Origin of the sequence: Qipengyuania sp. ASV99 (genome assembly GCF_047872805.1) — a bacterium.
Taxonomy (GTDB): domain Bacteria; phylum Pseudomonadota; class Alphaproteobacteria; order Sphingomonadales; family Sphingomonadaceae; genus Erythrobacter.
This window is the reverse complement of record NZ_JBLQUK010000002.1, coordinates 57,552-169,729: the sequence shown is the minus strand read 5'-3', so window position 1 is coordinate 169,729 and position 112,178 is coordinate 57,552. Positions and strand designations below refer to the sequence as shown.

Here is a 112,178-nt window from a genome sequence, read left to right as displayed (position 1 = left end):
CTGGGCGATCTGTTCGATCAGCTTACCCTTTTGCACCTGATAGGGGATCTGGCTGATGACGAGCTGCCATTGCCCGCCGCCCAGCCGCTCAATCCCGGCGGCCTGATCGTCGGGCTTCTCCGCCTCGGGCGCGTGGAACAGTCCGCGCAGCCGGAACGACCCGCGCCCGGTGCGATAGGCTTCGGAAATCACTTCGGCGCTGTCGATGACCTGACCGCCAGTGGCGAAATCGGGGCCGTGCATCAATTCCATCAGCCGTTCGTGGCTGGCGTGGGGGTTGTCGATCAATTCCAGCGTCGCGTCGATCACTTCGGCGACATTGTGTGAAGGGATATTGGTCGCCATGCCCACCGCGATCCCGCTCGACCCATTGGCCAGCAAATTGGGGAACAGACCGGGCATCAACTCCGGCTCTTCCTCCTCGCCATTATAGGTCGGGATGAAATCAACCGTGCCTGCGTCCAGCCCCTCCATCAAAGCCATCGCGGTCCGCGTCAGGCGCGCTTCGGTGTAGCGGTAGGCGGCGGCGTTATCGCCGTCGATATTGCCGAAATTCCCCTGCCCCTCGACCAAAGGATAGCGCAGCGAGAAATCCTGAGCGAGGCGCACCATTGCATCATAGGCGGCGGTGTCGCCATGCGGGTGATATTTACCGATCACCTCACCAACGACGCGCGCCGATTTCTTGAAAGTGTTGGTCGGGTCCAGCTTCAATTGCCGCATGGTCCACAGCAGCCGCCGATGCACCGGCTTCAACCCGTCGCGCAGATCCGGCAGCGACCGCGCGGTGATCGTGGACAGCGCATAGACAAGGTAACGCTCTGACAGCGCGGCATCGAACGGCGCATCGATGATGGCGTCGAAGGGATTGGAATCATGGTCGGTGGCGGAATCGGACATGGCCTCCGCTTAGCAACGCGCGTGGGTAGGCGGGAGAGGCGTATCCACAGAGTTGGAGAAAGACCGAGGGCCAGTTCTCCCCTATTCTTCCGGGTCTTCCCAATGGAATGGGTCGGACTTGCTCGGCTCAGTCGGGAGGGGCAGGCGCGGCAGTTCCTCGTCGCTGTTGGCCGCCTGCCACAGCATCGCGGCCATAATCGTCGCCGCCTGCCGAATGTCGTCTGGCGGCACATGGTCGAGCGTGTCGATGCTCGTGTGGTGTGTGCGGCTGTTGTAATCGAGCGGATCCTGAATGAACTGGAACGCAGGCAGACCGATTGCCGCCATCATCTGGTGGTCGGTGCCGCTGGTTCGGCCAGTCACCACCGTGCTCGCGCCCATGCTGGAAAATGGCGATAGCCACCGCCGCAACAGCGGCGCGGCGTCGATATTGTTTTCCGCATAGACACCGCGAATACGCCCTGCTCCGTTGTCGAGATTGAAATAGGCTTTCATCTCGGAATAGCCGGGCAGCGGCGTGATCGGATAATAATCGTCCCAATTGACGAACTGTTCCAGCGGGCTGAGGCCGCTGTCCACCGGACGTGAGACGATGTAACGATCAACATAGGCTTTGGAGCCGATCAGTCCCTGCTCCTCGCCCGACCACAGGGCAAACCGGATAGTCCGTTTGGGCCGCACGCCCAGTCCTGCAAGGATGCGCGCCGCTTCCATCACGACAATGCTGCCCGCGCCATCATCGGTTGCGCCATCGGCTGCATGCCAGCTATCGAAATGCCCGCCTGCCAGAACATAGCCTGCGCGCGGATCGGTTCCAGCAATGTCGCCAAACAGGTTTTCTGTAGTCAGATCGGTTTCGTTGATCCGGGCAACAACCGCAATCGAAACGCTGGGGGTTGTTCCGGCGATCTCCAGCCGGGCGAGCCGGTTGTAATCTTCCTTTGCCAGCTCGACAAACGGCAGTGCAAAGCGCTTGTCCGGCGAAAAGGCATAGCCTTCACCGTGCACCAGCCCATTGCCGCGTATCGAAGTGCGAACCATGGCCAGCGCGCCTTCGGCGGCCAGAAATTCCGATAGCTGCTGAGGGAAAGCCAGCCGTTTTACAAAACTGCCGAATGGCGTCCGGTCGTCGGCGGGAAATTCATAGCGATCAAACTCCGCCAGTTCGCCGCCATCGAAGCGCCGGAAACCGGGCGCGGTCGATTCGCTGGCTCGGTCAGGTTCGCTGATGAGCACGATCTTGCCCGCCAGTTTGCCGCGCCAGCGTTCGAAATCCTCTTCCTCATCCATTGGTGCAAGGATCACCGGTGCTGAAACCGTGCCCTGTGTCGGCGGCGACCACGCGACCGGTATCATCCGCATGTCGAGCGCGCGCGGCGCGACCATCCGCGCGGACCAGCTATCAAGGTTCCAGCCGAGCCCGAAATCAACGCTCTCGGTGCGCACATTGGTCAGGCCATATTCGCGCAACCGTGCCAGCGCCCAAACAGCCGCGCGGTCGTATCCTTCCGAATTGGTCAGACGCGGACCGATGCCGTCCATCAACTCCGAAGCGGTGGCCATTGCCTCGCTGTGGTTCATCCCGCTGTCAATAATCTGGGGGATTTGTTCCTCTCCGCCGTCAGCGCTGAGCGATGCGATCGGAACGATGGCAAGCGCGACAGCGGCGCTCGCCAACAACGAGGTGAGTGTTTTCATCAATCAGTTCCCCAAATTGAAAGAGGCCGGCGCCACGTTCTGGTGCCATGCATTCTCTATATCTGCCGCAAAGTCCAGTCGCCTGCTGGAGTATTGAAGCCGTCCTTCAACGCTCGCTCTTCAACGCCGCAACCTCTTCGCGCAGCAGCTTTAACTGGTGGATGATCTCCTCGCGTTCGCCATGCGCTTCGTCTTCGGTTGCCTCGGCCATGGCGTTGACGATCACACCGATGAACAGGTTCAGCACGATAAAGCTGGTGAGCAGGATGAACGGCACGAAAAACGCCCAAGCATAGGGGAATTCCTCCATCACCGGGCGCACGATGCCCATGCTCCAGCTTTCCAGCGTCATGACCTGAAACAGCGTGTATAATGTCAGCCCAAGATCGCCGAACCATTCGGGAAACGCCGAACCAAACAGCTTTCTCGCCATCACCGCGCTGATATAGAACAACAGCAGCAACATGATGATCACCGTGCCGATACTTGGGATCGCCTTGAACAATCCGACTATCACCTTGCGCATGCTGGGCACGACCGAGACCAGCCGCAGCGCCCGCAGGATGCGCAGCGCCCGCAGGACCGAAAACTGATCGCCCGCGGGCATCAATGCCGCGCTTACAATTGCAAGGTCAAAGATGTTCCAGCCGCTTTTGAAGAAGGCAAGCCGGTAGGCGAACAGCTTCAGAGCCAGTTCGATCACGAAAATCGCCAGCGCGGCCCGGTCAAACAACACCACCGCTCCGCCCACTGACGCCATGATTGCGGGCGAGGTTTCCAGCCCCAAACCAACCGCATTGAGCACGATCACCGCGATGATAAAACGTTCAAACGCATTCGCTTGAACAAGGGCCAGCGCCCGCTCGCGCAGTGTCATCGCCGCTTCACATCCGCCGCGCGTCGTTGCTGGTTCCGGGCACGCTGACACTCAAACCGTTCAGCGCTTCGGTCAGGTCGATCTGGCACGACAGGCGGCTTGTCCGGCGCGCTCCGGCGGCGAAATCGAGCATGTCTTCTTCTTCCTCGGACGGATCGGCCAGCCGGTCAAACCATTCCGGCGCAACGATGACGTGGCAGGTGGAACAGGCCATCTGGCCTTCGCAGGTGCCCTCTAGCGGGAGGCCCGCCGCCTGCCCGACCTTCAGCAGATTATCGCCCGCCTCGGCCTCGGTCTCGACCGCATTGCCGCGCGGGTCGATGAAGGTGACCTTTAGCCCCACAATTCCTGCTCCTTTACCGCTGCCTTGATTTCCTGCGCTGCCGTTTCCAGCTCCTCCAGCGAGGTGTAGCGCCCCCAGCCCAGCCGGACCGTGCTTTTCGCCTCGGCGTCGGAAAGCCCGATGGCTTTGAGCACATGGCTCGGCTTGCCCGATCCGCTGGCGCAGGCGCTTCCGGCGGAGAACATGACATTGCGGCAGGTGCTCATCAAGCGGGCCACATCCAGCCCTTCGCGCCTGATGCTGAGATTGGCGTGGTTGCGATTGTCCAGACTGCCGTTGATCTGCCAGTCACCGAACAGGTCGAGCGCGCGGTCCCAGAGCCTACGGGCATGGGCGGCATCTTCTTCCATCCGGTCCTGCGCCAGCGTCGCCGCCGCGCCGAACCCGGCGACCAAAGCGGGGCTGAGCGTGCCCGAACGCAGCCCTTCCTGCAGGCCGCCGGTGATCTGCGGGGTCAGTTCCACCCCGTCGCGCACCCACAAAGCGCCGATGCCCTTGGGGCCGTAGATCTTGTGCGCGCTCACCGCGATCAGGTCGGCATCGGCAGGCGGGCCGAATTTGCCCGCGCCCTGCACCGCGTCGCACAGGAACAGCGCACCCGCCGCGCGCGCCTGCGCCGCCAGTTCAGCGACCGGCTGCACGGTGCCGATTTCATTGTTGACCTGCATCACGCAGACCATTGCCAGCCCGGACGGCAGATTGGTGCGCGGATCGGCGCAACCATCCGCTCCCACCGGAATGACAATCGGCGCGCCCACTGCGTGCGCCGTGTCCATCACCGCCGCATGCTCGATTGCCGACACCGCGATGCGCCCGCTGCGCTTCGCCCCGCGCATGGCGAGGTTGATCGCTTCGCAGGCATTGCCGGTGAAGATCACCCGCCCGCCCGCCGGAAACAGCGCCGCGACTTTCTCGCGCGCGGTCTCCACCGCCGCCGCTGCCATACGGCCCATGCGATGCGGGGAATGGGGATTGCCGAAACCGGTGCCATCCGGCCCATCAAGCTGCCGCAGCATGGCTGCGCGGGCTTCGGGGGCAAGCGGCGTGGTCGCCTGATTGTCGAGGTAGATCATGGTGCCTGCCTCTATCAAAAGGGAATTGTCATAGCGAGCGCCAAGCTTGGGCAAACTGGTCCAGTTCGTCGGGCGTCGTGCTCCAGCCGAGGCTCACCCGGATCGTGCGCGCGGCGACATCATCGGGGACGCCAAAGGCATCAAGCACCCGGCTTTTCTTCAGCGTGCCGGAGGAACAGGCACTGCCCGCCGAGACGGCAAAGCCCATGGTGTCGAGGCGGATGAGCAAGGCCTGGGCGCTGATGGTGGGGTGGGTCAGGGCAAAGATGTAGTCGACTTGGTCCCCGATGGAGAGCCGGTCCGCCGCTATGGCCTGCGCCAATTGCGCGCGCTGTGCCGGGGTCGTGGACCAATCGCCCGCCTCCAGCGCCGCCGCCATACCCATCGCGCCGGGCATATTTTCGGTGCCCTGACGATAGCCGCGTTCATGCCCGCCCATGGGGTCAAGCAAGGCGAAATCACGCACAAGCAGCGCGCCGATTGCAATTGGCCCACCGAATTTGTGCGCCGAGACAACCAGCATATCGGCATCGGGCAGATCAAGCTTGCCCGCGCCTTGCGCACAATCGGACAGCACGAGCGCACCCGTTGGGCGCACGGTCTTGGCCATTGCGGTTACCGGGTTGATCGTACCGGTTTCTGAATTGACATGCTGGACTGCAAGGATCGCATCGGGACCCAGCGACTGGCCTTCATCAAAGATTTCCGCATCCGGCGCGGCCCGGAATGCCGCATCATGCTCCACCGCGCTGACGATGCGGCGCGTGGCCTTCGAGCGGTTGAGCGCAATCCACAAGGCCTCGCTCGCCCCGCTGGTGAAAATCACCTCGCCATCCCACTCAAGGTTGCGTTTGATCCGCTCGCGCGCATCCTCCAACGCCTGTTTCGCGCGGCGGCCTTCGGCATGGGGAGACGACGGGTTCGCCCAGATCGCAAACCCTTCCTCCATCGCCGCCTTGGCCTCTGGGCGGAGCGGCGAAGTTGCGGCGTGATCGAGATAAATTCGGCGCATCGGCAAGTCAGCGCACAATAAATTGCGAAATCTGCATGCACTCCTATATAGGGCGCGCTGCAGCAGGTGCCAGCGGGCATCTCGCCATCACTTTTCGCGCCATCTTTTTCGCAAGGTTTCACCGATGCCATCAGTCATCTTCCCCGGCCCCGAAGGCCGTCTTGAAGGTCGTTTTTCCCCTCCCCCCCGCCCGCGCGCGCCCGTGGCGATGATCCTGCACCCGCATCCCGAAGGCGGCGGCACGATGAACGACCGGATCGTGCAGCGGCTCTACAAAACCTTTGCCGAGCGCGGTTTTGCCACCTTGCGATTCAACTTTCGCGGCGTGGGCCGTTCGCAAGGCTCGTTCGACAGCGGCATTGGCGAGCTTTCCGACGCGGCCAGCGCACTTGACTGGGTGCAGTCGATCCACCCGGAGGCGCAGACCACCTGGGTCGCGGGCTATTCGTTCGGCGCGTTGATCGGGATGCAATTGCTGATGCGGCGGCCCGAAGTGCGCGGCTTCATCTCGGTCGCGCCGCCCGCCAACATGTATGATTTCAGCTTCCTCGCCCCCTGCCCCGCAAGCGGCATCTTCGTGCAAGGCGCAGCCGATACGGTGGTGCAGCCCGGTGCGGTGCAGAAACTGGTCGATAAACTGCGCACGCAGAAACACATCACAATCCACCACGAAGAAATCCCGCGCGCCAATCACTTTTTCGAAAACGAGATTGAGGATTTGATGGGTTCGGTCGACAATTACCTCGATTTCCGCCTGTCGCCGGATTGTCCGATCAAATAGCCCTTTGGGCTGTTTGATCGTTTTCCTGTGTTTCGCTCACCCATCCGGGTGAGCGTCCTCGGGGCTGTTCTTCCGCTGCGCTACAGGCCCCTGCGGGCGGGCAGTCGCCCTTGCGGCAGCTGCGCGCCGGGGCGGTAAGGCGCCGCGCTTGCCTTTTTATAATTTTATTACAAGATCCTGATTGGTTTCGAAGCGCGACGGGTCGCATTGCGCAACTCGATAGTTCTTGATTGCAAAAAGTTACGTTGTAACATCATCCCCTAGCGAAAGTGAGAGGAGAGTCTGCAATGAGCTATTCTGACACCGCCAACCGCGCCAACCCCGCCGCCGCACTCGGCGCACTGGGCGTGCCCGCCGCCATGGGAGTGTTGCTGGTCACCGGCCTTGCCATCACGCAAGTGATCGTGCCGCCCATCGCCAACCCCGTCGCCACCAATTTCGAAGTTCCCAAGATAGAGCCTATCGACGATCCAGTGGATCCAAAGGCCTCCACCCGCCCGAACCCCGATCGGGTGCGCGATACGGTTATCACCCGGCCCGACAGCGATTTTGATTTCACGGTTCGCGACAGCGGCCCGATTGGCGAACTGCCCGGCCTCGACGATGGCCTGGGTGATGTGGTCGGCCCGGTCGATTTCGGTATCCCCCGGCCCACCCCCTCCCCGTCCTTCACCCCCGTCGCCGCTGCGCCGCGCGGCAATCCGGGGCGCTGGATCACCGATAGCGATTACCGCACCAGCTGGATCAATCGCGGCTATTCGGGGGTCGCGGGCTTTGAATTAAGCGTGGATGCGCGGGGCCGGGTCAGCAATTGCACGATCACGCGGTCAACCGGCCATGCGCCGCTGGATGAGGCGACCTGCCGCCTGCTTGAACGCCGCGCCAGCTTTGATCCGGCGCGCAACAGTTCGGGCGAGATTGTGGCGGGCCGGTACAGCAGCTCGGTCAGCTGGAAAATCCCGGAATAGCCATCCCCCGCGGCCGGAGCGCGTGAACGCTTCGGCCGCATATTCATGTTCAATCGGGCACTTGCTCAATCGGGGCCACACCCGATCCATCGGGCACAGTCCAGATCAGCACATTGGCCACCGCGATCAGTGCCAACAGCACCATCAGCACGGGCTGCTTTGCCTCGCCCGTGCGCCGCCACAGCACGAACGCACCGATAACCAGCGCAATGGCGGCGAGCATCACCAACGCCAGCACTCCGCCAGCATTGCCGGTGAAAAATTCGGTGATCGCTGCCCAGATACTATTCATGATTTTACAATTCGGCTCCTGCGGCCCTTGTCATAGCGCTGGAACATCGCGGCCTTACGGTCTAGGTTCAAGATCGAAGTACCAACAGGAGGGTTCAATGGGAATTTTCAGCTCAATCTCAAACGCGATTTTCGGTTCGGACGAAGACGACACGCCGGCACCAGCGCCCGCCGCAACCCCGGCAGCAGCCACCCCTACAGCCGCGCCCAAGCGCGCAGCAATCAGCGGCGTCGATGTCGAACAGCGCATCAGCAGCATTCCCGGCGCGGACGCTCTCAACTGGCGCACTTCGATCGTCGATCTGATGAAACTGGTTCAGATCGATCCAAGCTATGCCAACCGCAAGGAACTGGCGCAGGAACTGGGCAATGACGATTATTCGGGCACTGCCGAAGACAATATCGCGCTGCACAAAGCCGTGATGAACAAGATCGCAGCCGCTGGCGGGATCGTCCCCGCCGATCTCAAGGACTGATTGACTCGGCTCTTTCGGCGGGTATCACCTGCCAGGATGAACGAGACAACACACAATTTCACACGCCGTCAGGCCCTCTCTGGGCTTGGCGGCGTTTCTGCACTCGCCGTCACTGGGGCGCTGGTCCCCGGATGCGCGGGCGCGGCCTATTCGGTCGACAACGCCCCGCCGCCAGCATTTCCAAGCGCAGACGAAACGCTCGACCGGATATCCTATGCGATGCTGCGGCACGAACCGGGGCGCGCGACCGGGCTGGGCGTCGATACCGGCCAATACGCCGATTGGCGCGGCACCTTTGGCGCAGCCGGAGCCGAAGGGCGCGAGGCGTATCAGGCGACGCTGACCCAGCTGCTGGCAGAGGCGCGCGCTTTTCCCAGAGACGGCCTGACCCCGGATCAACAAACCAGTTTCGAAGTGGTCGAAAGCGCCTTTTCCAGCGCGCTTGCCGGGATGGCGCTGCCCTATGGCGATGTCGCGGTCGGATCGTGGCGCAACGCCCCTTATCTCGTCATCCAGAATGTCGGCGGCTACATTGATTTCCCCCGCCATTTCGCCGCGACCCAGCCGCTGCGCGATGCGCAGGATGTTGAATATTACCTTGGCCGTCTGAATGAAGTCAGCGCGGTGCTCGACGGGGAAACCGATCGCATTGCCGAGGCGCGCGGCATGGGCGTGGTGCCCCCCGACTTCCTGCTCGACAAGACGATTGCGCAGATGGAGGCGAACATTGCCGATGCCGCAAACAGCGGCGGGGCCTATGTTGCGCCGCTGCTGACGGCGGATCTCGAACCGGCAATCACGGCCTCGCGTCAGGCGGCGGGGATTGTCAACGACCGCCTGCTGCCCGCGCTCCAGCGGCAGCTTGCCGAGCTCAAGACCCAGCGCCGCCTTGCCAAGAGCGACGCGGGCATCTGGGCGCAGCCGCAGGGCGAGGAATATTATTCATGGTCCACCAGCGCCTCGACCACCACCTCGCTTTCCCCCGATGAAATCCACGAGATGGGGCTGGCCGAACTCGCCGAATTGCACGGGCGGATGGACCCGATCCTGCGCAGCATCGGCTACACTCAAGGGACCGTGGGCGAACGGATGCAGGCGCTGGGCAACGACCCGCGTTACCAATTCGCACCCGGCGATCCGGGGCGCGAGGAAATCTTCGCCTTCATCGATGAACGGCTCCGCTGGATCAAGGCGCAGATGCCGCGCGCCTTCAATCAGCTGGTTGATCCCAATATGGAGGTCCGCCGCATCCCTGTGAACGAAGAAGCGGGCGCGCCGGGGGCATATGGCGGCGCGGGCAGCAAGGATGGCAGCATTCCGGGCCGGTTCTGGATCAATCTGCGCACCACCGACCTGCACCGCAAATATGATCTGGCCGACCTGACCTTCCACGAAAGCATCCCCGGCCATGTGTGGGAGGGCGAATTTTCCAACCGCCTGCCGCTGATCCGATCAATCCTCGCGTTCGGCGCGTTCAGCGAAGGCTGGGCGCTGTATGGCGAACAATTGGCCGATGAACTGGGCGCTTATGACGATTTCGCGGTCGGGCGGCTCGGCTATCTGCAAAGCCTCGCGTTCCGCGCCTGCCGGCTGGTGGTGGACACCGGGCTCCATTCCAAACGCTGGACCCGCGAGGCGGGCAACCGCTTCTTTGTGGAACGCAATGGATCGAAACCCGAAGAAGTGGCGAGCGAGGTTGACCGTTATTGCAGCTGGCCGGGGCAAGCGTGTTCCTACAAGATCGGGCATAGCGAGATCGTCCGCCAACGCGCGCTGGCGCAGCAGCAGATGGGCGCGTCCTATGATTTCAAGGCGTTCAACACCGCCGTCATTCTGGGCGGCAACGCCCCGCTGGACGTGGTTGGCAAGACGGTGGCGAGGTATATTGCCTCCGCCTGACAATCGTGATCGCCGCGCTCTGGTAATGCGCCGGGCGTCCCCCATCTGACAGTCTGAACCGCTCAGGAGGCAGCAGATGGAAACGCTCGGACAAGACCTTGGAACCATGCGCCGGGTGCCGCTGGCCGATGCCCACGTCGCTGCGATCCGCGCAATCGGCGCGGAACAGCGCTATTCGGCGGGCGCAATCGTCATGGACATTGGCGAACCGATGGACCGGTTCATCTATGTCATCACGGGCGAGATCGAGGTGGCGGACCCCCGCTCTGGCGAGCGCATGCTGCCCTCCTCGCTCGGCCCCACGCAATTCCTTGGCGAAATCGGGTTTCTCAACGGCGGCACCAATATCATGCGGATGCGTGCGGCGGTGGACACAACAGTGATCGAGGCCCCGCGCCAGGCGATGCTGACGTTGATGAGCCAGGTGCCCGAACTGTCCGATCATCTCATCACCGTGTTCGCCGCGCGGAGGCGGGCGCAGTTTGACGCGCGCAACGACACGATCAAGGTCATCGGCGCTGACCGCGACCCTCAGGTGCAGGCGGTGGAGCGGTTCCTGTCGCGCAATCGCATCCCGTTCCAAAGTTATGACATGGACGCGACCGACCGCGAAACCGCGGCGATGTGCAGCCTGATCGGGCACGAACCGGCGGTGATCCTCGCCGCCGACACCCCGCTGGCTGATCCCACCCCGCGCAAGGTCGCGCAATATCTCGGGCTGGATCTCGATATCTGTTCGCAGCGGACCTACGATCTGTTGATCGTTGGCGGCGGCCCGGCGGGCGTCGCGGCGGCGGTCTATGCCGGGTCCGAGGGGATCGAGGCGCTGGTGATCGAGGATACCGCGATCGGCGGTCAGGCGGGCACATCCAGCCGGATCGAGAATTACATGGGCTTTCCCACCGGCATCAGCGGCACCGATCTGACATTTCGCGGTCAGGTGCAGGCGATGAAATTCGGCACCAGGTTTATCCTGCCGCGCCGGGTCGAGGCGCTATCCCGCCGCGAAGACGGGGCGTTTTGCGTCACGCTGGATGGCGATGGGTCAGGGGGCGAAGCGGGCGGCGACCAACTCTGCGCCCGCGCCTTGCTGGTGGCGACCGGGGTGCAATATCGCCGCCTGCCGATTGACCGGCTGGAGGAGCTGGAGGGCGCTGGCGTGTTCTATTCGGCGACCGAAATGGAGGCCCGCTTTTGCGGCAGCAGCGATGTCGTGGTGATCGGTGGCGGCAATTCGGCGGGGCAAGCGGCGATGTTCCTGTCGCGCGCGGCGGCGCATGTGCATCTGGTGGTGCGCGGCAGCAGCCTCGCCGCGTCGATGTCGAGTTACCTGTCGCAGCGGCTGGAGGCCGATCCGCGCGTCACCATCCATTATCACAGCCAGGTCACGGCGCTGCATGGCGAGAAATGGCTGGAGGCGGTCACGCTAAGAACCGGCGGCAACGCCGATGACAGCCAACAACGCATCGCCGCCCGCGCGCTGTTCATCATGATCGGCGCAGAGCCCAACACCGATTGGCTGTCGGGTCTGGCCGAGGTGGACGAAAAAGGCTTTGTCCTGACCGGCGCAGCGGCGGGCCGCGAAAGCCCCTTTGAAACGGGCACCTCCGGCATCTTTGCGGTGGGCGACGTGCGATCCGGCTCGGTCAAGCGCGTCGCCAGCGCGGTCGGCGAAGGATCGGTGGTGGTCAGCACGATCTGGACCTATCTCGACGGGCTGCGCCAGACGGCATGAAGGCGCAAGCGGGCGGCGCGGCGAAAAGGGGCTGGCCAAACGCTCCCCGATTTTTATACTCGTCCCCCAACCGTGCAATCGCAGGCGCGGTCAGGGGGGTTGCAGCCATGATTTGCCGGTTCTTTGCGATTGTTGCATTCGCTGCGGGCCTGTTCGGCCTGGCTGTCCCGGCCAACGCCGAATGGTATGAGGCGCAAAGCGATCATTTCGTCATCTACGCCGACGATAGTGAGCGTGACATTCGCCGGTTTGCCGAGAATCTCGAACGCTATCATTCCGCGCTGGCGTTCCTCACCCGCAGACAATTGGAAAAACCCAGCCCGTCGAACCGCGTGGTGATCTTTGTCGTCGGCAATCAGCGCGACTTGCGCCGGGTGCTGGACACTGACAATCGCCAGATCGGCGGGGTGTATATTCCGCGCGCAGGCAGCAGCCGCGCCTATGTTCAGGATATTCGCAATCGGAGCGGCTATCCGCATTTCTCCACGGTGATCCTGCTGCATGAATATGCACACCATTTCCTGATTTCGAGCACGCGATTTGCTATGCCGCGCTGGCTGAGCGAAGGCGCAGCCGAATTCTTTTCAGCCGCCTCTTTCAACGAAGATGGCAGCGTCATCATCGGCCGCGCCGCGCAGCACCGGGGGCCGGAACTGGCTTACGGCAATCCGGTGAGCGTTGAACAATTGCTGGACCCGGAGGTGTATGATTCGCGCCGGGCACGTCGCGGAGACAGCTTTTATGGGTGGAGCTGGCTGCTGTATCACTATCTGACCTTCAACGAAGAGCGTTCGGGTCAACTGGTCCAATATCAGCAAAACCTGATGGAAGGCATGCGGCCGCGTGCGGCTGCGGACGCGGCGTTTGGCGATCTGGGCCAGTTGGAACGCGAATTGAAAGCCTATTTTCGCGGGCGTTTCATGACCTTTGTGATCCCGCCAGAACGGCTTACGACAGGGCAGATTTCCTTGCGCCCGCTGTCAGCTGGCGAAGCTGAAATGATGACCGTGCGGATGCGATCACAGCGCGGCGTGAACAGCGAGCAGGCTGCTCAGCTGGTGATCGAGGCGCGCGAGATTGCAAGCCGCCATCCCGATGATCCGGGTGTGCAAACCGCATTGGCAGAGGCCGAATATGATGCCGGAAACGATGCAGCCGCGATTGCCGCTGCGGATGCGGCGCTGGCGCGCGATCCAGCCCGAACCAACGCCTATGTTCAAAAAGGCTATGCGCTGTTCCGCATGGCCGCCGATGCACCGGTGCCCGATGCTGCCTACGAGGCGGCGATGAAGCCGCTGACCGCACTCAATCAGCGCGAAAACGATCATCCCATACCGCTGATGTATTATTACCGCAGCTTTGCCGAGCGGGGGGTGACGCCGCCTGAAAACGCGCGCGCCGCGCTGGAGCGAGCGGCGCAATTGGCTCCGTTCGATCAGGGGCTATGGCTACAGGTTGCGGTCATGCAGGCAGGCGAAGGGAAAATCTCGCTGGCGCGGCAGAGTTTGCAACCGCTCGCCGCCGATCCGCATGGCGGAGGACTTTCTGAAATGGCTGCGATGCTGGTCAATGTTCTGGATCAGTCCAGCGAAGGAGAGCCGCTGCGGCTGGCCCTGCCAGAGCGCGAACTATCAGACGATGCCGGGACAGAAGCGGTAGCGGATGCGGGGTCCGACGAAAGTGACCGCGATGCTGGCAGTTCCGGCTCCGAGGACGCTGAAGCACAGCCCGATTAGGGTAAGACACCAAGGTCGCCAACAGCTCTGCCAAAGCAAGAAGGCGGCGGGGGATCAGAGCACTGTCTGGCCATTTTCCTACACGCTGCGGTCCTGCTAGGCTGCCAGCGGCTCTTTCCTATTGTTGGCACCCGTGCGCTATCCTTCATGCGAAATCATGTTGGACAAGTGTCAAGCGACGAAAAACTGCGTTTTCGTATTATTTCAGAGATTTAAGGGGGCCGCCCTGCTTGACACATTGGCAATGTGTCAAGCGTTCCTCGCGCCTAGCGCGTCATCATTCCGCCGATGATCGAACCAAGAATACCGCCCAGCGGGTTTGCCGCAGGGGCCGATCCACCTGCGGGGGCTCCGCCGGAAGCCTGTTGGGCCATATAGCCCGCGACCGCCATGGCGAGGATCGGGAGCATTTTCTTGAGCAAGCCTTCGTCGATCCCGGTCATCGCCGCGACCTCCCCTGCGACCGAGCGACTGACGTCCTTGCTACCGAAAATATTGCCGAGGATGTCGTTGCCCGGCGCGGTCGGGGTTGGCTGAGTGCCCAGCACCGCATCGAGCAGTCCGCCGCCCAGCCCTCCGCCAGCACCGCCCCCTGCTGCGCCGCCCAGGATCGCTCCGGCCAAGCCGCCCAGCCCGCCCAGCGGATCGGGCGTCGCCGCCCCGCCAGTGGCGCTGCGCCCCATGCCCGCGACAATCGCCGGAAGCAGCGCCCCGGCAGCGGTCTTGGCGGTGTTTTCATCAACGCCAAGCTCGCGCGCCATGGCAGAAATCGCTCCGGTCTGCTGGAGCATGCTTGCAAGGCTCATGATCGGTCCCCGTCTCGGCGTCTTACTTGCGGCCGAACAGGCCAGAGGCGATGTCGGTCAGTTCGTCGAGCGGATTGCCGTCGCCATCCTGATCGATCATCGCGGCAAATTTGCCCAGCGAGCCTTCGCCGCCGATGGCGTCGCGGATCTGACCGAGCATGTCAGCGTCCATCCCGGTTTTTTCAGCGGCAACTTCGATCGTGTCGCGTTCGTCCTGATGCCCTGCGCCCAGCGCCGCCACCGCCTGCGCCGCCAATTGCGGATCAATGCCGAATTTCTCCGCCATATTGGTGACCGTTGGATTGTTCGTTACCTGACCAAGGATGCTGTCAAACAGGCTCATGATGGTTCCCTCCCAAAAAATGTCGCACCAGCCTTAGCGCGATGGTGTGACACAAGAAAGGCCCCGCACGGCGAACCGCACGGGGCCTCTTGCAAGCAATTGTATCGCGCCGCTCCGTTTCAGGCCGCCACCGGAGCCGCCCGGCGCACGCCTTCGTCAACATGCGCCTCAAACTCAGCGAAATTGTCGATGAACAATTGGACGAGCTTTGCCGCGGTCGCGTCATATTCGCCCTTGTCCGCCCAGGTGCTGCGCGGATCGAGGATGGTCTGGTCGATCCCGGCGGCGGCCAGCACCGGCACATGCACCGGTACGGCAAAGCCGAAATTGGCATCCTCGCGATATTCCACCGCGTCAAGGTTGCCATCCAGCGCCGCATTGAGCAGCGCGCGGGTTGCCTTGATCGGCATGCGGTTGCCGGTGCCGTATTTGCCCCCGGTCCAGCCGGTGTTGAGCAGCCAGCACTGCACCTCGCCCTTGGCAATGCGCTGTTTCAGCAGATTGCCATAGACGCTGGGGTGGCGCGGCATGAACGGCGCACCAAAGCAGGTGGAGAAGGTCGCCTCAGGCTCGGTCACGCCAATTTCGGTCCCCGCGACCTTGGCCGTGTAGCCGGACAGGAAATGATACATCGCCTGTTCGGGCGTCAACCGCGCAATCGGCGGCAGCACGCCAAACGCATCGGCGGTCAGCATGACGACATGGCTGGGCACCGGGCCGAGATTGTCCTTGCTGGCGTTGGGAATGAAGTCGATCGGATAGGCGCCGCGGGTGTTCTCGGCGAGGCTGTTGTCATCCAGATCCAGTTCGCGCGTCGCCGGGTCCATGACGACATTTTCCAGCACCGTGCCAAACCGGCGGGTGGTGGCGTAGATTTCCGGCTCGGCCTCTTCGGACAGGCGGATCATCTTGGCGTAACAGCCGCCTTCGAAATTGAACACGGCGGTGTCGGACCAGCCGTGTTCGTCATCGCCGATCAGAGTGCGGCTGGCGTCGGCGGATAGCGTGGTTTTGCCGGTGCCCGACAGGCCAAAGAACACCGCCGTCTTGCCGCCATTCTTTCCATTGGGGCCGCTGATGTTGGCGGAGCAATGCATCGGCATCACGCCCTTTGCCGGGAGCAGGTAATTGAGAATGCCGAACACGCTCTTCTTCATCTCGCCGGCATATTTGGTGCCGCCGATCAGGATCAGTTTCTCGCTGAGGTTTACCGCGATGACCGTTTCGGAATTGGTCCCGTGACGCGCCGGGTCGGCGCGGAAGCTGGGCAGGTCGATGATGGTGTATTCGGGCGCAAAATTCGCCAGTTCGCTTTCATCCGGGCGCACCAACAGCGTGCGAATGAACAGATTGTGCCAGGCCAATTCGTTGATGACGCGGACATTGACGCGGTGCTCTGGCTGCGATCCGCCGAACAGGTCGGCGACATACAGCGTTTGTTGCCCAGCGAGCGCGGTGAGAAAATCAGCCTTGAGCGCGGCAAAATGTGCAGGCGTCATCGCGGCGTTGACCTTGCCCCACCACACGGTGTCTTCGGTGGTGGCATCGCGGACGATGAATTTGTCCTTGGCGCTGCGACCGGTCTTGGCCCCGGTCTGCACGACCAACGCGCCATGCTGCGACAATGCGCCTTCACCGGCGGCAATGGACGCTTCGACCAAGGCCGGCGTGCCCAGATTGGAGCGGATGGATGCTTCAGTCTCGATGCCCTGGGCAGCGAGCGAATGAGCGAGGGGGATCAACGTGGCTTCTCCTGAAATGAGGGACTTGGAGGCAAGATTTCAAAAGAACGGAAGCGCCATCCGCATCCATTTGGATAAGCGCGGCGCGAGCGGGCAAAACTGCATGGGCTCCCAATTCGCTAATCGGCATAGATGCGTCATTGCCCCCCGTCAAACCGCGCAACCCGGCACCGCAGCGCACAATTCTCAGGCAGGTTTTTCGCAACTGCACGATAGCTTTGAAAGCAGGGCGAATTGCTTCGCCGTCCCTGGCAATTGCGTCTGTTCAATTGTTTCAACCGCGCATTGGCGCTACCGATCATGCGGGCAAGAGGAGAAGCAGGGTCGACATGGATAGCGAACACAGCAGCAGGGCCGATTCCGCCGCGCCGCAAAGGGATGCGGTCGAAATCGCGCTGGTGGATGATGACCGCAATATCCTGACCACGGTTTCTATCGCGCTTCAGGCCGAAGGATTCGTTACGCGCCTCTATTCCGATGGTGAAACTGCGTTGAAAGCACTGATCGAGAATCCCCCCGATCTGGCGGTGTTCGATATCAAGATGCCCAAGATGGACGGTTTGGAATTGCTCCGGCGGGTGCGCGCGCACGGGCCATTGCCGGTGATATTCCTAACCAGCAAGGATGACGAGGCGGATGAGGAGGCCGGGCTGGAACTGGGCGCAGATGACTATATCGCCAAACCGTTCAGCCTGCGCTTGCTGACCGCACGGATCCGCGCGATCCTGCGCCGGGCAGAGCCGGACCGGACGATCGGGCATGAAACGAGCGCGCCCGAACCGGCAAATCCGCGCATTGAACGTGGGCGGCTGAAGATGGACCCGGCGCGGCATCATGTGACCTGGAACGATCTGCCGATCAGCCTAACGGTAACCGAATTCCTGATCTTGGAGGCGCTGGCAACAAGGCCGGGGGTCATCAAGAGCCGCAATCAATTGATGGATGCTGCCTATCCAGACGATGTGTTTGTCGATGACCGCACCGTTGACAGCCACATCAAACGCATGCGGCGCAAATTCCGTGTGGTTGACCCGGAATTCGGCGCAATTGATACGCTTTATGGCGCGGGTTACAGTTTCACCGATGGCTAACCCCCTCGCCTCCTTCACCAATGGAGCGGTGCGCGGTGCGGCCAGCGGTGTCGCACAACGTTTCGGGCGTCAAGGTCTGGAACGACGCACGGTGGTTGGCCGGTTCTCGCTCACTGCGCGCATATTGGTGGTGAACATTCTGCCGCTGGCGCTGTTGTCGGGCGGGCTGTTTTATCTCGACACCTACCGCACGCAGCTCATCAATGAACGTTTCAAACTCGCGCGGATCGAGGCGCAGATTACCGCCGAAGCGCTCGCCGGGGCAACGCGAGAGCGGCAAGAGGCCCTGCTCGTCCAGATCGGCCGGGAGCAAGGGATGCGGATGCGGATGTTCGACGCCGAAGGGCTGCTGTGGGCGGACAGTTTCATGCTGGCTGAGCCGGCCTTCAAGCTTGAGGATATCAGCGACGATTCCTGGGATCAGCAATGGGCGCGCTGGCTTGACCGGACGGTCGATACGATTGTCAGTGCTGAGCCGGTGCAGGACTATGTCGAGCCCGAGGCGCAAACCGCCGATTCTTTTCCCGAACTGGTCGCCGCGCGCGAGCAAGGGGTGAGTCAGGTGCGGCTGTATGACTGGGTCGATGGCACCCCGGTAATCACCGCCGCCGCCCCGGTCGGCCTTAACGGCGCTACCCTGCTGACGGTGCGCAACGCTGTAGATATCACCGAGAGTGTGCGGGCGGCGCGTTCGGCGCTGGTGATCGCGGTGTTGGCGGTGCTGTTCGCCTCGGCGCTGCTGTCGCTTTATCTTGCGCGCACCATCGTTACCCCGTTGCAGTTGCTCGCGCGGGCGGCGCAAAAGGTTCGGCAGGGGCGCGAGCGCGACGTGGAAGTGCCGCGCCTGCCCGAACGCAGCGATGAAATCGGCCAGCTTGCCCGCTCGGTTTCGGACATGACGACTGCGCTGCGCCAACGGATTGACGCGGTTGACAGTTTCGCCGCCGACGTGGCGCATGAGATCAAGAATCCGCTGGCCAGCCTGCGCAGTGCGATCGAATCGCTGCCCAAGGTCAAGGATCCCGAATTGCGGCGCGAGCTTGAACAGATCGCCACGCACGATGTGCGCCGGATCGACCGTTTGGTGAGCGAGATTTCCGAGGCCAGCCGCGTCGATGCAGAAATGTCGCGTGCCACTTTTGAACGGATCGACCTCGGCGATCTGGTCCGCGCGATCATCGGCAACCGCGAAAACCGCGCTGAGAATCACGACCACCGGATCGAACTTGCCACGCGCGGATTTGCCGCGCAGGTTCTGGGGGTTGGCGCGCGACTGGAACGCGTCGTCGAAAACCTGTTCGACAATGCGGTGTCCTTTTCCCCGCCCGATGCTCCGATCGAAGTGACCGTCGATAATGACGGAAACTGCGTGTCGCTCACCGTCTGCGATTCCGGACCGGGCATACCCGAAGATTCGCGCGAGAAAGTGTTTCAGCGGTTCCATTCGGTGCGCCCCGATGCAGAGGACTTTGGCAACCATTCGGGGCTTGGGCTCGCTATCGCCCGCGCCATTGCAGAGGCGCATGACGGATCGCTGATCGCGGCCGCGCGTCCCGATGGCGCGCCGGGCGCTTGCCTGCATCTGCGCCTGCCAGCGGCGGTGTAGGCGCAGATGCAGCAGCAGCAATCGCCGATCATGCAAGCCAGCGTGGTCGCCATTGGCGGACGGGCGCTGGCGATAGAGGGGCCGCCGGGCAGCGGCAAATCCTCACTCGCGCTGGCGCTGATTGATCGCGGAGCCCAGCTGATCGGGGACGATGCGGTGATGCTGTCGCGGGACGGCGAAGCGGTCATGGCGGGACCGCCGCCCAATATCGCCGGCCTGATCGAGGTGCGCGGGGTCGCGCTCATCGAATTGCCGATCGCCCCGCCCAGCCCGCTGGCGCTGATCCTGACGCTGGGCGCAGAATGTGAAAGGCTGCCCAAAGCCGCGCTGCAACGCGAAATTCTGGGCGTGCTTGTGCCGTGCCTGTCTTTCTCCCCCGGCTCGATCGCCCCTGCGATCCGTGCGGAATGGGCGCTGGCGCGGCATGGGTTGGCGGCGTCGTGATCTGAGTTTGTAAAAAATCGTTTCCATTCCGCCGCGCAAAGCGCGAAAAGTGCGGTGCGATGGAAACACCACCGATCCTTGAATCTGACGATAGCAGGCTGCGCCTACTGCTGGTCACCGGGCTTTCCGGGGCGGGCAAATCGACCGCACTTGATGTGCTGGAGGATCTGGGGTGGGAAGCGATCGACAATTTTCCGGTGCGGCTGCTTGAACGGCTTGTTGCCGAACCCGATGGCGGTATGGACGCGGCGCGCGCGCCGCTCGCCATTGGCTTCGATTCGCGCACCCGCGGATTTGTGCCCGGCGAAATCATCGCGCTCGTCAAAGACCTCACATTGCGGCCGGATATTGCGCTCACTTTCATGTTCCTCGATTGCGCGGGTGGTGAGTTGGAGCGGCGCTATAACGAAACGCGCCGCCGCCACCCGATGGCGCAGGGCCGCACCGTGCGCGACGGCATCGCGGCAGAGCGGGAATTGCTCGAACCGCTGCGCCGCTGGGCAGAGATTGTCGTCGACACCACAGCGCTTTCGGCCAATGAATTGCAGGGCCGAGTGCGCGAATTGTTCGCACAGGAATTGCCGGCGACCCCCACGCTGACGGTTTCCAGTTTTGGTTTTGCGCGCGGAATGCCGCCGCTCGCCGATCTGGTGTTCGACATGCGCTTCCTCGACAATCCGCATTGGGTCGAAGAGCTGCGCGAGCTCACTGGACAGGATGACGCGGTCGGGCAGCACATTGAACGCGACCCGGCGTTCCGCCCCGCGTTCGAGCAAATGCGCGAGCTTTTGCTGACCCTGTTGCCCCGCTATGCCGCGCAGGGCAAAGCCTATGTCCATGTCGCCTTTGGCTGTACCGGAGGGAGACACCGCTCGGTCTTCACCGCCGAAGCCATGGCTCAGGACTTGCGCGAGGCGGGATTTTCGCCCACGGTCCGCCATCGCAATCTGGGGTCACGCGCCGCCGACGAAATTGAAGGCACTCGGCGCTGACACCCGGCAAAGACGCAAGTTTGAGGATATGCCGAACCCTTGTCGGAAAATCGAAACGGGCCACGCGGCGCTATTGGATTGAATTCGCATATGATCGGTTTGATCCTCGTTACTCATGGCGGCCTCGCCGACCAATTCGTCGAAGCCATGGAACATGTCGTTGGCCCGCAAACGGGCATTGCGACGGTTTGCATCGGCCCCAGTGACGATATGGAGCAACGCCGCGCCGACATTGCCGATGCGATTGGTGCGGTGGATGCCGGCAGCGGGGTCATCATCCTGACCGATCTGTTCGGCGGCACTCCTTCAAATCTCGCCATCTCGCTGCTTGACGCGGGCCGGGTTGAAGTGATTGCCGGGATCAATCTACCGATGCTCATCCGGCTGGCCGGGGCGCGCAAGGTGATGGACGTCGTCAGCGCAGTCGAAGCCGCGCAGACTGCGGGCCGAAATTACATCACCGTGGCGAGCGAGCTGCTCGGCAATGCCGCCGCGCCGCGCAGCGCCAGCGGCGGGAGCTAGAGCCCGCCGATGAGCGAAATTCGTCAAACCGTCACCATCGTCAACAAACGCGGGCTGCATGCGCGCGCCAGCGCCAAATTCGTGGGCGCTGTGGCGGCTTTGCCCGAAGGAACACAGGTGCGCGTGGCGAAAGACGGGAACGAGGCGGCAGGCGGTTCGATCCTCGGGCTGATGATGCTGGGCGCGGCAAAGGGACATACGGTCGACCTGATCGTCAGCGGCGAAGGCGCGCAGGCGGTCATGGCGGAACTCGCGGCGCTGGTCGAAAACGGCTTTGGCGAAGAGTGAATTTGGCCAGGCCATAATCCGCATGACGCGCAAACACATCACCGGTTTTTCCAACCCCACGGTCAAATATCTGCGCTCTTTGCGCGACAAGAAGCACCGCAAGCGCACCGGGCAGTTTCTGGTCGAGGGTTTGCGGCTGCTGGAGGATGCGCGCAGCAGCGGTTACTTGCCGCGCGAACTGGTGATGGCCGAGGGGCGCGAACGGCACGAATTGCTCGATCGGCTGGAGGCAGAGGTTGCGGCGGCGGGCGGCGAAATCCTGACCACCACCCCCGATATTCTTTCAAAAATCACCGGCAAGAGCAATTCGCAGAGCGTGATTGGCCTGTTTGACGAATTCGCAACCGGACTCGCGCAGCTTGATCGCAGCGCCGCGCCGATCTGGTTGGTGGCGCAGGACCTGCGCGATCCGGGCAATCTTGGCACGATGCTGAGGAGCTGCGATGCGGTGGGCGCGGGCGGGTTGATCCTGATCGACGATTGCGCCGATCCGTTCAGCGCGGAGGCGGTGCGCGCGAGCATGGGGGCGCTGTTCACAGTGGCGCTGGCGCAGGCGCGGTGGGAGGAGTTTTTGCCATGGCTAAGGTGCGAACCGGGTCAATTGGTTGCGGCCTCCCTGAGGGATGCGGTGCCCTATCGCGCCGCGCCCTATGCTGCGCCGTGTTTCCTGCTGGTGGGCAACGAATCGCAGGGGCTGCCCGACGCCTATGAGGCGGAATGCGACCTGCGCGTCACCATGCCGATGAAAGGCCGCGCCGATTCGCTCAACGCCGCTGTGGCGGGCGCGGTGCTGGCCTATGAAGTGCTGGCGGCGCTTGATAGCTGACTGGCTGCAGTTCCGGTTTGCTTGACACATTGGACAATGTGTCAAGCGGGTTTTTCAGCCTTTTTTACCTTTATTTCAGAGCTTTACGCCCAAATTCGGCGCTTGACACTTTTCCAACAAAAACGGCGTTCCATGGCGGTTCTGCGATGCGGGCAATAATGCGCAACGCGGCGCGGACGACAATGGGAAAGAGCCGCGCCCACCAAAGCATAAAGCGTCGCTGTAGGAAAATCGCGAGTGGCTATTCCGCCGCATCCTTGCGAGGTTCGAGCGCGGGATATTCCGCGTCCACCCCCGCCGCATCGCCGCCGTTGTAGCGCGGGGCGCTTTCGACCAGCGGCACTTCCTCGATCTCACGCTTGCCGATTTCGATGCCCTTGTCAGCGAGGCGTTTGCCCGACGACAGCACGTTGCGTTCAAAGCTGCCGACGAACTTGTTGTAATTGCTGACTGCGGTTTCAAGGCCGCCGCCAACGCGCTTCATATGCTCCGCGGCAACCCGCAGCCGGTCATACAATTCCGCGCCGATCCTGCCAATTTCCTGCGCTTCGGCGGCCATCTTGTCCTGCCGCCAGACCTGCGCAACGGTGCGCGCAATGGCGACCAGATTGGTCGGGGTCGCCAGCAGCACCTTGTTGCGGAACGCGAAATCCCAAAGCTCCGGGTCATGTTCCAATGCAGCGGCGACGAAATGTTCACCCGGTACGAACATCACGACATAATCGGGCGCATCATCAAACTGGCTCTGATAGTTTTTCGATCCCAAAGTCTGGACGTGGTTGCGCATGGATTTGGTGTGCAGGTCGAGATGGCGTTTGCGCTCGTCTTCATTGTCAGCCTCAAACGCAGCCTGATAGGCGTTCAGGGACACCTTGGCGTCGATCACCAGCTTCTTTTGACCCGGCACATTGACGATCGCATCGGGCCGCAGCCGCCCGCCATCGCCATCGGTCGATTGTTCGAGGTGGAAATCGGTGTGCTCGGCCAACCCGCATTGTTCGAGCACATTTTGCAGCGCCCGCTCGCCCCAGCGCCCGCGCGCCTTGGGCGCGTTGGTGAGCGAATTGCCAAGCCGCTGTGCCTCGCGCCGGACTTCCTCCTGCCCTTCGCGCATCGACTGGATCAGGCCGTTCAATTGCCCGAACGCGTCGGTGCGCTTGGCCTCCAGCTCATTCACCTGCTTTTCGTAAGAGGCGAGCTTTTCGCCCACGGGCGACAACAGCGCCTTGATCTTGGCCTCGCCGGTTTCCTCGGATTGCTTGAAGCGTTCCTCTGCGCGGCGCAGAAACGCCTCCTGCGCCTTGCCCAGCACCGCCGCACCGGTGTTTTCAAACTCCTTGAGCAGTTTTTCGCGCGATTCTTCGAGCAGGCGTTTCTGTTCGGCAAACCCGGCGCGTTCGGCGCGGAAATCGGCGTTTTCCATGCGCGCCTGTTCCAGCTTTGCCGCCAGTTCATCGGCCCCGGCAGCACGCTCAGACATGGTCGCAAGTTCGGTCACCGCCTTGCGGAATTTCTCGTCCAGCGCCCGCGCCTCACCCTCGCGCTCAGCCAGCCGTTCTCGCAGATCGGCGACCGGCCGCGAGGCAAAGAACCAGGCAGCGACACCGCCCAAAGCAAGGCCGGCAACAAGGGTGATGAGGAGGAGAATCATTTGTTCCATAGCGGGAGCTTATACGGAACGTATAGGGAACGCCAGTGCTTTGATTGCGCTTTTCGACCGATTATTGCTCTGGATTCCAGCTTTCGCTGGAATGACGGGATGAGGGAAGTCGGTGAGCAGCGCCGCAAGGGCGACTGCCCGCCCGCAGCGGGCGCAGCTTTGCTGCGCGTCTAGCGAGGACGAAGGCGCGGATGCGCCTTCGCAAAAGAAACTACGCCGCTTGCCGTATCTTCTTCAGCTTCTTCAGCGCCATCTGGCGTTTCAGCCGCGACAAATGGTCGATGAACAGGATCCCTTCGAGGTGGTCCATTTCATGCTGGAGGCAGGTCGCCAGCAGCCCTTCGAGATGTTCCTCGTGCGCCTTGCCATCGAGATCCTGATACCGGACGGTGCAGGTCGCGGGGCGGTCCACATCGGCATAGATTTCGGGGACCGACAGGCAGCCTTCGTTGAAGGTCGTGTATTCCTCCGCCGGATCGACGATCACCGGGTTCACGAACACCCGCGGCTCGCGCTTGGTTGCGGGATGGGTGTGGCTGTGCCCGTCGTGATCACAGGCTACTGGTTCTGCATCGGGGTCTTCGGGTTGCAGATCGATCACCAGCAAACGTTTGGGCACGCCGACCTGAATCGCCGCAAGCCCGATGCCGGGGGCGTCATACATCGTTTCCAGCATATCCGCGGCCAGCTGTTTCAGATCGTCGTCAAATTCGTCCGGTGCGACGGGACTGGACACGATTTTGAGCCGGGGGTCCGGCACTTCGAGGATTTCAAGGATAGCCATGCCCGGCAAATATGTTGTTCGCGACCGGCTTTCAAGTTATCTCGAAATCGCAAAAGGGAAAAAGCAATGTTTGGAAAATCTTGCAGGGCCATACTTGGTCTTGCCGTGTGCCTTGGCATCGTCAGCTGTTCAGAGGCCCCTGATAGCCCCGACGCGCTGCAAGATCAGGCCAATAGACCAGCCTACCTGATTGCCGAGGTCGAAGTGACCAACCCTGACGAATATCCGGCCTATATGGAGGCGGCTGCTCCCTTGATCGCGGAATATGGCGGACGGTATATCGTGCGCGCCGGTGAAAACGAAGTGCCTGAAGGTCGCCCGATCGAGGGCAGGCTCGTCGTGATTGAGTTTCCCGACCATGCGCGGCTGCTCGAATTCTGGAATTCGGCGGAATATCAGGCGATCAAGCCGCTCCGAACAGATAACGCCAATTCGCGCATCATTCTTGCCGACGGGATAGCGCCTTAACCGGGCTTTTGGCGCATCATTCCATTGGACGTCGTGCGCGCAATGCCTGCGCCAGCGTGCCCTCGTCGAGATAGTCCAGCTCTCCGCCGACAGGCAACCCATGGGCAAGCTGCGTGATGCGCACCGCATGTTCGGCGAGCCGTTCGGCAAGGTAATGCGCGGTGGTTTGCCCTTCCAATGTGGCGTTCATCGCCAGCACCACTTCATCGACGTCGCCTTGGGATACACGCTCCATCAGGGATGCGATGTTGAGGTCTTCCGGCCCGATCCCGTCGAGCGCCGACAGCTTGCCGCCGAGCACGTGATAGCGACCCGGAAACAGCCGCGCGCGGTCCAGCGCCCAAAGGTCCGCGACATCCTCCACCACGCACAGCGCGCGCGCATCACGGCGCGGATCGGCGCAAATGCCGCAGGGGTCGCGCGTATCGACATTGCCGCAGGTCGCGCATTCAAGCAGAGTTTCCGACACGGCGGCGAGCGATTCGAGCAGCGCGGGCAGCGCGGATTCGCGGTTCTTGACGAGCCACAGCACCGCCCGGCGCGCGCTGCGCGGTCCAAGGCCGGGTAGCCGGGCCAGAGCGCCGGAAAGCGCTTCGATCTCTTGCGATGCCATGGGGGGAGAGATAGGGGCTGGCGCAAAGCCAAGAAAGGGCCAAGCCGAAATCATGCGCCCAAAAATGAAAATAGTGTTCATGGGAACACCCGATTTTGCGGTGCCTGCGCTGGTCGCTCTGTTTGAGGCGGGGCACGAGATCGCCTGCGTTTACTCGCAGCCGCCGAGCCGTTCGGGCCGGGGCAAGCAGCTGCACCCCTCCCCCGTGCAGGCCAAGGCGGAGGAGCTGGGGCTGGCGGTGCGCACGCCCAAAAGCCTGCGCCATACAGAGACGCAGGCGGAGTTTGCCGCGCTGAATGCCGATGTCGCGGTGGTCGCGGCCTATGGCCTGATCCTGCCGCAAGCGGTTTTGGATGCGCCCGCATATGGCTGCATCAATATCCACGCCTCGATCCTGCCGCGTTGGCGCGGGGCAGCGCCGATCCACCGCGCGGTGATGGCGGGCGATGCGGAGACAGGCGTGACGATCATGCAGATGGAGGCGGGACTGGACACCGGGGCGATGCTGCGTGTGGTTCGGACCGCGGTGGCGCGCAAGACGACCGGCGAGCTGACGGAGGAACTGGCGAAGCTGGGTGCGGCGGCGGTGGTGGAGGTGCTGGCCGATCTGCCCGCCTTCGCACCGATTGCGCAGGACAATGCAGCGGCGCTCTATGCGCCCAAGATCGACAAGGCTGAGGCGCGCATCGACTGGAGCGAGCCTGCCGAGGTGATCGAATGCAAAGTGCGCGGCCTCGCCCCCTTCCCCGGTGCTTGGTTCGAAATTGACGGCGAAAGAGTGAAGCTGCTGCTGGCCGAACCGGCCGAAGGGTCCGGCGCGCCGGGTGAGGTGCTGGATGGCGATCTCACCATCGCCTGCGGCACCGGGGCGCTGCGTCCCTTGCGCCTGCAACGCGCGGGCAGACCGGCGCTGGATCGCAGCGATTTCCTGCGCGGCAATCGGGTGACAGCGGGGGCGATCCTGTCTTGACCCGGTTCGACTTCACCCTCGAATTTGACGGCACCCCGTTTCAGGGGCTGCAACGGCAGAAGCACGGGCCCAGCGTGCAACAGAGCATCGAGGAGGCATTGCACCGCATCACTGGTGAAGAGGCCGCGCTGCATTGCGCGGGTCGCACCGATGCGGGGGTCCATGCGCTGGCGATGCGCGGTCATGTCGATCTGGCCAAGGACATTGCCCCGTTCCGCCTGATGGAGGCGGTAAACGCGCACCTGCGCCCCGAACCCATCGCGGTCACGCATTGCGAGGTGGTGGCTGACGATTGGCACGCGCGGTTTTCCTGCACCGGGCGGCGCTATCTCTACCGGATCGTCAATCGCCGCGCGCCGGCAACCTTGGCGCGCGACCGGGTGTGGCAGGTTTCGCCTGAACTCGATGTCGAGGCTATGCACCGCGCCGCACAGACGCTGACCGGGTTGCACGATTTCACCACCTTCCGCTCCGCCCATTGTCAGGCAAAGGACCCGGTCAAGACGCTCGACCGGCTGGATGTGGTGCACGCCGAAACCGAATTCGGCCCCGAAGTGCATATCCACGCCGCCGCGCGCAGTTTCCTCCACCATCAGGTCCGTTCGATGGTTGGCTGCCTGATGCTGGTCGGCTCCGGGTCAAGGACGCCCGAACAACTGACAGAAGCGCTGGCCGCGAAAGACCGCGCTGCGCTGGGTCTGAACGCCCCGCCGCAAGGGCTGTATTTCGCAGAGGCAGTCTATCCCGGCGATGCTTGACCTAACGTCACCCTAGCCAGTTCGTCATTGCGAGCGTAGCGAAGCAATCCAGTCCCAAGGCCCGCTGGATTGCCGCGTCGCCTTCGGCTCCTCGCAATGACCTAATCGAGATGGGAGACTCAAGACCAATGACCACCACCGGAAAACAGCTTTTCACTACGCTGACCGCAGACGGCAAACTCACGCTTGAAGTGGCCGAAAGCCAGTTCCCCACCCCGACCGGTAATCAGGTGCTGGTCCGCATGGAGGGCGCCCCGATCAACCCCAGCGATCTGGCGATCCTGACCAGCGCCGCCGATTTCGAAACCGCCGAATATTCGCCCGGCAAGGTCGTCGCGCAGATGCCCGAACCCTTTCTCTCAGGGCAAAAAGGCCGCCACGGACAGCGCCTCACCGCCGGTAACGAAGGCGCGGGCGAAGTGATCGCGACCGGCGACAGCGACATGGCAAAAGCACTGCTGGGTAAGCGGGTCGCCTGCGTCCCCGGCCATGCCTTCAGCCAATATGCCATTGCCGACGCGAAGATGTGCCTGCCGCTGGGCGATCATTCGTCCGAGGAAGGCGCGTCGTCTTTCGTCAATCCGATGACCGCCCTGGGCTTTGTCGAAACCGCCCGGATGGAAGGCCACAGCGCGATCATCCACCTCGCCGCCGCGTCCAACCTTGGCCAGATGCTCAACAAGATCTGCCTCGAAGATGGGATGCAGCTGGTCAATATCGTCCGCAAACAGGATCATGTGGACCTGCTCAAAGCGCTGGGCGCGACCCATGTCGTGAATTCATCAGACGATGATTACATGGCGCAATTGCGCGCCGCGATTAAAGATACTGGCGCGTTCCTCGGCTTCGATCCGATTGGCGGCGGGCAGAACACCGACCATGTGCTGAAAGCGATGGAGCAGGTCGCCTCCAGCCAGATGGGCGAATATTCGCGCTATGGCTCCAATCAGGACAAGAAGATGTATATGTATGGGCGGCTCGATCTCGGCCCGACCATCCTGACTCCGTCTTACGGGCTGCAATGGCAGGTTGCGGGCTGGCTGCTCACCCCATTCCTCGCCAAGGCGGGAATGGAAACCGTGGTGAAAATGCGCACCCGCGTGCAGCAAAATCTGACCACCACCTTTGCCAGCCATTATAAAGCCAAGGTCAATCTCGAAGAGATGCTGACCAAGCCAGCGATCACCGATTACCGCCAGATGAAAACCGGCGAGAAATATCTGGTCACGCCCTGGGGTTGATCCGGTCAGGTGCGAGTCCCCGCAAGGCGCGGGGGCTCGTGACTGCCGATTGACCGCTATTGGCGAGTGGAGGCTTTGGGCTTGGCGGCTTGGCTTAGGTTGGAAAACGGACATTTTGTAGCCAGCAAATTCTTGTTTCGCCTGTTCGCTTTGGTGGTCTTGCAATCTGGTATCCGGAGTTCAACTTTCTAGACCAGAAAGCACCTTCAAGATTGCTTTGATTTCGGCAGCTTGAACGTCCGCATAAAAGCCAATAATCGCTTCACCGATCAGATCTCCTTCCAACTCGGTCAATTGCGCCTCAAGGTCTTTCTTTGCCGATTGAAGCTCCTTGAGGAGCGTTGACAGGACGCCTGACGCACGCTCTTTGGCCAACAGCGGCATAAAAAAGAGCCCCACCAAGCGATCCAATTTTATTGATCGATCCGAGCGTATTGCTGCCAGAATTTGAGATTGCAGCCTTTCCTCTCCCGCATTCGTCAAGTGATATTCGTTTCGAGCAGGGCCTCTCCCTCCTGAAACTTTTTTCACATCGAGAAAGCCCTTAGCGCTCAAATCCTTGAGTAGCTTGTAGATCGTTGAATTACCGATCTCATTCCATCGCTTCATTTCGGTGCGTGCGATGAACTCTTCCATCTCGAAGCCATAACGTTTCCCCAGCGCGACGAGACCAAGAACTGTCAACTCTTGCGTGTGAGGATGGGGTGATTCATCTGTCATTGCAATCTACTCTACGATAGACTAGTAAGGGTGGGAAGGGTGAGGAGAAAGCAATGACCTTAGGCGCTGCAGGCCAGACAGAAGATGCACGAAACCACATCTGCGATAAGCTAAGCTGGGCAGTGATGGAGGTGGTTCTCATCTCTGCATCCTTTATCTTCCTGTCTTATACGATCATGGATTTGGTTCACTTATCAACATATCTTGATCCACGCGTGGATGTTGCGGAATTTTATTGGGTTGCCCCCATGATTGGGGGGACATTCGCACAATTGCTCCTTGTTCTGACGGCCGCAATCTTCCTACCGACGGTTAGAGACGCGATACGGGCAACAGCGAAGACAGGGAATAGGAAGGCATGGGCCATCGCGCTCGCAGCTGCTCTTATCCATATCGGCACCGCGGTACTTTTTTTTGTGAAGGAGCCAGGGCGCATCTTAGAACCTTCTTCGCTCAACGCCTTGTTCTCCAGCATTCCCGCAATCGATGGATGGACACAAGAAGTGATTTTTCGAGGCTATGTGATCTTAAGGCTTGCCAAGGCCGAAGGACCTGATTGGCTCAAAATCGCAATTTCTGCAGCGCTATTTGCTGCAATCCACATTGGGTACGTCGAGGCAGGACTGGCCGGAGCGTTCTGGCCGCTGATTGGAACAGCGATGTTAGGCGGGTTCCTTGCTTGGGCAGTTATCGTTGGCAAAGGAGCGCTGCTGCCAGTGGTTGTCGCACATGCGCTCGTAATTGCCGTGCTTCAACCTTGGTTGGCACTCTCGTGAGGCGTAGGGAAGCAATAGGACTGGTCGCAGCTATGATTGGCTCGACAAACATCAGATGGTCCATTTTGGAAGAGGAAGGAATTATGTTCGCCGTTTTGAACAGGCTACTTTGCACACCTGATGGGCGACAGACGGTTGCAGATCTGATGTACGGAGCTGCAACCAGCATGGAACAATGCCTCCATTATTCCATCGTACTGGACAGCACCGATGCAAAGGCAATCTGGGTTTACGAGGTCTGGCCAAGCGAAGAGGCGCATGTTGCATCACTTCGATTGCCAGCAGTTGGCGAAGCAATTCAAAAGGCAAGGCCGTCAATCGAGAGTGCAGAAAGAGTGTTCTCCGGTCACGATCTGAAAGTTGCAAGAGATTGCCTCTCGAGCGCATAATTCGGCCTGAAGCGCGTAATCCGGCAATACCGAAGTTTGGCCAAGCGGGGGCAGCACTAGGAATAGCGTTCGTCGCTCGTGCATGTGTTTCCACGAAAGATGCGACGGCAAAATGGGCGGATTTATCTGGTAAAAGTGTCCGCAACGGCGCCGCCACCCCAATTTCCGTTTTAGATCAAAAATCGGCAACAGCCACCACGCCCCCTCACCCCCCGTCAAACGCCGCTTGCACCGCGCCTGCATCGGTGATCCCGCTGGCGATCAGCAGCATCAACAGCACGCGCGCCTTGGCCGGGCCGAGAGCGCGGGCGGCGGCGAAGCCGAGGGCGTCGTCGTCCACCTCGACATTGCGGTCCACCATACCTTCATCGACGCGCGATGACCGGACCACGGGTACCCCGGCGCGCACGGCGTCGGCCAGCGCGTCCAGCACCACGCGCGGAGCGTTGCCCTGCCCCATCCCGGCGATGACGATCCCCTTGCACCCGATCCCCAACAGCGCCTGCACCGGCATGGCGTCCATCCCGGCCCCCGCCGTCAATATCGCAACACGCGGCAAGGCCTCGGGCCAGGGGAAACGCTTGGTGCTACCGATCCGATGGGCGGGTGCAAACCAGTCGAGGCTGGACGGCGTCACGCGCGCAATCGGCCCTCGCGGGTAGCCCTTGAAAGCGTCGATGTTCGACGTCGCCGCCTTGCGCACATCGCTGGCCGCAAACACCGTGTCGCCCATCACCACCATCACGCCCCGGTCGCGCGCGCGGGGATCGCTGGCGACGCGGATCGCGTTGAGGAGATTGCGAATCCCGTCGCTGCCCACGGCATCTGCCGGACGCATCGCGCCCACCATCACCACCGGCATGCCCGCATCCAGCGTCAGGTCGAGCAGAAAGGCAGTTTCTTCCGCCGTGTCGGTGCCATGTGTGATAATCACACCGGCAATGTCGGCATCGCCCTGTGCCGCGGCAATCTCGGCATGAAGCGCAGACCATTGCGGCCAGCCAATATCCTGCGACCCGATCTGGGCGATGGGCCTGGCGACCAGCTCCACCTCAAGGTCAAGCGCGGCGATATTGGCGACCATGACCTCCAGGGTGATGTCGCCCGCGGCATAGGATTGCCCCGTCGCCGAGGAAGCCGAGCCGGCAATCGTCCCGCCGGTGCCGAGAACAAGGAGTCTTTGCGCGCTCATCGCCAGCGCCTTTAGCGGGCCAATGCAATTCGCACCACATGCGCAATTGATTTTGAACTTTTTGCCGCTAGATAGCACCTCACCAAACCGCGCCGCTTCCCATGCCGCGCCATGCCGTGGGGCGATTAGCTCAGTTGGTAGAGCATCTCGTTTACACCGAGAGGGTCGGCGGTTCGAGCCCGTCATCGCCCACCACGGATATTTTTGCCGCCATCGGGCTGGCCCCGTTCAAACCGCGTCCCATTGGCCCTGACCCAATCCGGCAATCGTCCATTCGCCCACGCTCCAGCGCACCAGCCGCAAGGTCGGGTGGCCGACCGCCGCCGTCATGCGGCGCACTTGCCGATTGCGCCCTTCGGTGATGGTCAGCCGCAGCCAGCTATCAGCAACCGTCTTGCGGTAGCGCACCGGCGGATCGCGCGGCCATAGCTCGGGCGGGGCAATCGCCTCTGCCTTGGCCGGGCGGGTCGGTCCGTCGTTCAGCGTCACGCCGCGGCGCAAGGCATTGAGCGCCCCGCTATCGGGAACGCCCTCAACCTGCACCAGATAGGTCTTGGGCAGTTTGAAACGGGGGTCGGCAATCCGCGCCTGCAGCGCGCCATCATCGGTCAGCAGCAGCAATCCCTCGCTGTCGCGGTCGAGCCTGCCCGCCGGATAAACATTCGGCATGGCGATGAAATCGGACAGGGTGGCGCGTGCAGTTTCGCTGCCCTTGTCGGTGAATTGCGAGAGCACGCCGTAAGGCTTGTTAAACCGGATCAGCGCCATTTTTGCCCCCGATCAAGACGCGGCTGCAGGCGTAGACGTTTGGGCGGGCTTCCCAATGGCCTGCGCCAGCGCGCTGCGCAATTCGGCGATGGCTGCCTCGCTGTCCCATTCATACCCGCCCGCGACCCGCATGATTTCGTGCCCCTGTGCATCGAACAAGATCGTGATCGGCAACAGACCGCCATCGGTGAATGTCGCCGACAGCTCGCCATCGGGGTCAAGCCATTGTTCGAGATGGCGAAAATCGCGCTGGGCAAAGAACGGCGCGACCACTTCTGCGCCGCGCACATCCTGGCTTATAGTGAGCACCCGCAATTCGCCTTCCATCGCGCCCGCCAGATTGTCGAGCATCGGCATTTCCACCACGCAGGGCGCGCACCATGTCGCCCACAGATTGACCAGCACCGGCCCTTCCAGTGCAGCCAGATCGAGCGTGTTTCCCGCCGGGTCGTCCAGAACCAGCGCAGGCAGCGGCGTTCCGGCAAAAGCGCGCACCGGGCGGCCTGGCAATTGCGGCGGGGTCGCAGGCCCGCTTTGCCCGGTCGAAGCAGCGGTTTCTTGCGCCGCGTCGCCCGCGCCACTATCGCACCCGGCAAGCGCAAGCGCGGCAAAAGAGATGAAAGCGATCGAACGAAGCATGAGCGACTCCAGAAATTCCATGTGGGGCGGGCGGTTCGCCGAGGGGCCTAGCGCGATAATGCGCGAGATCAATGCTTCGATCCCGTTCGACAAGGCGTTGTGGCGTGAAGACATAGCTGCGTCAAAGGCGCATGTCGCAATGCTCGGCGCGCAGGGGATCGTTTCGCCAGACGATGCCCACGCCATCGCGCAGGGGTTGGACCAGATTGCCGAGGAATATGAGGCGGGCGGCGTGCCCGAAAACTGGGACCTCGAAGACATCCACATGACGGTTGAGGCGCGGCTGACCGAATTGATTGGTCCGGTCGCCGGGCGGCTCCACACCGCGCGCAGCCGCAACGATCAAGTGGCGACCGATTTCCGTCTCTGGGTGCGCGGTGCCAATGCGCGGGCGCTGGCCGGGATTGCGGCGCTGCGCGGCGCGCTGGTGGAACGAGCGGGCGAACATGCCGATACGATCATGCCCGGCTTTACCCATTTGCAAACTGCGCAGCCGGTGACATTGGGCCACCATCTGATGGCCTATTACGAGATGCTGAACCGCGATTCCGCGCGCATTTCTGCCGCGCAGGACCGGTTGGACGAATGCCCGCTGGGCTCTGCCGCGCTGGCTGGCACCGGCTTTCCCATCGACCGCGATGCGACCGCGCAGGCGCTTGGTTTCGGCGCGCCCACCCGCAATTCGCTCGATGCGGTGTCTGACCGCGATTTTGCGCTCGATTACCTGATGGCGGCGAGCCAGTGCGCGCTGCATTTGTCGCGCCTGGCAGAGGAGCTGATCCTGTGGGCCAGCCAGCCATTCGGTTTTGCCTCGCTGCCCGATAGCCTTTCGACCGGCTCCTCGATCATGCCGCAGAAACGCAATCCAGACGCCGCCGAACTGGTGCGCGGCCACGCCGGGCGGATCATCGGAGCGGCCACCGCGCTGATGATCACGATGAAGGGGCTGCCGCTCGCCTATTCAAAGGATATGCAGGATGACAAGCCGCCGGTGTTCGAAGCTGCTGGTCTGCTGGACCTGTCGCTTGCCGCAATGACGGGCATGATCGCCGAGACCACGTTCAAGGCTGAACGGATGCGAGCCGCCGCGCAGGCCGGCCACGCGACCGCGACCGATCTTGCCGATTGGCTGGTGCGCGCCGCCGACATCCCCTTCCGCGAGGCGCATCACATCACCGGCGAGGCGGTGCGGTTGGCCGATGCCAAACTTTGTTCGCTCGAAGAACTGTCGCTGACCGATCTGCAGGCCATCGATCCGCGCATCGACGAACGGGTGTTCGGCGCGCTGTCGATAGATGCGTCGGTTGCCAGCCGCGCGTCCTATGGCGGGACCGCGCCCGATCAGGTAAGGCAGCGCGTGGCCGAGGCGCGCGAACAACTCGCCCGCGCCGCCGGGTCGATGGAGGAATGATGCGTGTATTGGTGATAGCGCTGGCGGCGGCGGCGCTGACCGCATGCGGTGCGCGCGCCCCGCTCAAGCCGCTCGACGGGAGCAGCCTGCCGGTCGCTCCCTACGGCGCGACGCAGGCCCCCGATGCCGAAGAATTGCTCGAACCCGAAGCGCTCGCCGCGCCGGAACGCAGCGTCGAATTGCGCCGCCGTTCGGAAGAACGCGAAGACGATCCGTTCGATCTCCCCCCCGAATAGGCCAATCCGACAGGCCGCAGGATCAGGACACAATGGACCATTTTGCAATCAAGGACGGCGTGATGCACGCCGAAGACGTCGCCCTGCCACGCATCGCCGATGCGGTCGGCACGCCGGTCTATGTCTATTCGCGCGCGACGCTGGAACGCCACGCCCGCGTGTTCCGCGAAGCGCTGGATGCGGTGCCAGACAAACTGATCGCCTTTGCGGTCAAGGCCAACCCCAATTTGTCGGTGCTGAAAGTGCTGGGCCGTCAGGGTTACGGCGCGGATGTCGTTTCGGTCGGAGAAATGCGGCGCGCGCTCGCCGCCGGGATCGCGCCCGAACGCATCGTGTTTTCCGGGGTGGGCAAGACCCGCGCCGAAATGGCCGCCGCGCTTGACGCGGGGATCGGGCAATTCAACATCGAAAGCGAGGAGGAAGGGCTCGAACTCGCTGAACTGGCCGATGCGATGGGCATGACCGCAAGCTGTGCGCTGCGGATCAACCCCGATGTCGATGCGGGGACGCATGACAAGATTTCGACCGGTAAAGCGGACAACAAATTCGGGGTGCCGATCAGCGAGGCAGGTCAGATTTTCGGTAAGCTGGCGGGCCAGCGCGGGGTCAATCTGCGCGGCGTGGCGGTGCATATCGGCAGCCAGCTGGGCGATCTGGCGCCGTTGGAAGCAGCCTTCACCAAGCTCGGCGAACTGGTCACCGCCCTGCGCGCGGCAGGACACATTATCACCCATGTCGATCTCGGCGGGGGACTTGGCGTGCCTTATAAACAGGGCGAACGCCTGCCCTCTCCGCAAGAATATGGGGCGATGGTTGCGCGGGTTACGCAGGGCTGGGGCGTGTCGCTGATATTTGAACCGGGCCGCGTGATCGCGGGCAATGCAGGCGTGCTGCTTACGCGCGTCGTGCGGGTCAAGCGCGGGATCAACGATCCGTTCGTGATCGTCGATGCAGCGATGAACGATCTGGCGCGCCCGGCGCTTTACGGGGCCTATCACGATTTTGTCGCGGTCGAGCCCGATGGCAGCGCGATGACTGCAAATATTGTCGGCCCAATCTGCGAAACCGGCGATACTTTTGCGATGGGGCGGCACTGCGATCGGGTGCGCACCGGTGAGCTTGCGGTGTTCCGCACCGCCGGGGCCTATGGCGCAACCATGGCGTCCTCCTACAATTCGCGCGGGTTTATCGCCGAAGTGCTGGTCGACGGCGACAAATTCGCCGTTGTGGCTGACCGCATCGACGCAGGCTCGATCATGGATGCAGAGCGCGTACCCGACTGGCTAGCATGAGCGTTTTGACCCGATGAGCGAATTGCAAAGTCTCCCGCTGTTTCACACTGTCGCCGGGCAAACGGTGCTGGTGCTGGGCGAAGGCGATGCGGCTGAGCCCAAGCGGCGGCTGGTGGAGCGCGCGGGCGGAATTGTGATCGATGATGAACGCCGCGCGGTGGATGAGGGAGTGCGGATCGCCTTTGTCGCGTTTGACGATGCCAGGGCCTGCGAAGTCGCCGCGATCAACCTGCGCTGCGCGGGGATGCTGGTCAATGTCGTCGACCGGCCGGACCTTTGCGATTTCACCACACCAAGCATTCTTGACCGCAACCCGGTGCTGATCGCGGTCGGCACTGGCGGGGCCTCGGCGGGGCTGGCCAAACATCTGCGATTGCGGCTGGAGCGGATATTGCCCGCGTCGCTGGGGCAGCTGGCAGAGGCATTGTTCGCCGCGCGGCAGACGCTGCGCGAGCGTTTTCCCGATGGCAATGAGCGTCGCCGCGCGCTCGATGAGGCGCTGCGCGAAGGCGGCGTGCTCGACCCGCTCGACAGCGCTGCGCATCAGCGGGTGAACGACTGGCTGAACAAGGCTGAATTGCCCAATGAAGCGACCACCCACATCTTCACATTGAGCAGCGCCGATCCCGAAGACCTCACGCTGAAACAGGTGCGGCTGCTGGGTCAGGCCGATGCAGTCTGCGCCGATCCGGGAATATCTCCGCAAGTGCTCGCCCGCGCGCGCGCCGATGCGCGGCGCAGCACCTGTGATCCCGCCACCTGTCCTGCGGCATTGGGCACCGCAAGCGCCTGTCCAAAGGCTGATCCAAGCGCTGGCAGCACTGGCCTGACGATAATCTTGCGTTGCGACACCGCCGTCTAGGCGGCGCGCGCCAGCGGGACTTCGACTTCGGCGAAATAGCGCGCCATGGCCTGCGCCGACGGTTCGCTCAGCGCGACAAAGGCGCGGCGGCGGTCGCTTTCATCGGCGACGCGCACAAACACCCCGGTATCGACCAATTGCTTGATCCAGCGCAGGGCCGTGGTCGCGGGCACAGCCGCCGCAATGCACAGCGATGTGACCGAGACCTGGCTACGCTCCGCCCGCGCAGCGGTGAGATCGAGCAGCATGTCCCAAGCTGGATCGGCAAACAATTCGCCTTCGAAAAACTTGGCGCGCGCCTGCCGCGCGGCAATGATCTGACGCACCCGGCGCGGATCGGGCAGCGGCAGGGCATGCGGCTCTGGCGCGGGCTGCGAATTGCGCAGCGAGCCTCCGCCTACCGAACGCAATTCGCGGCCCAAGCCTTCGGGCGCAAATGCGCGCGCCTCCGCCCCATTCGCCCGATGACCCGACAATCGGTCCAGTTCATGCGCAATCGCATCCACCTGACGCGACAGATGCAGCAGATTGAGCCGGTCTTCCTCGGATATTTCGCGCACCCGCGCACCGGGCAGGCGCGCCATCGTGCGGCCCACCGCTACCAGCCGTTCGGCGCGGCTGGGCTCCACCAGAATCTGCGGATCGGATTGATCGAGCGCGGCAAACACATCGTCCAGCGCCGCGAGCGCGGTGCTAACGATCAATTGCGCGCCGGTCCGCGCCGCGCGCATATCGAGCCGCGCGAGGGCCGCTAGCGATGCAGCGCTGACCGCAGGGCAATCGACCATCACCACATCGCCGATCATGGCAATCGGACCTTCGAGCAGAGTGTCTATCGCACCGCCGTCAATGGCGCGAAATCCCGCGCCCGAGACATCTTCGCCCATTTGCGCGCGCATTGCCGCGCGGTCAGCAAAAATCGCCACCCGCGCCGGCACGCCAGAAGCATCCTGCGCGGCGTCCGGCGCGGCGTCATAAGCGAAATCCGTGGTCTGGTATTCGAGCTGCGTCATCGAATCGGCTCCCTGTTTGTTCGGAACGAGAGTAGAACAAAACAGGTTCAAGTCAAGAATACTACGTAGTCACTCCAAATTCTCATTCTGGAATTGAACTGTTTGCGGTCTATCGGGGACTACCAATGTGATGATGGAAAAATCGCCTCCTTCCAATCCGCAAACTGCGAGCGATCTGTTTGATGAAATGCTCGTCGTGATGGCGCAGCGCGGTGACCGGCTCGCGCTTGAGCGGCTTTACCGGCGCTGGAATGCGCGGCTGACGCGGACAGCACGGCGTTATTGCGGACAAGATTGCACGGCGCAGGATCTGGCGCAGGAATGCTGGCTGGCGATCTTGAAAGGTCTGGGTGGCCTACGCGATCCCAAACGGTTTCGGTCCTATGCCTTTGCCGTGCTGCACCGGCGCGGTGCAGACCATTTGCGCAAAGTCATGCGAGAGCGAGGGAGCGCTGGCGATCCGGGCGAGGAGAGCACTATGCCCCCTCAATCGGAAAGCGCCGCCATCGCGCAAGCCTTTGCCAGTTTGCCGCCGGATCAACGTCTGGCCGCACACCTATACTTTATCGAAGGCCTGACCCTTGGCGAAATCGCGGCGGTCCAATCCATCCCCGAAGGCACCGCCAAGAGCCGCCTGTTCCACGCCCGCCGCAAGTTGAAAGCGGCGCTTTCCGATACCAACAAAGGAGTGACCCAATGACGAACACAGATGATCGCATTACCGCTGCGCTCGACGAGGATGACAAGGCGTTTCTGGCCAGCCTCGATTCCGAACGCGGACTGTTTCAACAAATCGGCGACAGCTGGCAGGGCCCCATGGGTGGATGGGCCAAGCTGATCTTTGGCTTCACGTTTATCATGGGAATGCTGTTTCTGTTCGTCATCTGGCAGGTTGCGCACACCAGCAATCCGATCGTTCACACCCTCTGGGCGATCAGCGGCATCGCCTTGTTGATCGTCATCGGCTTTGCCAAGCAATGGATGTTCGAGCGTATGAACATGATCACCATCCTGCGCGAGTTGAAGCGGTTGCAGGTGCAGGTCGCGATGCTGAGCGAAAAACTGGATTGAGCTAAGGCCGGATCTCGATCGGCGTGCCGTCTGGCACGATTTGCCACAATTCCTCGATCTCTTCGTTGGAGAGCGCGATGCAGCCATCGGTCCAGTCACCCGCCATCCGGCCGAACGGCAGCGCATTGGGCTGACCGTGGATGAAAATGTCGCCGCCGGGCGAGCGGCCCATGCGCGCAGCAAAGGCGCGGTCTTCGGCGTTGGGATAGGAGATGCGCAGCGACAAGTGGTAACTCGATTGCGGGTTGCGCGTGTCGACCGTGTAGAGCCCTTCGGGCGTGCGTTCGTCCCCTTCAAACCGCTTGTGCCCATCGGGCGCATCGCCGAATTGCAGGCCGCGATAGGCGCGGATTGGCTGACCCTGGCGATAGGCAATCAGCAACCGTTCGGATTTGTCGACCAACAGATAATCGGCAACCAGCGGTGTACCCGGCGGCAGATCGGGCTGGGTGGACGCCTGCGGCAACACCGCGCCCTGACCCGGCCTGTCGGTCACTTGCGCGGGAGGCCCTGCGCAGGCGGCACTCAACAGGAGCAGCGCGAGAACAAAGAGCCGCTTCATCCCGGCATCAGTCCACAAACGGATCGCGCATCAGGATCGTATCGTCGCGTTCCGGTGAAGTCGAAACCAGCGCCACCGGGCATTCGATCAATTCGGTAATCCGCTGGATATATTTGATCGCATTGGCGGGCAGATCGGCATAGCTGCGCGCACCCACGGTGCTCTGGCTCCAGCCTTCCATCTCTTCATAGATCGGTTCGACCGAAGCCTGATCGGCGGAATGGGTCGGCAGATAGTCATAGACATTGCCGCGCAGCCGGTAACCGGTGCAAATCTTCACCGTCTCCAGCCCATCGAGCACGTCGATCTTGGTCAGCGCAATCCCGGTCACGCCCGACACCGCGCAGGTCTGACGCACGATGACCGCATCGAACCAGCCGACGCGCCGCTGACGTCCGGTGACGGTGCCGAATTCATGGCCGCGTTCCCCGATGCCCTTGCCAACCTCGTCCTCAAGTTCAGTCGGGAATGGTCCGCTGCCGACGCGGGTGGTGTACGCCTTGACGATGCCAAGCACATAGCCGGTCGAATTGGGGCCCAGCCCGCTGCCCGAAGCCGCGGTGCCGCTGACCGTGTTGGAGGACGTGACAAACGGATAGGTGCCGTGATCGACATCGAGCAGCACACCCTGCGCGCCTTCGAACAGGATCTTGGCGCCCGCTTTGCGCACCTTCTTCAATCGTTTCCACACCGGCTGCGCAAACCGCAGCACGAAGGGTGCAACATCGCGCAGTTCCGCAAGCAGCGCCGCACGGTCCACCGGCGGCTGATCGAACCCGGCGCGCAAGGCGTCATGATGCGCGCAGAGCCGGTCAAGTTGCGGTTCCAGATCATCGAGATGCGCCAGATCGCACACGCGGATTGCGCGGCGACCGACCTTGTCTTCATAAGCCGGGCCGATCCCGCGCCCGGTGGTGCCGATCTTGCCCTTGCCCGCCGCCGTTTCGCGCAAGCCATCGAGATCGCGGTGCAGCGGCAGGATCAGCGGGCAATTGTCCGCCACCGCCAGATTGTCGTCGTTGATGGTGACGCCCTGCCCTTCAAGCTTTTCCACCTCGCTGCGCAGCGCCCACGGATCGAGCACCACGCCATTGCCGATCATGCTCATCGTGCCCGACACGATTCCCGACGGTAGCAGGCTCAATTTGAACACCTTGCCGTCAATCACCAGCGTATGCCCGGCGTTGTGCCCGCCCTGAAAGCGCACGACAACATCGGCGCGGCTGGCGAGCCAATCGACGATCTTGCCTTTGCCTTCATCGCCCCATTGGGCGCCGATCACGGTGACGTTGGCCATGCCTTAGACTTTCATTGATAGGTCAAACCGCGCGGCCCTAGGGCGTTGCAGGTGCGGGAGCAAGAGCGGTGGGAGAAGGTCGGTTTACTTCCCCACCCGATCGCCCGATCGAACAGCCCTATTCAAAAGCCACGCTGGTCACTTCGCAGACATTGATGCTGGTCATCTGAATTTCGCGCGCGCTGGCGGTGACCGCCTTGAAATCGAACAGGCAGGCGCTTGATCCGTCGCTGACGTTGACGTTCCATTGCTGACCGCGCGCCAGAGTGTAGCTGTCGCCCAGCCGATCTGCGCCCCATTCCAGCGTCGCCGAATTCGACCAATAGATGAAATCGAGCGCTTCACCGGTCTGGTTGAGGATTGCGATGTTGCGATTGTTGCCATCGGTGCTGGCGGTGTCGGCGGGCACTTCGACTGCCACTGCCTCAGCATTTGCTGCCACATCTGCTGCCGCTGCCGAACTCGCCCCGGCATAGCTGACGGTGAAGACGTTATAGACATCACCCAGATTTTCGACATCGAGCAGGAACGTCTCGCACCCGCCGCTGGGTGAAAGCGTCGCAAAGGTGACATCGGTCAGATCGTAATCCGAATGGACCTCGGCATCGCGGCTGGAACGGATCACGAAATCGAGATCGGTGTCGCCGTCGCCCACCACTGACACATAGGTCTCCTCGCACAGCGCCAGCTCAACCGAAACGCTTTGATTGGCGTCGGCGCGATATTCGCCCGCTCCGCTCCCGACCAAGGGGCCAGCGGGTAGCGGCGCTGACGGGCGCACCGCCAACGTCGGCGCTCCCGGTTTTGAGCTGGCTTGCGCGGAGTTGGGACGAGCAGCGGCGTTTGTTTCGCCATCAAATGCCACCGTCAGCACATTGTAGACATCGCCCAGATTGCTGACTTCCATCTGGAAATCGGCGCATTCGCCGCCGGGGTCCAGCGTAAAGGACGTCTGGTCGGTCATGTCGAAATCCGAATGCACCGTATCGCCTGATGCGTCGGTCACGGTGAAATCGAGATCGGTATCCCCGTCGCCGCGCGCGCTGACGCGGGTTGCGGAACACACCCGCAGCATCACCTTGGTCGCCAATTGCGCATTGACGCGGTACTCACCCGGACCCGAAGCGCCGCCCCGGCCCGCCGGATCATCCAGCGCAACGGTAAAGTCGTTGTAAACATCGCCCAGATTGCTGACCTCCAGCGCGAAAGCCTCACACGCTTCGCCGGGATTGAGCGTGACATAGGTCGCGTCCGAAAGATCGGCATCGGAATGCACCGTTTCCCCCACCGCGTCGGTCACGATGAAATCGAGATCGGTGTCCCCATCCCCGCGCACCGCCAGCCGCCGTGTCCCGCAAACCGGCAGATTGACCGTGATCGACGAATTGGCATCGGCCCGGTATTCGCCCGGACCTTCGTTTTCGGCGAGCCGCGTGGTGCCGGTCAACCCCGATGCGAGCCTAGTGCTGGGCGCGGTCCCGCCAAACGGCGCGGTGTCGGCGCCTTTCGGCTCAACCACCAGCATCAGCGCGTTGTACACTTCACCCAGATTGCTGACTTCAATTTCAAATTTCTCGCAATCGGACAACAGCCCGGCGAGTTCAGCGGTGGTTTCGTCGGTCGTATCGGCATTTTCATGCACCACCGCGCCATCGGCATTGCGGATGATGAAATCGAGATCGGTGTCCCCGTCCCCGCGCGCGGAAACCTGGGCACCGGTCCCGCAGGCCTTGAACGCGAGATTTTGCGTTTCGCTGCCCTGAATGATGAATTTCTCAACCCGGGTGGAGCTTTCGGTGATCGGTTCCAGCACCACAGTAAAGTCATTGGCTTCTTCGCCAAGGTTGGACACGTCGAGCGCAAAGGTCGCGCATTCGCCGCCGGGATTTTCGATCACAGTGCTGAGATAATCGTCAATCCCCTGATCCGCGCGCACCTCTTTGCCCGAAGGATCGCGCAATACGAAATCAAGGTCGGTCCCGCCGTCGCCGCGCACCGCAAGCTGGCTTTCCGCCGAACACACATCAAGGGCGATGCTGACCGCCGCGCTGCCCCCGACCGAATATTGATCGACGGCGGCATTCGCTGGCTGTGCCGCGAGCGCAAGCATCGCAGTGCAGGCCAAAGCAGATGTTCGAACAGATTTCATGATTGCCCCACATGCGTATGGTTGAAGTCTGACGGTATAGCTATTCTTGAATGAATGACAGGTTGATTATGCGGGTTTTCATAACGCGCGTTTGATCGACAGATGCGGATCAGTTCGGGATACAAACCGCGACACGGGAACGGGTTGAACTGTGCGCGCCGCTGCGCTTGATTGGGTGTCAGACGGGGGTCCAGACGTTAGGAACCATGATGCCGATACCGAACAGAACGCGCCTCCTGAGCGGGATTGCATGCACAATTGTTTCCGCCTTGATTGCGGTCCCGATCCTCGCGCAGCAAGACAACCGCCCTTCGCGGCAATGCGTGCAGGAAATCAGGGCACTATGCGGCAGCGACCGCGCGCAGATCAGATCGTGCCTTGCACAGCGATCCAGTGAATTGTCGGATGAATGCTCCGCGCAATTGCAGCAGCGGATTCAGCAACGCCTGCAGCAGCAGGGACGAGGAGAAGCACCCAGAGGCGGCGGCGTGCGCCCGGCGCAATCTGTCCCGGCTGACCGCACCGTCATTTATGGCGATCACCAACGCCAACAGATCGATATCTACGCACCCGGCCGCGCCGCAGATCCGGCACCGTTGGTGCTGTTCATTCATGGCGGCGGCTGGTCGTTCGGCAATCATAAATCCACCGTCCAATCCAAACCGGCGCATTTCACTTCAGCCGGATATTATTTCGCTTCAACCGGGTACCGACTGTTGCCCGATGCGCCGGTCGAAACGCAGGCTGCCGATGTTGGCGCAGCGATAGCAGCGCTGCGAACGGACGCGGCGGAAATTGGCTTTGATCCCGACCGGATCGTGTTGATGGGACACAGCGCTGGCGCGCATCTCGCGGCGCTGGTGGCGAGCGATCCGCAATATGCGGGTGAGGCGTTCGGCGCGATTGCGGGCGTCGTGCTGCTCGACGGAGCGGGCTATAACGTTTCGGCGCAGATGCAGGGCGGCGACAATGAATTGCCGCAGATCTACGCCCGCGCCTTTGGCACCGATCCCGCGCGCCAGGCAGCCCTATCCCCCATCACCCATGTCGGCGGCAGTGATGCACCCCACTGGCTTGCGCTCTATGTGGCCGAACGGCAGGGATCAAAGGCGCAGTCCGAAGCGCTGGCGGCGGCGTTGGCGGCAGCGGGCGCAAGCGCTGAGGCGCTGGCGATCACAGGAACCGATCACGGGCGCATGAACCGCGAGTTGGGCACAGCCGCTGGCGCGGAGCAGACGCGGGCGGTGGATGCGTTTCTGGCGCGGATTTTCTGAACCGTCAGACCGGGACGATCTGCACACCGTCCATGCGATGCGTGCAACCCAGCGCGGCGGGGTCTTCGCCATCGGAAAGCTGCGCAATCGTGCGGTGCCCCTGCGCCTGCGCTGCTCGCGCGGCTGCGGCGTCATACCCTGCCGCCAGATAGATCGTCTGGCGCGGCGAGGATGGCTGAGCAGAGGCTTCGGCCAGCCGGTCGACAAACAGCGTGAAGCCGGTTGCCGCTTCGTCGCTGCCGCCGATGCGGTAGGTGCCGCCGCGCCCAACGGCCGCGCGCACCCCTTCGGCATACAGCGTGAAGCCAAACCATGTCTGATATTCAAACCCGTGGCGTTCGGTCGGATCGAGCGTGATACGCGCCGCATCGCCAATCTGTGCCGCAATCGCCGCCAGCCCTTCGATCCGCGAAGTCAGCGCCCCGCCCTGATCGAAGTCGCGCAATTTGGACAGCGCCTCGGCAAAGGGGCCGGTCGCATAGAGCAGCGGCAGGAACGCCGCCCCGCCCGCCGCCTTCAATCCGCCGGCGTCCTTTGTATCAAGCTCGCGCCGGATTGCCTCAACCGTGTCCTGATCCAGCGCCGGGTCTTTGCCGCACAAAGTATCGACCAGATCGGGCAGCGTGAAATCAACCGAAATCCCGCTCACTCCCGCCGCTTTCAGCGCGGCAATCGCCACGGTGACAGCTTCGCCCGCCGCCGCCACAGTGTCCGCCCCGATCAGTTCCCCGCCCAGTTGCAAACGTTCGCGCGCTGGATCGAGCTGGCTTGCCTTGATCAGCGCGGTTTCGCCGCAATAGGCCAGCCGCAGCGGACGCGCGGCGCCGCGCATCGACGTGGCCGCTATTCGCCCGATCTGCGGGGTGATGTCGCTGCGCAGCGCCAGCGTTCGCAGGCTGGCCGGATCGACAAAGCGGAAACACCGCTGCGTCGCCACGCCCTGCATCCGGCTTGACAAGGAGCGTTCGAATTCGAGCAGCGGCGGACGCACCCGGTCATAGCCATGTGTGTCCAGCACATCGAGGCACGCGCGCATTGCATGGGTAATGCGCCCCGCAACGCGCGGCAGGCGGTCTTCAAGACCTTCGGGCAGGAGATCGCTGGCTTTGGTCATTTTGTTAAAATCCGTTCGCGCTGAGCCTAGATGAATGTGCAACGCTTCGACAAGCATGTCCTTTGCCCGTCGAAGGGCTCAGCACGAACGGGCTTAGTGTTCGAGTTAGAATGAAAGCGCCGTTGCCACTTTCACGCCTTCGATCTGTTCGGCTTCGGCGATTACCTCAGCCGTCAGTGGCTCATCAAGGCTCAGCAACAGCACAGCTTCCCCGCCTGCATCGCGGCGGCCAAGGTTGAATGTGCCGATATTGATCCCGTGACCGCCCAGCATCGTGCCGATGCGCCCGATAAAACCGGGTTTGTCATCATTGACCACATAGAGCATGTTTCCGGCGAGGTCGGCTTCGATCCCGATGCCGAAAATTTCGACCAGACGCGGCGTATCCTTGCCAAACAGCGTGCCCGCAACCGAACGGGTGCCTTGATCGGTTTCGACAGAAACCCGGATCAGCGTGTTGAACGCGCCTTCGCGTGTGTGGCGGATTTCGCTGACCTCCAGCCCGCGTTCCTTCGCCAGATAGGGGGCGTTGACCATGTTCACGCTGTCTGAATAGCGCCGCATGAAACCGGCCAGCACCGCCGCTGCAATTGGCTTGCCATTCAGCGCCGCAGCCGCGCCTTCGCGTTCGATGCTGATTTTGGTCAGATTGCCATGCGCCAATTGCCCGACCAGGCTGCCGAGTTTTTCAGCCAGCGTCATGTACGGTTTCAGCTTGGGTGCTTCCTCAGCGGACAGACTAGGCATATTGAGCGCATTGGTCACGCCGCCATTGACCAGATAATCGGCCATCTGTTCGGCCACTTGCAGCGCGACATTGACCTGCGCTTCGGTGGTCGAGGCCCCCAGATGCGGGGTGCAGATGAAGTTGGGCACGCCGAACAGCGGGTTTTCCTTGGCCGGCTCAACCGCGAACACATCCAGCGCCGCGCCCGCGACCTGCCCGCTTTCAAGGCAGTCTTTCAGCGCCGCCTCATCAATCAATCCGCCGCGCGCGCAATTGATGATGCGGATGCCCGGCTTGGCATTTTCCAGCCGGTCGCGCGACAGTATGTTGCGCGTCTCATCGGTCAGCGGAGTGTGAAGCGTGACAAAATCAGCGCGGCTGAGCAGCGTATCGAGATCGACTTTCTCGATCCCCAGTTCGACCGCGCGGTCCTCGGTCAGGAACGGATCATAGGCGATCACCTTCATCCGCAGCCCCAGCGCGCGGCTGGCCACGATCGAGCCGATATTGCCCGCGCCAATCAGGCCAAGGGTCTTGTTGGTCAATTCAACGCCCATAAAGCCGCTTTTGGGCCACGCGCCTGCCTGAGTCTGGACGTTGGCGTCGGGGATTTGCCGGGCCAGCGCGAACATCAGCGCAATCGCATGTTCAGCGGTGGTGATCGAATTGCCGAACGGGGTGTTCATCACCACCACGCCTTTGCCGCTGGCGTAGGGAATATCGACATTGTCGACCCCGATCCCGGCGCGGCCAATCACTTTCAGATTGGTTGCCGCGTTAAGGATCGCGGGCGTGACCGTGGTTGATGAACGGATGGCAAGCCCGTGATATTCGCCAATGCGCGCGGCGAGTTCTTCGGGGCTTTCGCCGGTAATCACATCGACATCACAGCCGCGCTCTTCAAAAATGCGCGCGGCGTTGGGGTCCATCTTGTCGGAAATGAGAACTTTGGGTCGGGTCATGATAATTGCTCCAATGGGTTCCCCGCAATGGCGGAAACCTCAGGCAGTCTTTGGGTGCGATAGCGGAAGGGAGGCCCCCGCCTGCGCGAGGGTTCACCCGAATGTCTCAGCCGTTCTTGACGGCTTCGTAAGCCCATTCGATCCATGGCAGCAGGCGTTCGATATCCTCTGCCTCGACCGTGCCGCCGCACCAGATGCGCAAGGATGGCGGAGCGTCGCGATAGCCGTTGAAATCATAGCCGACGTGACGTTCTTCGAGCAGCTTGACGATCTTCTTGGGCACCGCAGCCTGATCGTCGGCTGACAGGCTTTCATACCATTCGCCGGTGAATTTCATGCAGACGCCGGTGTTGGTGCGCTTGGCAGGATCGGCGACCATGTTCTTGAGCCACGGCTTGGCCTCGATCCAGTCCTTGACAATCTTGGCGTTACGATCTGCCCGTTCGAACAGCGCAGCGCGCCCGCCGATGGATTTCGCCCATTCGAGCGCGGCGATGTAGTCCTCTGTCGCCAGCATCGAAGGGGTGTTGATCGTCTCGCCGACGAAAATCCCGGCGTTGATCTTGTCGCCCTTTTTCATGCGGAACAGTTTGGGCAGCGGCCATGCGGGATCATAGCTTTCGATCCGCGCCACCGCTTTGGGGCTGAGGATCAACATGCCGTGCTGGGCTTCGCTGCCCATCACCTTTTGCCAGCTGAACGTGGTCGCATCGAGTTTTGGCCAGTCCATTTCCTGCGCGAAAACGGCGCTGGTCGCATCGTTGATCGTCACCCCTTCACGGCCCGGTTCGAGCCAGTCGGTGTTCGGGATCATCGCGCCGCTGGTCGTGCCGTTCCAGGTGAACACGACATCATTGCGCTGCGGAATGGTGGTGAGATCGGGAATTTCGCCATAATCGGCGGAAAGCGTTTGCAAGTTGGGCAGTTTCAGCTGCTTGACCGCGTCCTGAATCCACACATTGCCAAAACTTTCCCACGCCGCAACCGTCGCCGGGCGCGCGGGATCGAGCATGGTCCACATCGCCGCCTCAAGCGCGCCAGTGTCCGATGCTGGCATGATGCCAATCAGATAATCATCGGGCACGCCCAGCAATTCGCGGGTCAGGTCAATCGCATATTTCAGCCGTGCCTTGCCCAGCGCACTGCGGTGCGAGCGCCCCAGCGAATCGGTTTTCAATTTGTCGAGGGACCATCCGGGGAACTTGGCTGTCGGGCCGGATGAAAAATTCGGACACTCAGGTTTGAGCGGGGGCTCATGGAGGAGCCCACGTGCGTAGTCAGTCATGTATTCTCTCCTTACAGAGAGCTCGCGCGGCGTTGGGACCGCGTGGCCCGGGGCCGCGTTTAGAGGCAGCCGGTGACATGTCAATGAACGATGGGGAAATATTCTCCACCCCTCGCAAATTCAAAGCTGCTCGCCTATTGCAAGCCGCGATGGAAACTTCCGATCTCCGCATTGCGCTGTTCAGTGGCAATTACAATTACACCCGCGACGGCGCGAATCAGGCGCTCAACCGCTTGGTGGGATCGCTGCTGGGTAAAGGCGCGGCGGTGCGGGTCTATTCGCCCACGGTAGAAAAGCCCGATTTTGAACCGACCGGTGATCTGATTGGCCTGCCCAATGTGCGGATGCCGGTGAAGGGGCGCGGCGAATATCGCCTGCCTTTGGGTCTGGGCGGCAAAGTGAGCCGCGATCTGTTGAAGTTTCAGCCCAATATAGTCCACTTGTCCTCGCCCGATCCCTCTGGCCACGCGGCGCTGCGCTGGGCGCAGGATCACGATATACCGGTGCTGGCCAGCGTCCATACGCGCTTTGAAACCTATCCGCGCTATTACAAGCTTGCGTTTCTGGAGCCAGTGATCGTTGGGATCTTGCGGCGTTTCTACAATCGCTGCGATGCTCTGGTCGCGCCTTCGCACAGCATGATCGACGAATTGCTGGCGATGAAGATGCACGACGACATCGGCCTGTGGACCCGCGGGGTTGATCGGACTGTCTTTTCCAGCGAGCGGCGCGACATGGAATGGCGGCGCTCCATCGGTTTGGCCGATGATGATGTGGCGATTGTGTTTCTTGGCCGGTTGGTGATGGAAAAAGGGCTGGATGTGTTCGCTGAAACCATCGTCCAACTGCGCCGCCGTCAGATCCCGCACAAGGTGCTGGTGATCGGCGATGGCCCGGCGCGCGGCTGGTTTGAAGAAGCGCTGCCCGGCGGTATCTTTGCAGGGTTCAAGACCGGCGCGGAGCTGGGCCGTGCGCTGGCAAGCGGGGATGTGTTCTTCAACCCTTCGGTGACAGAGACTTTCGGCAACGTGACGCTCGAAGCGATGGCCTGCGGGCTGCCGGTGGTCGCCGCCGGAGCGACTGGCGCGTCGAGCCTTGTCAACGAAGGCGTCACCGGGCGGCTGGTCGCGCTCAAGGGCAAAAAGGGCGCAGAAGCCCCCGACAGCGAAGGGCTGGCCGAGGCCATCGCGCCCTATTGCACCGATCCCGGCTTACGCATGGCGCACGGGGCAGCAGGTGAGGATCGCAGCCGCGAATACAGCTGGGAAGCGATCAACAGCATTGTCGCCGACACCTATATCCGCCTGATCGAAGACCGCCGCGCGCTGCAAGCGGCCGAGGCGGCTGTCGAAGCTGCCGCCTGACGCATCACCGCAAGACGCCCGCGCGCTGCATCCGGCTGGAATAGAATATCAGCAGCAAAGTGACGATCCAAATCACGGCAGAAAAGATCAGCTGAAACGTCTGCGCCGAAGCAGCCAGTTCAGGGTCTGTCACGGGCGGCATGGGCGCGGTCAGACCGTAAATTGTTGAAACAATTAACCCAAGCAGCGAAAGCCCAAACGCGTGCAAGGCAAATTTGCTGCGCAGCAGCAACAGCAACGACCCTGCAACCGCGCCCCAGACACCAAATGCCCAGGCCGCGTCTGCCCAGATCGGGAAGGCATCGTAATAGGCGCTGATCTGTTCGACCGAATTGCCGGTCATATCCGCGCCCTGCTGCAAATAGCTTTCGGAACGCAGCTTGACCTGCACATAGTCGTTTGCCCCGCCACTGTTCCACAGCAGACTGACAATTCCGACCACCCACAGATGCCACGGGGTTTCAGGGCGCCCTCCCAAAACATTGTTCATACATCCCCTCCCAGAAACAGCGCGACCCGTTCCCGGCAAAAGATGTCAGATCGCGCGCGCACCCGCAAGTGCGCGCGCGACCAAAAGGCGATCAGATCCGCTCAATCCGCTTGGCAACTTCGTCGATAATATCGACGATCTTGTCCATCGCATCCTTGTCGAGCTTGCCTGCCCGCGCGCGGTTCTTGAGCACATTGGCGAGGTTGCCCATGGCGCGAAACAGATCGGGCGACCTTACCTTTTCAGCGCGCTCGCCGTGCTGGTCCAGCCGTCCCATCAGGGTTTCGACCTCGGCTTCGCGCTCCGCGAGCTCAGCGCTGCCTTCCTCGGTCACTTTGAACGGCTTTTTGGCATCTTTCGATTTAGCTTCCTCGATCTTGCCTTCATCGGCGAGCATTTGCAGCGTGGGATAGACCGCGCCGGGGCTGGGCGCGTAATCGCCGCCGGTCATATCCTCGATCGCCTTGATCAATTCGTAGCCGTGACGCTCCTGCTGCGCGATCAGAGCCAGCAGCGCGAGCCGCAATTCGCCCGTACCGAACATGCGCCCGCGCCGCTTGCGCCGACCGCCGGGGCCACCAGCTCCGCCGGGACCGCCTTCGCCGCCCTCGCCTTCGTCAAAGCCGCCCCATGACCGGTCCCAATTGCCCGAAGCCGCCATCATAGCGATAACCGGGCCCATCGTGTCCCAGCCGCCCATCCCGGCGCGGCGCGAAAATTTGCGATATTTGTGCCAGGTCATGGCCGTTCTCCTTGCTGAATTGTCTAAACGTATCTTCGATAGGTCAAAGATATATCTTTAATGCCTGCCTGCAAGTGGCGAATGGCAATTTTCTGATAAGCGGCGTATTTGCGCCGACCAATGGCAGACCTGTTTGCAGAAGACACCCCGCCCCCCGTTAGGGCGCAAGGCTCCGATACCGATGCGCCGCTGGCCGACCGGCTGCGTCCGCGCGCGCTGAACGAGGTGATCGGCCAGGAACATCTGACCGGGTCAGAAGGCGCAATTGGACGCATGGTGAGCGCGGGAAAACTGTCGAGCATGATCCTGTGGGGGCCGCCGGGCACCGGCAAAACCAGCATCGCACGGCTGCTGGCGGATGAGGTGGACATGCGCTTCACCTCTATCAGCGCCGTTTTTTCAGGCGTGGCTGACCTCAAGAAAGCCTTTGCCGAAGCGGACAAGATGGCCGCAGCGGGCAAGAAAACGCTGCTCTTCGTGGACGAAATCCACCGTTTCAACCGCGCACAGCAGGATGGTTTCCTGCCCTATGTCGAACGCGGCACTGTGACTTTGGTGGGCGCGACCACAGAAAACCCCAGCTTTGCCCTCAACGCTGCGCTGCTCAGCCGTGCGCAGGTGCTGATCCTTGAACGGCTCGGGCATGATGCACTGGAGCAATTGCTGGCGCGCGCGGAAAGCCTTGAAGGCCCCCTGCCCCTCACCCCCGAAGCCCGCAGCGCCTTGATTGCCAGCGCCGATGGCGATGGGCGGTTTCTGCTGGGGCAGACAGAAACGCTGTATAATGCGGGGCTGGGCCAGCCGCTCGACCCGGCGGCGCTGGGCAAGTTTCTGCAACGCCGCGTCGCCATCTATGACAAGGACCGCGATGGGCATTACAACCTCATCAGCGCGCTGCATAAGGCGCTGCGCGGGTCTGACCCGCAGGCAGCGCTGTATTATCTGGCGCGGATGCTGACGGCGGGGGAGGAACCGCTCTATGTCCTGCGGCGGCTGGTGCGCTTTGCCAGCGAGGACATTGGGCTGGCCGATCCGCAGGCGCTAACGCAATGTCTCGCAGCGAAGGACGCCTATCAGTTCCTCGGCAGTCCAGAGGGCGAATTGGCCATCGTGCAGGCCTGCCTTTACTGCGCCACCGCGCCCAAATCCAACGCCGCCTACGCCGCGCAGAAAGCCGCATGGAAATCCGCCCGCGAAACCGGCAGCCTGATGCCGCCTGCCAATATCCTTAACGCGCCGACCAAGCTGATGAAGGACATCGGATACGGCGCAGGCTATGCCTATGACCACAACAATGATGAAGGCTTCTCCGGTGACAATTACTGGCCCGAGGGGATGGAACCGCAGACCTATTACGCCCCGGTAGAGCGCGGATTTGAGCGGCAAGTGCGCGAACGCATCGCCTATTGGGACAGGCTAAGGGAAGAGCGGCGCGGATGAGAGAGTTCGACCATTTCCTCGCCATCGACTGGTCGGGCGCCAAGGGGGAACGGCATGCTGGAATTGCACTGGCGATTGCTGAAACCGCAGGCCCGCCGGTTCTGGTCAAGCCGCCACAAGGCGGTTGGTCACGCTCCGAAGTCATGGCGATCCTGCGCGACGATCTGCCGGCCAACACGCTGGTCGGCGTTGACCTCGGTATCAGCCTGCCGTTCGGCGATGCAGGCGCGTTTTTCCCCGAATGGGAACGTTCCCCCACCCACGCCAAGAAGCTGTGGGCACTGATCGACGAGATCTGCACCGATGATCCCCATCTCGGCGTGCACAGTTTCCTCCAACATCCGCAGGCCGCGCGCTATTTCCGCCATTCAGCGGATCACGAGGGCGAGCATTTTCACCTGCCCGGTGCGATCACCCGCGAGGGCCGATTCCGCGAATCCGAGATTGCCCAGCGCCGGATGAAATGCCGTCCGGTGAGCAATTTCAACCTCGTCGGCGCGGCGCAGGTGGGCAAGAGCTCACTGACGGGCATGCGCATGCTGCACCAGTTGCGCGGGCATTTACCGGTGTGGCCGATGGACAAGGTGCCCGACCGGATGACGACCAAGGGTGGTTCGCTGCTGGTTGAGATCTACACCGGGCTGGCCTCCAAAGAAGCCGCCACCTCGGGCGGATCGCGCACCAAGCTGCTGACCTATGGCGATCTCAACGCCGCGCTGGAGGCTCTGGGCAGCCCGCCCGTGCGGCACTATGGCGAGGTCGATGACCATTCCTCCGACGCTCTGCTGACCGCCGCTTGGCTGCGTAAGACGGCGGGGGACAGGCGGCGCTGGGAGCCGCGCTTTCTGACCGCAGAAATCGCCTGGACCGAAGGCTGGACGTTCGGGGCGTTTTAGTTTTGCGCTCGCCCATCCGGACGAGCGTCCTCGCTGTGCGCGCAGCAAGCTGCGCCCGCTGCGGGTGGGCGCGCTAGCGATACAGATGCGTGTCGTCGCGGCGTTCTTTACGGTAACCGGTGCTGCGCAAATCCTCCAGCATCGCCTCCCGCCGCCGGTCAGCCTCGGTCTCGACCTTGCGCGCAGGCACTACGGGCCCCTCCATCTCGCGCAGGCCCAGCAGTTCGACGGTCTTCATATTGTGATCGCGGATCAGGCCAGGGATCAGCGCCAGATCAATCAGCAACCAAGGGATCAGCACGACCCAGCCCAATACCGAAAGCAGCAACAGCAATTGCGCCACCCCCGTCCTGGTGCTGCCGGCATAGAATCGGTGCACCCCAAATGCGCCGAGCAAGAACCACAGCAGATAGGCCAGCCCCACCGACTTGCGGTTCGCCTCGATCGCCTGTTGCTTGCGAAGATAATCGTCCATTCCCGATCCCTCTGTTGCCGCCAAGATGTATCTTGAACACGGCCGATTGCAACCCACCCGCCCTCGGAATCGACCAAATGCCGAGAATGTTCGGCAAAGCGCCAGCGGCAGCAAATCAAGAAATTCTGCGCGCAGCACCGGGCGGGCCTAGACACGGCGCGCCATTTGCGGCTAGCGGGCGCTTTCGCTGATTCCGCGCGAGAACATGGGCCGGCTTAGCTCAGTTGGTAGAGCAGTTGATTTGTAATCATCAGGCCGCGGGTTCGACTCCTGCAGCCGGCACCATTTTCAAAGACTTACGGGCGGCGGTTGGTTTTGGTTTACACTCAGTTTACTGGCGTGCGCCGAAAGCCCATTGCGCGCGCTGACCGAACACGACGCGGTTGACGATCAACGCGGTCGCAACCGACAGCATCAGCGTCACCGCCATGCCGTGAATGTAATGCGCAGGCTGCCACCACATGCTCCAGAATGCGTAGAAGGCGACCCCCACGACCACCCCGACCATCGCCGCCGCAGCTTTCACATTGCGGAACGCGAGGCCAACGACAAAGGCGGACAGGATCGGCATGGAAAGCAGGCCGTAAAGCTGCTGCACCGTATTTATCAGGCTTTCCTGACTCGCGAAAAACGGCACCAGCGCCAGCGCCAGCACGCTCATCACGACAGAGACAATCGCACCGAGCCGCCCGACCCGCTTGACCGTGCCGCCATAGGCTTCGTGCAAATCGCACACATACAGTGCGGCGCTGGCGTTGAGGATCGAATTGAACGTCGTCAACACTGCCGCGAACAGCGCCGCCGCAAACGCCCCTGACAGCCACACCGGCAGCACCTCGGCCACGATCATGCCATACGCGCCATCGGAGGGAACGTCGCCGAACAATTTGTAGGAAACGATCCCCGGCACCACCACGATCAGCGGCACGATCAGCAACCGGATCGCCGCCGCTGCCAGCACGCCCTTCTGCGCCTCGCCGATAGTGGGCGATGCCATTGCGCGCTGAGTGATTGTCTGATTGGTGGACCAGTAAAATGTCTGGATAAAGATCATGCCGGTCAGCAATGTGTGCCACGGAATGTCGGAATTGTCGTCTCCGATCAACGTCAGCCGCTCGGGCGGAATGCCGCCCAGATCGAAATTGATCGCCGCCAGCGCAAGATAGACCACCACCAGCGCCAGCCCCAGGATCAGGACGCCAGAATAGGTGTCCGACACTGCCACCGCTCGCAGTCCGCCAAAGATCGCGTAGGATGCGCCAACCACGGCGAGCACCACCGAACAGATCAGCAGATTCTCAATCCCGCCATCAAACCCCAGCATCGAGAGGAAGAAGCGCGAACCGCCATACAGGATTGCGGGCAGGAAAATGAACAGATTGCCCGCCAGAAACAGCACCGAAATCAGCGCGCGAATATGCTTATCGCCATATTTCTTTTGCAGCAACTCGGTCGTGGTGGTGCAATTGTTGGCATAATAGACGGGCAGAAACACGAATGCGAGGATGAACAACCCGACCACAGCGGCAAATTCCCACCACGCCACAAGCAGCATCTGATTGCCGTTCATGCTGACCAATTGATCGGTTGAAAGGTTGGTCAGCGTGATCGAACCGGCGACAAAATACCAAGCGAGCGAACCATTGGCGAGGAAGTAGTCGCGTTCATCGCCGCTCCCTGCCCCGCGTTTCCCCCGGCAATGCAGATAGGTCGCCAGTGCGATAAACCCGGTGATGGCCACAAAGACCGCGACCTGAATGATGCTCATTCCAACCCCTCTGGTGTTTTCCGCGTCTGCGGCGGAATCGGGTTGTCCTAATGCATGTCGTGGCGCATGGCGATGCGCGATGACGCCGTCCTGTGATGATATTCCCGGCTACTTGATCCTGCGCGGCGGGGGCACTTTGCTGGCACTCGAAGCGGCGGTGGGAAATCGTCCCGTGATCCTTTACGCAGGCCCCGATTTGCCCGGAGCCGGGCCAGAAGAATTGGCACTGCTGGCGACCCGCCAACACGCCCCGGGCAGTCCTTTGGAATATCAGCGCGGTTCCATGATGCAGGAAATGGGCGTCGGCGTGACCGGTCCGGCGGGGCTTGCCGGGCACCGGACTGGAACGGGCTTGGGCGCGGATTGGGGCAAGGATTGGGCGCTCGATTTGCGGGTCAGCGCGGTCCGCTGCCCCAGCCCGAATGAGGCCGAACTCGAATGCGAGGACACACGCTGCGGGATTGCGGCAAGGCATATCTTATCGCTTGATCCGTCCAGCGGCGTAATCGCCGTTACCACGCAAATCGAAAATCGCGGGGATAGCGATTTTGCGCTCGAATGGTGCGCGGCGCTGTGCCTTCCCTTCGATGCGCGGCTGACTCGCTTTCTCAGCTTTACCGGACGCTGGGCTGGTGAGTTTCAGATTGAGGAAGTGCCCGCGTTTCAAGGCAGCATTCTGCGCGAAAACAAGGCAGGCCGGACCAGCCACGATGCCTTCCCCGGCGGAATTCTGGCGGCCCCCGGCACCGGCGAGATGCACGGGCTCGCTGCCGGGTTTCACCTCGCATGGAGCGGCAATCACCGCCTGAGAGTGGACCGCCACAGCGACGGGCGCGGCTATGTGCAGGGGGGCGAATTGCTGTTTCCGGGCGAGGTCTGCATGGCCCCCGGAGAAAGCTATCGCACTCCTGAATTTCTGGCGGTCTGGTCGACTGACGGGCTCAATGGAATTTCGCAGCGCTTTCACGAATATCTGAGCGTGGCGGTCCTTCCGAAACCTGCGCTTACCCGCGCCCGGCCGGTGCATTACAACACCTGGGAAGCGGTCTATTTCGCCCATGACGAAGCCGCTTTGATCGAACTGGCCGAGGCAGCGGCAGAGGTCGGCGCAGAGCGGTTCGTGCTCGACGATGGCTGGTTCGGCGGGCGGCGCCATGATGCGGCGGGGCTGGGTGACTGGTGGGTGCCGCGCGATGTCTATCCGTGCGGCCTCGGCCCGCTGGCGGATAAGGTCCGGGCGCTTGGCATGGAGTTTGGCATTTGGTTCGAGCCGGAAATGGTCAATCCCGACAGCGATCTTTACCGCGCGCATCCCGATTGGGTGCTGGGGGTGGATGGCGCAGAAATGGTGCCCGCGCGCCATCAGTTGACGCTTGACCTGACCCGGCCAGAGGTGAGCGAATATCTGCTGGCAAAGATCAGCGCGCTCGTGCGCGAATATGACATTGCCTATATCAAATGGGACATGAACCGCGACACGCATCTGCCCGGCAGCGGCGGACGCGCGGTCATGCACCGCCAGACAATTGCACTTTACGCGCTGCTCGAAAGCCTGCGCGCGGCGCATCCTACGCTGGAGATTGAAAGCTGTGCATCGGGCGGCGGGCGCGCCGATTTCCGCATACTGCGCCATGCGGATCGTATCTGGACCTCTGACAATAACGATGCGCGCGCGCGCCATGCGATCATGCGCGGGGCGTCGCATTTCTTTCCGCTGCGGGTGCTGGGCAACCATGTCGGACCAAAGACCTGCCACATCACCGGGCGCAAATTCGCCATCGCGTTTCGCGCGGGCAGCGCGGTCTTGGGCCATATGGGGATGGAGCTGAACCTGAAGGCCGAGAATGCCCATGATCGGGCGGTGCTGAAGGCGGCGATTGCCTTGCACAAACAACACCGCACGCTGATCCACGAAGGCCGTTTCTGGCGGCTCGATACCGAGCCTGGCACCCAGCTCGTCGGCTGCACTGCGCCGGGCCGCGAGCAAGCGCTGTTTTCCTACACGGTGCTCGAAAGAGGACCGGCCACCCTGCCCGCGCGCATCCATTTCGCCGGAATCGATCCGGATGCGCAATATCGGCTGCGGCTGGTCTGGCCGCCGCACAATCCTTCACTCAGCGCGCCCTCGATTATCGACGCCGGCGATCTAATGGGCAAAGGAATGGTCGTTTCCGGCGCTGCACTGATCGGGCACGGGATTCAGCCTCCGCTGACCTTTCCCGACACTGTGCTGATCTATCATCTTGAAGCGTGTGAGCACCCTGTATGAACGATCACATCCAGCTCGCGCGGTCGATTGGCGGGCGGCCGATCCACCGGCGCAGCTTTACCAAGGCCGATGGCCGGATGCTGCGGCTGTATGGGCGCAGGGCGCATGATCTGGAGCCGTTGCCGCAGCTTGCCGATGATCTCGCACAAGGCGGGGAGCTGCGCTATCATCCCTTGCGCGGCGAGTGGAATGTCTATGCTGCGCACCGCCAGAACCGCACATTCAAGCCCTCCGCCGCCGAAGACCCGCTCGCGCCGAGCCTACCCGGCGGACCCGCAACAGAGATACCTTTCAGCGATTTTGAGCTGGCGGTGTTCGACAACAAATTCGCAGCCTTCCATCCTTCGGCAGCGCGCGCGGCGAACCTTGCCGGAATTGCCGCAGAGCCTGCGCGCGGCGGCTGCGACGTGGTGGTCTATGACCCGGCAAGCACGGGCAATCTGTTCACCATCGGCGCGGATCGCCGGCAAGTCCTGATCGCTGCGCTGATTGACCGCTACGAAGCTTTGTTTGCACAAGGCTGCGATTATGTCCTGCCGTTTGAAAACCGGGGGGACGAGGTCGGCGTGACGCTGCACCACCCCCACGGGCAGATTTACGGATTTGAGCGCGTACCTTTGGTTCAGCAGCGCGCGGCCGATGCCTTTGCGGGCGGATTTGATCTCGCCGGAGAAATCGCCGCCGCCATGCCCGAATACGGTCTTGGCGAGGACGGCGGGATTGCCGCTTTCGTGCCGCGATTTGCCCGCTTTCCCTTCGAAGTCTGGCTCGCCCCGCGTCAGCGCCGCGAAGGGCCATGGGACTGCACCGATGAAGAACTGGAGGGGCTGGCGCATTGGCTGGGCGAAGTGACACGCCGCTATGACGCGCTGTTCGATCAAAGCGCGGCGACCATGATGGCGTTTCATGCGGCCCCGCGCGGCGGGTCAAGCCAATATCACTTTACGGTGCAGTTCTACCCCTTGCTGCGCGCGCCGGGCCGGGTCAAATATCTTGCCTCTGTCGAACAGCATTCGGGCGTCTTTACCGTCGATGTGATGCCAGAGGCGGCGGCAATGGCCCTGCGCGGGGTTTAATATGGCGTTCATTGGAAAGGCCCCGGGCCGCGTCAATCTGATCGGGGAGCATATTGATTACAACGGCGGCATGGTCCTGCCCGCTGCGCTGTCCATCGGGCTGAAGGTGAAACTCACCCCGCGCAGAGATGACACGATGACCATCGCTGCCAATGATTACCCCGAAATCGCCACCCGCCAGATGGATGAATGCGTCAGCGGGCATTGGTCCGACACCGCGCTCGGGGCGCTACGACAGGCGCGGGCTCTGGGCATGATCGCAGGCGGGGCGGATCTGGCGGTGCGTTCCACCATACCGCAGGGATCGGGCCTGTCGTCCTCTGCCGCGCTGATCGTGGCGGTTCTGAAAGCGGCGCGCGCGGCGGGTAATACTGCACTTACGGATACCGCGCTCGCGGTCGAGGCGCGCGCGGTCGAGAATGGCTTCATGGGCGTGCCCTGCGGGATCATGGACCAGATGGCGGTCGCGCTGGCAGAGCCGGGCACGGCTATGGCGCTCAATACAGCGACGCTATCCTATGCCCTGCTCGGCCTGCCGCGCACCCATGCGGTTATGGTGGTGCATTCGGGTCTGACCCGCAAATTGACCGATGGCCGCTATGGCGCGCGCAAGGCCGAATGCGACCGGGCCAAGGCCTATTTCGGGACCGATGATTTGTGCAGGCTGACGCCGGGCGAGATAGCGGCTTCGGCGCTGGAAGAGCCCGCTCGCAAGCGCGCGCTGCATTGCGCCAGCGAGCATCGCCGGGTGCTGGACGCAGTTGCGGCTCTGAAGGCGGATGACATGGCAACACTGGGGCGCGCAATGAACGAAAGCCATGTGTCGATGCGCGACCACTTTGAAATGTCGCTGCCCGCTATCGATGCTCTGGTCACCGATGCGCTGACCTTGGGAGCAGACGGTGCGCGGCTGACCGGCGGCGGGTTTGGCGGCTGCATCGTGGCGATTATCGATCATCAGCGACAATCGCGCTGGCTCGCAGAGCTGCTGTCGCGCCATCCGGCGGCGCGCTTTATCGGCGCGGCCTGAACGCCTTCGCCCGAAATGAAAAGGGGTCAGCCGTCGCAACGACCGACCCCCGTTCTGATTGTCACTCCGATCAGAAGGCAAAACGCGCCGTCGCACGGGCCGAATGCGCATTGTAGCCATCGGCAAAGTCGCCGAGGTACCCTAGCTCAATCGAGAAGGCATCCGATACATTGACATTGGCACCCGCCGCCAGTTCGAGCCGGTCGGTCTGACGCGGCGCAACTGCCACTGCGAAGGTGCCAAGCTGAGCCGAACTGAGCGTGAAGCGGCGCACATCGTCTTCGAGATCGCGCACCGCAGTCCCCCGAACAAATCCGTTCACACCCGGTGAGACCTGCGCGGCGAGTTCCAGGCTTCCGCGCAGTTCGAGGAAATCGGCGTCTTCACGCACCACCCCAAATCCGAAACCACCTGCTTCGACGACGTCATCGAAATTGATGCGCGCTCCGTTGATGCCGACAGATGGCGTGAACGCCACATTGGCATCCGGCAGCAGATCAAACCCGACCACCGCGCTGTATGCGAAGCCGTCGAAATCATAGGCCGAACCGATTGAACCAAACAGCCCAGAGCGGTTTTCGTCGATTTCGCCGGTCAGATAGGCGAGTTCACCATTGACGAAGCCGCGCTCCCCCAGAGTGATCGCGCCATAGGCACCGAATTTGTAGCTCTTGATTTCGGTCTGACCGCGCTGGCCATTGCCCGTCAGGTCGGCATTATCGATATCGGCATAGCTGGCGAGGACGCCGAACCGGCCCATTTCGCCAAAGGCAAAATCACCGCCGACGGTAAAGATCAGCTGATCGCTGTCATAGCCGCCCTGTGATGCCGCAACTCCGTCCTGCTCTGCGCCGCGAACGATGAATTGACCCCATATGCCCGATGTCTCACCCGCAAGATGCCGGTTCAGCGCCTGGCTCGCGGCGCCGGAAGTTTCGAAGATTTCGCGCGCCGCGCCTTCGCTGAGCGAGGGCAAAGCATCGAGCGCGAAACTTTGGAGTTGATCTGCGCCTGCAAGCCCGTTGAGCAGGTCGAAATTGGCCTGACTAAGCGTGCCTGCGGCAACCGCGCCGGTGAGCGCGGCACCAAACGCGGTGACATTGGCGTCGGGAGAATTTGCAAGCGGATTGGCAGCGTTGACCTGCACACTTAGCGACCCGATGATTGGGGTGTAGGCGAGCAGCAGATCGTCATCGAGAATGGTGATCGTCCCGCCATCATTGGTAAAACCCGTGCCATCCTCAAGCACCAGCACCGTTTGGCCGATGAGAGCAAAATCGAGCGGCGTGGCGATGGTCACAATGCCCGTATCGGCGAGGGTGATCGAACCGGTCGCGCTGAGTGTATCGGCCCCGAGGCCAAGGATTACGTTGCCGTCGATTGTCACATCGCCGAGCAGCGTGCGGTCACCGGTGATTGTGAGATCGGTGAGCGTGCCCAGCGTGGTCGCCTCAAATCCGGTCAGATTATCCGCGTCGAGAACGCCGCCAAGGATCGCGGTGTCATTTCCCGCACCGCCGATGATCATACCGTCAACCGATGATGCTGTCCCGGCAAGGATGAAGGTGTCATCGCCCGCTTCGAGATTGACGTTGCCATTGACCGCAGCGCCCATGTTCTGACGGAACTCATCGCTGTTCTCGCCAAGCAGCGCCGCATCGCCGAGGCGACCGGTGATGGTGCCGAAGTTGATGACCGTCTGGCTGCCCATATTGGGGGTTGGCCCATCGATATTGCCGGGCGAGGCAACGATGCCAATGTCACCTTCGATCAGACCACCGGCAAGGTTGGTGATCGTTGCGTCTTCATTGCCGGGGGTCCCCGCATCGACATCGATCCCCGCGTCGAGTTCTGGGGGTCCATCAACGACAGCGGGCGTGCCTTCGGGATCGCTGCTGATCGAGATGATCGTGCCCGAATTGGTGATCGTGCCAGAATTCAGCTCCAGCCCGTCATTCTCACCGCCCCGGATCAAACCGGTGTTGGTGATCGTGACATTGTCCCCGCCGTCGATTGCGTCGTCCTTGGGTGCGATAATCTCGCCATTGTTGACAACCACCAGCCCCGGACCGTCGGCCTCAACCGCTTCGTCAAGCGCGCTGAAGATCAGAGCGCCCGCGTTGTTGGTCAGGGTAAAGTCGGCTTCCCCCTCAATCCCCTTCCAGTCGGAAGTGATCGTCCCGTTGTTGGTCACGGTCAGGCCATCGCCTGCATCCACGATCTTGGTGTCGAAGCCTTCGTTGCTGATCGTGCCGTTGTTGACAATCGTCAGATTGTCGCCGGTCTGGATCGTGTCATCGTCACCGGTGGTGTTGATGGTGCCACCCGCCGCGTTGGTGATGGTCACATCATCGCCTGCATCGATGGCGCGGTCGAACGCCTCGATTGTGCCGCTGTTGGTGATCACCGTGCCATCGAAATCACGGGCATCAATGGCACGCCCATCGGCGGCTGCGATGGTGCCAGCGTTGGTAATCGCAAAGCCATCGACATCGACTTCCACGGCGTCGCCATCATCTACGTTGATCGAACCGTCTTCGGTGAGAGTCAGGCTGCCCTCGCCGTCAATGTTGAGCGTGCTGGTCAAGGCTCCGTCAAGCGTAATATCGCCGCCGAGCACGTCGAATTCGATCCCGCTGGTTCCGGTCAGGATGATCCCGCCGCCCATGTCGAGCAAACGGTTCGTTTCGAAATTCACGAAATTCGTGGTGATAAAGGTCAGGTCGCGGGTGATCGCTTCCATCAGATTGTTGGCAAAGGTCAGCGTGTCATCGCCTGCCTCACCATTGACGATACCGATGGTGACGCCGTTGTTCCATTGTTCGAACACATCGTCGCCATTGCCGAGCAGCGCGGCATCGCCCATGCGCCCTTCGATTGTCCCGAAATTGACGATGGTCTGAACACCGTCATTGGTGTCAGGAGCATCTTGATTGCCGGCGCTGGTGTTGATCCCGATATCGCCGCGGATGATCCCGCCTGCAAGGTTGGTGACGGTGCCGTCTTCGCTCGCGCCCATTGTCTCGGTCGCGTCAAAATCGATGGCTGCATCGAGTTCGGGAACAGTCCCGCCGATCACCAAAGAACCGTTGGGATCGCTCGAAAGGCTCTCGATAGTGCCCGAATTGGTGATCGTGCCAGAATTCAGCTCCAGCCCGTCATTCTCACCGCCCCGGATCAAACCGGTGTTGGTGATCGTGACATTGTCCCCGCCGTCGATTGCGTCGTCCTTGGGTGCGATAATCTCGCCATTGTTGACGACCACCAGCCCCGGACCGTCGGCCTCAACCGCTTCGTCAAGCGCGCTGAAAATCAGAGCGCCCGCGTTGTTGGTCAGGGTAAAGTCAGCTTCCCCCTCAATCCCCTTCCAGTCGGAAGTGATCGTCCCGTTGTTGGTCACGGTCAGACCGTCGCCCGCGTCGATGATCTTGGTGTCTTCGCCTTCGTTGCTGATCGTGCCGTTGTTGACAATCGTCAGATTGTCGCCGGTCTGGATGGTGTCCGCATCGCCGGTCGTGTTGATGATGCCGCCTGCTGCATTGGTGATCGCGGCATCATCGCCCGCGTTGATTGCGCGGTCGAACGCTTCGATTGTGCCGCTGTTGGTGAGGGTAAAGCCGTCGTCAACGTCAATCCCGCGGGCACCGTCTCCGGTTGCGGTGATCGTGCCGGAATTGGTCAGTGTAAACATGTCGCCGACATTGATTGCATCGGCGTCTTCGCCTTCGGTCGTTATTGAGCCGCTGTTGTCGAGCATGCTGTTGTCGTCCGCCAGAACCCCAAACGCATCGTCCCCTGACGTGGCGATCATGCCGGTGTTGACGAGAACTGCATCAACACCGGTTGCAATGCCTTCAGCACCAATACCCGACGTGACGATGTTGCCATTGTTGGTGATGCTGGCGCGATCATTGGCAAAAACTCCTTCAGAAGTATTGCCGAAAGTCTGGATCAGTCCATCATTGGTTACATCCGCGTCATTGCCCAAGCGGATACCCGCAGACAGTGCGCCTTGCCCGTCGACGATGATCGAACCCGTCACGGAGTTCATGACCGTGATGTTGTCGCCGGAAACGACAGCATTGAGGCCAACGACGCCAAAGGTATTGAACCCCGCCAAGGCGATTAAGCCGTTATTGACAAATGTTGAGCCTTCACCCGTCTGAACCCCGATACCGCTTGAACCGGGGTCGGAAATAATGCCGTTATTGGTGATCGCGCTGTCCGCACCGGTGATGATAAAGCCGTTGAAGGTCGCATCGCCGCCGATGAAGCCGTTGTTCACCACCGCAGCGGAAGTTCCCAATTCAAGTGCGCTTTGCGTTCCGTCGCTGACAACAAAATCGCCATTGATGGTTGCATTGACAGAGTCGCCTAGCTGGATCTCACCCTGAACCTGAGCGCCCTCTTCAACCGTCACGACCACGTCGTCGATGTCCTGCTGGAACCCGTCTGCATCGGTGCCGGGGCCGCAAATCAGCGTGTTCGGCATCGCCATCGTGTCGAGCGCGCATTCCGCCGATTCGGCGGGTGCCATCGGTGCCATCGGGGTCGGAACCATATCGACCGGTTCGGGCGGCGTTGGGGCCATGTCCTGAGCAAGCCCAGCGGTCGCAAGGCCAGCGGTAAGTGCGAGGGCCGATGCGCCGCCAAAGGCACGGATTTTCGTCGAAGCAAGCAAGGTCATATCACGTCTCTCAAATAGGGATCAGGGAGTGCGAATTGTTTTTGGAAAGTCACACGCCGCGCAGGCGTGCGCTTTTGCGCCCTTGTAGGGGACTGAATTATGCTGCGATTATGACGCCGGGATGAATCCCGCTTCCCGTTCAACGGGGCGAACAAAAAATATGCGATTCTATGAGGTTAAGGGTAGCGGGGCGAGACCTGCCTTTACCCGCGCCCGCGGTATCCTGCGACGCCCTGGTCGGGGACCCACAATCCTTCAGGCGGCGCGCCGCTTTGCCAGAACACATCGATCGGAATGCCGCCACGCGGATACCAATAGCCCCCGATCCTGAGCCATAGCGGCCGCATTTCGCGCATCAAGCGCGTCCCGATTCCCACTGTCACATCTTCGTGAAAGCCGTTGTGATTGCGAAAACTGCCTAGAAACAGCTTGAGACTTTTGGATTCCACAATGGTTTCTGCGGGCGCATAATCTATCACCAGATGCGCAAAGTCGGGCTGGTTCGTCACCGGGCACAGCGAGGTAAACTCAGGCGCGGCAAAGCGCACAAGATAAAGCGCGCCCGCCTGCGGATTCAAGACATAATCAAGCCGCGCCTCCTCGGGCGACCGGGGCAAAGGTGTGTCCTTGCCCAGATATGCGGGCGCTGCACCGGGCGTCTGGGCGGCGTTATCAGGTGTGCTTTCCATGCCGCGCTGTTGCCGCGAAAGGCGGCGGGTTGCAAGCGAGGAACTGGACGCGGCGATTTTGCGATCTATGTGAGGGGCAATGGCTGGAGCAGCCGCGCTGTCCTTGCGCGGTGCTGCAGCCAGCGATCCGGCGATACTTTGCCCGGAAATGTGTTGCCCAGACTGATAATGCCCCGGCCCCGATAGCTCATGATCCGCGCGACAATCTTGCCCATTTCGAAATTCACCAACCCCGAACCGTTGGCGCGAATTGCGGTGCCCAAATTGGCAAGAGGTAAACGTGCCGCTGCGGGCATATTGGCTTTGGCCGTCGCAGGAGCGGGAATGGGTCAGCCGTTGCAGGCGCAGTCATCGCCCGGCAGCTTTTCGCTTCCCGCTCCCAGTCCCAGCCCCACCCCCGCCCCGCAAGGTCCCGCAGATGAACGCGCCGGGGTCCGCATTGGCCCGCGCGTGATCCGGGAAACGCCAGCGCCGTCGCCTGCACCGACAAGAGCGTCCGCGCAAGCACCAACGCCCTCACCAACGCCCGCGTCAACTTCGGAACCCACACCCACCCCAGCCCGCACATCGGCACCCACTGCATCGCCGCGAACGGTGCCGACGCCTGCACCTTCTCCAACACGCGCGCCGGTCCGCGCCCCGGCGGACCAAACCCCTGCGGCGCGAAACCCGTCACCTGCATCTGCTGCGCCCTCGCCCCGCGCAGCACCCGCAGCCGCAGCCGAACCGAGTTTTGACCCTGATCTCGACAGGGATTTGTTCAGGGATGAAGGCAGCGCGCCTATCGGACCTGACGATTGGTATAGCGTCACTCCAGATGGCGAAACGGGCTCCGCGGCAGAGACCGGTGCCAGATCGGGCACCACTTCCCCCGCTCCAAATTCCATTGCCAATTATGCCGACGCTGATGCGATTTCGATCCGCAACCGGGTCTATATCGGTTTGGCATTGATTGCGCTGCTAAGCGCAGCGCTCGGCTGGCTGTTCTGGCGGCGGCGAAGGCAGGAAAAACTGCTGGGACAGGAGGATACCCCTTCGCTGGCGTTTGGGGTACACAAAGTCATCAAGCAGACCGCGGCTGGCGAAACGGAGGCCGAACCGATCCCTGCACCTGTCGATCCCGCACCCAAGCCTGCCGCTGCTCCTGACGAGAAACAAGCCGCGACCACCGGCGAACCTGCACGGATTGATCTGACGCTGGAAATCATCTCCGCATCCCGCAGCGTGATGATGTTCACGGTTGAGTTTAGGCTGGATATTGCCAATCGTTCCGACGCGGCACTGCGCGACCTTAATGTTGCCGCTCAGCTTGCCTGCGCCCAACGCGGCGCGGCCAATGCTGCGCCGATTGCGGCTGGTCAGCCGATTGCCGAAATTGACCGGATCGGCCCGTATCAAAGCCGCCGAGTGACCGCGCAATTGCGACTGCCGCTGACCGAAGTGCAGAGCATCCGGCAGGGTTCCCGGCCGCTGTTCATTCCGCTGCTGCATATTACGTTGGAAGGCGCCGGGCAGCCGGTGACCAGCCGCAGCTATGTCATCGGCACCCCCAGCGCCACCAGCCAGTCACGAGTCCACCCGCTTCCACTTGATGGTCCGCCGGGCGGGCTTCCGGGGCTGCGCGCGCATTCGATCAAGACCGAGGTTTCGCAAGGAACCCCGACCTGACCCTTGGCGCATGCGCATAGGCACGCTAGCAAGAGCCTATGGTTTCTGCGTTTCCCAGCCTCGTTTCGGCCCAATGGCTTGCCGATCATCGTCATGAACCCGATGTGGTCGTGATCGATGCCTCGCGCCACTTGCCCGCTGCTGGCCGCGATCCGCACGCTGAATTTGCGGCGGGGCATATCCCCGGTGCGCGGTTTCTTGATCTGGCGAGCTTGACCGACGCTTCATCGCACGTGCCCGCTGCGCTGCCCAATACGGCGCAACTCACTGAGCGGCTGGCGAGCCTTGGCGTGGAGCCCGGATCTCGCATTGTTCTGTATGACGATAGCTACGTGAAAACCTCGGCACGGGCGTGGTTTGCGCTCTGGTCGCATGGCGTGGATCAGGTTGCGATCCTCGACGGCGGGCTGGCCAGATGGCGCAGCGAAGGGCGGGCGCTCGAAACCGGAGAGCCGGAACCCGGCCACGCCGCGCCGATAACCTTGACCTCTGCAACAGGCATCCGGACCAAGACGCAAATGCTCGCCAATCTGGAGACTTGCGCCGCGCAAGTGCTCGACGCGCGCGGCGCAGACCGGGTTTACGGTGCAGGGATTGATCCGGTGCATGGCGGACAAAACGGGCGCATCCCCGGCTCGCTGAACCTGCCCTTTGGCCAAGTGTTCAATCCGGATGGCACGTTCAAACCGGTGGCAGAATTGCGCGCCGTTTTCGCGGCGGCAGGCGTTGACCTGAACCGCCCGATTGTCACCACTTGCGGCAGCGGAGTGACAGCCAGCGTGCTGTTGTTCGCGCTGCATCTGGCTGGGGCGCACGACACCGCATTGTATGATGGCAGCTGGCAGGAATGGGAAGCCGATCCCGCCACCCCCAAGGCGCAAGGGCCAGCATGAACGGGGACAGGAAATTGCGCTCTGGCACAAGGGTCGTCCGCGCGGGACGGCGCGAGGAATGGACTGGGCCGGTGGTCAATCCCCCCGTCTGGCGCGGATCAACCCATCTCTATGCCACTGAGGCAGAGCGCAAAGCCGCGCTAAAATCCAACCAGGATGGCGATTTCTTTTACGGCAGGCGCGGCGCGCCGACGCAGTGGGCGCTGGCCGAAGCGCTTACCGAAATCGAGCCCGGCGCGCACGGCACTGTGCTCTATCCCAGCGGGGTTGCGGCGATAGCGGGATGTTTGCTCGCGGTGCTCAAGCCCGGCGATCATCTGCTGATGGCGGACAATGCCTATGATCCCTCGCGCAGCATGGCGAGCGGGCTGCTGGCGCGTATGGGGGTGACACACGCTTTCTTCGACCCGCTTGATCTGCCCGCATTTGCCGCGCTGACCGCTGAACGGACGCCGCGCGTGGTGTGGCTTGAATGCCCCGGCAGCCTGACGATGGAGGTCTGCGATATTCCTGCCTTGACCGCGATGGCGCGCGAGGTCGGCGCGGTCAGCCTGCTCGACAACACCTGGGCGAGCGCGCTCGGATTTGCCGGCCTGTCACATGGCTGCGACATTGTGATGCAGAGCCTGTCGAAACATGTCGGCGGCCATTCGGACCTGATGATGGGATCGGCCAGCGCGGGCGAAAGCTGGTACCGCGCGCTGCGCCGCACTGCGCAGGAACTGGGTCAGGTCGTCTCCCCTGATGACGCAGCGCTGGCCGCGCGCGGACTGCGCACTATGGCGCTGCGGCTACAGCAAACGACGGCAAGCGCGGTGCGAATAGCGGGCTGGCTGGCGGAGCAACCACAGGTCGCGCAGGTGATGTGCCCAATGCTCGAAAGCGACCCCGGCCATGCATTGTGGCGGCGCGATTTTATCGGCGGCTGCGGCCTGTTCAGCTTTGCCTTGGCGAGCGATGATCCCGCCGCCTCGGGCCAGGTGGTCGATGCCCTGGAACACTTCGGCATTGGTTACAGCTGGGGCGGCTTTGAAAGCCTTGCGCTGCCGATCTATCCGCAACAATTCCGCAGCGTCATGACGCCGCTGATGGGCGACAGGGGCATTGGCCCCCGCCCCGCTATCCGTCTGTCTATCGGCCTGGAACATCCCGAAGACCTGGTCGCAGACCTCGCTCAGGCGCTTGCCCAATTGGAAATCCCATGACTGCCTCTGTTACCCCTGCTGCGACACCTGATCCCGCTGACCCAGCCGAAACGGGTTCGCCAGCGGCAGAGGCCGCCGACATGGCGACGCCTGCGCCGCAGGACATGCCCATCGATGTGCCGACTTCCTCGGTCGAAGTGGTAGAGGCCACCGACAATCTGATCGCGGGGGTTGGTGAAAAGAGTGAGACGGCAGGGGCCGTTTTGCAGTCTTTGCAGACCTTTGCTTTTGAATTGGGCAATTTCCGGATTTCCTTGCTCGACGTCGTTCTGGTGATCGGCGTCATAACATTGGTCATCACCGCCGCATGGGCCGCAACCCGGATCAGCCGCAGCTTGATCAGGCGCATATCGCAGTTCGACAGCACGCAGAAACTGCTGGCTGAAAAGCTCAGCACGATTGCGATCTGGGCGCTTGCATTTCTGATCGGGATTGATTTGCTCGGCATCGACCTCACTGCGCTGGCATTTTTTGGCGGAGCATTTGGTCTTGCCATCGGTTTTGGCCTGCAGAAGACCTTCGGCAATCTGATTTCCGGCATCCTGCTGCTGCTGGATAAATCGATCAAGCCGGGCGACGTGATTTCGGTGACCGATCAGGCGGGCAACGAAGCCGTTGGTCAAATCCGCAAGATCGGCATTCGCGCAATCTCGGTCATCACCCGCGACCAGACTGAGCATCTTATTCCCAATGAAAATCTGATGATTAATCAGGTCGTTAACTGGTCCTATTCCTCACGCGATGTGCGGGTAAAGGCGCCGGTCGGCGTATCCTATGACAGCGATCTGGAGCTTGTGACGCGGCTGCTTTACCAATCGGTAGCCGACACCAAACGGGTGCTCAAAAATCCCAAACCGCGCGTCAACATCATGGAATTTGGCGACAATTCGGTCAATTTCGAAGTGCGCTTCTGGATACAGGACCCAGAGGGAGGGATCGCCAATATCCGTAGCGATGTCTACATGCGCATCTGGCAATTGTTCAAGGAACATGAGATCGAAATCCCCTTCCCTCAGCGCGACCTGCATTTGCGCTCCTCCAAACAGCTCGACCAGCTGGTTGAGCTGATGGCGGCAGGCAAACTGAGCAGGGATTAGAGCTCCAAAACTGCTGCTAAGGGGGGTGCAAAAGCTTTGCTTCAGCATCCCCAACCCATTCTCGCTGGTGCTAAAGGGCGCGGCGCGCCATTTCGGCCCGCATGAGCACAGGCACGATCTTTCTGGTGGGTGCGGGTCCGGGCGATCCTGACCTGTTGACGCTGCGCGCGGCGCGGCTGATCTCGCAGGCTCGCGTCATTGTGCATGATGGGTTGGTGAGCGATGAAATCCTCGCCATGGCGCGGCCTGACGCGCGGCTGATCTCGGTCGCCAAAAGCCGCGCACGGCACACTTTGCCGCAGGACGACATCAATATGTTGCTCGTGCACGAGGCGCTGGCCGGGCATGACGTGGTGCGATTGAAAGGCGGCGATCCGCTGATTTTCGGACGCGGCGGCGAAGAGGCGGAACTTGCCCGCGCTTACGGCGTCCCGGTTGAAATCGTTCCCGGGATTTCCGCTGCCAATGGCGCGGCTGCGGCAGCGCAAATCGCGCTGACCCACCGCGACGCTGCGAGCATCGTCAGCTTTGTCGCCGGACAGTGCAAGGGATTGTCGGATCAGGACTGGTCGGGACTGGCGGGCAAAGGCCGCACGCTGGTCATCTATATGGGCGTCAAGACCGCACCGCAAATTGCGGAAAAGCTGATGGCTGATGGCCTTGCGCCCGATATGCCGCTGGCGGTGATCGAAAACGCCGCGCGCCCGGAAATGCGCGTGGTGCGCGGGCTGCTCGCCAGCCTGCCCGATCTGGTGAAGCGCGAGCGCATCAAGAGCCCGGCGATGATCGTGATCGGCGATGTGACCGCGCGCGACAATTTGACGCTTGCGCAGACCGCGATGGAAGCAGCACGATGAAAATCCTCACCGGAAATGACCTCAAGACCGGCGCGGTTGTCTGGTGGGACGGGGCCGACTGGTCGCTCCACATCGACGCTGCCGCCGATGTCGGCGATCACGGCGCAGAAATCATGGCCCGCGAAGAGGCGCTGCGGCGCGTCAACGTGCCCTACATCATCGAAGCCGAAGCCAATGAAGCCGGAGTGCGGCCCGCGCATATCAAGGACCGCATCCGCGCGCTTGGTCCCACGGTCCGGCCCGACCTGACGCTGAAACCCAAAGACCCCGAAGCCATCGACTGGGTGATCTGACATGTATCAATATGACCAATACGATTCTGCCATGGTCGCCGCCCGCGTCGAGGAGTTCCGCGATCAGGCGCGCCGCCGGATCGAGGGCAAATTGACCGAGGATCAATTCAAGCCATTGCGGCTGATGAACGGGCTTTATCTGCAACTCCACGCCTATATGCTGCGCGTGGCGATCCCCTATGGCACGTTGAATTCACGCCAGATGAGCGCGCTGGGCGATATTGCGGACAAATATGACCGCGGTTACGGCCACTTCACCACGCGCCAGAACCTGCAATACAATTGGATCAAGCTGGAGGACGCTGCCGACATCCTTGCCGACCTCGCCAAGGTTGAGATGCACGCGATTCAGACCAGCGGAAACTGCATCCGCAATATCTCTTCCGATCATTTTGCGGGAGCGGCGGCGGACGAATTGACCGATCCGCGTCCCTATGCCGAATTGCTGCGCCAATGGTCGAGCTTCCACCCGGAATTCACCTATCTGCCGCGCAAGTTCAAGATCGCAGTGATCGCGAGCGAAAAGGATCGCGCCGCGATGCGGCTGCACGATATCGGCATCCGTATCGTGGAAAAGGACGGTGCGCTGGGAGCGTCTTTCTATGTTGGCGGCGGCATGGGCCGCACCCCGATGATCGCGCCGATGGTGCGCGATTTCGTGCCGCTAGATCAGCTTATCACTTATGCCGAGGCGTGCCTGCGGGTCTACAATCGCTACGGCCGGCGCGACAACAAATACAAGGCGCGGATCAAGATCCTCGTCCATGAAATCGGCGCGGAAGAATACACTCGGCAGGTCGAGCAAGAATTCGCGCATCTGCTTCAGCAGGGCATCGAGCCCCCGCGTGAGGAGCTGGAGCGGATCAAGCCGTTCTTTGCCCCGCCCTCATTTCGTCATCCCAGCGAAAGCTGGGATCTCGGGCGACTTGAGCGCGAGGCCGCCCTGGATCCCAGCTTTCGCTGGGATGACGGGTTTGGCCGGTGGGTGAGGAACAACACCCATGCCCACAAGGCACCAGGCTATGTCTCCGCCGTAATCAGCCTCAAACCCGTTGGCGGCATCCCCGGCGATGCAACCGGCGATCAGATGCGATTGATGGCGGAGCTTGCCCGGTTGTACAGTTTTGACGAACTGCGCGTGATGCACACGCAGAACATCGTTCTACCGCATGTGCGGATCGCGGACCTGCCTGCCTTGTGGAGCGCGCTGGACGCAGCCGGTCTGGGTTCGCCCAACATGGACACGATCGAGGATATCATCGCCTGCCCCGGCCTGGATTATTGCAGCCTCGCCAACGCCCGTTCGATCCCGCTGGCGCAGCGGATCAGCGAACGCTTTGATGCCAGCGGCAAAACCGGGCGGATTGGCGAACTGAAACTGAAAATCTCCGGCTGTATCAACGCCTGCGGGCACCACCATGCTGGCCATATCGGCATCCTTGGCGTCGATAAGAAAGGCACTGAGAATTACCAGCTCTCGCTCGGCGGATCAGAGGCAGAGGACGTTTCCCTCGCCAAGATCACCGGCCCCGGCTTTACCGAAGACGGCGTGATCGAGGCTGTCGACAAAGTCACCGATGTCTATCTCGCCCAGCGCGAGGGCCAAGAACGCTTTGTCGACACCTACCGCCGCATCGGCATGGTCCCGTTCAAGGAGGCGCTTTATGGGCAAGCCTGATTTTGGCACCTCGCCTGATGAAGTGCAGTTCCGGTTCCGCGATGATGAGCCTGCCGATCACGGCACCGTCACGGTCGATGCCTGCTGCGATCAGACCAACGCCGCCGCCGTGCGGATAGAACCGGGCGACGATGCGCGGCTGCTGCTCCCCTATCTTGACCGGCTCGCGCTGGTTGAGGTCAACTTCCCCAGCTTTGGCGACGGGCGCGGCTATTCCGCTGCGCGAATTCTGCGCGAGGCAGGCTATTCCGGTGAATTGCGCGCGGTGGGCGACGTGCTGATCGATCAATTGAGCCACATGCGCCGCTGCGGCTTTGACGCATTTGCGCCCGACAGGCCGCTCGATGAAGCGGATGCGCGTCGTGCCTTTGCAACTTGGGACAATGTCTATCAACGCGCCGCCGACGGGCGCAAAACCATTCAGGAAATTCGCCATGGAGCAGACCATGAATGAAGTCCGCAAGATCGACCGGATCGATGCCGCCCCGCGCTTCACCGACCATGACGCGGTGCGGCTCAACCGGATGTTCCGCGGGTCCTCAACGCAGGAAATGCTCGAAGGCGTGATCGGAGGCGATCTGGCGGGCGATCTCGCCATCGTCTCCAGCTTTGGTGCGGAAAGCGCGGTGCTGCTGCATTTGATTGCGCAGACCAGCCGCAATGTCCCGGTGTTGTTCCTCGACACCGGCAAGCATTTTGCCGAAACGCTGCAGTACCGCGATGATCTTGTGTCGCGTCTGGGTTTTACCGATGTGCGCATCCTGACCCCGGATGCAGTGGATCTGGCGAAGCAAGACGAAACCGGGCTGCGCTGGTCCTATGACCCCGATGGCTGCTGCGAAATTCGCAAGGTCTTGCCTCTGGCAAAGGCACTGTCCGGCTTTGATGCCAGTTTCACCGGGCGCAAGGCGTTCCAGTCATCAACCCGCGCCAATTTGCCGCGGTTTGAAGTGGACACTTCGGATGCGCAGGGGCGGCTAAAAATCAACCCGCTGATTGATTGGGACGCGGGCCAGATCGAGGCGCATTTCATTCAGCACGACCTGCCGCGCCACCCGCTGGTCGCGCGCGGTTTTCCCTCAATCGGCTGCGAGCCGTGCACCCACAAGGTCGCACCGGGCGAAGACCCTCGATCTGGCCGGTGGAAAGGCTGGGACAAGACCGAATGCGGCATCCACAAGCCGGGCGAGGAACCGTTTTTGTAAGGCCAAATGCGAAAACGCCCCGCCGGCCTTTGGGCCAACGGGGCGTTTTTCATTAGCCTGAAAAAGCTGATATATCAGCCAGTAACGCGCTCTATCGTAGCGACCTTGCCTTCGGAATCGGTGCTGGTCCAGACGCCGGTTTCATCGACCACTTCATCGTGGCATTCCTGTTCTGCGCCTTCGGTGTCGGCAGTGGCGCAATAGATGTTCGGGCTCTTCTGTTCCCAAGTGCCGGTGGTGACAACGCCTTCATCGTCGGTGCTGCTCCACGTTCCGTCTTCGCGGACATCTTCCATGCTCACCTTGCCCTCGGAATCGGTGACGCGGTACATACCATGGGACGGCCCACCATCGGCAGCGGTCGTTGCAGCCACCGCCTCAACTGCTGCTGGTTCTGCCGGTGCTTCAGTTTCTGCCGCGGGTGTGCAGGCAGCGATAGTGGCCAGCGCGGCCACAAGTGCGATTCTCTTCATGATTTCCCCCTTGGTGATGCGCAGCAATGACACAACTCATCGCTGCGATTCGCGACCCCTACCGAAGCGATAGGCGATCCACGGCGCGCGTCCAGTTAATCCGCTCAGAGCCAACCTTGCGCGCGATACCATTCGGCGGCGGATTTTAGCCCTTCTTCACCACTGATCTGCGGCTGCCATAGGCCCGGCGGCACGCGCCGATCCGAACGGGCAACCCAATTGGGGTGGCACATATAGCCCACCCGGTCCGCCGTCAGCTTTGCCCGGTCGCCGCGCAACAGCCGGTCCGCGCCCGCAGCCAGCCCAAGTGCCCATTGGGGCAAATGCGGCGCAAACACGCTGCGCCTGCCCACTGCGCGCCCGATGGCCTGCGCAAGCTCCTTGTGCGACCAGCCGCCCTCGCGCCCGTCGTCGGGTTCATAGATCGACTTGTGCCCGCCCGTTTCGGCCAGCGTCACCAGCAGGCGCGCCAGATCATCGACATGAATGATCGAACTCGCTCCGCCCGGCGGCAACGGGACAAAGCCGTGCTTTGCCGTGCGAAACATCTCCAGATAATCATCGTCACGCGGACCATAGACGCCAGGGGGTCGCACGATGGTCCAGTCCAGCCCGCTTGCCTCGACCAGCGTTTCAGCTCGCGCCTTGGATGCACCATAGGCCGACAATTGCGGCTCACGCGCCGCCAGCGATGAGACAAATACAAAGCGCCGCACCCCGGCTCGCTTTGCTGCCCCAATCATGTTGGCCGTGCCAGTCACATTGGCCGCCTCAAATTCTGCAGGATCGGGCGTGTTGGTCAGGCCGGCAATGTGGATCACCGCATCCACGCCCCTGCATAGGGCATCCAACGCCTCTTCATCACCAAGCGTGCCCTGCACCCAGACGGCACCCTTGCGCGGTGCCTGCTTGCGGCGGGCCAAGAGCTGCAGATCGTGACCAAGCGCCGCATCTATCACCGCGCTCCCGACAAAGCCGGTCGCGCCGGTGATCGCCAACCGCGCGGCGGACGTCACAGAATGACCATATTGTCGCGGTGGATCACTGCCGAACGCGGGACATGGCCCAGCACCGCCTCGACTTCACCGCTGCGCAGCCCCTTGATCTTGTCGCAATCGGCGCTGTCATATTCGATCATGCCCTTGGCGATCATGCGCCCAAGTGCATCCTCAACCGCGATCACATCGCCGCGTTCAAACTTGCCAAGCACCTGCGTCAGCCCGGCCGCCAGCAGGCTGTTGCCGCTATTCAACGCGGCGACGGCGCCATCATCTATCCGCAGCGACCCGTTGAACCGCATCCGCCCGCCAATCCACGATTTGAAGGCATTGTCATCGCGTTCCGGCAAGAACAGCGTTCCAGTATCGGCGCTCAGTGCGCGGCCGATAGGGTGATCTTCCACCCCCTTTATGATCGCGAGCGCAATTCCGGCCCGTCCTGCAATTTCGGCGGCAAGCAGTTTGGACGTCATGCCGCCCGATCCGATGCCCGACCCCGATCCTCCGGTCGCCATCTTGTGAATCTCTTCGGTCACACCGCGCACTTCGGGAAGAATCTTGGCACCCGGTTGCTGCGGATGCTTGTCATACAGTCCGTCAACATCGGTCAGCAGCAGCACGCCGTCAGCCTCCACCGCCTGCGCCACTCGCGCGGCGAGCCGGTCGTTGTCGCCAAATCGGATTTCGCTGGTCGCCGTGGTGTCGTTTTCGTTGATGATCGGCACCACCCCGCGTTTCAGCAATTCGCGCAAGGTTTCGCGGGCGTTGAGATAGCGGCTGCGGTTCTCGAGATCGTCCAGCGTCAGCAGCATCTGTCCCGCGACCAGACCATGTTCCCTGAACATCATCGCCCATGTGGAAGCGAGGAACACCTGCCCAACCGCTGCTGCCGCCTGCGCATGCGACAGCGTGGTGCGACCCTTGCCCGGCAGATCAAGCATTGCCGCGCCGAGCGCCACCGAACCGGAGGCCACCACAATCACCTCTTGCCCGCGTTCGCGCGCATTGGCGACTTCATGTGCGACGCTGCGCAGCCATTCGAACCGCGGTTCGCCGTCAGGATGGATCAGCAGCGCCGAACCGATCTTGATGACCAGTCTCGGGCATTTTTCAATGTCGCGGAAATCGAGAAGCGTTTCTATGGCCATGTTGCACTGCAACTAAGGGTTTGCGGGTCAAATTGAAAGCCCGGTCAGAGCGGCGACCATTCCTCCCCGCCCTCACCCGTGTCCTCGATTTCGGCGGCTTTGGTTTCGGTTGAGGTCTGCTCTGGCAGATATCTCAGCACTGCATCCATCAATGCGTCGATCCCTGCACCGGTCGCACCGGAAACCGCAAAAACCTTTTCTGCACCCGCTGCCAGCAGTTCGGCGCGGAAAGCATCGACCAATTCGCTATCGGCCAGATCGAGCTTGTTCAACGCCACCAAACGCGGCTTGTCATCCAACCCCGCGCCATATGCCTCCAGCTCATCCTCAATCACCCGCATCGCTTCGACCGGGTCGGAGGCTTCGGTGCCGGTGATATCGATCAGATGGATCAGCACCCGGCAGCGTTCGATATGGCCCAGAAACCGGTCACCGATTCCCGCACCATCCGCCGCCCCTTCGATCAGTCCGGGAATATCCGCCAACACAAATTCGCGGGCCTTGTGGCGCACCACCCCCAGTTTGGGCACCAGGGTTGTAAAGGCATAATCGCCGACTTTGGCCTGCGCGTTGGATACTGCGTTGATAAAGGTCGATTTGCCCGCATTGGGCAGCCCGACCAGCCCGACATCGGCGAGCAGCTTCAGCCGCAGCCAGACCCACATTTCCTGCGAGGGCATGCCCGGTTGATGTTGACGCGGGGCACGGTTGCTCGACGTCTTGTAAGATGCGTTGCCGCGCCCGCCGATCCCGCCTTCGAGAAACACGATCCGCTGACCCAGTTCGGTAAAATCGGCGAGCACTTCTTCTTTGTCCTCTGACAGGATCTGCGTGCCGACAGGAACCTTGATAACCAGATCGGGCGCGCCCGCGCCGGTCTGATCGCGGCCGCGTCCGTGATTGCCGCGTTTCGCCTTGAAGTGCTGCGAATAGCGGAAGTCTATCAGGGTGTTGAGGCCCTGCACCGCTTCAAAGATGATATCGCCGCCCTTGCCGCCATTGCCGCCGTCGGGACCGCCATATTCGACATATTTCTCACGGCGAAAGCTGACCGCACCCGGTCCGCCTGCGCCCGATTGGAGATAGATTTTGGCCTGATCGAGGAAATGCATAAGGCCCCCTATGCATTTCCTCGAAGAAAAGCGAGTGGGTTAGAATTTCGCCTCGAACCCCGCAATCACCGTGCGCCCCGGCGAAACAAAGCTGAAGACCTGCTCATAGCGTTCATCCAGCAGGTTTTCTGCGCGCGCAAACAGCGTCAAACCCTCTGCCAATTTCACCTCGGCGTTGAGATTCACGAGCGTGTAATCGTCCAGCACCGCGCGCACCGGAACAAAGCTGGGGTCGGTGAAGGCGAGGTCGATGGCCTCGCCATTATGGCGCACCACCAGAGCTGCCGAGGCTGCATCACCGGGCGCGGTCCAGGTCAGCGCGGCGCTGGCGGTGTGATCCGGGCGGCGCACTTCCTCGATCCCGTTCTCTTCGGCATCGAGATAGCTATAGGCCGCGTTCAGGCTCCATTGCGGGCTGATCCGCGCCGCCAACGCCAGCTCAGCGCCGCGCTGTTTGCTTTTGGTGGAGCGATTGGCCGGGGTGGCGATGAAGGTTGGCGCAGGGAAAGTGGTGAATATCTCATCATCCAGTTCCGCATCGAACCATGTCGCGGACACGGTTACAGCATCGCCGAACAAGGTCTGATCCACGCCCACTTCCCAGCTGGTCGATTTTTCCGGCTGGAGGTTAGCGTTGCCGATGAAGCGCCCATCGACAAAGCCGAACAGTTCGAAAAATCCGGGGTTCTTGATCCCTGACCCGGCAGAGGCGCGCAGCCGGGTGGTGTCGGTCACAGCGTAGCCCGCGCCGACGCGGAAGGTGGTTTCATCGGCAAAGCGTGAATTGAAATCATGCCGCAACGCCGCCGAAAAATCGAAGCGGTTGCCATCATAGCGATATTCGCCAACGATCCCGGCGTTCTCGATCTGGCGCCGCCCGTTAAAGGCGAACCCGCCGGGCGTGGTGTTGCGAAACCGTTCGCGCTCCCAATCGGCGGCAAGGGTCAACGAATGTTCGTCCGCCAGTGCAAAGCCACTGACATAGGACGCTTTGATCCGGTCGCCCTCGGAAGAATTGCTCGGACCAAACGGGCCGAATGTGCCGCGGGTTATGTCGGCGATCTGGGCTGAAAGGTCATGCGTCCACCGCCCATCGAGCGCGGAATATTGCGCGCCGATCATGGCATAGACCGCTTCGTTTTCAAAACCGGTGCCGGGACTGTCGATGGTAAGGCCAAAGGTCGGGCTGGCGGTGTCGAAATCGGAATCGTTGAACTGGCCTTCGGTGCGGATGAACCGGGCAGAGCCGCGCAGGGTAAAGTCCTCTGCAACTTCAGCCGATCCCTTGCCCGAAACGGTGTAGCTGTCGCGGCCAATGTCGCGCACCCCGCCTCTTGCGTTGGGTTCACCATTGGTGCTCACCACAATTGCGGATAGCGAGGCATCCCAGCCGCTGCCCGAACCGCCAGCCCGCGCCGCGCCGTTGATAGTGTTGTTTGAACCGCCTTCGAGCCGGGCTGCGACCCCGTCGAAATTGCCGCTGTCATAGGCGACCACGCCGCCAATCGCATCCGAGCCATAGAGCGCCGATTGCGGCCCGCGCAAAACCTCAACCCGGCTACCGATTTCAGCCTGCAACGTGCCGACGTCAAACTCGCCTGCAAAGGGATCGGACACTTCGATCCCGTCGATCAACACCAGCACGTGGTTGCCCTCGGCCCCGCGCAGCCGGATCTGGGTCTGCCCTGCAACGCTGCTGACAGCGACGCCCGGCACATCGCGCAGCACATCGGCAATGTCGCGGGTCTGGCGGGCTTCGAGCTGTTCGGCGGTGATGACAAACGCGGAGCCGGTGTAATCGGTGAGCGTAATCGCTGGATCACGGCTGGCCGTGACGAGGATCGGCGTCTCCGTATCAGGGCGGGATTGGCCGTTGCCAGTTGCAACGCCATGGTCATCTTGCGCCAGCGCAGGCACACTCCACCCCAGCGCGGCAAGTCCCGCTCCGCACAGCAGTTTCACATTCTTCATTAGTCGGTATTCCTTCCGAACGAGCGAACAACACCGACTGCGGGTTTCCCCACAGCCGCCTTGGTCGTCGCTCGAAACGAAAGTCTTTCCGCGCCGGATCAATCCCTGAACCAGGCAACAAGCGACACGCTCCGGTCGGTCTCCTGGCTCACGGATAAACGCGTCTGCCGCTCACCTTCCCAAGGTTTCCCTCAGTGGTTGCGCGCCCTTGCGGGCCCGCGCGCGACAGACACTCACCGCTTACAGTTGCAGGGACAGCTGCGGAATTAAACCGCATTCCCGTTACCGAAGTGTGGGGGTCTGCTAGTCCAACAACTCCGACGGCGCAACACCCGTTGATCGCCGCCGTTTGCGCACTGTCATTGCGGTGATGCGGGCTGATTGTCGGGGCGGTCTGATGCAACCGGCTCAATCACGGGCTGCGAAATGATGTTCTCCTGCACCGGCACGATGGGCACCGCAATGCCGGTTTCCGGGTCGATCACGGAGCTGGCGACGCCGGGGTTAGCGAGCGTTGCAGCTGGTGCACCGCTCCCGACGGTCGGCACCGGCACACCATTCGCGCGCGCCTGTTGCACCACCACCCATCCGGGCTGCGAAGGTCCAAACATAGCGCCGTAACGCGCATCCCAATCCGCCGAGGCGCGTTGATATTGCTCATATTCCTGAAAGAACAGCTCGAACGGCTGCTCAATCACGGAAAAATTGTCTGTGGCAAAGGCAATCGGATCGACCGGGGCGAGCAAATAGCGGTTCGAAATGTCCAGAGCCGCGCGACAAAACCGTGCGCGCGCGGGCGGCAAAGCGAAGAAATTGTAGACCGATGTCATATGCCCTTCGCGCGCGATAATCCCTGCTCGGCGCGCGCCATTGTCGCTGCGATATTGCGCGTCGATCCGGTCATTCACCCGGCGCAGCGCGCTTCCATGAACGCTGATATATGCGCTGTAAGCGGTCAGGATCGGCTCATATTCCGCGGCGAGGCAATTGAGCGCCGCAACGTTCCAAGCCGAACGGAAATGCCAGACGATCTCATCAACGGAAATGCCGCGATTGATTGTTATGCGGCGGCCCAGTTCATCCTTGCCCGGGATCGCCATGACATAGGACGCGCCGCCGGGAGGAAGCGGACGGTAGGGGGTCGTCTCAACCGGGGGTGGAGGCGGCGGAGGGGGAGGCGGCGGAGGCGGCGGTGCCGGGGTGGCGCAGGCACCGAGCAATGCCAGCGAGGCAGCGATTGCAGTGATCCTGATCGGTGCGGGCGGATTGCCAGCGCGGCCAGTCTTGCGGTCGGCCATGGAGATCATTGAACGCCTGCTCATATAAAATTGCCTTTCATTGACCCGCCCATGACTGGGGTTTGACCGATAGCTCCGCAACCCTTGCTCCGGGCTGAAGCCGCATATCCGTTCCCCGCAGTCAGCTTTCCCTTAACCGTTAGGCGCTGCGTCCGGCAAAGAAAATGCCCGAAGCCTTATCAAAGGCTCCGGGCATTGGTGTTTCAACAGTTCGATCAGGGAAAACCCCCAATCAGGTCATTATGGCGATGCGCCTATTCGCGGCTGCCAAGGAATTGCAGCAGGAACATGAACATGTTGACGAAGTCGAGATACAGGCTGACGGCACCCATAATCACGGCCTTGCCCATGAATTCGGTGCCGCGCAGATATTGGTAATCGTTCTTCAGCCGCTGCGTATCATAGGCGGTCAGGCCCGCGAACACGAGCACGCCAATGCCGCTGATTACGAAAGCCATCGCTTCGGATTGCAGGAAAATGTTGATCACCATCGCAATGATGAGACCGATCACGCCCATGAACAGAAAGCTGCCCCAAGCCGAAATGTCTTTCTTCGTGGTGTAGCCCCACAGCGACAGGCCAGCAAAAGCGCCTGCCGTCGCAAAGAAGGTCACCGCGATCGACTCGCCGGTAAAGCGCAGGAAAATCGTCGAAAGTGACAGCCCCATAACGGTCGCAAACGACCAGAAAACCACCTGCAACATGCCGGTGCTCATCTTGTGGAGGCCGAAATTCATCACCAGGATGAACGCCAGCGGTGCCAGCGCCACAATCCACATCAGCGGACCGCCGACAAAAGCATAGACCAGCCCTGTCGACGCAGCGCCCAGCGCAACGATGCCGGTCAGCAGCACGCCCGAAGCCATGTAGTTGTAAATCGAGAGCATGTAGGAACGCAGGCCCTCATCATAAGCGGCGCGCCCTGCGACGTCGCCGCCAGCGCGCGGAACCGAGCCAAAGCCCTGGCCAGCGCGGGTCGTGTCTTTCCAATCAGCCATTTTGGATCCCTTGTCTCCAACAGGGGCGCGACAATACGCGCCTTATGCGGAGCAATATCGTGGTTTCGCGCGCGGTTTTCAAGCAAAACCGGAACAGATTCGTCGAATCTCGTTCATTTGTTCCGCTAGTATAATTAACGAAGGGTCAATCGCCGCCCTTGGCCAGCGCCGCGCCCCGGTCGCGGGTTGCGATCAGGGTACGCGTGAGCAGGTCGGCCAGCGCTCCGCCCTCATCGAGCACATTCATCCCCTCGCGAGTCATCCCACCGGGACTGGCAACCCGATCAGCCAGCTCGCCAGGGGTAATATCCGCAGCCGCCGCCAGCGATGACGCCCCGTCGACCATCGCCACCGCCAGACTGGTCGCCTGCCCGGCCTCGAGGCCAAGCTCGCTCGCAGCCGCCGCCAGTGCGTCGATGAAACGGTAGACAAAGCCTGGACCCGACCCGGCGAGCGCCGTGGCAAGATCGAACTTGCTCTCATCCTCCAGCCACAATGCGGTGCCAAGCGTGTCGAATTGCGCAAATGCCCCCTCGCGCTGCGCCTCCGATAGCCCTTCTTCGAGCAGGATCACCGGTGATCTGCCAATCCGCGCGGCGAGGTTGGGCATCACCCGCACATGCGCCGATGCACTCGGAAAAGCCTGTTGCAACTGTGTCACGGTGATCCCGGCAAGCAGCGAATAGACGCAGATCCCCGCGCCGGTCAGGCCTTGAATCCCAGGAGCCAATTTGCCCAGCTGTTGCGGTTTGAAGCCGAGCATCACTGCATCATGCGCAGCTGCCGCCTGTGCCTCGGCCGGGTCACGATACAGCGCCACTCCGTCAGGCGCCTGTTCCAGAGCTGGATCAAGAATCGCAAGGCGCGACGGATCGAGCCCCGATGCCAGCCACCCGGCAAGCATCGCGCCGCCCATATTTCCGCAGCCAATTATAAGAAGTTGTTTGATTTCTTGCATAGTGAACCGCCTTTCCGCAGCGCTCACATGGTTACGCTTCCCCCACCGCGTCAACCATTGCGGCCTCCAAGGCATCACGCGGGGACTTGTCGCCCCACAACACAAACTGGAACGCGGGATAGAACCGGTCGCATTCGTCGATTGCGCATTCTACCAATGCCTGCGCCTGTTGAATCGACAACATCCCCTCATCGCCCAGTAAGACACCGTGGCGATAGAGCAGCACGTCGCCATTGGACCAGATGTCGAAATGGCCAAGCCACATCTGTTCATTCACCAGGCTGAGCAACTCATAGGCACGCTGCCGTTTTTCGTCGGTCACGCGGATGTCGGGCAGGCAGAGGAATTGCAGGACATTGTCGGCACTGCGCCAGATCGCGCGGAGCTGATATTTGGCCCAGCTGCCTTGCACTTCGCCGACCATTTCATCCTCGGCAACAATATCGCATTCCCACCCGCGCGCCTCAAACAGGGCAGCGAGCATTTCAACCGGCGCGGCGTCTTCATCGGGGGTAAATTCGGGCTCGCGCGGTCTCATGTAAGGGCTTTCGGCGGGGCAGCGGTGTTTTGCATCGAACCGGCAAATGCCCGTTTACCGCCCCGCTTGGCAATGCACCGCAAGCGGCGCGCTGGGGAGAACCCATTTCGCCTGTTCAAAGCTTGTGCAAAGAAACCCGTGGATGGCCGAAATTTTCTATTTAAGCTTCTGAATTTCCGTGCCTTCTGGACTAACGTAGGAAAATGTCTCCAGCCCCTGTTCGGCAAGCGCTTTAACCAGGTCCCGCGCCTCATCTCGGCTGCTTATCGGCCCTGCCAGCAGGCGGTTGGCCTGGCCCCAGGGGGTGACGTGCGGTTCATATTTCCCCAGCAAATCGGATGCCTGCCGGGTCATACGCCGCCAGTCAAACCGCAATGCATCGACATCGCGCCCGGTGGCGACCTGCACCCAAATGCGACTCGGATGCGCTGGCGGCGGCGGGGGAGGAGGAGGTGCAACCTCGCGTGGAATTTCAATTTCAGCAATATTGACCGCGCCGCCCGTGCCCGCTGCGACGGGCAATTCACCACCGCCCAGATCGGCAAAGGCATCGGCGACGTTGACGGCTGCTGATTGAGGCGGGGCTTGATCGGCGGCGCTGCGCGTTGTTGTCGTCGCAATCTGCGGTAGCGGCGGAGCGGGGGCATCCGTGATTGCATCCCCACGCACCAGATCGAAACCGGGGCGTGGCACAGGTTGCGCGCTCGATTGAGCGGCCGGTGTTGCCGCCGTCGGCACCGTTGCCGCAGCGACCTGCGGCGGCGCAGGTGCAGGCAGGACAGGCGCGCCGAGCGGTTGGCCCACCGGTTCAAGCCTTGAACCTGCTGCGCCCTCGCGGGCAAATCGGGCAATGCGCGGGTCTTCGCGGCCAATATCGGCGGCGCGCGGAAAGATACCAAGATTGGCCGCAGCCGCCTGCTGCGCCGCTGTCAATCGCGGCATATAGGCAAGATAGGGGTTGATGCGGGTCGCCAGATCGCGCGGCATGACCGCCCCGACGATGGCCTCGGCGCGCTCTTGTTCGCCCATGATCGCCAGCCCGAAGGCACGGACACGAAACGCGGCAACATCACGCGCTTCGATCAGCGGTGCGAGGGTGGTCTGAAACCCATCCTCATTGCCCGAAATCGCATAGCTGAGCGCCAACCTGCGGCGCGCTTCATCATCTTGCGGGCTCTGTTCGAGCACACGGAGATAGGCGGCCTGAGCGGCTGGCTGATCACCCACAAGATCAAAGGCGAGCGCCTGCTCACCCAGCACTTCACGCGGTGAAGCCCCTGCGGCGCGTGCAGAGTCAAGGAACGGGATCGCTTCCACCGGGCGACCGGAGCGCAGATAGACGCGGCCCAGTCCCAGCTTCACCTGCGCATCATTGGGATCAATTTCGGCCGCGCGCGCGAAAAAACCCATTGCGGCGTCGAAATCCTCAAGCGCCAGCGACGCATCGCCCGCTTCGAGCAACGGTGCCACCCTGCCCGGTTGCCGTGCCAGTTCGAGCAGCGCGCGGTTGAGCCGCTGAATTTCAGGTGATGGGAGCGGCTGCACCACTTCGCGCGCGGTTGATTGCTGAGCCGCGGCGACATGCGGCGCGCCCACCCCTAACGGCATCAGCATCAATCCCGCAGCAACAGCAGACAGGCGGGGTTTTATCCGGCGGATATTCATGCCGTTTCCGCTAGATGATTATGACCGCAGCGCCACCCACGCACGCCGCTCGTTGGGCTGAACAGCGCGGAGAATTCGGCAAAGCGAGCGCGCGCGGCGCGATTACTGGTTGTTTTGCCGGCCAAGAAAGCGCGGGATGCTGAGCGCGGGAGCATCATCGCCGTCGCCGTCTTCATCTTCGTCATCAGAGGCAGACGAGCGCGAAAGGTTAGCCATGCGTTCGAACAGCGTGGTGCCGCCCGAACCGCCGCCGCCCGAACCGCCCCCTGAACCGCCGCCCGAACCGCTGGAGCCGCCAGACCCGCCCCCGGAATCGCCCGCTGAATCTCCGAGAATACCGCGCCTACGGCCGCCGCCCAGCCGAGCTTCAACTTGCTTGTCTTCCGCTGCAAGCCGATCTGCATCAGCAAGGATACCGCCTTGCTCGTCGGCGTCATCAGCGCCAACATCGCCCGCACCGAGCTCGCTATATTCGGCATAATCCTCTTCGTCATCCGCACCGCGCAGTCCGGCAAGCGGATCGACGATGCCATCAACGTCTTCGCCTTCGTCACCCATGTCATCGCCGGCTTGCATTCCGGTCAGGTCAAAGGGTTCGCCTGCGCCGCTGGCGTCGCCTGCGGCCTCGCAGTCGCCCGCGTCGGCAAGCGCACTGGTATCGGAATATTCATCGTCATCCTCATCCTCATCCTCGCCAGACATCGCCAAAGCGACGGGATCGGCAATGACGGGAATCCTCGGGGCAGAGGAGCCAGACCCGGATACGGAGAAGTTCTCAGCTTCCGCTTCGGACCCCGACAACAAATCTACAGGTTCATCCGGGCTTTCCTGCGCGTCGGACAGATCGAGCACCGGCCGCTTTGGCGCGCGCGCGTTGGAAAACGCCGAGACTGACGCGCGCGGGCCTTCGCTGCTCGCTGTGCTTTCGATGCCGGTGGCCACAACCGAGACGCGGATCTTGCCCGAAAGATCGGGGTTGAACGCGCTTCCCCAGATGATGTTGGCGTCTTCATCGACGAGATCGCGGATATGGTTGGCGGCCTCGTCAACCTCCATCAGCTTCATGTCTTCGCCGCCGATGATCGAGATGATAACGCCCTTGGCGCCCTGCATACTCACCCCGTCGAGCAGCGGATTGGCGATTGCCTGTTCTGCGGCGTCAAGCGCGCGGTTCTCGCCTTCGCCCTCGCCCGTGCCCATCATCGCCTTGCCCATTTCGCTCATCACAGAGCGAACGTCGGCAAAATCGAGGTTGATGAGGCCCGGCATCACCATCAGATCGGTGATCGACCGCACGCCCTGTTGCAGCACTTCATCGGCAAGCTGGAACGCTTCCTTGAAAGTCGTTTCGGGCTTCGCAATCAGGAACAAATTTTGGTTGGGGATCACGATCAGCGTGTCCACACATTCCTGCAGTTCCGCGATTCCTGCCTCAGCCGCGCGCATCCGGCGAGTGCCTTCGAACAGGAACGGTTTCGTTACTACGCCCACGGTCAGCACACCCTTGCGCCGCGCCGCTTCTGCGATGACCGGTGCCGCGCCGGTGCCGGTGCCGCCGCCCATGCCCGCCGCGATGAACACCATGTTGACCCCGTCGAGCGCCTCTTCGATGGCGGAGACGGTTTCCTCTGCGGCAGCCTTGCCCACTTCAGGACGCGCGCCCGCGCCCAGCCCGCCGGTGATGTCCGGGCCAAGCTGAATGCGGGTTTCCGCCGGGCTGGTGCTGAGCGCCTGTGCATCGGTGTTGGCCACGATGAAGCGCACGCCTTCGATTTCCGAGGCAATCATGTTGGCGATCGCATTGCCGCCTGCGCCGCCAATCCCGATAACCGTGATACGGGGGCGTAGATCGTCGGTTTCCGCCAGTCCGATATTGATGCTCATCGCTAAAATCCTCCAGACATAGATCGCCGGATGTTCAATTTCCGGATCATGCGCGGCTTTCTTACGTCACCTCGTCTGTGACACATTAGTCATGCACCTGTTATACCGCTGAATTCCTTATCCACAGGCAGATAAGCATGTTCATACACCATGCCAGGCAGCAAGAGAATCCCGCCAAAGCTGAAAACTTGTATCATCTCAAAAGTATTCCCGCACCGCGCGCAGCAACCGCCCAAGGGTAAACAGCGATGCGAAAGAGCAGCCAAAATCGCTATGGTGAGCGTAGCGCGAACCGATGGCGCGAATATCAACCGGGTCTTCGGCGGCATAGAGGCATAGCCCCGCCAGTCCGGCAAAGCCCGGCGTCGCGTGCGCTTCGGGCAGCGCTGTGAGCGCCGGAGCGCGGCCAATCCGCACCGGCATGGCGAGCGCACCTTGCGCAAATTCAGCGAGGCCAGCCAGTTCCGCACCCCCGCCAGTGAGCACCACCTGACCAGCGCGAGTGCCTGAAAAACCCATTTCCTTCAGCGCCTTGCCAATCTCTCCGGTCAATTGCGACTGGCTTTGCACGATCACCGAAATCAGTTCAGCGCGGGCGATCCGGTTCTTGTCATCGGCGCCGCGCGCCATCGGGCCGCTGGCCTCGCCGGGGGTTTCATTGGGGCCATAAACCGGGATCATTTCGCGGTGATCTGTGGGGCTGGCGATGGCCGAACCGGAAACGCATTTGAGCCGCTCTGCCTGAAACCGGCGGATACCAAACGCGCTGGCCACCGCATCGGTGATGTCGCCCGATCCCATCGGAATGGCCCTCAAGCCCAGCAGCATCCCGGCTGCAAACAGCGAGACATTGGTGACATCGCTGCCGATCTCGACCAGTGCCACGCCCAGATCGCGCTCTTCGGGCGACAGACAGGCGTAACCGGAGGCCAGCGGGGCGGCGACCACCGCTTCAACCTCCAGATGGGCGTTCTGCACCGCTTCCATCAAATTGCGCACCGGCGCACCATCGGCCAGCATGACATGCACGTCGACACCCAGCCTTTCGGCATGGAGGCCGCGCGGATTGGCCACCCCGTGCGCGCCGTCCAGCGTATAGTGCGCAGGTTGCGCGTGGAGCACGCTGCGCCCGTCGGGCTGGATCGCGCCTTGCGCCTCGATCAACAGTTGCTCGACATCTTCTTCTTCGATCCGGCGCCCACCGATTTCGATCTCAACCCGCGTAACCGTGCTTTTCAGACCTGCCCCGGCGCAGGCGATCCAGACGCTCTGGATGCTGGTTCCGGCGTTCCTCTCTGCCCGTTCAACCGCGTCGCGGATGGCGTAGGTCGCGGCCTTCATATCGGTGACATAACCGCGCTTGATCCCCTGGCTGGCGCGGTGACCGGAACCCATGACCACCAATTCGCCGGTTTCGGTCTCACCCATGATCATCGCCGAAATCCGAAAACTGCCAACGTTCACCGCGCCAAAAATCCGCGCATAGCGAGCCTTGGCGGCGGCAGTTCTGCTTGGCGCCCTGGTGGCCATTACGGGTTCCCTTCAGGCGGGGCGCTGCCCATTTCGACCGCATCGGCGCGTCCGGGTAAACGCAGATAGATGCGCGGCGGTGAGCGCATGTCAAAGGTCGCAACCTTCCCGCCCAGCAAGCGGTTTTGCCCATCCATCCGCGCAAATTTGACGAGCGCGCTCGCCGCTTCATCCGCGCCTTCGGGCAGGGCAAGCACTTGATCGCTTTTGAACGACAGGTTCCAGCGTCGATTGCCCACCCATTCCGCCGCGGCCACTTGCGGGCCAAGTGCGGGTGCCGAGGCCAATAGCCGGTCTAGCTCTGCCACCTGTTTGGCCGCGCCGGGGCCGGAAATGCGCAGCATCTTTGCCGCTGCCTCGCGCGCAATCGGTTCCAGTTCTGCCCCTTCGGCATCGATCAGCATCAACCGGTCGGGCTTTTCCAGCACAGCGTGGGGTTTGCGTTCGACAATATCTATCGCCAGCGTTGAGGGCAGCTGCACCGAAACCCGCGCATCAGCGACCCACGGCAGTTCCAGCAATTCGCGGCGCAATTGGGCGACATCAACGTCGGGCATCGGCCGGTCGCGCTGCGCCAACGCGCGGGCATAGACCTGCCGTTCATCCATGCGGTTCGTGCCGGTAACGCGGACGTGTTTGACTTCAAAGCCGGCATCCGAAGCCATCGCCGCGACCTGTGCATGCGCCATGGCGGGCACACCTGCGAGATTGGCAATCACGAATGCCAGCCCGACCGCACCGCCAATAATCAGCGTCAGCCAGATCGTGCTCCATTGCTCTTCGGTAAAGGGAAACAGACCCATTGCGCGGTCCAGCAGGCTGGAGGTTTGCGCCTTGGCCCGGCGCGCGCCCGCTGCGCGGCTTTGCGATTTGGCCGCCCGGCGCACACCGGTGCCGCCGCTACGCTTGATCTGAGCCATGCGCGCCTCCATCAAATTTGTGCACCCGGATCGCTTCCATCACGATCAGCTCGACCAGTTCGGCATAGCCGATCCCGGCATGGCGGGCCTGTTCGGGCACCAGGCTGAGCGGGGTCATCCCCGGCTGGGTGTTGGTTTCGAGCACAAACAATCCCGCCTCACCCGCTTCATCGTCCCAGCGGAAATCGGTTCGGCTGGTGCCGTGACAGCCTAACACAACATGGGCTTTCAAGGCATATTCTTCGCACAGGGCGGTGATTTCGGGCGGGATCTGCGCGGGGCACACATGCTGCGTGCGCCCTTCGGTGTATTTGTGTTCGTAATCGTAGAAACCCTGATCGATGATCAGTTCGGTCACGCCCAGCGCGCGCGGTCCGTTGGCGCTGTCAATCACGGCGGCGGTCAACTCGCGCCCCTTGATGAAAGGTTCGGCGAGCAGTTCGCCAAATTGCTGCCACGGCCCTGCCGCATCGCGGGCAATCGGATTGCCGACGTTGCTGTCATCAGTGATAATGGCAACGCCCACTGACGAGCCTTCGTTGACCGGTTTGAGCACATAGGGGCGCGGCAGAGGATCGCGTTCGAACAATTCCTCGGAGCGAACGATCCGCCCGCCGGGCATGGGGATGCCGTTCGGGACCAGCGCCTGTTTGGTCAATTGCTTGTCGATGGCGATGACCGAAGTGGCGAGACCTGAATGGGTATAGGCGATGCCCATTAGATCGAGCATGCCCTGCACACTGCCATCCTCACCCGGAACCCCGTGCAGCGCGTTGAACACCACGTCGGGTTTGGCCTCGGCCAGCCGCTGCGCCACGTCGCGGCCCATGTCGATCGAGGTGACGCGGTGCCCGTTCATCTCCAGCGCATCGGCGACGCCCGCGCCGCTCATCAACGACACCTCGCGTTCATTCGCCCAGCCGCCCATCAGGACGACAACGTGCAAGGGGGGTTTGGAGGTCATCATGCCGGATTCCTCATGGCCGCCCCACCCGCTTGATTTCCCATTCCAGCTGAATGCCGCAATGGGCATAGACCTTCTCGCGCACGATCTCGCCCAGTCCTTCGATTTCGGCGCTGGTTGCGCCGCCGGTGTTGATCAGGAAATTGCAGTGCTTCTCGCTCACCTGCGCGGCCCCATTGCGAAACCCGCGCAGACCCGCGTCGTCGATCAGCTTCCAGCTCGATTGGCCCGGCGGGTTCTTAAAGGTCGAACCACCGGTCATGCTGCCGATGGGCTGCGCGTCCTTGCGCTGGTCAGAGATGCGCGCCATTTCCGCCTTGATTGTCTCGGGATCGCCCGGCACCCCTTCAAACCGCACCGCGACCACAATCGCCCCGTCAGGCAGCGCGGAGTGGCGATAACTGTATTGCAGATCCTTGTTGGTCAGCGTGACAAATTGCCCGTCCGGCAGGATCACATCGCAATCGACCAGAATGTCGCATGTCTCGCGGCCATAACAGCCGCCGTTCATCCTTGTTACGCCGCCGACCGATCCGGGGATGCCGGTGAGAAACGCCAGACCGTCAATCCCGGCCTTGGCGGCCCGGCGCGCAACCATATTGGCGGGCGCGGCAGACCCGGCGGTGATGGTGGTTGGGCCGGTGACCTCAACATTGGCAAAGGCCGGACCCAATTTGACGACGACACCCGGCACGCCGCCATCGCGGATGATCATGTTCGACCCGACACCCAGCGCCATGACCGGTTGCTGTCCGTCCAGATGTTCGCAAAACGCGCGGAGATCTTCGAGGTCCGCCGGTTCAAACAACCAATCGGCTGCGCCCCCGCTCTTGAACCAGACATATTTCGCCAGCGAAGCGCCCTGCGTCAGCCGTCCGCGAATGCTGTCAATCGGCACCGGAGCATCGACCGCGCCTTCGACCGCGCAAGTCGGGGCCATGCCATCGTCGCCATCGTTCCAGTCATCGGGTTGCTTCATCTCGATCATGCCCCCCGCTTGGCATCAATTGCCGGGGCGAGGGTAGCTGCCCATTTGGTGATATCCCCCGCGCCAAGGCACACGATGATATCGCCGGGCGCAATTTCCTGCGCGAGCGCCGCGGCCAGATCGTCCTCGCTGGGAATCGTGCGCGCGCTGCGGTGCCCGCGCGATTTGATTCCGGCGACCAGCGCGGCGGCATCGACCCCTTCGATTGACTCCTCGCCCGCTTCGTAAACCGGGGTCACAAACACCATGTCGGCATCGTTAAAACAGGTCTGGAAATCATCCATCAGATCATTGAGCCGCGAATAGCGATGCGGCTGAGCAACCGCGATCACGCGGCCCTTTACCACCGCTTCGCGCGCCGCACTCAGCACTGCGCGAATTTCAACCGGGTGGTGGGCGTAATCGTCAATCACGCTGACGCTGCCGCCGTCCAGCGCAACCTCGCCGACCCTGGTAAAGCGGCGACGGACCCCGGTGAAACTGCCAAAGCCTTCGCGGATCACCGCGTCGCTGCATCCCATTTCGATTGCCACTGCGATTGCTGCCAGCGCGTTCTGGACATTGTGGCGGCCCGGCATGGGCAGGTGGACGCCTTCGATCCGGCGGTCAGGTTCACCGCGCTGACGGATGATCACGTCGAAACTGTTGCCCCCTTCGTGCGGGCGAACATTCACGCCGCAAATATCGGCCTGCAACGAAAAGCCATAAGTCACGACCTTGCGGTCGCGCACCTGCCCAATCACCGCCTGCACCTCCGGGTGATCGATGCACAGCACCGCTGCACCGTAAAACGGCACATTGTGAATGAATTCGATGAAGGCGCGCTTTACCCCTTCGAAATCGCCGTAATGGTCGAGGTGCTCAGGATCGATATTGGTGACCACCGCGATGGTGCCATCCAGCCGCAGGAAGCTGCCGTCGCTCTCATCGGCCTCAACCACCATCCAGTCGCTGTCGCCCAGCCGGGCGTTGGAACCATATTGTTCGATAATTCCGCCATTGATGACGGTCGGATCAATGTCGCCCTTGTCCAGCAAGCTGGCGATCATGCTGGTGGTGGTGGTCTTGCCATGCGTGCCCGCCACCGCGACGGTCGATTTCAGTCGCATCAGTTCGGCCAGCATTTCCGCCCGCCGCACCACTGGAATGCGCAATTCGAGCGCGGCGGCGACTTCGGGATTGGTGCGGCGAACCGCGGTCGAGGTAACGACCACGGCGGCGCCTTCGACATTTTCCTTTTGTTGCCCGATGCGCACCGAAATGCCTTGTTCGCGCAGCCGCACGACCACCGGGCTTTCCTTGATGTCGCTGCCCTGCACGATGTAGCCGAGATTGTGCATCACCTCGGCAATGCCCGACATGCCGATGCCGCCGATGCCGACGAAATGGATGACGCCAATGTCGGTGCCCACGCCCTTCATGCAGCAATATCCTCTCCGCTGGAGCGGGTGGCGGTCTGTGGCTTGGTCGCAGTGGCGGCGGCTCTAGGCGCGGCTTCGCCGACCCGGATGACATCCATCAGATCAATCCCGCCCATTCCTTCGACCAGATCCGCAAGGTCCTCCGCCGCCTTGGGCCGACCGCAATTCCACGCGCCATGCGCGGCATTGGCGAGGCTGGCGGGATGCTGCGCAAGCGCCTGAATCTGCTTGGCGAGTTCCTTGGGCGTGAAATTGTCCTGCCGGATCATCCGCGCGCCGCCCGCTTTCACAATCTCGCTGGTGTTGACCGCCTGATGATCGTCGGTTGCAATCGGCAGCGGGACCAGGATCGCCGGGCGGCCCACCGCCGTCAGTTCGGCAATCGTCGATGCGCCTGCGCGCCCGATGAACAGATGCGTGCCGGCCAGCCGTTCATGCATATCTTCAAAATAGGTTCCGAGTTCGGCGGGAATGTCGTGATTGGCATAGCGCGCCCGCACCGCGTCAAGGTCTTCGGCGCGGCATTGCTGGGTCACCTGCAAACGGCTGCGCAGCCCAGGCGGCAGCATCGCCAAGCCATCGGGCACAACATCGGAAAGCACGCTGGCGCCCTGACTTCCGCCAGTCACCAGCACGCGCAGCAGCCCTTCTTCAGTGAACGCAGGGAAATCCTCATCGCGCAGCGCCAGCACTTCCTCGCGCACGGGATTGCCGACGAGGTGGGTCTTGCCCTTGAACTTGGGCTTCAGCCGCTGCACCTCGGGATATGAGGTCGCAATCGCATCGACGCGCCCGGCGAGCAATCGGTTGACCCGGCCCAGCACCGCATTCTGCTCATGCACCACGCTGGGCACCTTGGCGGCGGTTGCGGCGAGCAGCGCGGGCAGCGCGGGATAGCCGCCAAAGCCGACCACAGCCGCTGGGGCAAAGCTTTCAAACAGCCGCAGCGCCATGCTGCGTCCTTCCATCACTGCGCGTGCGCCCGAAATCCAGCGCAGCGGATTCTTGCCAAACCGGCCCGCAGGCAGGACATGCGCGGTCAGGAAATCAGGCTTGCCGGGAATGTTCGCCCCGCGTTCATCGGTGATCAGCGCGATGTGATGCCCGCGCGCGTCAAGCTCTGCCGCCAACGCAAAGGCCGGGATCAGATGCCCGCCGGTTCCCCCTGCCGCGAGGACGAAATGGCGGCTGGTGCCTTTCCTTGGCTCGCTGGTCATGCGCGGTCCTCCTTTTGATCGCTTGGCCTCTGCTCATTTGGCCTTTGCCCGATTTCCGAACGCTCAAACAAGCTCGTCAAGCCTGGCCGATCCCGGTTAAGGAACGGATTGCGCCGGGTTATCGCCAGCAATAGCCCGATTGTGAAACACACCGCCAGCGTCGATGATCCGCCATAGCTGATCAGCGGTAAAGTCATCCCCTTTGACGGAAACAATTGCAGATTGACCATCATGTTGATGAACGCCTGCCCGCCGATCTGGGCGGTCAGCCCCGCCCCAGCCAGCAAAGCGAACAGGTTTTCTTCATCCACCAGCCGCACCAGCGCGCGGATGATGATGGCGAGAAACAACAACAAGATCAAGGCGCAGGCCAGCAGGCCGAATTCCTCTCCGATGACCGAAAAGATATAGTCAGTATGCGCCTCTGGCAAATTCATCTTGCGCGTGCCGAGCCACAATCCGCTGCCGGTCCATCCGCCATTGAGCAGCGTGCGCTGCGCCAGATCGACCTGATCGAAAGCGGTGCCTCCGCCAAAGAAACTGTCGATCCGGTTGCGGGCGTTGTCATACAGAAAATAGGTCGCGGTCAGCGCCGCGACCCCGCCCGCCATCAACAGACCGATCCTCTGCAGCGCCACACCCGATAGCAGCACCAGCACAAACCACACGCCGCCAAACAAGATGGCATCCCCAAGGTTGGGTTGCAGCATCAGCAGCGCCCCAACCAGCGCCATGGTCAGCGTCGCATAGGACAGCACCGGCAGCCCCGGATCGCGCAGCCGCCACGACAAAATCCACGCCAGCAAAATCGCAAAACCGGGCTTCAGAAATTCGCTGGGCTGCAACGACATGCCGACATCCAGCCAGCGCCGCGCACCATTGCGCTCCTCCCCCAAAATGGGGACCAGCAACAACAGGAACAGCATCACCGCCGCCATCAAAATGCCGATGCGCCGCGCGTCTTCGCGGCTGATAAAGGACACGGTGATCATCAGGCCAATCCCGCTGATCTGAAAGATGATGTGTTTCTGAAAAAAGGCAAAATCGGCGACTTTATATTGCTCCCCCGCCGCTGGTGAGGCCGCCGCGAGCGCAATGGTGCCGAGCGCCATCAGCAAGAGCACTAAGCCCAGCAGCCATTTGTCAATCTCGCGCCACCACACGCGCAGCCGGTCGCCCCATCCGCGCCGCACTGGCACAGGAGCATGGAATTTCGCATCGCTGCGGGGCCGCGCGGAAACGCTGGTCATCGCAGGTCATCCCCAAGCAGCGAAGATGGCGTGCAATCCACCGCGCAATCGGCAATTACCCCAACCAGTTGGCGGAACAGCTCGCCGCGCTTTTCATAATCGCGGAACTGATCGAAGCTGGCGCAAGCGGGCGAAAACAACACGACATCGCCGGGCCGGGAGGCTTCGCGGGCGCGGCGCACCGCCTCGCTGATCAATTCGCAGCGTTCGACCACCGGCACTTGCCCGTCGAGCAGATCGGCGAAGCGCGGCCCGGCCTCACCAACAGTATAGGCAGCGGCTATTGCAGCGAAATGGTCGGCGCATTCGCCCAGCCCGTCTTCCTTGGCCAGCCCGCCGACAATCCAGTGGATGCGCGGGGTGCCGCCATGGATGTCGGCATGCGGCGGAAAGGCCGCCAGCGCAGGCGCGGTCGAGGCGGTGTTGGTTGCCTTGCTGTCATTGATGAACAGCACGCCGTCTTCTTCGCACACCCGTTCCATCCGGTGGGGCAGATTGCGGAACCGGGGCATGGCGTGCTGCCACTGCGCAGGCTTAACCCCCAATTCCTCAGCAATGGCGACGGCGAGCGCGGCATTTTCAAGATTGTGCGGCCCTTGCAGGCTGGGCCAGCCGGGTTGCAGGTCGGCAAGCGCGGCGACGTCAGCGGCAACCGCCCGTCCGACGGGACGGCGCGATTGCTGCGCACGGAAAATCTCGCCCGCCGCACCCGACAAAGCGCCAAACACCGCCAGACCGCGCGGCGATTGCAGGTCGAACAGCCGCGCCTTCGACGCCGCATAGCCAGCAAAGCCATCATAGCGATCAAGATGGTCGGGAGTGATATTGGTCAGCGCTGCGACTTCGGGGTCGAGACTGACCGTCAGATCAATCTGATAGCTCGACAGTTCGAGCACATAGACCCCTTCGCCATTTTCATTCGGCTCGAGCGCGTCCTGCGCCATGATCGGTTCGCCGATATTGCCGCCCAGCAGCGCCGGAATACCGGCCATACGCAGGACATGATGGACCAGCGCCACGGTCGTCGATTTGCCATTGGTGCCGGTCACGCCGACAACCTTGTGCGGGAGCAAAGCGGGCCGGGCGAGCGCGAACAATTCGATATCGCCCAGCACCGGCACGCCATAGCGCGCCGCATGGGCGGCAATCGGATGGGTGTTGAGCGGCACACCGGGCGAAACGATCAAACCGTCAAACCCGGTCAAGTCCAGCGTGAGCGGATCGGCAATCGCGCAGCGACCCGCAAATGGCTCGCGGGCCACATCCTGACGATCCCACACGGTGATCTGCGCGCCGCTCGCCAGCAGCGCCTCCGCCGCCGCTGCGCCAGAGCGAGCAAGGCCGAGGATCGCATAGCGCTTTCCAGCAAATGCAGGGGAGGTGATCACGGCGTCGGCGCTACCTCAGCTTGAGCGTGGCCAGCCCGATCAGCGCGAGCACAATGGCGATAATCCAGAACCGGATCACGACCTTGCTCTCGCTCCAGCCGAGCTGTTCGAAATGATGATGGATCGGGGCCATGCGAAACACCCGTTTACCGGTGCGTTTGAACCAGAACACCTGAATGATGACTGACACCGCTTCGAGAACGAACAGGCCGCCGACGATGGCCAGCACGACCTCGTGATGGCTGGCCACCGCAATGGCTCCCAATGCACCGCCCAGCGCCAGCGACCCGGTATCGCCCATGAACACCGCCGCAGGGGGCGCATTGAACCACAGGAATGCCAGCCCCGCGCCCATGATCGCGGCTGAGAATATCGCCAGTTCGCCCGCGCCGGGAACATGTGGAATGCCAAGATAAGCGCTGAAATCCGCGCGCCCGACCAGATAGGCGATAATCGCAAAGGTGCCCGCTGCGATGATGACAGGCATGATTGCCAGCCCGTCCAGCCCATCGGTCAGGTTCACCGCATTGCCCGCGCCCACCATCACAAAGGCGGCGAAGAGATAATAGGCCGGGCCAAGCGGGATCGAGACATTGGAAAAGAACGGAATATACAGATTGGTGTTGATCTGGCTGACGATCAGGTAGCTGGCCACGCCAGCGACCGCGAATTCAAACAGCAACCGCACCCTGCCCGAAAGTCCGGCGTGGCTGTTCTTGGTCACCTTGTCATAATCGTCAATGAATCCGATCACACCAAAACCCAGCGTCACCGCCAGACACGCCCACACAAACGGGCTGGTCAAATCCATCCACAACAGCAGCGAACACGACAGCGCGACCAGGATCATCAACCCGCCCATGGTTGGCGTGCCGCGCTTGGCGAGATGGCTTTGCGGGCCGTCTTCGCGGATCGGCTGACCCTTGCCCTGACGCACGCGCAGCATGTTGATGAATTTCGGGCCGATTATCAGACCCAGCACCAGCGCCGTCATCAATGTCGCGCCAAACCGGAAGGTCTGGTACCGCACCAGATTAAGCGGCCCTTCAAAGCCAAGCCATTCCGCAATCAAATAGAGCATTCGGATCCCTTGGCGCCGATCATCCCGGCTCTTTCGTAAAGTGTGACACCAGCCTGCCAAGGCCGACCGAATTGGAGCCCTTTACAAGCACCGCATCGCCGTGCGTGAGTCCGAATTGTTCGAGCGCAGCAATCGCTTCAGCAGGGCCTGCACAATGGGCGAAGCCAGGCTTGAAGCCAAGCGATTGCGCGCTCCTTCTCCCCAGTTCGGCGGCAAGATCGCGCATTTCATCGCCGACCAGAATGGCGTGGTCGATCTTCGCCTCGATCAGTGGCTCGGCCAGTTGCATGTGGAAACGCGGGCCGAAATCCCCCAATTCTTTCATGCTCCCCAAAACTGCGATGCGGCGCAGCGCCGGGGTCTGTCCAATCGCCCGCAATGTGGCGCGCATCGAGGCCGGGTTGGCGTTGTAACTTTCGTCGATCAGCAACGCCTTGCCGCCCGCCGCCGTGATCTGGCTGCGCGCGCCGCGTCCTTGCAGCCCGCCCATTTCCGCCAGCGCAAGGCCCGCGCTGGCAAGGTCGCCGCCTGCAGCCTGCACCGACGCCATGACCGCCAGCGAATTGGCAACCCAGTGTTCGCCCGGTTCGGCGATGCTGTAACACAGTCGCCGCCCGCCAGCGCGCGGGCCAAGTTCGGCGGTAACGATCGAACCGCCATTGTTTCCGGCAATCGCATCGAGCAGCCGCACATCGGCATCTTCGCTGCGCCCGAAGGTCAGGATATTGACCCCAAGCGCGCGTGCATGGCCGATCAGTCGCTGCGAATATTCGCTGTCTGCCGGAATGACCGCCGTGCCGCCTGCGGCCAGCCCGGTGAAAATCTGCGCCTTTTCATCCGCGATAGCCTCCATGCTGCCGAGATTTTCAATGTGTGCCGGCGCGATGGTCGTGATTACCGCCACATGCGGCCGGACATGATCGCCCAGCGGTGCGATCTCGCCCGCGTGGTTCATGCCCATTTCAAACACCCCGAACCGGCTGCGCGCGGGCATCCGCGCCAGGCTGAGCGGAACGCCGACATGGTTGTTGTAACTGCGCACGCTGCGATGCGCAGCGCCACGGCTGGAGCGGTCGAGCGCGGCGAAGATTGCTTCCTTTACCCCGGTCTTGCCGACCGAACCGGTCACCGCGATCCGCACCGCTTTGCTACGGCTGCGCGCGGCTTGGGCCAGAGCGTGGAGCGCCTTGGCCGTGTCACCGGTCAGCACATGCGGGAAATCGACCGGGCGGTCAGTGATGGCCGCGACCGCGCCCTTGGCAAAGGCGGAGGCGATGAATTTGTGTCCGTCCATCGCCTCTCCTCTGAGCGCGACAAACAAATCGCCGGGGCGCACATCACGGCTGTCCATCTCGACGCCGGAGGCCTGAAACGCATGGCTCGCCTGCCCGCCTGTCGCAGCTTCGATCCCGGCGGCATCCCACAGCGCCAGCGGCAAATCGTCGCGCGGGTCGAGCGGCCATGCCCGCAGCAAAGGGTGCGGTGCGTTCATGACCCTGCGTCCGTTTGCGCATGGGCGGCGGCGCATTCACGCGCCACTTCAACATCGTCGAACGGCAAAATTCGCATGCTTTCTCCAGAACCGATGATCTGTCCTTGCTCATGCCCTTTTCCGGCGATGAGGATGATGTCGTGGGCGCCCGCCTGCTGCACCGCCTCGGCGATGGCCTGCCTGCGGTCGCCATATTCAAATGCAGCGCGAATGAGTGCCCCTGCATCGGGACTGTCCACACCTTCGAGCACCGCTTTGCGAATTTTCGCGGGGTCTTCACCGCGCGGATTGTCATCGGTCACGATCACGATTTCCGCGCCCATTGCCGCCGCTGCACCCATCCCGGCGCGCTTACCCGCATCGCGGTCACCGCCTGCGCCAAACACCGCAATCAAGCGCCCACCGCGAGCGGTGTCAACATGCCCGCGCAAGGCCGCAATCGCCGCCTCCAGCGCGTCGGGTGTATGCGCGTAATCGACATAGACCGGCGCGCCCGCTGGTGTCAGGCATGCCCGTTCGAGCCGCCCACGCACCGGTTGCAACCGCCCAAGCGCATCGAACACCTGATCCGCATCCGATCCTGTCGCCAGCGCCAGCCCCGCCGACACCAGCGCATTGGCGGTCTGGTAATCCCCGATCAATGGCAACGCGACCGCGCGGCTGCAGCCCTCATGGTCAATCGTCAGCGTCTGGCCAAGCTGGGTTGCCGTGCGCGCAGTCAGCCGCAGAAAATCTCCGCCCTCCCCCACACTCAGCACCCGCAGATTGCGCGCCTTGGCATGGTCAGCGGCGCGGCGAGTCCAGTCATTATCGTCGCCGCCGTTCCAGATTATCGCGCTGCCGCCGTCTTCGACCACTTCATCGAACAACCGCATCTTGGCCGCGAAATATTCCTCCATCGTGCCGTGATAATCGAGGTGGTCGCGGCTGAAATTGGTGAACGCCCCGGCGGCCACGCGCAGGCTTTCATTGCGGAATTGCGAAAGGCCGTGGCTTGACGCTTCATAGGCGACATGGGTCACGCCTTCGCGCGCCAGCCCGCTCATATTGCTGAGGAAGGTAACGATGTCCGGCGTGGTCAGGCCGGTCGCCACGCTGCCATCGGGGGTGGTCACGCCCAGCGTCCCGATGCTGGCCGCGCGCTCTCCGCACATGCGCCAGATTTGCCGGGTCATCTCGGCGGTTGAGGTCTTGCCGTTGGTTCCGGTGACCGCGACAATCGTTTCGGGCACAGGGCTGAAAAAGCGGGCTGCAAGCTGCGCGAAAGAGCGGCGCGGTTCCTCGCTGGCGATATGCAAAGCGCCGTCAACTTTGGCATCGGAAGCAGCCACGATGGCCACCGCGCCCGCTGCGATGGCGGCAGGAATGAAGTCTTCGGCATTGAACCGGCTGCCGCGAAACGCGCCGAACACGGTGCCGGGGGCGATCTTTCGGTGATCGATGGCAAAGCCGGTGACATCGACGCCAGCGGCGTTACCGCCCCCTTCAATCTCCAATCCAGCCCCAGCGATAAGCGCCGCCAATTTCATCGCCGCCCCTCAACCAGGAACCGCAGGTCGGAAATATCGACATCGCGGTTGGCATCGGGCAGCACGCCCAGCATCGGGCCGATCCTCGGCACCAGTTCCTTGACAATCGGCGCCGCGTTGAACGCTGCCGTGCGCTGACCATGGGCCGCCGCGGTGCCGCGCGGTTCATCGAGCACGATGACCACCACATAGCGTGGGCGGTCCATCGGAAACGCTGCCGCAAAGGACGAAATGAGCGCGGTTTCGCGGTAACCGCCCGCCGTCGCCTTTTCAGCCGAACCAGTCTTGCCGCCCACCCGGTAACCCGGCGCATCGGCGCTGCGTCCGGTGCCATACATCGAAATCATCCGCAGCAATTGGCGCATCCGCGAAGAGGTCGAAGCCTTGAACACCCGTTTCCCGCGCGGTGCAGCCCCCGGCTCGACCCGGCGCAATGTCGCCGGGCGCGCGATCCCGCCATTGACCATCGCGGCATAGGCATTGGCCAGATGCAGCGGCGTTACCGCAATCCCGTGGCCATAGCTGACGGTCATATTGGTGAGCCGTGACCAGGTCCCGTTGGGGCGCATCTGCGGCCATTGCGGCTTCCCCCGCGCTTGCAATTCAATCTGCGAGGTCTGGTTCATGCCGAGGTCGATCAGCACCTGACGCAGCCGTTCTTCGCCCAGTTCATCGGCAACCCGCGCGGTCACCGTGTTGGAGGAATAGACCAGCGCCTCTGGCACGTTCAGCGTTGCGCCCTTGGGCTTGAGATCGCGGATCGTCCGGCCAGCGAGTTCAACATTGGTCGCATCCCATTCCGCACCCAGATTGCGCACCACCCCGGCATCGATGGCCGCCGCGATGCTGATCGGTTTGAATGTCGAGCCCAATTCATAGGTCGCATTGGTCGCGCGGTTATAAATATTTGGCGAATGCTGAACATTGGACAGGTTTGGATCGAACGCCGGTAAAGATGCCATCGCCATCACCTCACCCGTATCGACATCCAGCACGATCCCCGCAGCACCCTTTGAATCGGTCGCCAGCATCCCGCGCCCCAATTCATCTTCGAGCGCGCCCTGAACCCGCAGATCAATCGAAAGCGCAGTCGGAGTGCCGCGCAGGTCGGGGTCAGAAAGCCGGTGATCCAGCACTTGTTCCATCCCGAGCCGCCCTGACAATTGGCGGTCGCCATCTTCCATCACATAGCCCAGCACATGCGCGCCCAGCGGCCCTTGCGGGTAATGGCGGTCGTATTCGCGCGGGATCTCCAGCGCAATTTCGCCCAGTTCAAACACCTTGTTGGCTTCTTCGGGCAACACCCGGCGCAGGATATAGCCGCCGCGGTCCGATGACAGCACCCGGACCGTGCGGTCAACGTCGAGATCGGGAAAAATCGTCTGGAGCCGCGCCGCAACATCCTCTGGCGTATCGACCAGCGGCGCACCTTCATCGCCCATCGCGCGCGGGTTGAACCACAAGGCATAGGCCGGGAATGTGCGCGCCAGCGGGGTTCCGTTGCGGTCGGTGATGTCTCCGCGCGGGGGCAGCAATGCTTCGGCAAGGCTGGTCTGACTGGGCGCTGCGCCAACAAAGCCGAGATAGCCGATGCGGGCCAGCGCAATCAGCGCCACCAACACAAATCCGCCCAGGATCACCAACAGCCGCAGCCGCGCCGTGATCAGCAAGCCATGACGCATATGCACCGAATGCAGGCGTCCGGCAGAACCCTTCGGACGCGCCGCATTGCCCCGGCGCTGCGCGGGAGAGCCCGGTGCCGGTGTTGCGGTTGGTGCACGCCCTGCGGAAAGGGCAAACGCCGTCATTCGCCATTCTCGCCGGACAGCGCACTGGCATCGCCCGACAAGCGCCCAGTCTGCGTTCGGGCATTGGCGGCGCGGATCGGAGACGCCTCGATCAAAAATTCACCAAAGGCCTCGGTAAACACCGCCCCGGCGTCCTCTCCCGCGCTGACCGAAGCGAGCGTGATTTTCTGCCCGGTGATCGGCGAAACCATATCGCGCGATTGCCGCTCCGCTGCGCCCAGTTCGGCGCGGGCCACGCGGATTGGGGTCGGGGCATCGGGGCCAAGCGACTGGCCCAGGCTTGCCAATTGCCGCTCATTCTCCAGAAACTGATCGGCGCGCGGCGGTTTGTAACCCAGCTCCACCGCGTTCCATTCAGCGAGTTGCCGCTGACTGGCACGGGTCTGAAATTCGGTTTCGAGCAGCAAAGTCTCGCGTTCAAGCGCGATGATCTGACGTTCGGCCAGCAGGACCTCGCTCTTGACCGCGCTGACATTGAAACTGAGCACCGCGAACAGCAGCACGCAGGCCGCGAGCACCGCAGCCCAACCAATCTGGCGAATACGCGAACCAGCGGGTATCATGCATCTGTCCTTTCATGGGCTGAAGCGCCGCGCGCCGGGGCATCGGTGCGGATCGCATGGCGCAGCGTTGACGACCGAGCGCGCGGGTTGGCGGCGATCTCATCCTCGGTCGGGCGCATCGCCTTGGAAAGCTGGGCAAAGGTCGGCGGAGGGCCGGGCTTTTCGCCGGGCAAGTGGCGCGACACCGCGCGGCCAGCGCCAGAGGCTTCGCGCAGGAAATGTTTGACGATGCGGTCTTCGAGACTGTGAAACGCGACCACGGCGAGCACGCCGCCTTCGCGCAGCAGCATCTCCGCCGCGTTCAGCCCGGCGCGCAGTTCGCCCAATTCATCGTTCACATGAATGCGCACCGCCTGAAAACTGCGGGTTGCGGGGTCTTTCTTGTCATGCGGTTTGTGACCCAGCGCGCGGCGCACCACGCGGGCGAGATCGCCGGTCGTTTCCAGCGGACGCGCAGCGACGATTGCGCGGGCCACCCGGCGCGACTGGCGTTCCTCGCCATATTGATACAGCACGTCGGCAATCGCCGCCTCATCGGCGCAATTGAGGAAATCTGCCGCGCTTTCCCCGCTCTGGCTCATCCGCATGTCGAGCGGGCCGTCGGAGGAAAAGGCAAAGCCGCGTGTCCCCTGATCGAGCTGCATGGATGAAACGCCAATATCCATCACCACGGCGTCGACCTGAGGCACCCCGATGCGCGCCATTTCCGCGCGCATGGCGGAAAACCGTTCGGGGTGAAGCGACAGGCGGCCAGCGAATTCGGCGACCATTGCCGCCCCGTCGCGGATCGCGTCAGGATCGCGGTCAAAGGCGTAGACCCGCGCCCCTGCCTCCAGCAGCGCACGCGAATATCCGCCCGCGCCAAAGGTCGCGTCGATGATCGCCATATCGGGCTTTGGCTGGATTGCCGCGACCACTTCGGAAAGCAGCACGGGCACATGCGGTGCCTGAGCGGAAGGCGAGGCGATCATTGCCCGGCCTCCTTTTTCGCGGCCTTGGCCTCGGCCTCTGCCACCAGCCGCCGACAGGTCGCTTGCGCGCCTTTCCACGCAGCGTCCATGCGCGCGAGTTCGGCCGGGTTCCAGACAAAGAAGAAATCGCCCGCGCCCTGAAAATACAGGCCGTCGTCGACCTTGCCGAGTTCCTTGAGGTGGTCGGGCATGACGAACCGTCCGCTGTCATCAAACGGCAGCTGTTCAAACTGGAACAACTGGCCCGCGCGCACGTCACGGTCGAAATCATTATGCTGGAGCCGGATGGCGCGCTCTTCTTCGCGGTCGAGCTGTTCGTGCAGTTTCTCGATCCGCGACAGGCCAAAACCCACAAGGCAATCAAAGCGTTCATGCGCGAGCAGGCACAGGGTCTTGCTGCCGCCGGAGGCGTCTTTTACCGCCTTGCGAAACGCCGGGGGCAGGACAAAGCGGCCCTTGTCGCCAATCGGCGAATAGGCTTGTCCATTATATGCGCCCAGCACTGACACGCGTTCCCCATCCCCTTGCTACGGCTGCATTTTCGCCGCCGCTCCTGACTTCTCCCCACGCACACCGGGACACCTGAGCAAGGCCCACGTCTCGCCCGCCACCGCCCCCGCGCGAGCGGGAACGGCGCGCCAACCGACAAAGGCGACGCGGGGCAAACCGGCATGTTTGATGGAACCCGGTAATATCCGGGAAGCCTCCGCAAGGCTAGGGAGAATGTAGGAAAATCACGGGAATAAACGGTAAATTCCTGATTTACCTACATTTTCATATTCCAGAATTTTCTTGTCTGACCTTCAAGAATGTCAAAATCGTACAAATTTCGGTCCCAATTCGCTGAAATCAGGGTCGATTCCCGCAAAAAACCCGTCCGATTCCCGATTCCAATTTTGAGATAGGGTGCGCTTCCCGTGATATTCCCGATGGGCTGAAAGCACCAGCGATTAGTTGGCAAAGGCGTAAGCAAGCAGCGCCGCTATCGCCTCACCATCGGCTCCGATCAGGTCGCGGTGCTCGAACAATGTCGCATCGCCAATATAGGTGACCGTGCCCTTGCCCACGCTGTCGCAGCGCAGGATCAGGCCACTGTCATGCACGCGGCAGAGATTGGCGTTGTCCGCGCCCTCGGCAAGACTCAGATTGCTGCCCATCCAGACCGGAACGCGCCCGCCCGGCAGCTCTGCATAGCGCACCTCGGTCAGGTTTTCGGCATAGGTATTGGCGATGCCCCAGCGCGGGATCACCGGCGGGATCAGCGCGGTGTCATTGGGGCGGCGCGGATCGCCCAGTGCGATGTCATATTCGCCGGTCAGCAGCGGATCGAGCGCGATCAGCAATCGCCCGCCGCCGCGCACCCAGCCATCGAGCGCGGCATTATCCGCAGCCGAAAGCCCGCGCGGTTGGATCACTGCGATCAGGTCAAGCCCGGATAGCGGATCGGTGTCACCCGCTTCTTCGGACAGGCCTTGTATGGGAGAAAGCGTATCGAGCGGCACCAGTTCATAGTCTCGCTCCAGCAGGCGGCGCTGCCACGGCGGCGCGGCGGCCCCGCTGGCAATATCGGCAAGGTCTGCGTTCAGCGGCCAATAAAGCGGCAGGCTGGTCATCAGCCCAAGCCGTGGCTTTTCTCGTTCGCTTTCGGTTTCCGGGGTCGGCGCAGGAGCGCTTGGAGAAATATTGCACCCACTCAGCAGCACAGCAAGACCCGCCGTGCCAACCGCAAAGGCACGCCTAATTTTGCGGGGTGCCATTGGCGGTGGGTTCGGAATCCTCGATCCTCGGTCCAGCAGAGGCGTCAGCCGGGGTCGTTCCCTGCTCGGTCCGAATCTCCGGGACAATGCCAGCGTCGGCAAGCGGGTCGCGCTGCGCCGGGGCGGCGGTCGGTTCGGTCGTCGGAGCGGCATCTGGCACCGCGCGCTCCTCGGTCAGGTCAGCCTGATTTCCCAGCACATTGGCCAAACCGATCAACAGCACCATCGCGCCAATCCCGAACAGCCCGACCTGCAATCTTTGCGCTGCTTCGGCGCGGTTGCCGCCCAGCGGCGCACCTTCGCGCGGGGCCTGTTCTTCGCCTGCACTGTCCAGCTTTTCCTGCGCCTGCCAGCCGCGCCGAGTGAATCTTCCGCCAGTCATGGAGGCCATTTTAGCGCAGCTTGACCCGACTGTCGATCAATCGCGCGGCGGCGCGGCTGTTTCGAGCCAGTCGAACACCGGCAAGTGCTTGGCCGCGAGCCATTCGGGATTGTAGAGCGTCGAGAGGTAGCGGAACCCGGTGTCGCACAGGATCGTGGCGACCTGCGGATTATCCTGACCCTCGGCCACCAATTGCTTGCCCAGCGCAATCGCGCCCGCGACATTGATGCCCGACGACAGCCCCAGGCACAGCCCCTCCTCGCGCAGCAATCGCCCGGTCCACACCAGCCCTTCCTCATCTGAAATGCGGAATTGTGTGTCGATTGGCGCGCCTTCGAGATTGGCGGTGATGCGGCCCTGCCCGATCCCTTCGGCGACCGAGGAGCCTTCGGCTTTCAATTCGCCGTGGGCGTAATAATTATACAGCGCTGCGCCGTGCGGATCGGTCAACGCGATGCGGATGTCGGGGTTCATTTCCTTCAGCCCCATACCCACGCCCGCAATCGTCCCGCCGGTGCCCGCTGCGCAGGTGAAGCCGGAGATTGCGCCGCCGGTCTGCTCCCACAGCTCTTTCGCAGTGCCTTCGATATGCGCGCGGCGATTGGCGGTGTTGTCAAATTGCCCGGCCCACACTGCGCCGTCTGTCTCTTCGGCCATGCGGCGCGAGACGTGCTGAAAATGGCAGGGGTCGGAATATTTGGTCGGCGGGACCAGCACCAATTGTGCGCCCAGTGCCCGCAGCGTGTCCATTTTCTCTTTCGACTGATTGTCGGGCATGACGATCACCGTCTTATAGCCCAGCGCATTGGCCACCAGCGCGATGCCAATGCCGGTGTTGCCCGCTGTCCCTTCGATCACGGTCCCGCCGGGCAAGAGTTCGCCGCGGCTTTCTGCATCGCGGATCATATACAGCGCCGCGCGGTCTTTCACCGATGAGCCGGGGTTGGCAAATTCGCACTTGCCCCAGATGTCGCAGCCTGCCGCCGCGCTCGGCCCGGCAAGGCGGACCAGCGGCGTGTTGCCAATGAGGGCGAGCGTATCGCCAAAGGGTCTGGTGATGTTCATACCCGGTGAATTAGGACGTCACCCGCGCGCCCGCAAACAACTTTAATCTTCCGGCGCGATAGTGACCTTGAGCCCGTCGAGTTCAGCCGTGAACGGGATCTGGCACGACAGGCGCGAGCCTTCCTTGCGGTGGTCCGAGGATTCGAGCAGATCGTCCTCGTCTTCGCTCATTTCAGGCAGCGCGTCGCTTTCGATGTAGCAATGGCAGGTCGCGCAGGAACAGCATCCGCCGCACAGCGCCAGCAATTCATCAAAACCGTTGTCGCGGATCGCTTCCATCACGGTCAGGCCGTCTTCGACCTCGATCTCGCTCGTTTCGCCTTCACGATTGGTGACGACCAGCTTGGGCATGGGCTTACAATGTCCTCTTCAAAAGGTTGAGCGCAAGGTTGCACGCTTGGATTAAATCGCGGGTGCGCTAGGACGTTCCCCTGAATAAGGCAACCTAGAGGATTAGCCAGTGGGTCTGACAGCCGAGATTATCCAAGCCGAGATGGACGCGCTGGCGGGCAAGGATGCGCTTGTGGGCGCAGAGCTGGCGCGCATCGGCTATCCCGAACCGCGCCTGCGCGATCGCGGTTACAAGACTTTGCTGCGCACTATAGTGGGTCAGCAGGTCTCGGTCGCGGCAGCGGCGTCGATGTGGAACAAGCTGATCGCGGAGGTCGGCGAGGATTTCACCCCCGGCTGTATCCTGAAACGCGATTTCGACACGCTTCGCGCCTGCGGCCTGTCGCGGCAGAAACAGGGATACGCCCGAAGCCTGTGCGAATTGGTGGACGCGGGCGAACTCGATTTCCACGCCCTGCCCGCCGATGACGAGGAAGCCATCGAACAGCTTACAAGGATCAAGGGCATCGGCCGCTGGTCAGCCGAAATATACCTGTTGTTCGCCGAGGGCCGCACCGACATCTGGCCCGCCGGCGACCTCGCCGTGCAGGAGGGCGTCAAACGGCTGCTCGAACTGGAGGAACGGCCCAAAGAAAAAGAAACCCGCGAACTGGGCACCCGCTGGGCCCCGCACCGGGGCGCGATGGCGATCTTCACCTGGCATTTCTACGCCAATCCGGCGCTTTAGGGTCAGGACCTAGCTTATCGGTCGATCCGACCTTCCTTTTCGCTAACCCCATCCCTAGCTGTCACCCTTATCCAAGGGAGACACCATGCCAGCACTCGATACCATTCCGCTCATTCCGCGCGGGTCACTGTTCGGCAACCCCAGCCGTTCGCAAGGCAAGATCAGCCCGGATGGTGAGTGGCTGAGCTGGCTCGCGCCTTACGAAGGGGTAATGAACATCTGGGTCGGGGCCCGCGCCAATCCCGATGATGCCAAACCCGTCACCAAGGCCGACGACCGCCCTATCCGCGAACATTTCTGGACGCCCGATTCCACCGCAGTCGGCTATATTCAGGACAAGGGCGGGGATGAGAATTTCCTGCTTTACCGCGTCGATATCGCCAGCGGCGAGGAAACATGCCTGACCCCGTTCGAGGACACCCGCGTGATGATCGTCGGGTCCTCTCAGATCGACAAGCAGCACATATTGATCGGCCTCAACAACCGCGATCCGCAATGGCACGATGTCCACCGGCTCAACCTTTCAACCGGCGCGCTCGATCTGGTGTATGAAAACAACGCCTATGCCCATTTCATGGCCGATGACACGCTGACATTGCGCATGGCGATGGCGCAGAATGAGGCAGGCGGGACCGATTATTTCCGCGTGACGGGCAATGTGGTGGAGGAAGAGCCGTTTGAAACCACCGCGATGGAGGATTCGATGACGACCTCCCCTTCTGGCTACACGGTAGATGGCAGCGTGCTCTACTGGCTCGACGGGCGCGGGCGAGACACCGCTGCGCTTTATGCGCAGGACACCGCGAGCGGCGAGCGCACGCTGATTGCAGAGGACGACCGCGCCGATATTGGCGGGACGATCAGGCACAAGCAGACCGGCGTGGTGCAGGCCTATTCCGTCACCTATCTGAAAACCGAATGGACCGCGATCGACCCGGAAGTGGGCGCGAGCTTCGCCTGGCTTGGTCAGCAATTCCATGGCGAGTTCGGGGTCATGAGCCGCACCGATGACGACCGCATTTGGATCGTCTGGAACGACCCGGTCAGCGCCCCGATCCGCACCTATATCCATGACCGCGATGCGGGCACGCTTGAGCCTTTCTATGTCACCCGGCCCGAACTCGAAGGCGCGCTGCTGCAACCCATGCACCCGGTGGAGATCACCAGCCGCGATGGGCTGACCCTGCCGTCTTACCTGACGCTCGCCGCAGGCAGCGACGCTGAGCACAGCGGACGCCCCGCCGCGCCGACGCCGATGGTGCTGCTGGTGCACGGGGGGCCCTGGGCACGCGACGGTTATGGGTATAACCCGATCCATCAAATGCTTGCCAATCGCGGCTACAGCGTGCTGTCGGTCAATTTCCGCGGCTCCACCGGATTTGGCAAAGGCTTCATCAACGCCAGCAACAAACAATGGGGGCTGGCGATGCACGATGATCTGATCGACGCGGTCGAATGGGCGGTGCAACAGGGCATCGCACCACGCGACAAAGTGGCGATTATGGGCGGTTCCTATGGCGGTTATGCGACGCTGGCGGGCCTTGCCTTCACGCCCGATGTGTTTGCCTGCGGGGTCGATATCGTTGGCCCGTCGAACCTTGAAACGCTGCTGTCGACCATTCCGCCCTATTGGGCACCGATGGTGAAAATCTTCCACGAACGCATGGGCAATCCCGGCACCGAAGAAGGGCTCGCGCTGCTGAAAGCGGCCAGCCCGCTTTACAAGGCGAAGGACATCACCAAGCCGCTGCTCATCGCGCAGGGTGCCAACGACCCGCGCGTCAAACAGTCCGAAAGCGATCAGATCGTGGGCGCGATGAAGGAGGCCGGAATTCCCGTCACCTATGTGCTTTACCCCGACGAAGGCCATGGCTTTGCCAAGCCTGCCAATTCGGTCAGCTTCTTTGCTATTACCGAGAATTTCCTCGCGCAGAATTTGGGCGGGCGCGCCGAACCGCTGGGCGATGTGCTGAAACCCTCGACCGCCGAAGTGGTCGAAGGCGCGGACCATGTGCAGGGAATGGCTGGGTAATTGTTCAAATCGTCATTGCGAGAAGCCGACGCTTCGCGGCAATCCAGAGCGCATTGCGGGAGGCTCTGGATTGCTTCAACGCTACGCTCCTCGCAATGACGAAAAGAGAGCGCGAGGGGAATGACAACCGCAGCATTGCCTTCTAAACCCGGCCCCCAAATCGCAATCGGAGAGGGATCACATGACAGACCAGCGGCGCAGCATCTTCATCACTGGCGGAGCATCGGGCATCGGCCGCGCCACCGCCCGTCATTTCGCTGAACGCGGCTGGTTTGTGTGCATTGCCGATGTCAACGCCGCCGGGATGCAAGACACGCTGGGGCTGATCGAGGGGGGCTTCAAATATTCGCACCTGCTCGACGTGCGCGACCGCGCGGCATGGGATGTGGCGCTCGAATCCGCCGCCACCGCTGCGGGCGGACGGATTGATGTGATGGTCAACAACGCCGGGATCGGCACTGGCGGCCCGCTGGCGGAGCTGGAAGTCGAAGAGATTGACCGCTGCCTCGATATCAATCTGCGCGGCGTGCTTTACGGCGCGCAGGCCGTTTATCCCTACCTCAAGAAGACCGCACCCGGATCGGCGCTGGTCAATATCGCCAGCGCCGCCGGGATCACCGGCGGCAGCGGCATGAGCGTCTACAGCGCCACCAAATTCGCGGTGCGCGGGATCGCCGAATGTCTCGATGCCGAATGGGCACCGGACGGGATCAAAGTGTCATCGGTCTGCCCCAGCTTTATCGAAACCCCGCTGCTCGACGGGACGGGCAATCGCGGCACCAATGAAAATATTCGCACGCGGGTGCAGGCGGCGGGTCTGGAAATCACCCCTGTCGAAGAGGTCGCCGAAACGATCTGGAACGCGGTCCACGGCGATGGTCTGCATTATCTGGTCGGCAAGACCGCGCGCCAGCTCAATTTCGCCAAGCGCTGGATGCCCGGCAAGGTCCGCAAGCAACAGCGCTCTGCGGCGGGTTTGCTGGGGAGATAAGACCCGGACGAAGCCGCGCTTTACACCAGCCCATCAATCGCGCGCGCCATCTTGGCATCACGGATCGACAGGCCACCTTCGCTGCCCGCGTCATGCGTAGTCAGGGTAATCTCAACCTTGGCATAGACGTTGGACCATTCGGGATGGTGGTCGTGGCGGTCCGCGATCAATGCGACGCGGCTCATGAAGCCCCAGGCTTCGGAG

107 protein-coding genes, 2 tRNA genes and 1 riboswitch (2 of these 110 cut by a window edge) are annotated in these 112,178 nt (G+C 62.1%); of the genes, 46 read left to right on the top strand and 63 right to left on the bottom strand.

The annotated features are described in order from the left end of the window. From parC to ACM64M_RS04705, 6 genes are all read right to left on the bottom strand, one after another. Nucleotides 1–900, bottom strand: the beginning of a protein-coding gene (parC, locus tag ACM64M_RS04730) for a DNA topoisomerase IV subunit A (RefSeq protein WP_416227511.1). Its footprint begins 1,395 nt before the window's first position; only the first 900 of its 2,295 coding nucleotides appear in the window; the start codon lies at nt 898–900; its stop codon lies beyond the left edge, outside the window. An 81-nt stretch (nt 901–981) separates the two neighbouring features. Then, nucleotides 982–2,598, bottom strand: coding sequence for a M20/M25/M40 family metallo-hydrolase (locus tag ACM64M_RS04725; RefSeq protein ID WP_416227510.1), 1,617 nt, complete (start codon nt 2,596–2,598; stop codon nt 982–984). 106 nt (nt 2,599–2,704) lie between these two features. After that, nucleotides 2,705–3,475, bottom strand: coding sequence for an ion transporter (locus ACM64M_RS04720; RefSeq protein WP_416227509.1), 771 nt, complete (start codon nt 3,473–3,475; stop codon nt 2,705–2,707). Nucleotides 3,476–3,482: 7 nt separating this feature from the next. Beyond that, nucleotides 3,483–3,818, bottom strand: a complete 336-nt coding sequence (locus ACM64M_RS04715; protein ID WP_416227508.1) for a 2Fe-2S iron-sulfur cluster-binding protein — start codon at nt 3,816–3,818, stop codon at nt 3,483–3,485. Further along, nucleotides 3,809–4,891 carry a cysteine desulfurase family protein gene (locus ACM64M_RS04710; protein WP_416227644.1) on the bottom strand — a complete coding sequence of 361 codons (1,083 nt, stop codon included), beginning with the start codon at nt 4,889–4,891 and terminating at the stop codon, nt 3,809–3,811. Before ACM64M_RS04710 ends, ACM64M_RS04715 begins: the two co-directional genes overlap by 10 nt. Nucleotides 4,892–4,919: 28 nt before the next feature. After that, nucleotides 4,920–5,909, bottom strand: coding sequence for a cysteine desulfurase family protein (locus ACM64M_RS04705; RefSeq protein WP_416227507.1), 990 nt, complete (start codon nt 5,907–5,909; stop codon nt 4,920–4,922). Nucleotides 5,910–6,027: 118 nt separating this feature from the next. Here ACM64M_RS04705 and ACM64M_RS04700 point away from each other — a divergent pair, with 118 nt between their 5' ends. After that, nucleotides 6,028–6,684 carry an alpha/beta hydrolase gene (locus ACM64M_RS04700; RefSeq protein WP_416227506.1) on the top strand — a complete coding sequence of 219 codons (657 nt, stop codon included), beginning with the start codon at nt 6,028–6,030 and terminating at the stop codon, nt 6,682–6,684. A 287-nt stretch (nt 6,685–6,971) separates the two neighbouring features. Beyond that, a complete protein-coding gene (locus ACM64M_RS04695) occupies nt 6,972–7,652 on the top strand; it encodes an energy transducer TonB (RefSeq protein ID WP_416227505.1) in 681 nt (226 codons plus the stop codon). Nucleotides 7,653–7,701: 49 nt separating this feature from the next. Here ACM64M_RS04695 and ACM64M_RS04690 read toward each other — a convergent pair whose 3' ends face one another. Then, nucleotides 7,702–7,944: a hypothetical protein gene (locus ACM64M_RS04690; protein ID WP_416227504.1), complete on the bottom strand. Its 243-nt coding sequence runs from the start codon at nt 7,942–7,944 to the stop codon at nt 7,702–7,704. Between the two features lie 97 nt (nt 7,945–8,041). Between ACM64M_RS04690 and ACM64M_RS04685 the strand changes: the two genes are divergently transcribed. The 4 genes from ACM64M_RS04685 (at nt 8,042) to ACM64M_RS04670 (ending at nt 13,789) form a co-directional block, all read left to right on the top strand. After that, the gene (locus ACM64M_RS04685) at nt 8,042–8,419 is read left to right on the top strand and encodes a DUF3597 domain-containing protein (RefSeq protein ID WP_416227503.1); all 378 of its coding nucleotides are present in this window, start codon (nt 8,042–8,044) and stop codon (nt 8,417–8,419) included. A gap of 36 nt (nt 8,420–8,455) precedes the next feature. Continuing rightward, nucleotides 8,456–10,318, top strand: a complete 1,863-nt coding sequence (locus tag ACM64M_RS04680; protein ID WP_416227502.1) for a DUF885 domain-containing protein — start codon at nt 8,456–8,458, stop codon at nt 10,316–10,318. Nucleotides 10,319–10,394: 76 nt separating this feature from the next. Further along, nucleotides 10,395–12,053 carry an FAD-dependent oxidoreductase gene (locus ACM64M_RS04675; protein WP_416227501.1) on the top strand — a complete coding sequence of 553 codons (1,659 nt, stop codon included), beginning with the start codon at nt 10,395–10,397 and terminating at the stop codon, nt 12,051–12,053. A 107-nt stretch (nt 12,054–12,160) separates the two neighbouring features. Further along, entirely contained in the window at nt 12,161–13,789 is a 1,629-nt protein-coding gene (locus tag ACM64M_RS04670; RefSeq protein WP_416227500.1) for a hypothetical protein, read from the top strand. A gap of 266 nt (nt 13,790–14,055) precedes the next feature. Here the strand turns inward: ACM64M_RS04670 and ACM64M_RS04665 are convergent, their stop codons facing one another. The 3 genes from ACM64M_RS04665 to ACM64M_RS04655 form a co-directional block, all read right to left on the bottom strand. Further along, on the bottom strand, nt 14,056–14,595 hold the full coding sequence (locus tag ACM64M_RS04665) for a DUF937 domain-containing protein (protein WP_416227499.1): 540 nt from the start codon (nt 14,593–14,595) through the stop codon (nt 14,056–14,058). Between the two features lie 22 nt (nt 14,596–14,617). Further along, nucleotides 14,618–14,938, bottom strand: coding sequence for a hypothetical protein (locus tag ACM64M_RS04660; RefSeq protein ID WP_416227498.1), 321 nt, complete (start codon nt 14,936–14,938; stop codon nt 14,618–14,620). 119 nt (nt 14,939–15,057) lie between these two features. Beyond that, entirely contained in the window at nt 15,058–16,680 is a 1,623-nt protein-coding gene (locus ACM64M_RS04655) for a phosphoenolpyruvate carboxykinase (protein ID WP_416227497.1), read from the bottom strand. Nucleotides 16,681–17,009: 329 nt separating this feature from the next. Here ACM64M_RS04655 and ACM64M_RS04650 point away from each other — a divergent pair, with 329 nt between their 5' ends. From ACM64M_RS04650 to ACM64M_RS04620, 7 genes are all read left to right on the top strand, one after another. Continuing rightward, a complete protein-coding gene (locus ACM64M_RS04650) occupies nt 17,010–17,771 on the top strand; it encodes a response regulator transcription factor (protein ID WP_416227496.1) in 762 nt (253 codons plus the stop codon). Further along, nucleotides 17,764–19,377: a stimulus-sensing domain-containing protein gene (locus ACM64M_RS04645; protein ID WP_416227495.1), complete on the top strand. Its 1,614-nt coding sequence runs from the start codon at nt 17,764–17,766 to the stop codon at nt 19,375–19,377. The genes ACM64M_RS04650 and ACM64M_RS04645 overlap by 8 nt, the downstream gene beginning before the upstream one ends. A 6-nt stretch (nt 19,378–19,383) precedes the next feature. Then, nucleotides 19,384–19,821, top strand: a complete 438-nt coding sequence (locus ACM64M_RS04640) for an HPr kinase/phosphorylase (RefSeq protein WP_416227494.1) — start codon at nt 19,384–19,386, stop codon at nt 19,819–19,821. 59 nt (nt 19,822–19,880) lie between these two features. Then, nucleotides 19,881–20,813 (top strand): RNase adapter RapZ, encoded by a 933-nt coding sequence (rapZ, locus tag ACM64M_RS04635; protein WP_416227493.1) that lies wholly within the window; start codon nt 19,881–19,883, stop codon nt 20,811–20,813. Nucleotides 20,814–20,903: 90 nt separating this feature from the next. Next, on the top strand, nt 20,904–21,335 hold the full coding sequence (locus ACM64M_RS04630) for a PTS sugar transporter subunit IIA (RefSeq protein WP_416227492.1): 432 nt from the start codon (nt 20,904–20,906) through the stop codon (nt 21,333–21,335). 9 nt (nt 21,336–21,344) lie between these two features. After that, the gene (locus tag ACM64M_RS04625; RefSeq protein WP_416227491.1) at nt 21,345–21,623 is read left to right on the top strand and encodes an HPr family phosphocarrier protein; all 279 of its coding nucleotides are present in this window, start codon (nt 21,345–21,347) and stop codon (nt 21,621–21,623) included. Nucleotides 21,624–21,645: 22 nt separating this feature from the next. Beyond that, nucleotides 21,646–22,449, top strand: coding sequence for a TrmH family RNA methyltransferase (locus ACM64M_RS04620; RefSeq protein ID WP_416227490.1), 804 nt, complete (start codon nt 21,646–21,648; stop codon nt 22,447–22,449). Nucleotides 22,450–22,690: 241 nt separating this feature from the next. Here ACM64M_RS04620 and rmuC read toward each other — a convergent pair whose 3' ends face one another. Beyond that, nucleotides 22,691–24,109 (bottom strand): DNA recombination protein RmuC, encoded by a 1,419-nt coding sequence (gene rmuC, locus ACM64M_RS04615; protein WP_416227489.1) that lies wholly within the window; start codon nt 24,107–24,109, stop codon nt 22,691–22,693. A gap of 211 nt (nt 24,110–24,320) precedes the next feature. Beyond that, nucleotides 24,321–24,893, bottom strand: a complete 573-nt coding sequence (gene def, locus ACM64M_RS04610; RefSeq protein WP_416227488.1) for a peptide deformylase — start codon at nt 24,891–24,893, stop codon at nt 24,321–24,323. 66 nt (nt 24,894–24,959) lie between these two features. Between def and ACM64M_RS04605 the strand changes: the two genes are divergently transcribed. Further along, nucleotides 24,960–25,361, top strand: a complete 402-nt coding sequence (locus tag ACM64M_RS04605) for a DUF1330 domain-containing protein (protein ID WP_416227487.1) — start codon at nt 24,960–24,962, stop codon at nt 25,359–25,361. Nucleotides 25,362–25,377: 16 nt separating this feature from the next. On the opposite strand, the gene recR is transcribed toward ACM64M_RS04605, so the two are convergent. Beyond that, nucleotides 25,378–25,974: a recombination mediator RecR gene (gene recR / locus ACM64M_RS04600; RefSeq protein ID WP_416227486.1), complete on the bottom strand. Its 597-nt coding sequence runs from the start codon at nt 25,972–25,974 to the stop codon at nt 25,378–25,380. Nucleotides 25,975–26,038: 64 nt separating this feature from the next. On the opposite strand from recR, the gene fmt reads away from it, so the two are divergent. The 3 genes from fmt (at nt 26,039) to ACM64M_RS04585 (ending at nt 28,943) form a co-directional block, all read left to right on the top strand. Continuing rightward, nucleotides 26,039–26,944, top strand: coding sequence for a methionyl-tRNA formyltransferase (gene fmt, locus ACM64M_RS04595; protein ID WP_416227485.1), 906 nt, complete (start codon nt 26,039–26,041; stop codon nt 26,942–26,944). Continuing rightward, a complete protein-coding gene (gene truA, locus ACM64M_RS04590; protein WP_416227484.1) occupies nt 26,941–27,702 on the top strand; it encodes a tRNA pseudouridine(38-40) synthase TruA in 762 nt (253 codons plus the stop codon). The genes fmt and truA overlap by 4 nt, the downstream gene beginning before the upstream one ends. Nucleotides 27,703–27,830: 128 nt before the next feature. Beyond that, nucleotides 27,831–28,943: a zinc-binding dehydrogenase gene (locus tag ACM64M_RS04585; protein WP_416227483.1), complete on the top strand. Its 1,113-nt coding sequence runs from the start codon at nt 27,831–27,833 to the stop codon at nt 28,941–28,943. A 180-nt stretch (nt 28,944–29,123) separates the two neighbouring features. Here ACM64M_RS04585 and ACM64M_RS04580 read toward each other — a convergent pair whose 3' ends face one another. Next, nucleotides 29,124–29,663, bottom strand: coding sequence for a PadR family transcriptional regulator (locus tag ACM64M_RS04580; protein WP_416227482.1), 540 nt, complete (start codon nt 29,661–29,663; stop codon nt 29,124–29,126). Between the two features lie 53 nt (nt 29,664–29,716). Between ACM64M_RS04580 and ACM64M_RS04575 the strand changes: the two genes are divergently transcribed. Both ACM64M_RS04575 and ACM64M_RS04570 read left to right on the top strand, forming a co-directional pair. Then, nucleotides 29,717–30,439, top strand: coding sequence for a type II CAAX prenyl endopeptidase Rce1 family protein (locus ACM64M_RS04575; protein WP_416227481.1), 723 nt, complete (start codon nt 29,717–29,719; stop codon nt 30,437–30,439). A 32-nt stretch (nt 30,440–30,471) separates the two neighbouring features. Beyond that, nucleotides 30,472–30,828 carry a putative quinol monooxygenase gene (locus tag ACM64M_RS04570; protein WP_416227480.1) on the top strand — a complete coding sequence of 119 codons (357 nt, stop codon included), beginning with the start codon at nt 30,472–30,474 and terminating at the stop codon, nt 30,826–30,828. Nucleotides 30,829–31,033: 205 nt separating this feature from the next. On the opposite strand, the gene ACM64M_RS04565 is transcribed toward ACM64M_RS04570, so the two are convergent. Then, nucleotides 31,034–32,020: an asparaginase gene (locus ACM64M_RS04565; protein WP_416227479.1), complete on the bottom strand. Its 987-nt coding sequence runs from the start codon at nt 32,018–32,020 to the stop codon at nt 31,034–31,036. Between the two features lie 119 nt (nt 32,021–32,139). Between ACM64M_RS04565 and ACM64M_RS04560 the strand changes: the two genes are divergently transcribed. After that, nucleotides 32,140–32,215, top strand: a tRNA-Val gene (locus ACM64M_RS04560). Nucleotides 32,216–32,248: 33 nt separating this feature from the next. On the opposite strand, the gene ACM64M_RS04555 is transcribed toward ACM64M_RS04560, so the two are convergent. Together ACM64M_RS04555 and ACM64M_RS04550 are read right to left on the bottom strand one after the other, a co-directional pair. Then, nucleotides 32,249–32,788 (bottom strand): pseudouridine synthase, encoded by a 540-nt coding sequence (locus tag ACM64M_RS04555; protein ID WP_416227478.1) that lies wholly within the window; start codon nt 32,786–32,788, stop codon nt 32,249–32,251. A 12-nt stretch (nt 32,789–32,800) separates the two neighbouring features. Beyond that, a complete protein-coding gene (locus tag ACM64M_RS04550) occupies nt 32,801–33,427 on the bottom strand; it encodes a TlpA family protein disulfide reductase (RefSeq protein ID WP_416227477.1) in 627 nt (208 codons plus the stop codon). Here ACM64M_RS04550 and argH point away from each other — a divergent pair. From argH to ACM64M_RS04530, 4 genes are read left to right on the top strand one after another with little or no spacing between them, the layout of a single operon-like run. Next, nucleotides 33,426–34,838 (top strand): argininosuccinate lyase, encoded by a 1,413-nt coding sequence (argH, locus tag ACM64M_RS04545; RefSeq protein ID WP_416227476.1) that lies wholly within the window; start codon nt 33,426–33,428, stop codon nt 34,836–34,838. The genes ACM64M_RS04550 and argH overlap by 2 nt on opposite strands. Further along, a complete protein-coding gene (locus ACM64M_RS04540) occupies nt 34,838–35,074 on the top strand; it encodes a hypothetical protein (protein WP_416227643.1) in 237 nt (78 codons plus the stop codon). The genes argH and ACM64M_RS04540 overlap by 1 nt, the downstream gene beginning before the upstream one ends. A 32-nt stretch (nt 35,075–35,106) precedes the next feature. Further along, on the top strand, nt 35,107–36,366 hold the full coding sequence (gene lysA / locus ACM64M_RS04535; RefSeq protein WP_416227475.1) for a diaminopimelate decarboxylase: 1,260 nt from the start codon (nt 35,107–35,109) through the stop codon (nt 36,364–36,366). 13 nt (nt 36,367–36,379) lie between these two features. Then, the gene (locus tag ACM64M_RS04530) at nt 36,380–37,228 is read left to right on the top strand and encodes a precorrin-2 dehydrogenase/sirohydrochlorin ferrochelatase family protein (RefSeq protein ID WP_416227474.1); all 849 of its coding nucleotides are present in this window, start codon (nt 36,380–36,382) and stop codon (nt 37,226–37,228) included. Here the strand turns inward: ACM64M_RS04530 and ACM64M_RS04525 are convergent. Further along, nucleotides 37,225–38,241 carry a MarR family transcriptional regulator gene (locus tag ACM64M_RS04525; RefSeq protein WP_416227473.1) on the bottom strand — a complete coding sequence of 339 codons (1,017 nt, stop codon included), beginning with the start codon at nt 38,239–38,241 and terminating at the stop codon, nt 37,225–37,227. The two genes, ACM64M_RS04530 and ACM64M_RS04525, sit on opposite strands and share 4 nt — an antisense overlap. A gap of 130 nt (nt 38,242–38,371) precedes the next feature. Here ACM64M_RS04525 and ACM64M_RS04520 point away from each other — a divergent pair, with 130 nt between their 5' ends. Both ACM64M_RS04520 and ACM64M_RS04515 read left to right on the top strand, forming a co-directional pair. After that, entirely contained in the window at nt 38,372–38,941 is a 570-nt protein-coding gene (locus tag ACM64M_RS04520) for an RNA polymerase sigma factor (RefSeq protein ID WP_416227472.1), read from the top strand. After that, nucleotides 38,938–39,312, top strand: coding sequence for a DUF6768 family protein (locus ACM64M_RS04515; protein WP_416227471.1), 375 nt, complete (start codon nt 38,938–38,940; stop codon nt 39,310–39,312). The genes ACM64M_RS04520 and ACM64M_RS04515 overlap by 4 nt, the downstream gene beginning before the upstream one ends. Before the next feature lies 1 nt (nt 39,313). Here ACM64M_RS04515 and ACM64M_RS04510 read toward each other — a convergent pair whose 3' ends face one another. From ACM64M_RS04510 to ACM64M_RS04500, 3 genes are all read right to left on the bottom strand, one after another. Next, nucleotides 39,314–39,751, bottom strand: coding sequence for a L,D-transpeptidase family protein (locus tag ACM64M_RS04510; protein WP_416227642.1), 438 nt, complete (start codon nt 39,749–39,751; stop codon nt 39,314–39,316). A gap of 130 nt (nt 39,752–39,881) precedes the next feature. Next, complete coding sequence (locus ACM64M_RS04505; protein ID WP_416227470.1) at nt 39,882–41,171, bottom strand: adenylosuccinate synthase; 1,290 nt, start codon at nt 41,169–41,171, stop codon at nt 39,882–39,884. Between the two features lie 118 nt (nt 41,172–41,289). Next, the gene (locus tag ACM64M_RS04500) at nt 41,290–43,320 is read right to left on the bottom strand and encodes a hypothetical protein (protein WP_416227469.1); all 2,031 of its coding nucleotides are present in this window, start codon (nt 43,318–43,320) and stop codon (nt 41,290–41,292) included. Between the two features lie 269 nt (nt 43,321–43,589). Here ACM64M_RS04500 and ACM64M_RS04495 point away from each other — a divergent pair, with 269 nt between their 5' ends. Further along, nucleotides 43,590–44,594, top strand: coding sequence for an alpha/beta hydrolase (locus tag ACM64M_RS04495; RefSeq protein ID WP_416227468.1), 1,005 nt, complete (start codon nt 43,590–43,592; stop codon nt 44,592–44,594). A gap of 4 nt (nt 44,595–44,598) precedes the next feature. Here the strand turns inward: ACM64M_RS04495 and ACM64M_RS04490 are convergent, their stop codons facing one another. From ACM64M_RS04490 to ACM64M_RS04480, 3 genes are all read right to left on the bottom strand, one after another. Next, nucleotides 44,599–45,708 carry an ATP phosphoribosyltransferase regulatory subunit gene (locus ACM64M_RS04490; protein WP_416227467.1) on the bottom strand — a complete coding sequence of 370 codons (1,110 nt, stop codon included), beginning with the start codon at nt 45,706–45,708 and terminating at the stop codon, nt 44,599–44,601. 105 nt (nt 45,709–45,813) lie between these two features. Continuing rightward, nucleotides 45,814–47,397, bottom strand: coding sequence for a phosphoglycerate dehydrogenase (serA, locus tag ACM64M_RS04485; protein ID WP_416227466.1), 1,584 nt, complete (start codon nt 47,395–47,397; stop codon nt 45,814–45,816). 106 nt (nt 47,398–47,503) lie between these two features. Continuing rightward, nucleotides 47,504–48,682 carry a phosphoserine transaminase gene (locus ACM64M_RS04480; RefSeq protein ID WP_416227465.1) on the bottom strand — a complete coding sequence of 393 codons (1,179 nt, stop codon included), beginning with the start codon at nt 48,680–48,682 and terminating at the stop codon, nt 47,504–47,506. Between the two features lie 149 nt (nt 48,683–48,831). On the opposite strand from ACM64M_RS04480, the gene ACM64M_RS04475 reads away from it, so the two are divergent. Next, complete coding sequence (locus ACM64M_RS04475; RefSeq protein ID WP_416227464.1) at nt 48,832–50,046, top strand: glycosyltransferase family 4 protein; 1,215 nt, start codon at nt 48,832–48,834, stop codon at nt 50,044–50,046. Nucleotides 50,047–50,050: 4 nt separating this feature from the next. On the opposite strand, the gene ACM64M_RS04470 is transcribed toward ACM64M_RS04475, so the two are convergent. Continuing rightward, nucleotides 50,051–50,536, bottom strand: coding sequence for a hypothetical protein (locus ACM64M_RS04470; protein WP_416227463.1), 486 nt, complete (start codon nt 50,534–50,536; stop codon nt 50,051–50,053). Nucleotides 50,537–50,627: 91 nt separating this feature from the next. Continuing rightward, nucleotides 50,628–51,278, bottom strand: coding sequence for a PadR family transcriptional regulator (locus ACM64M_RS04465; protein WP_416227462.1), 651 nt, complete (start codon nt 51,276–51,278; stop codon nt 50,628–50,630). A gap of 120 nt (nt 51,279–51,398) precedes the next feature. Between ACM64M_RS04465 and ACM64M_RS04460 the strand changes: the two genes are divergently transcribed. Then, a complete protein-coding gene (locus ACM64M_RS04460; protein WP_416227461.1) occupies nt 51,399–52,718 on the top strand; it encodes a replication-associated recombination protein A in 1,320 nt (439 codons plus the stop codon). Beyond that, nucleotides 52,715–53,614, top strand: a complete 900-nt coding sequence (locus tag ACM64M_RS04455) for a hypothetical protein (protein ID WP_416227460.1) — start codon at nt 52,715–52,717, stop codon at nt 53,612–53,614. The genes ACM64M_RS04460 and ACM64M_RS04455 overlap by 4 nt, the downstream gene beginning before the upstream one ends. Nucleotides 53,615–53,687: 73 nt before the next feature. On the opposite strand, the gene ACM64M_RS04450 is transcribed toward ACM64M_RS04455, so the two are convergent. Further along, nucleotides 53,688–54,089 carry a TM2 domain-containing protein gene (locus ACM64M_RS04450; RefSeq protein WP_416227459.1) on the bottom strand — a complete coding sequence of 134 codons (402 nt, stop codon included), beginning with the start codon at nt 54,087–54,089 and terminating at the stop codon, nt 53,688–53,690. 209 nt (nt 54,090–54,298) lie between these two features. On the opposite strand from ACM64M_RS04450, the gene ACM64M_RS04445 reads away from it, so the two are divergent. Continuing rightward, a tRNA-Thr gene (locus tag ACM64M_RS04445) sits at nt 54,299–54,374 on the top strand. Nucleotides 54,375–54,420: 46 nt separating this feature from the next. On the opposite strand, the gene ACM64M_RS04440 is transcribed toward ACM64M_RS04445, so the two are convergent. Continuing rightward, nucleotides 54,421–55,857: an SLC5 family protein gene (locus ACM64M_RS04440; protein WP_416227458.1), complete on the bottom strand. Its 1,437-nt coding sequence runs from the start codon at nt 55,855–55,857 to the stop codon at nt 54,421–54,423. A 79-nt stretch (nt 55,858–55,936) separates the two neighbouring features. On the opposite strand from ACM64M_RS04440, the gene ACM64M_RS04435 reads away from it, so the two are divergent. The 3 genes from ACM64M_RS04435 to galK are packed head-to-tail and all read left to right on the top strand — an operon-like array spanning nt 55,937 to nt 60,232. Further along, nucleotides 55,937–58,126 (top strand): alpha-galactosidase, encoded by a 2,190-nt coding sequence (locus ACM64M_RS04435; protein WP_416227457.1) that lies wholly within the window; start codon nt 55,937–55,939, stop codon nt 58,124–58,126. Then, nucleotides 58,123–59,202 (top strand): galactose-1-phosphate uridylyltransferase, encoded by a 1,080-nt coding sequence (locus ACM64M_RS04430; RefSeq protein WP_416227456.1) that lies wholly within the window; start codon nt 58,123–58,125, stop codon nt 59,200–59,202. Before ACM64M_RS04435 ends, ACM64M_RS04430 begins: the two co-directional genes overlap by 4 nt. A 1-nt stretch (nt 59,203) precedes the next feature. Continuing rightward, nucleotides 59,204–60,232, top strand: coding sequence for a galactokinase (gene galK / locus ACM64M_RS04425; RefSeq protein WP_416227455.1), 1,029 nt, complete (start codon nt 59,204–59,206; stop codon nt 60,230–60,232). 70 nt (nt 60,233–60,302) lie between these two features. Here galK and ACM64M_RS04420 read toward each other — a convergent pair whose 3' ends face one another. The 4 genes from ACM64M_RS04420 to ACM64M_RS04405 all read right to left on the bottom strand — a co-directional run bounded on the left by ACM64M_RS04420 (nt 60,303) and on the right by ACM64M_RS04405 (nt 66,495). Beyond that, complete coding sequence (locus ACM64M_RS04420; protein ID WP_416227454.1) at nt 60,303–64,919, bottom strand: beta strand repeat-containing protein; 4,617 nt, start codon at nt 64,917–64,919, stop codon at nt 60,303–60,305. Nucleotides 64,920–65,122: 203 nt separating this feature from the next. Next, nucleotides 65,123–65,608, bottom strand: a complete 486-nt coding sequence (gene queF, locus ACM64M_RS04415) for a preQ(1) synthase (protein ID WP_416227453.1) — start codon at nt 65,606–65,608, stop codon at nt 65,123–65,125. A 65-nt stretch (nt 65,609–65,673) separates the two neighbouring features. Next, the gene (locus ACM64M_RS04410; RefSeq protein ID WP_416227452.1) at nt 65,674–65,835 is read right to left on the bottom strand and encodes a hypothetical protein; all 162 of its coding nucleotides are present in this window, start codon (nt 65,833–65,835) and stop codon (nt 65,674–65,676) included. 102 nt (nt 65,836–65,937) lie between these two features. Then, nucleotides 65,938–66,495 (bottom strand): hypothetical protein, encoded by a 558-nt coding sequence (locus tag ACM64M_RS04405; RefSeq protein WP_416227451.1) that lies wholly within the window; start codon nt 66,493–66,495, stop codon nt 65,938–65,940. Nucleotides 66,496–66,550: 55 nt separating this feature from the next. Between ACM64M_RS04405 and ACM64M_RS04400 the strand changes: the two genes are divergently transcribed. The 9 genes from ACM64M_RS04400 (at nt 66,551) to ACM64M_RS04360 (ending at nt 74,504) form a co-directional block, all read left to right on the top strand. Further along, nucleotides 66,551–67,276: a hypothetical protein gene (locus ACM64M_RS04400; RefSeq protein WP_416227450.1), complete on the top strand. Its 726-nt coding sequence runs from the start codon at nt 66,551–66,553 to the stop codon at nt 67,274–67,276. 38 nt (nt 67,277–67,314) lie between these two features. Beyond that, nucleotides 67,315–68,169 (top strand): sulfurtransferase, encoded by an 855-nt coding sequence (locus ACM64M_RS04395; protein WP_416227449.1) that lies wholly within the window; start codon nt 67,315–67,317, stop codon nt 68,167–68,169. After that, a complete protein-coding gene (metC, locus tag ACM64M_RS04390) occupies nt 68,166–69,374 on the top strand; it encodes a cystathionine beta-lyase (RefSeq protein ID WP_416227448.1) in 1,209 nt (402 codons plus the stop codon). Before ACM64M_RS04395 ends, metC begins: the two co-directional genes overlap by 4 nt. Continuing rightward, nucleotides 69,371–70,471, top strand: coding sequence for a mechanosensitive ion channel family protein (locus ACM64M_RS04385; RefSeq protein ID WP_416227447.1), 1,101 nt, complete (start codon nt 69,371–69,373; stop codon nt 70,469–70,471). The genes metC and ACM64M_RS04385 overlap by 4 nt, the downstream gene beginning before the upstream one ends. Before the next feature lie 101 nt (nt 70,472–70,572). Then, the gene (cobA, locus tag ACM64M_RS04380; RefSeq protein ID WP_416227446.1) at nt 70,573–71,328 is read left to right on the top strand and encodes a uroporphyrinogen-III C-methyltransferase; all 756 of its coding nucleotides are present in this window, start codon (nt 70,573–70,575) and stop codon (nt 71,326–71,328) included. Further along, nucleotides 71,325–71,621 (top strand): DUF2849 domain-containing protein, encoded by a 297-nt coding sequence (locus tag ACM64M_RS04375; RefSeq protein ID WP_416227445.1) that lies wholly within the window; start codon nt 71,325–71,327, stop codon nt 71,619–71,621. The genes cobA and ACM64M_RS04375 overlap by 4 nt, the downstream gene beginning before the upstream one ends. Nucleotide 71,622: 1 nt before the next feature. Further along, on the top strand, nt 71,623–73,299 hold the full coding sequence (locus tag ACM64M_RS04370; protein ID WP_416227444.1) for a nitrite/sulfite reductase: 1,677 nt from the start codon (nt 71,623–71,625) through the stop codon (nt 73,297–73,299). Then, nucleotides 73,286–73,753 (top strand): DUF934 domain-containing protein, encoded by a 468-nt coding sequence (locus ACM64M_RS04365; protein WP_416227443.1) that lies wholly within the window; start codon nt 73,286–73,288, stop codon nt 73,751–73,753. Before ACM64M_RS04370 ends, ACM64M_RS04365 begins: the two co-directional genes overlap by 14 nt. Then, nucleotides 73,734–74,504 carry a phosphoadenylyl-sulfate reductase gene (locus tag ACM64M_RS04360; RefSeq protein ID WP_416227442.1) on the top strand — a complete coding sequence of 257 codons (771 nt, stop codon included), beginning with the start codon at nt 73,734–73,736 and terminating at the stop codon, nt 74,502–74,504. The genes ACM64M_RS04365 and ACM64M_RS04360 overlap by 20 nt, the downstream gene beginning before the upstream one ends. 74 nt (nt 74,505–74,578) lie before the next feature. Here ACM64M_RS04360 and ACM64M_RS04355 read toward each other — a convergent pair whose 3' ends face one another. The 30 genes from ACM64M_RS04355 to ACM64M_RS04210 all read right to left on the bottom strand — a co-directional run bounded on the left by ACM64M_RS04355 (nt 74,579) and on the right by ACM64M_RS04210 (nt 108,224). Beyond that, nucleotides 74,579–74,977 (bottom strand): hypothetical protein, encoded by a 399-nt coding sequence (locus ACM64M_RS04355; protein ID WP_416227441.1) that lies wholly within the window; start codon nt 74,975–74,977, stop codon nt 74,579–74,581. Nucleotides 74,978–75,081: 104 nt separating this feature from the next. Next, nucleotides 75,082–75,993, bottom strand: a complete 912-nt coding sequence (locus ACM64M_RS04350) for an NAD-dependent epimerase/dehydratase family protein (RefSeq protein WP_416227440.1) — start codon at nt 75,991–75,993, stop codon at nt 75,082–75,084. Then, on the bottom strand, nt 75,990–77,123 hold the full coding sequence (proB, locus tag ACM64M_RS04345; RefSeq protein ID WP_416227439.1) for a glutamate 5-kinase: 1,134 nt from the start codon (nt 77,121–77,123) through the stop codon (nt 75,990–75,992). Before proB ends, ACM64M_RS04350 begins: the two co-directional genes overlap by 4 nt. A 44-nt stretch (nt 77,124–77,167) precedes the next feature. Beyond that, nucleotides 77,168–78,235 (bottom strand): GTPase ObgE, encoded by a 1,068-nt coding sequence (gene obgE, locus ACM64M_RS04340; RefSeq protein WP_416227438.1) that lies wholly within the window; start codon nt 78,233–78,235, stop codon nt 77,168–77,170. Between the two features lie 39 nt (nt 78,236–78,274). Next, entirely contained in the window at nt 78,275–80,206 is a 1,932-nt protein-coding gene (locus ACM64M_RS04335; protein ID WP_416227437.1) for a TonB-dependent receptor plug domain-containing protein, read from the bottom strand. Between the two features lie 115 nt (nt 80,207–80,321). Then, a riboswitch (cobalamin riboswitch) is annotated at nt 80,322–80,511 on the bottom strand. Between the two features lie 54 nt (nt 80,512–80,565). Continuing rightward, nucleotides 80,566–81,528 carry a hypothetical protein gene (locus ACM64M_RS04330; protein WP_416227436.1) on the bottom strand — a complete coding sequence of 321 codons (963 nt, stop codon included), beginning with the start codon at nt 81,526–81,528 and terminating at the stop codon, nt 80,566–80,568. 230 nt (nt 81,529–81,758) lie between these two features. Beyond that, nucleotides 81,759–82,502, bottom strand: a complete 744-nt coding sequence (locus tag ACM64M_RS04325; protein WP_416227435.1) for a Bax inhibitor-1/YccA family protein — start codon at nt 82,500–82,502, stop codon at nt 81,759–81,761. Between the two features lie 145 nt (nt 82,503–82,647). Further along, nucleotides 82,648–83,460 (bottom strand): pyrroline-5-carboxylate reductase family protein, encoded by an 813-nt coding sequence (locus ACM64M_RS04320; protein WP_416227434.1) that lies wholly within the window; start codon nt 83,458–83,460, stop codon nt 82,648–82,650. A 31-nt stretch (nt 83,461–83,491) separates the two neighbouring features. Then, the gene (locus ACM64M_RS04315; RefSeq protein WP_416227433.1) at nt 83,492–83,998 is read right to left on the bottom strand and encodes a YbjN domain-containing protein; all 507 of its coding nucleotides are present in this window, start codon (nt 83,996–83,998) and stop codon (nt 83,492–83,494) included. A gap of 156 nt (nt 83,999–84,154) precedes the next feature. Then, nucleotides 84,155–85,663 (bottom strand): tetratricopeptide repeat protein, encoded by a 1,509-nt coding sequence (locus ACM64M_RS04310; RefSeq protein WP_416227432.1) that lies wholly within the window; start codon nt 85,661–85,663, stop codon nt 84,155–84,157. A gap of 102 nt (nt 85,664–85,765) precedes the next feature. Continuing rightward, entirely contained in the window at nt 85,766–87,547 is a 1,782-nt protein-coding gene (gene ftsZ, locus ACM64M_RS04305) for a cell division protein FtsZ (protein ID WP_416227431.1), read from the bottom strand. Between the two features lie 198 nt (nt 87,548–87,745). After that, nucleotides 87,746–89,077 carry a cell division protein FtsA gene (gene ftsA / locus ACM64M_RS04300; protein ID WP_416227430.1) on the bottom strand — a complete coding sequence of 444 codons (1,332 nt, stop codon included), beginning with the start codon at nt 89,075–89,077 and terminating at the stop codon, nt 87,746–87,748. Further along, on the bottom strand, nt 89,077–89,997 hold the full coding sequence (locus ACM64M_RS04295) for a cell division protein FtsQ/DivIB (protein ID WP_416227429.1): 921 nt from the start codon (nt 89,995–89,997) through the stop codon (nt 89,077–89,079). Before ACM64M_RS04295 ends, ftsA begins: the two co-directional genes overlap by 1 nt. Then, nucleotides 89,978–90,961 (bottom strand): D-alanine--D-alanine ligase, encoded by a 984-nt coding sequence (locus ACM64M_RS04290; RefSeq protein WP_416227641.1) that lies wholly within the window; start codon nt 90,959–90,961, stop codon nt 89,978–89,980. The genes ACM64M_RS04295 and ACM64M_RS04290 overlap by 20 nt, the downstream gene beginning before the upstream one ends. Before the next feature lie 13 nt (nt 90,962–90,974). Then, on the bottom strand, nt 90,975–91,949 hold the full coding sequence (murB, locus tag ACM64M_RS04285; RefSeq protein WP_416227428.1) for a UDP-N-acetylmuramate dehydrogenase: 975 nt from the start codon (nt 91,947–91,949) through the stop codon (nt 90,975–90,977). Continuing rightward, nucleotides 91,946–93,370 (bottom strand): UDP-N-acetylmuramate--L-alanine ligase, encoded by a 1,425-nt coding sequence (gene murC / locus ACM64M_RS04280; RefSeq protein WP_416227427.1) that lies wholly within the window; start codon nt 93,368–93,370, stop codon nt 91,946–91,948. The genes murB and murC overlap by 4 nt, the downstream gene beginning before the upstream one ends. Beyond that, on the bottom strand, nt 93,367–94,587 hold the full coding sequence (murG, locus tag ACM64M_RS04275; RefSeq protein WP_416227426.1) for an undecaprenyldiphospho-muramoylpentapeptide beta-N-acetylglucosaminyltransferase: 1,221 nt from the start codon (nt 94,585–94,587) through the stop codon (nt 93,367–93,369). The genes murC and murG overlap by 4 nt, the downstream gene beginning before the upstream one ends. Next, the gene (locus ACM64M_RS04270; protein WP_416227425.1) at nt 94,584–95,837 is read right to left on the bottom strand and encodes an FtsW/RodA/SpoVE family cell cycle protein; all 1,254 of its coding nucleotides are present in this window, start codon (nt 95,835–95,837) and stop codon (nt 94,584–94,586) included. The genes murG and ACM64M_RS04270 overlap by 4 nt, the downstream gene beginning before the upstream one ends. Then, entirely contained in the window at nt 95,834–97,225 is a 1,392-nt protein-coding gene (murD, locus tag ACM64M_RS04265) for a UDP-N-acetylmuramoyl-L-alanine--D-glutamate ligase (RefSeq protein ID WP_416227424.1), read from the bottom strand. Before murD ends, ACM64M_RS04270 begins: the two co-directional genes overlap by 4 nt. Nucleotides 97,226–97,235: 10 nt before the next feature. Continuing rightward, entirely contained in the window at nt 97,236–98,306 is a 1,071-nt protein-coding gene (mraY, locus tag ACM64M_RS04260) for a phospho-N-acetylmuramoyl-pentapeptide-transferase (RefSeq protein WP_416227423.1), read from the bottom strand. Between the two features lie 19 nt (nt 98,307–98,325). After that, nucleotides 98,326–99,798 carry a UDP-N-acetylmuramoyl-tripeptide--D-alanyl-D-alanine ligase gene (locus ACM64M_RS04255; protein WP_416227422.1) on the bottom strand — a complete coding sequence of 491 codons (1,473 nt, stop codon included), beginning with the start codon at nt 99,796–99,798 and terminating at the stop codon, nt 98,326–98,328. Continuing rightward, entirely contained in the window at nt 99,795–101,327 is a 1,533-nt protein-coding gene (locus ACM64M_RS04250; RefSeq protein WP_416227421.1) for a UDP-N-acetylmuramoyl-L-alanyl-D-glutamate--2,6-diaminopimelate ligase, read from the bottom strand. The genes ACM64M_RS04255 and ACM64M_RS04250 overlap by 4 nt, the downstream gene beginning before the upstream one ends. Continuing rightward, complete coding sequence (locus ACM64M_RS04245) at nt 101,324–103,135, bottom strand: peptidoglycan D,D-transpeptidase FtsI family protein (protein WP_416227420.1); 1,812 nt, start codon at nt 103,133–103,135, stop codon at nt 101,324–101,326. The genes ACM64M_RS04250 and ACM64M_RS04245 overlap by 4 nt, the downstream gene beginning before the upstream one ends. Then, a complete protein-coding gene (locus ACM64M_RS04240; RefSeq protein ID WP_416227419.1) occupies nt 103,132–103,698 on the bottom strand; it encodes a hypothetical protein in 567 nt (188 codons plus the stop codon). The genes ACM64M_RS04245 and ACM64M_RS04240 overlap by 4 nt, the downstream gene beginning before the upstream one ends. Beyond that, nucleotides 103,695–104,669 carry a 16S rRNA (cytosine(1402)-N(4))-methyltransferase RsmH gene (rsmH, locus tag ACM64M_RS04235; RefSeq protein WP_416227418.1) on the bottom strand — a complete coding sequence of 325 codons (975 nt, stop codon included), beginning with the start codon at nt 104,667–104,669 and terminating at the stop codon, nt 103,695–103,697. The genes ACM64M_RS04240 and rsmH overlap by 4 nt, the downstream gene beginning before the upstream one ends. Beyond that, entirely contained in the window at nt 104,666–105,178 is a 513-nt protein-coding gene (locus ACM64M_RS04230; protein WP_416227417.1) for a division/cell wall cluster transcriptional repressor MraZ, read from the bottom strand. Before ACM64M_RS04230 ends, rsmH begins: the two co-directional genes overlap by 4 nt. 441 nt (nt 105,179–105,619) lie before the next feature. Next, the gene (locus ACM64M_RS04225) at nt 105,620–106,426 is read right to left on the bottom strand and encodes a hypothetical protein (RefSeq protein ID WP_416227416.1); all 807 of its coding nucleotides are present in this window, start codon (nt 106,424–106,426) and stop codon (nt 105,620–105,622) included. Beyond that, the gene (locus ACM64M_RS04220; RefSeq protein WP_416227415.1) at nt 106,407–106,808 is read right to left on the bottom strand and encodes a hypothetical protein; all 402 of its coding nucleotides are present in this window, start codon (nt 106,806–106,808) and stop codon (nt 106,407–106,409) included. The genes ACM64M_RS04225 and ACM64M_RS04220 overlap by 20 nt, the downstream gene beginning before the upstream one ends. Nucleotides 106,809–106,844: 36 nt before the next feature. Beyond that, nucleotides 106,845–107,873, bottom strand: coding sequence for a cysteine synthase A (locus ACM64M_RS04215; RefSeq protein WP_416227414.1), 1,029 nt, complete (start codon nt 107,871–107,873; stop codon nt 106,845–106,847). 42 nt (nt 107,874–107,915) lie between these two features. Beyond that, a complete protein-coding gene (locus ACM64M_RS04210) occupies nt 107,916–108,224 on the bottom strand; it encodes a 2Fe-2S iron-sulfur cluster-binding protein (RefSeq protein ID WP_416227413.1) in 309 nt (102 codons plus the stop codon). A 109-nt stretch (nt 108,225–108,333) separates the two neighbouring features. Here ACM64M_RS04210 and ACM64M_RS04205 point away from each other — a divergent pair, with 109 nt between their 5' ends. From ACM64M_RS04205 to ACM64M_RS04195, 3 genes are all read left to right on the top strand, one after another. Beyond that, nucleotides 108,334–108,951, top strand: a complete 618-nt coding sequence (locus ACM64M_RS04205; RefSeq protein WP_416227412.1) for a DNA-3-methyladenine glycosylase family protein — start codon at nt 108,334–108,336, stop codon at nt 108,949–108,951. A gap of 85 nt (nt 108,952–109,036) precedes the next feature. Beyond that, entirely contained in the window at nt 109,037–110,983 is a 1,947-nt protein-coding gene (locus tag ACM64M_RS04200) for a S9 family peptidase (RefSeq protein ID WP_416227411.1), read from the top strand. A gap of 181 nt (nt 110,984–111,164) precedes the next feature. Next, nucleotides 111,165–111,974: an SDR family oxidoreductase gene (locus ACM64M_RS04195; RefSeq protein WP_416227410.1), complete on the top strand. Its 810-nt coding sequence runs from the start codon at nt 111,165–111,167 to the stop codon at nt 111,972–111,974. Between the two features lie 20 nt (nt 111,975–111,994). Here the strand turns inward: ACM64M_RS04195 and ACM64M_RS04190 are convergent, their stop codons facing one another. Further along, nucleotides 111,995–112,178, bottom strand: the 3' portion of a protein-coding gene (locus ACM64M_RS04190) for a 4a-hydroxytetrahydrobiopterin dehydratase (protein ID WP_416227409.1). Its footprint extends 119 nt past the window's final position; 184 of the gene's 303 nt are visible here — the last part of the coding sequence; its start codon lies beyond the right edge, outside the window — the gene reads right to left on this strand; its stop codon occupies nt 111,995–111,997.

What these genes read in the sequence shown, in the direction of transcription:
- ACM64M_RS04675 (WP_416227501.1), top strand. Translation starts at nt 10,395, where the DNA reads ATGGAAACGCTCGGACAAGACCTTGGAACCATGCGCCGGGTGCCGCTG.
- metC (WP_416227448.1), top strand. Translation starts at nt 68,166, where the DNA reads ATGAACGGGGACAGGAAATTGCGCTCTGGCACAAGGGTCGTCCGCGCG.
- serA (WP_416227466.1), bottom strand. Translation starts at nt 47,397, where the DNA reads ATGACCCGACCCAAAGTTCTCATTTCCGACAAGATGGACCCCAACGCC.
- ACM64M_RS04225 (WP_416227416.1), bottom strand. Translation starts at nt 106,426, where the DNA reads ATGGCACCCCGCAAAATTAGGCGTGCCTTTGCGGTTGGCACGGCGGGT.
- rsmH (WP_416227418.1), bottom strand. Translation starts at nt 104,669, where the DNA reads ATGATCGCCTCGCCTTCCGCTCAGGCACCGCATGTGCCCGTGCTGCTT.
- ACM64M_RS04320 (WP_416227434.1), bottom strand. Translation starts at nt 83,460, where the DNA reads ATGCAAGAAATCAAACAACTTCTTATAATTGGCTGCGGAAATATGGGC.
- ACM64M_RS04405 (WP_416227451.1), bottom strand. Translation starts at nt 66,495, where the DNA reads ATGGAATTTGGAGCGGGGGAAGTGGTGCCCGATCTGGCACCGGTCTCT.
- ACM64M_RS04680 (WP_416227502.1), top strand. Translation starts at nt 8,456, where the DNA reads ATGAACGAGACAACACACAATTTCACACGCCGTCAGGCCCTCTCTGGG.
- ftsZ (WP_416227431.1), bottom strand. Translation starts at nt 87,547, where the DNA reads ATGAGCATCAATATCGGACTGGCGGAAACCGACGATCTACGCCCCCGT.
- ACM64M_RS04700 (WP_416227506.1), top strand. Translation starts at nt 6,028, where the DNA reads ATGCCATCAGTCATCTTCCCCGGCCCCGAAGGCCGTCTTGAAGGTCGT.
- galK (WP_416227455.1), top strand. Translation starts at nt 59,204, where the DNA reads ATGGCGTTCATTGGAAAGGCCCCGGGCCGCGTCAATCTGATCGGGGAG.
- lysA (WP_416227475.1), top strand. Translation starts at nt 35,107, where the DNA reads ATGGACCATTTTGCAATCAAGGACGGCGTGATGCACGCCGAAGACGTC.
- ACM64M_RS04460 (WP_416227461.1), top strand. Translation starts at nt 51,399, where the DNA reads ATGGCAGACCTGTTTGCAGAAGACACCCCGCCCCCCGTTAGGGCGCAA.
- ACM64M_RS04665 (WP_416227499.1), bottom strand. Translation starts at nt 14,595, where the DNA reads ATGAGCCTTGCAAGCATGCTCCAGCAGACCGGAGCGATTTCTGCCATG.
- ACM64M_RS04270 (WP_416227425.1), bottom strand. Translation starts at nt 95,837, where the DNA reads ATGACCAGCGTTTCCGCGCGGCCCCGCAGCGATGCGAAATTCCATGCT.
- ACM64M_RS04375 (WP_416227445.1), top strand. Translation starts at nt 71,325, where the DNA reads ATGAAAATCCTCACCGGAAATGACCTCAAGACCGGCGCGGTTGTCTGG.
- ACM64M_RS04250 (WP_416227421.1), bottom strand. Translation starts at nt 101,327, where the DNA reads ATGAAATTGGCGGCGCTTATCGCTGGGGCTGGATTGGAGATTGAAGGG.
- cobA (WP_416227446.1), top strand. Translation starts at nt 70,573, where the DNA reads ATGAGCACAGGCACGATCTTTCTGGTGGGTGCGGGTCCGGGCGATCCT.
- ACM64M_RS04580 (WP_416227482.1), bottom strand. Translation starts at nt 29,663, where the DNA reads ATGACAGATGAATCACCCCATCCTCACACGCAAGAGTTGACAGTTCTT.
- ftsA (WP_416227430.1), bottom strand. Translation starts at nt 89,077, where the DNA reads ATGGCCACCAGGGCGCCAAGCAGAACTGCCGCCGCCAAGGCTCGCTAT.
- rmuC (WP_416227489.1), bottom strand. Translation starts at nt 24,109, where the DNA reads ATGGAACAAATGATTCTCCTCCTCATCACCCTTGTTGCCGGCCTTGCT.
- ACM64M_RS04210 (WP_416227413.1), bottom strand. Translation starts at nt 108,224, where the DNA reads ATGCCCAAGCTGGTCGTCACCAATCGTGAAGGCGAAACGAGCGAGATC.
- ACM64M_RS04520 (WP_416227472.1), top strand. Translation starts at nt 38,372, where the DNA reads ATGATGGAAAAATCGCCTCCTTCCAATCCGCAAACTGCGAGCGATCTG.
- ACM64M_RS04370 (WP_416227444.1), top strand. Translation starts at nt 71,623, where the DNA reads ATGTATCAATATGACCAATACGATTCTGCCATGGTCGCCGCCCGCGTC.
- ACM64M_RS04220 (WP_416227415.1), bottom strand. Translation starts at nt 106,808, where the DNA reads ATGACTGGCGGAAGATTCACTCGGCGCGGCTGGCAGGCGCAGGAAAAG.
- proB (WP_416227439.1), bottom strand. Translation starts at nt 77,123, where the DNA reads ATGGCCATAGAAACGCTTCTCGATTTCCGCGACATTGAAAAATGCCCG.
- ACM64M_RS04660 (WP_416227498.1), bottom strand. Translation starts at nt 14,938, where the DNA reads ATGAGCCTGTTTGACAGCATCCTTGGTCAGGTAACGAACAATCCAACG.
- ACM64M_RS04490 (WP_416227467.1), bottom strand. Translation starts at nt 45,708, where the DNA reads ATGACCAAAGCCAGCGATCTCCTGCCCGAAGGTCTTGAAGACCGCCTG.
- ACM64M_RS04690 (WP_416227504.1), bottom strand. Translation starts at nt 7,944, where the DNA reads ATGAATAGTATCTGGGCAGCGATCACCGAATTTTTCACCGGCAATGCT.
- murG (WP_416227426.1), bottom strand. Translation starts at nt 94,587, where the DNA reads ATGACCAGCGAGCCAAGGAAAGGCACCAGCCGCCATTTCGTCCTCGCG.
- ACM64M_RS04530 (WP_416227474.1), top strand. Translation starts at nt 36,380, where the DNA reads ATGAGCGAATTGCAAAGTCTCCCGCTGTTTCACACTGTCGCCGGGCAA.
- ACM64M_RS04650 (WP_416227496.1), top strand. Translation starts at nt 17,010, where the DNA reads ATGGATAGCGAACACAGCAGCAGGGCCGATTCCGCCGCGCCGCAAAGG.
- ACM64M_RS04245 (WP_416227420.1), bottom strand. Translation starts at nt 103,135, where the DNA reads ATGACGGCGTTTGCCCTTTCCGCAGGGCGTGCACCAACCGCAACACCG.
- ACM64M_RS04620 (WP_416227490.1), top strand. Translation starts at nt 21,646, where the DNA reads ATGACGCGCAAACACATCACCGGTTTTTCCAACCCCACGGTCAAATAT.
- ACM64M_RS04625 (WP_416227491.1), top strand. Translation starts at nt 21,345, where the DNA reads ATGAGCGAAATTCGTCAAACCGTCACCATCGTCAACAAACGCGGGCTG.
- ACM64M_RS04570 (WP_416227480.1), top strand. Translation starts at nt 30,472, where the DNA reads ATGATTGGCTCGACAAACATCAGATGGTCCATTTTGGAAGAGGAAGGA.
- obgE (WP_416227438.1), bottom strand. Translation starts at nt 78,235, where the DNA reads ATGCATTTCCTCGATCAGGCCAAAATCTATCTCCAATCGGGCGCAGGC.
- ACM64M_RS04585 (WP_416227483.1), top strand. Translation starts at nt 27,831, where the DNA reads ATGACCACCACCGGAAAACAGCTTTTCACTACGCTGACCGCAGACGGC.
- ACM64M_RS04195 (WP_416227410.1), top strand. Translation starts at nt 111,165, where the DNA reads ATGACAGACCAGCGGCGCAGCATCTTCATCACTGGCGGAGCATCGGGC.
- ACM64M_RS04725 (WP_416227510.1), bottom strand. Translation starts at nt 2,598, where the DNA reads ATGAAAACACTCACCTCGTTGTTGGCGAGCGCCGCTGTCGCGCTTGCC.
- ACM64M_RS04695 (WP_416227505.1), top strand. Translation starts at nt 6,972, where the DNA reads ATGAGCTATTCTGACACCGCCAACCGCGCCAACCCCGCCGCCGCACTC.
- ACM64M_RS04255 (WP_416227422.1), bottom strand. Translation starts at nt 99,798, where the DNA reads ATGAACGCACCGCACCCTTTGCTGCGGGCATGGCCGCTCGACCCGCGC.
- ACM64M_RS04290 (WP_416227641.1), bottom strand. Translation starts at nt 90,961, where the DNA reads ATGACCTCCAAACCCCCCTTGCACGTTGTCGTCCTGATGGGCGGCTGG.
- ACM64M_RS04555 (WP_416227478.1), bottom strand. Translation starts at nt 32,788, where the DNA reads ATGGCGCTGATCCGGTTTAACAAGCCTTACGGCGTGCTCTCGCAATTC.
- ACM64M_RS04310 (WP_416227432.1), bottom strand. Translation starts at nt 85,663, where the DNA reads ATGAATATCCGCCGGATAAAACCCCGCCTGTCTGCTGTTGCTGCGGGA.
- ACM64M_RS04465 (WP_416227462.1), bottom strand. Translation starts at nt 51,278, where the DNA reads ATGACCTGGCACAAATATCGCAAATTTTCGCGCCGCGCCGGGATGGGC.
- ACM64M_RS04470 (WP_416227463.1), bottom strand. Translation starts at nt 50,536, where the DNA reads ATGAACAATGTTTTGGGAGGGCGCCCTGAAACCCCGTGGCATCTGTGG.
- ACM64M_RS04685 (WP_416227503.1), top strand. Translation starts at nt 8,042, where the DNA reads ATGGGAATTTTCAGCTCAATCTCAAACGCGATTTTCGGTTCGGACGAA.
- ACM64M_RS04435 (WP_416227457.1), top strand. Translation starts at nt 55,937, where the DNA reads ATGACGCCGTCCTGTGATGATATTCCCGGCTACTTGATCCTGCGCGGC.
- ACM64M_RS04640 (WP_416227494.1), top strand. Translation starts at nt 19,384, where the DNA reads ATGCAGCAGCAGCAATCGCCGATCATGCAAGCCAGCGTGGTCGCCATT.
- ACM64M_RS04475 (WP_416227464.1), top strand. Translation starts at nt 48,832, where the DNA reads ATGGAAACTTCCGATCTCCGCATTGCGCTGTTCAGTGGCAATTACAAT.
- rapZ (WP_416227493.1), top strand. Translation starts at nt 19,881, where the DNA reads ATGGAAACACCACCGATCCTTGAATCTGACGATAGCAGGCTGCGCCTA.
- ACM64M_RS04430 (WP_416227456.1), top strand. Translation starts at nt 58,123, where the DNA reads ATGAACGATCACATCCAGCTCGCGCGGTCGATTGGCGGGCGGCCGATC.
- ACM64M_RS04550 (WP_416227477.1), bottom strand. Translation starts at nt 33,427, where the DNA reads ATGCTTCGTTCGATCGCTTTCATCTCTTTTGCCGCGCTTGCGCTTGCC.
- def (WP_416227488.1), bottom strand. Translation starts at nt 24,893, where the DNA reads ATGGCTATCCTTGAAATCCTCGAAGTGCCGGACCCCCGGCTCAAAATC.
- recR (WP_416227486.1), bottom strand. Translation starts at nt 25,974, where the DNA reads ATGGCATCGCAAGAGATCGAAGCGCTTTCCGGCGCTCTGGCCCGGCTA.
- ACM64M_RS04440 (WP_416227458.1), bottom strand. Translation starts at nt 55,857, where the DNA reads ATGAGCATCATTCAGGTCGCGGTCTTTGTGGCCATCACCGGGTTTATC.
- ACM64M_RS04450 (WP_416227459.1), bottom strand. Translation starts at nt 54,089, where the DNA reads ATGGACGATTATCTTCGCAAGCAACAGGCGATCGAGGCGAACCGCAAG.
- ACM64M_RS04455 (WP_416227460.1), top strand. Translation starts at nt 52,715, where the DNA reads ATGAGAGAGTTCGACCATTTCCTCGCCATCGACTGGTCGGGCGCCAAG.
- ACM64M_RS04505 (WP_416227470.1), bottom strand. Translation starts at nt 41,171, where the DNA reads ATGGCCAACGTCACCGTGATCGGCGCCCAATGGGGCGATGAAGGCAAA.
- ACM64M_RS04200 (WP_416227411.1), top strand. Translation starts at nt 109,037, where the DNA reads ATGCCAGCACTCGATACCATTCCGCTCATTCCGCGCGGGTCACTGTTC.
- ACM64M_RS04420 (WP_416227454.1), bottom strand. Translation starts at nt 64,919, where the DNA reads ATGACCTTGCTTGCTTCGACGAAAATCCGTGCCTTTGGCGGCGCATCG.
- ACM64M_RS04215 (WP_416227414.1), bottom strand. Translation starts at nt 107,873, where the DNA reads ATGAACATCACCAGACCCTTTGGCGATACGCTCGCCCTCATTGGCAAC.
- ACM64M_RS04525 (WP_416227473.1), bottom strand. Translation starts at nt 38,241, where the DNA reads ATGACGCAGCTCGAATACCAGACCACGGATTTCGCTTATGACGCCGCG.
- murB (WP_416227428.1), bottom strand. Translation starts at nt 91,949, where the DNA reads ATGATCGAGATGAAGCAACCCGATGACTGGAACGATGGCGACGATGGC.
- ACM64M_RS04605 (WP_416227487.1), top strand. Translation starts at nt 24,960, where the DNA reads ATGTTTGGAAAATCTTGCAGGGCCATACTTGGTCTTGCCGTGTGCCTT.
- ACM64M_RS04710 (WP_416227644.1), bottom strand. Translation starts at nt 4,891, where the DNA reads ATGATCTACCTCGACAATCAGGCGACCACGCCGCTTGCCCCCGAAGCC.
- ACM64M_RS04645 (WP_416227495.1), top strand. Translation starts at nt 17,764, where the DNA reads ATGGCTAACCCCCTCGCCTCCTTCACCAATGGAGCGGTGCGCGGTGCG.
- ACM64M_RS04355 (WP_416227441.1), bottom strand. Translation starts at nt 74,977, where the DNA reads ATGAAGAGAATCGCACTTGTGGCCGCGCTGGCCACTATCGCTGCCTGC.
- murC (WP_416227427.1), bottom strand. Translation starts at nt 93,370, where the DNA reads ATGAAGGGCGTGGGCACCGACATTGGCGTCATCCATTTCGTCGGCATC.
- ACM64M_RS04385 (WP_416227447.1), top strand. Translation starts at nt 69,371, where the DNA reads ATGACTGCCTCTGTTACCCCTGCTGCGACACCTGATCCCGCTGACCCA.
- ACM64M_RS04295 (WP_416227429.1), bottom strand. Translation starts at nt 89,997, where the DNA reads ATGGCTCAGATCAAGCGTAGCGGCGGCACCGGTGTGCGCCGGGCGGCC.
- ACM64M_RS04540 (WP_416227643.1), top strand. Translation starts at nt 34,838, where the DNA reads ATGCGTGTATTGGTGATAGCGCTGGCGGCGGCGGCGCTGACCGCATGC.
- ACM64M_RS04565 (WP_416227479.1), bottom strand. Translation starts at nt 32,020, where the DNA reads ATGAGCGCGCAAAGACTCCTTGTTCTCGGCACCGGCGGGACGATTGCC.
- ACM64M_RS04515 (WP_416227471.1), top strand. Translation starts at nt 38,938, where the DNA reads ATGACGAACACAGATGATCGCATTACCGCTGCGCTCGACGAGGATGAC.
- ACM64M_RS04330 (WP_416227436.1), bottom strand. Translation starts at nt 81,528, where the DNA reads ATGAGCAGGCGTTCAATGATCTCCATGGCCGACCGCAAGACTGGCCGC.
- ACM64M_RS04630 (WP_416227492.1), top strand. Translation starts at nt 20,904, where the DNA reads ATGATCGGTTTGATCCTCGTTACTCATGGCGGCCTCGCCGACCAATTC.
- ACM64M_RS04240 (WP_416227419.1), bottom strand. Translation starts at nt 103,698, where the DNA reads ATGATACCCGCTGGTTCGCGTATTCGCCAGATTGGTTGGGCTGCGGTG.
- ACM64M_RS04500 (WP_416227469.1), bottom strand. Translation starts at nt 43,320, where the DNA reads ATGAAATCTGTTCGAACATCTGCTTTGGCCTGCACTGCGATGCTTGCG.
- ACM64M_RS04315 (WP_416227433.1), bottom strand. Translation starts at nt 83,998, where the DNA reads ATGAGACCGCGCGAGCCCGAATTTACCCCCGATGAAGACGCCGCGCCG.
- ACM64M_RS04670 (WP_416227500.1), top strand. Translation starts at nt 12,161, where the DNA reads ATGATTTGCCGGTTCTTTGCGATTGTTGCATTCGCTGCGGGCCTGTTC.
- ACM64M_RS04325 (WP_416227435.1), bottom strand. Translation starts at nt 82,502, where the DNA reads ATGGCTGATTGGAAAGACACGACCCGCGCTGGCCAGGGCTTTGGCTCG.
- ACM64M_RS04360 (WP_416227442.1), top strand. Translation starts at nt 73,734, where the DNA reads ATGGAGCAGACCATGAATGAAGTCCGCAAGATCGACCGGATCGATGCC.
- fmt (WP_416227485.1), top strand. Translation starts at nt 26,039, where the DNA reads ATGAAAATAGTGTTCATGGGAACACCCGATTTTGCGGTGCCTGCGCTG.
- mraY (WP_416227423.1), bottom strand. Translation starts at nt 98,306, where the DNA reads ATGCTCTATTTGATTGCGGAATGGCTTGGCTTTGAAGGGCCGCTTAAT.
- ACM64M_RS04575 (WP_416227481.1), top strand. Translation starts at nt 29,717, where the DNA reads ATGACCTTAGGCGCTGCAGGCCAGACAGAAGATGCACGAAACCACATC.
- ACM64M_RS04365 (WP_416227443.1), top strand. Translation starts at nt 73,286, where the DNA reads ATGGGCAAGCCTGATTTTGGCACCTCGCCTGATGAAGTGCAGTTCCGG.
- ACM64M_RS04720 (WP_416227509.1), bottom strand. Translation starts at nt 3,475, where the DNA reads ATGACACTGCGCGAGCGGGCGCTGGCCCTTGTTCAAGCGAATGCGTTT.
- argH (WP_416227476.1), top strand. Translation starts at nt 33,426, where the DNA reads ATGAGCGACTCCAGAAATTCCATGTGGGGCGGGCGGTTCGCCGAGGGG.
- ACM64M_RS04335 (WP_416227437.1), bottom strand. Translation starts at nt 80,206, where the DNA reads ATGAAGAATGTGAAACTGCTGTGCGGAGCGGGACTTGCCGCGCTGGGG.
- ACM64M_RS04480 (WP_416227465.1), bottom strand. Translation starts at nt 48,682, where the DNA reads ATGACTGACTACGCACGTGGGCTCCTCCATGAGCCCCCGCTCAAACCT.
- queF (WP_416227453.1), bottom strand. Translation starts at nt 65,608, where the DNA reads ATGGAAAGCACACCTGATAACGCCGCCCAGACGCCCGGTGCAGCGCCC.
- ACM64M_RS04395 (WP_416227449.1), top strand. Translation starts at nt 67,315, where the DNA reads ATGGTTTCTGCGTTTCCCAGCCTCGTTTCGGCCCAATGGCTTGCCGAT.